The sequence below is a fragment of the Devosia sp. 2618 genome (assembly GCF_040546815.1).
GTDB lineage: Bacteria > Pseudomonadota > Alphaproteobacteria > Rhizobiales > Devosiaceae > Devosia.
The window spans coordinates 3433216-3546683 of sequence record NZ_JBEPOO010000001.1; the positions used below are offsets into that span (position 1 = coordinate 3433216).

Here is a 113468-nt window from a genome sequence, read left to right on the forward strand (position 1 = left end):
CCATAGCGGGCTGCAACATTACGCCAGTGGCGACAGTCGCCAGCAGCAAAAGCTTTGTCCTCGACATCAACATCGTCTCCAGTATTGTGATTGGTTTTGTTTTTCAGGCGTTTGAGATAGCGGGGCTTCGTCGAACAATTCCACCCAAGGCGATTGCAACGGAATGCGGCGGAAAAACGCCTATTCTGTAAAAGATGCTACCGATGGCGCAAAGATAAGACGTTTCGATGAAGCACAACCTTGGGCGGGCGAGAAGGTTTCACGCAGGCTCATGGTCAAGGAATTGTCGATAGGCCGGATTTTCGGTTTCTTCCCAATAGGGGAAGCCGATGGCGTCAATATGGGCGATGAAATCGGCCCGGGTTGACGGCGGCACCTGGATGCCCACCAGTACGCGACCATAATCGGCGCCGTGATTGCGATAATGGAACAGCGAAATGTTCCATTCGTCGGTCAGGCCATCGAGGAATTTGAGCAGGGCGCCGGGGCGCTCTGGGAATTCGAAGCGGTAGACGACCTCGTCACGCAGGTCGCTGACGCGACCACCGACCATGTGGCGGACATGGAGCTTGGCGACTTCGTTATCAGTGAGGTCGGTGACCTTGAGACCATGGTTTTCCAGCTGGGCCAGGATCTCGAGCTTTTCGGTATCGCCCCGGGTGAGCTTGACGCCGACGAAGATCTTGGCGGTCTTGCCCTGCGAGATGCGGTAGTTGAATTCCGAAATGGAACGCTGGCCGAGCAGGCGCATGAAAGCGCGATAGCTGCCGGGCTGCTCAGGGATTTCAACGCTCAGCAAAGCCTCGGCACGCTCACCGATTTCGGCGCGCTCGGCGACGTAGCGCAGGCGGTCGAAATTGACATTGGCGCCGGAATTGATGGCGATCAGCGCGCCGCGAGGGGCATCGCCATTTTCAACCTGACGGCGTAGACCCGCGAGGGCCAGGGCACCGGCCGGTTCGGCAATGGCGCGGGTATCGTCAAAGATATCCTTGATAGCGGCGCAGATTTCGTCGGCCGAGACGGTGACGATATCGTCGAGCAGTTCGCGGCAGATGCGGAAGGTTTCGTCGCCCACCTTGCGCACGGCCACGCCGTCGGCAAACAGGCCAACCTGATCGAGTTCGACCGGATAGCCGGCGGCAATCGCCGCCTTCATGCTGGCAGCTTCTTCGGGTTCAACACCGATGACGCGGATTTCGGGGCGCAGGAATTTAACGAAGGCGGCAATGCCTGAAGCGAGTCCGCCGCCGCCAATGGGCACATAGATGGCGCCGATATCGCCGGGGTGCTGGCGCAGCAATTCCATGCCGATCGTGCCCTGCCCCGCGATCACATCGGGGTCATCGAAGGGGTGGACCACGATATAGCCGTTCTGCTCGGCCAGTTCGGCCGCATGGCCGCGTGCGGCGTCAAAGCCATCGCCGAACAGCACGACTTCGCCGCCAAGGCGACGCACGGCACCAACCTTGATGGCGGGGGTCGTCGTGGGCATGACGATGACGGCACGAATACCGAGGCGGGTTGCCGAAAGGGCGACGCCCTGGGCGTGATTGCCAGCCGAAGCGCAGATGACACCGCGCTCGCGCTCTTGCTGTGTCAGATGGGCGATACGGTTGTGCGCACCCCGAATCTTGAACGAAAAGACCGGCTGCAAATCTTCGCGCTTGAGCAAAATCTGCGCATCGAGGCGGGCAGAGAGCAGCTTCATCTCATCGAGCGGGGTCTGCTCGGCGGCTTCATAGACAGATGAGGTCAGGATGCGGCGGACATAGTCCTGCATGGCGGTGCTCCGGCGTTTTGCGGCGAGCAACGCCTTGGCGCACCAATTGTCAATACTTGAGCGACCCGGTCAGGCTATGCGCCGACGACCACCGCGCGCCGCAACCAGCGAGATCAGCAATCCGGCCACCAGAGCGACCAGCAATGGCCAGTAGCGCACCTGCGAAAACACCGTGCTGGCGAGGCGTTCATGCGGGCGCACATCAAGCACCGACATTTCCATCGGCGGGATCTGGCCAGTGATGCGGCCGAGCGGATCGGTAGCAAAGGTCAGGCCGGAATTGGCGGCACGAATCAGGCTCATGCCCTCCTCAACCGCACGGACGCGGGCATGATGGGCGTGCTGGGCCGGACCAATCGAGCCATCGAACCAGGCATCGTTGGTGATGTTGAGGATAAACTGGGCGCCGGCCGTATCGCCGAGATCGCCCGAGAACAGAATTTCGTAGCAGATCAGCGCGAGGAAGGCCGGAGTATTGGGCAGGCTCATCAGGCGGCGCCGCGCATCGCCATGGGCCCAGCCTTCGGCGCCGGGCACGAATTGCTTGATGCCGAACTGCGCAAAGAACGGACCGAAGGGCAGAAATTCGCCGAACGGCACCAGATGAGACTTGTCGTAGGAGGCGATGACCTCGCCATTGCTGTCGATGGCCAGCATGGAATTGTAGGGTGGGCCAGAACTGGTGGTGTCGCCCGGCTCATATTGCTGGCGCGGCGCACCGGCGAGCAGCGTGGTGCCCTCCGGCAGGAGGCGGGCGATGCGGGCCAGCGAATCAGGATAGGTCGAGAGGAAAAACGGCAGGCTGGATTCGGGCCAGACCAGATGGGTGATATCGGCCAGGCCCTGATCGGTGGGGTCCATGCGCATATCGCTCAGCATCAGCAGCCGGTCGATCAGCGCCACCGGATTGGCATTGCCCCAATCGGCGTGGTCGTAAACCAGCGGCTGCACCAGCCGCATGGAGACGTCCTGCCGCTCGGTGGATTTGGTGCCGGTGAGACGATTGTAGCCATAGCCGAGCTGCGCCGAGAGCACGAGAATAACGATGAAGAATGGCAACAGGCGGCGACTAAGGCCGCGGCCATCAGCGGGCCAGATCAGCGCGGGCGTCATCGCCAGGAGCGCTGCGACCAGCGTCAAGCCGTATATGCCGATGACCGAGGTGATCTGCATCATCTCGTCGGTCGGGGTCAGCGCATAACCGAGCAGGTCGAAGGGGAAGCCGGTCAGCACATGGCCGCGGGCCCATTCGGCTATTGTTAGAAAGGTTGCCAGCGTGACGATACGCCATGGGCCGTGCGACCAGAACACATGCGCCAGAGCGCTCGCCACCCCCCAGAAGAAGGCGATCATTGCGGCCAATGCCAGAATGGCGAAGGGCATCAGCGCGATCATGATGCCGCCATCGACGAAGAACGCCGCGCCCAGCCAATGGAAGGCGACGGTGAAATAGCCCCAGCCGAAGGCAAAGCCGATGGTGAAGGCTGGCCCCAGAATACGGCGCAGTCCGCGTGCCTTTTCGGCGCCATCGAGGCACCAGACCCAGAACGGGAAGGTGACGAACAGGGCGGGCACGATGAAAAGCGGTGGGATGGACAGGCCAGCGACAGCACCGGCGACAACCAGCAACAGGAAGCGGCGCCAGCCGTGGCTCAGCATGGCAGTCTCGGCCAGCCAGGTCATTGCGGGGCTCTCGGCGAATCAGGACGCATGGGCGCAAGGTCGCCCCGAGGCGCGGGGGCGTCAAGGCAGGAGGTTGTGAGCGGGCAAAGGCTCGACTTCGCGCGCGCCCGGCGCTAGAGCGATGCCATGACCATTGCCCTCGCCATCGACACCGCTGCGCCCCGCCTGCAACTGGCTTTGCTGCTGGCCGACGGGCGCGTGGACACCTCGATTGACGAGATCACGACGGGCCATGCCGAACTGATCTTTGGCCGTATCGCCGACCTGCTGGCGCGCAATGGTATGGGCTATGCCGATCTCGAACGCATCGTCACCACGACCGGGCCGGGGTCATTCACCGGGCTGCGCATCGGCCTTTCGGCGGCGCGCGGGCTTGGGCTGGCGCGTGATATTCCGGTGGTTGGCGTGCCAAGCCTATTGGCGCTGTCATTGAGCGTGACGGGTCCATCGACCGTGTTGCTCGATGCGCGACGTGGCGAAGCTTATTTCCAGACATTTTCGGCGGCGGGCGTGCCCAGCACTGAGGCCGCCCTGCTGCCGATGGACGACGCGCGGACTGGCATTTTGGCCGAATCCCAGCTGATCGAGTCGCCCTTTGTCGATATTGGACTATTGGCGCGCTATGGCGCGACCGCGGACCCGGCGACACATCATTCCGAGGCGAGTTATGTGCGTGAGGCTGATGCCAAGCCGCAGACGGCGGCGCGGATCGAAAGGCTGGGCACATGATCAAGCTCTGGATGGCGCCAGCCGGACTGCATATCGAACCGGGTCGCATTGCCGATGCAAAGGAACTCGCCCGCATTCACGCGCAGGGGTTCTATCGTGGCTGGCCGGTGGGCGAGTTCGAGAGCTTTCTGGCTGATGACAGCACGCCGGTTTACGTCGCCTGCGACCCCAAGCGCCGCATTGCCGGTTTCGCGCTGATCCGCATTGCCGCCGATGAATCCGAATTGCTGACAATCGCGGTTGATCCCAAATGGCGCGGCAAAAAGATCGGGCAGGCCCTGCTCAAGGCGACCTTTGCCGACCTACTGACGACCCCGGCGCGCAAGATGTTTCTGGAAGTCAGCGAAGAAAATGCGGCGGCCATCAAGCTTTATGGCCGCGAGGGCTTTGCCACCATCTCGTCGCGCAAGGGCTATTATCCCAAGGCGGATGGGTCGGCGGCCACCGCGCTTGTCATGGCGCGCGATCTTGGGTAACCCGGTTGTTAGTTTGACCGGTTGGGAGCTGTAGGGTGAGCAAAAGCCAGACTGATCCGACGCTGGAAGAGGCCTGCGTTGCCAAGGGCATGCGCATGACCGACCAGCGGCGCGTGATTGCCCGCATCATCGAAGCTGCTACCGACCATCCCGATGTCGAAGAGCTCTATCGCCGCGCCTCGGCCGTCGATGACCGCATTTCGCTATCGACGGTTTACCGGACGGTGAACCTGTTTGAGGAAGCGGGCCTGGTCACCAAGCACGACTTCAAGGATGGGCGCGCACGGTTCGAGCTGATCCCGGACGAGCATCACGACCATCTGATCGATATCCGCAGCGGCGCCGTGATCGAGTTCCGCAACGAGGAAATCGAGGCCATTCAGGACGTGATCGCCAAGCGGCTCGGCTATCGGCTGGTCGACCATCGGCTTGAACTCTACGCTGTCCCCATCGAAAGCTCTGATCAAAGCAAGAAATGATCTTCCGCGTTCTGTTTTTCATTTTTGTGCTGGTGCCGGTGATGATCGTCGTCATCCCGCTCCAGGCCATTATCAACGCGCTCAAGCTGCCATTCTGGAATGTGTTGCCGCGCCTGTTTCATCGGCTCGGCTGCATTTTCCTCGGGCTGCGGGTGACGTTGGTGGGTCAGCCGGCGACGGGGCGGGCCACCCTGCTCGTGTCCAACCACGTATCGTGGACCGATATCGTCGCGATCGGCTCAGTGGCCGATGTGACCTTCGTGGCGAAACGCGAGGTAGGCGAGTGGTTCTTCGTCGGCATGATGGCGCGGCTGCAGAAAACCATTTTCGTTGACCGCACGCGCCGCTCGGATGCTGGCCGCACCGCTTCGGAAATGGGCGCGCATATGGCGGGTGGCAATGCCGTGCTGCTGTTTGCCGAGGGGCAGTCCGATATCGGCACCCATGTGCTGCCATTCCGCTCGGCGCTGGTGGGCGCGGCGCAGCGGGCGATGATCGATGCGGGCGCGACCGATGTGATGATCCAGCCGCTGACCATTGCCTATACCAAGCTGCAGGGCCTGCCGGTGAGCCGCAATGAGCGCTCGCTGATCGCCTGGATCAAATCCAAATCGGTCAAACAGAATATCCGCGATATTCTGGGTGGGCCGGTCAAGGATGTGACGGTGGCCTTTGGCGCGCCGCGCCCCCTCAGCGAGAACGACAACCGCAAGCAGGTGACCAAGGCCGCCGAAGACGATGTGCGGGCCATGCTCGTGGCGCTCAATCGCGGCCAGAAACTGCCGGTCGCGATCACCAACTGATAAAACTTTAGCCGGTAAGCCTAATACCGGCTTTCGATTGGCCGTTAACGTCTCGTTAGCTATGACGGTCCCGCATCTGCGGAGACGATCATGGTCTGGGAACTGGTAGCTATGTGGGCGATCGTCGTCGCGACGTTCATCTGGTTTTTTCGCGACGAGAAGCGCGTCAAGGCCGATGCCGCGCTAGAGCGCGCTGCCCGCTACTACGCCCATGCCCCGCAATTTCGCTATACGGTTGCTGAGCCAGCAGAGACAGAGATCGCCAAGCCAGCCCGTCGTACGGGTGGGCTGAGCGCTGACCAGCGGGCCTTCATCAAAGACTACATCAAGTCCTAGGCTTCGTCCGGACCAAGGTTCGCCTTGAGCCGCGCGATGATGTCGGCGGCCTTGAGCATTAGCGCCATTTCAATATCGGTATCGCTGCTTTCGGACGGCATGTCGGCCCAGACCGAAATATTGAGGTCGTGCGTCTGCTCCTGGCCGCCGGCCACTTCAGACAGCAGAGCGCGCACATGACCCGTCATCCGTCCTGCAAGGCGTGGATGCGCCTGCTTGTCACGTACGGTTATATCGAGAAGTTGAAGTGTCATTCCGGCCCCTGGACGGAGCCCCCTGCGGAACGCTAATCCCGCGCCGTTTCCAAGGCGTTAATTCCGCCCCAGAACCCCTGGTTCTCCAACAATTGGTAATGCCGCAAACGCAACTCGGTTCCACCCTGGCTGCAGCAGCTAGGGAGTAACCGAGAGTACGTATGAGCGACACATCAAAGGGTCTAGGGATAACCCCTAAACTACACCTTGACCGGGTGATTCACGCGGCCGGCATCGCCGAAGATGCGGATATAGCGGTCGATCTCTTCCCGCGTGCCGGTGGCTTTGGCGGGGTTGTCGGAGAGTTTGACGGCCGGGCGGCCATTGGCTTCGCAGACCTTGGCGACGATCGAAATCGGGCCCAGGCCGGGGTTTGGCCCATCGGGGGCGCAGCCTTCAAAGTCATTGGTGAGGTTGGTGCCCCAGCCGAAGGCCATGCGCACCTTGCCATCGAAATGGAGGTAGGCTTCCTCGATCATGTCGACATCGAGCCCGTCCGAAAAGATCAGCAGCTTTTCGCGCGGATCGCGGCCGCGTTCTTTCCACCAGGCGATGATGCGCTCGCCGCCTTCAATGGCGGGAGCACTATCGGGACGGAAGCCAGTCCAGTCGGCGACCCAATCGGGCGCATCACGCAGGAAGCTGTCGGTGCCGAAGGCGTCGGGCAGCACGATCTTGAGATTGCCGCCATAGTAGCTCTCCCAGTCCTGCAGCACCTGATAGGGTGCGGCGCGCAGGGCGTCGTCGGTGGTGGCGAGTGCCGCCAGCACCATGGGCAGCTCATGGGCATTGGTGCCCAGCGCCTCAAGGTCGTTGTCCATGGCGAGCTTGACGTTGGAGGTGCCGGTAAAGGCTTCGCCAATGCCCTCCTTGAGGGCCTCGACGCACCAGCGCTGCCAGAGGAACGAGTGGCGGCGACGGGTACCGAAATCGGAAATCTTGAGTTCTGGCAGCTTTTGCAGCCGCTCGACCTTTTCCCACATCTTGGCCTTGGCCCGGGCATAGAGCACATCAAGCGCAAAGGGACCGTAGTGCTTCATCGCGGCGCGCGACCGCAGCTCGTTGATGATGGCGAGGGCCGGGATTTCCCACATCGAGGTTTCGAGCCACAGGCCGGGGAATTCGAGCACGAACTGACCGTCGCGCTTTTCGAGCCGATATTCGGGCAGGCTGAAGGTTTCGAGCCATTTGAGGAAGGCAGGCTCGAAAATCTGCTGGGAGCCGTAGAAGCTGTTACCGGCCAGCCAGATCATTTCCTTTTTGGTGAAACGCAGCGTGCGGGCGTGGTCGAGCTGGGCGCGCAACTCGTCGATATCGATCTCTTCTGTGAGCTTGACCGACTTGGTGCGATTGATCAGCGAGAAGGTGGCATCGACCTTGGGATAGAGCCCCCAGATCATCTGCAGCATCAACAGTTTATAAAAATCAGTATCGAGAAGACTGCGAACGATCGGGTCGAGCTTCCAGGTGTGATTATACACCCGCCGGGCAATATCGGTGTAGGTCGCCATTGGGTGTCTCCACTTCGCGGCGAAAGTTCTAGCGTGTGCACAATAGGTTGGAAAGGCGGGCGGCTCGCTTGCCGCCCACCCGGGGCGATTTACTTTGCGGCGGCTTCGGCCAGCAGCGGCACGAGGTGATCGATCGAGTATTCAAGCGCCAGCGTCGAGCCAGCCGAATAGGCAGCCATGACGTCTTCTTCGGGGTACACCGTGCGACCAGCGATAACGGCGGGGAGCTTGGCCAGGATTGGATCGGCCTTGAGCGATTCCACCGTGCCGTCGAGGATGAGCAGGACCACCACATCGGCATCGAGCAGGCCGAAATTTTCAGAGCCGATTTCGACGAAGAAGTTGTTGCCGGCTGCATCGATGACAGGTTGGGTCGGCACAAAGCCAAGCTGGGTCATCAGGTCAAAGCGTGCGTCGCCGGGCAGATAGAGGCCATAGGTATCGCTGTATTTGGCGACGACGGCGATGGTCTTGCCGGCAAATTCGGGATGGGCGGCAGCGCTATCGGCAATGCTCTTTTCGGTGGCAGCGATCAGCGCTTCGCCCTTTTCGGGGATGCCCATTGCGGCTGCAATCTGGGCGACCTGCACGGTCCAGCTGGCGGCATAAGGCGCGGTGCCCTCGGGGCCATAGACGGTGGGCGCAATTGCGGAGAGACGCTTGAAGGCCTCCTCGGAATTGTCGGAGCGGATGTTGACGATAAGATCTGGCGTCGCGCTCAGCAGCTGTTCGAAATTGGTCTCGCCGGCTTCTAACACCACGGGGGTTTCATCCCCGAACAGGTCCACTGCCCATGCGCCGACGCCCTTTTCGACCAGACCCATCCAGTTGGCGACTGCAACCGGCTGTACGCCCAGCGCCAGAACGATCTCGCCATCGGACCAACCCAAAGCCGCGACACGGGCCGGCTGGTCGGGAATAGCAATATCGCCGAACATGGTGGGCACGGTGATGGCCTGAGCGAAAGCGGCATTGGTGGACAGCAGCAGGGCAGCGGACAGCGTGAGAGCAAGGCGGCGGGACAACATGGCAGGCAACTCCTTGATGGCTGCCTTTGCTATCGCCTGTCCTTTGGCGGATCGCAATATTTATATGACTATGAATGTCATAATAATTAAACGCCGAACTGGAAGGCCTCGAACCGGCCCAGAGCTTCGTCAATCGCGGCTTTGCCTTCAGCACCAGCGTCTTCGAGCCAGGTCCATTTCTGGATCAGCAGGCGCCGCGCGGCGCGGTCGGCCTTGAGATCGACGGCGGCGACGATCCGGTCGCCCAATAGAACCGGCAGGGCGAAATAGCCGTATTGGCGTTTCTCGGCGGGCAGGTAAGCCTCGAACAGATGGTCGTAGCCAAAGAACAGTTTGAGCCGTTTGCGCTGGATGATCAGCGGATCAAAGGGCGACAGGATATGGGCCAGATTGGGCGCCTCGGCGGTCGAGGCTTCCAGCGTTTCGGGCGCGGCCCAATGCTCGACTTTTTCGGCGCCCTCGATGGCGACGGGCACCAGTAGTTTGCGGCGCACGCGGCTGTCGATCAATTCCTTGACCGCAGCCTTGCGGGGCGCGGCGAGGTGGCAGATGGAATCTAGGCTGACAACGCCTTGGCTGCGCAGCGCGCGATCCAGCATATAGGCGGTGATCTGCCGGTCGGTGGCAGGTTTTGGCGTTTTGGTCCAGCCGAAGTGACGCTCGGTCAGGTCGTAGGTCTTGAGCATGCCCTGACGCGCCGAGATCACCAGCAGGCCCTGATAGAACATCATCTCCAGCACCCGCTTGGATGGCTTGCGGCTGCCCCAGGGGTGATTCTTGTCGACCAGTTCGTCATCCCCGATGTCGCGGATCGAGAGCGGGCCATCACTGCGCAGGCGCTTGAGCATCTTGCGCGCTTCGTCGGGCGTCACTGAGCCAAACCAGCGTTTGGGCTCAAGGCGATGCTGTTTCATGGCCGGGAGGAAATAGGGCAAGTCCGCCGTCGGCACATAGCTCAGCGCGTGGGTCCAGTATTCGAAGACGGATTTGTCGACCGACTGGGCCGTGGTGAGGTCGCTGCGCCGGTAGTTCGGCATGCGGGAAAACAGGATGTGATGGTGGCAGCGCTCGATGACGTTGATGGTGTCGATCTGCACATAGCCGAGATGGGCGATAGCCTCGCGCGTGGCGTCCGGCCCTTCACCAAAGGGATTGGCGCTATCGAGCTTTTGCGCCGCGATCCATATGTGGCGGGCGGCGGCGGAGGGCAAGGCGTGGATTTTGCGCGGGGGCACGGGATGATTCGCCGATGGTGAGGGGTGGAAAGTCTGCCGCAAAGCGAGGCGACCTCATACCCGATTTTCACGCGGCGCCCTAGCTGCGGAACCAGCCGCCTTCGATGAGGGTGCGGTCGCCATGGCGAGTGAGTTTGGTTCTGAGCGCGCTGAGATCGCTCTCGCTCCAACCCTCGGGCTGACTGACCTGTACCCAGGCATCGAAATAGTCCTGCGGCGCATAGACGTGGCCAAAGCCGATAGGCGCGGTCTGGGCCAGCGCCATATCGAGCGCGACCTGAAGGAAGGTGACGACTGGATACCAGTTGAGCAAGGGCGAGACACCGGGCGGACGCGTACCGGAAATCCAGACAGGTTCGCGCCAGGCCATGGTCGCTTCAAAGAACACGATGGGATCGCTGGGATATTGCAGGAAGATGGTCCGCAGCGGGCCCCATGGCCGCGTATCGCCAACCATGTCGCCCTCGCCATTGGAGAAGCGAACGGCCATGCCATCGCCGACTTGCGGCTTCCACCAAGGGGAATTGGGCTGACGACCGACGGTCGCGCTGCGCCAGTCATCGGTGGCGAATGGCGTGCCGACCCAGAGCGCACCGTCGAACGGATCGCCAAGGATGTCGTAGAGCGAGGCCGAGGCCACTGAGCTATAGGCGCCAAGACTAAGGCCGTGCAGATAAAGCCGAGGCCGCGAATCGTGCGGCATGGCATGCCAGCGGGCATAGACGGCTGAAAACAAAGCGCGAGCGGTATCGACGCCCACGTCGGGCTCAGACACGAGCGAGAGCCAGCTGGTCAGATAGGAATATTGCACCGCGACGCTAGCGACGTCGCCTCCATGCATGAATTCGAGCGTGTCGATGGCCGATGGTTCGACCCAGCCGGTGCCGACGGGCATGATCAGGGCGAGCACTTTGCGGTCGAAGGCGCCCACGCGATCCATCTCCTGCAGCGCCAGCGCGGCGCGCTGTTCGGGTGTGTCGGCCGAGCGGAGGCCGACATAGACCCGGACCGGATCGCGGGCGGGCTTGTCGGTCATCGCGACGATTTCGGCCTGCGTTGGGCCGGACTGAACATAGATGCGCGCATCGAGACCGATCGTGTCCCAATCGATCAGTGACGCGGCGCTTCCCGAACGCTGGGAATCGGAGGGTTCGGCGGCGTAGCTGCCGGCGAGCCGGTCGAGATTGCCGTAGAAACGATCTGCCGCATAAAGCAAGCCGCGACCGACAACGCCCTCGCCAAGCGTCGCCGCCAACAGGCCCACCGCGACAATGGCGCCAACCAGCGCCACGCGGCGCGGAATGATGCGGCCAAGCCACGCCGATACGAAGCGCACGCCGTGAACGAACAGCGTGCCTAGACCGACCAGAATCGCAGCGGGAATGACCGCAATGGCCGCGACCAGCACCGGTTGGCTGGCCTCGACCGGGGCGACGCCCATGACGGCGCGAATGGAGTTTTGCCAGCCCGTCGAAAACCACAGGAAAACGAGAGCCAGAATCAGGCAGGCGAGGACCAGTGATCGCCCAATCCACAGCGCCAGCCGCTCATTGGGCCAACTGAGTTCGAGATAATCCCAGAGCCAGCTCAGGAAAACCCCAATGCCATAGCCCGCAGCAAAGGTGCAGCCGCAGAGGATGCCTTGGGTGACGAAATGGCGTGGGATGAGTGACGGCGTCAGGGCCAGTGCGAAAAACAGCAGCCCCAACAGCCAGCCGCCGGTCGAATAGCGATCCAACTGGCGCAATACACTTGGCAGTAGACGCCGTTTGAGCAGGTCGGTCATGTTCCCAGCACCGTTCTAGCGAGGCTAATGGCGGCCCATACGGCACCTGCGGCGATCACCAGCCCTATAATGGCGACAAAACCGCCCAGCAGCACCCCCAGGCCGTCGCGATTGATACGCGAGACGCAGATGATGGCAATGCCGGTATTTGGAACGGCGTTGATAAAGGGGATGGGGATGACCATTGGCAGGCTGACCAGAAGGATAAAACAGCCGGTCGGGAATTCGGTGCGCGGTCCGGTCAGGAATTCGAGGCGTGGACGGGAGACTTTTGCCACCAGCCGCGCAAACCACTGCATCTGTGTGACCAGCCGCTCAAGCAGCTTGGACGAGAGGTGACGACGGCCGATCCAGCCGCCCAGCCGCAAGGGGCGGCCCAGAAGCGTGGCGATGGTCACGCTGATAATGGTGATGGCGAGTGTGCCGCCATAGCCGGGCGGGCCGGGCAACATGTTGAGCACGCTCAGCACCAGCACGACCAGCGGATAGGAGGAACTGCCCAGCATGGCGACGAGACTGCCCGCAGTGATCCCATCGGCGCGCCGAATTTTGTCGGCAATCGCCGCGATGCTGGATTCTACTGGAGACACGGGACCCGGGCGCTTGCTGATCGGACGGCGCCAACTTAGCGGGCGACCTTTAACAAAAACAACGCCAAAGCGTCACAGGTGGTTCTTTGAGAACGCGCGTGCAGATTCGGTCATTTCGGAAGTTTGGTCTGCAAACGCAGCAACGCGACGGCCTTGACCGTATATGGCCAAAAACCACAAGCACGTGTGGCACTTAAAATATCGCGAAAAAGGAAAATGGTGGAGCCTAGCGGGATCGAACCGCTGACCTCTTGCATGCCATGCAAGCGCTCTCCCAGCTGAGCTAAGGCCCCATTTTCGTGGGTCTCGGGGGCACTTGGCCGTCCGAAGCGAGGCGGAACCTAAGGGATGATCTCCGCCCACGCAAGTGCTTAAATGACACTTTTTTATTCAGCCGGCCGTTTCTCACAGCCGGCTGAAAAATCATGCAAAATCAACGATCTTCGTCGCCGCCGACGTCAAAGCCCAGTTCGTCGTCTTCGTCTTCGTCTTCTTCGAGGAACACGTCAGCTTCGTCTTCGCCGAGCTCTTCGTCGACTTCAACGTCCTCGACGTCTGGAATTTCCTCGTCGCCGGCTTCCTCGGCGTCCGCATCTTCGAGACTGACGATCTCGGGCGCTGCTGCGTCCTCAACCTCGTCTTCGGCTTCCTCGTCATCCTCATCATCCACCTTGCGGGCGGTAGCAGGAGAGGGCTTGCCGACGAGCAATTGCTCGAAATAGGAGCGCGGATAGCTCTTGCCCGTATAGGGAGAGACAATCGGGTCCATGTTCAGGTCGTAGAACTTCTTGCCCGTTTCTGGATCGGTGCGCTTTGTGCCGCGTTCGGAACTGGCCATCGATGTTCCTCGTCGTAAGGTTTTGCAGGGCTCTTGATCGAAAGTCATGCCCCGGTTCGGTCAGTCCGGTTATGGACAAACCCGGCCCCTGTCAAACCGAAAATGTGGAGATCGGCCTCGCGCCGACAGGGGGCGGTGGCATAACCGGCTTTGCCCGTGCTAAGTGCGACCTCGCCCATGACCGATATTGACAGCAGCCCAACTCCATTTGCCAGTCGCGGCGCCGACCCGTTTATCGGGCGATTTGCCACGCCCGGCGACAAGTCTATCTCGCACCGCGCACTGATTTTGGGGGCGCTGGCGGTGGGCCAAACCAGTATCGAGGGCCTGCTCGAATCCGAGGATGTGTTGGCGACGGCAAACGCCCTGCGTCACTTCGGCGTGAGCATTGCCGGACAGGATGGCAATTGGCGGATCAATGGACTGGGGGTCGGCGGACTGCTCGAACCGCAGGGCGCGCTTGAACTGGGCAATTCCGGCACAGGCTTGCGCCTGCTGATGGGGCTGGCCGCGCCTTACGCGTTTGAGACGCAGTTTACCGGCGGGCCAACGCTGGCTCGTCGTCCATTGGGCGCGCTGACCGACGCGCTGGCGCAGACGGGCAGCACGGAGGTCGAAAGTGCCGAAGGCGGCTTGCCGCTGACGCTGCGCGGTTCGGCGACGCCGCTGCCGATCCACCATGTGATGGCCAAGCCGTCCGAACAGGTCAAATCGGCCCTGTTGCTGGCCGGCGCGCAGATTGCGGGCACGACGACGATTGTCGAACCTGTGCCGACGCGGGACCACACCGAAAAAATGCTGGCGGCCTTTGGTGTCGCCATATCGACTTTGACAGACGACGCCGGGGTGACGACGATCACCCTGCGCGGTCTGACTGAATTACGGCCGACCCATATTGTCGTGCCGGGCGATCCGTCCTCGGCCGCCTATGCGCTGGTTGCGGCGCTGATCGTGGCGGGTTCGGACCTGACCATCGAAAATGTGCTGGTCAACCCCACACGAACCGGGCTGATCGATACGTTGCTCGAAATGGGCGGCGATATCCAGTTCATCAACCAGCGCGAAATCGGTGGCGAGCACGTCGCCGACCTGCGCGTTCGATCATCGCGGATGAAGGGCGTGCGGGTCGACGCGCTGCATGCCGGCGCGATGCTGGACGATATTCCGGCGCTGGCCATCGCCGCAGCCTTTGCGCAAGGCGAGACCGTCATCGAAGGGTTGGCGGAACTGCGTGAGCAGGAATGTGATCGGCTGGCGGCCATTGCGGCGGGGCTTGCTGCCAACAAGGTGACGGTCAGCGAAGGCGATAGCACGTTGACCATTGGCGGCATCGGCAAGGTCGATGGTGGCGGCATGGTGGAAAGTCGCGGCGATCATCGCATTGCCATGAGCTTTCTGGTGCTCGGGCTTGCCAGCCACCATAAGGTGAGCGTGGACGATACCAATCCGATTGCGGCCAGCTTTCCCGGCTTTATCGACACGATGAACAGCCTGGGTGCCCGGATCGAACCGGCGAAAGGACGCTAGATGATCATTGCCGTCGACGGTCCCGCAGCATCGGGCAAGGGCACGCTGGCCAGTGGGCTGGCCGCGCATTACCGGTTGCCGCATCTCGACACCGGGTTGCTCTATCGTGCCGTGGGCCTGGCGATTGCCGGTCACGAAGATGAAGCGGGCTTTGAAGAGGCGGCCATCGCGGCGGCGCGGGCGCTCGATGCCAGCCATTTGACCGACCTCGAAGCGCTGACATCAGCGGAAACCGGCGTGCTGGCCAGTAAAGTGGCGGTGATCGGCCCCGTGCGGCAGGCGCTCTATGACTATCAGCGCAATTTTGCCACCCAGGCCGCTGGCGCTGTTCTTGATGGCCGCGACATCGGCACCAAGATCGCGCCGGATGCCGATGTGAAGCTGTTCATTCAGGCCGACAGCAAGTCGCGCATGGAGCGCCGGGCACGGCAGCTCGAAAAACGCGGCAAGGCGGTTGATCGCTATGCGCTCTATCACCAGATAGAGGAACGGGATGCGCGTGACATGCTCAACCCCAATGGCGGCTTTTACAAAGCGGACGACGCGCACTTGCTCGATACGACGCTTCTCGATATAGAGGCCGCACTCCGCGCAGCCATCGCGATTGTCGATGGGACCATGGCGCGCAAGGCAGGGCTGTAAGGCCTTAATCCAACCTTGTGCGGTTCGGCCCCGGCCATCACCCAGCGTAGCTTGCCGGAAAACATCCAAATCAACTGTTCGATCGGGCGTTCGCGCGCCGGCATTTCCGTTTGGGAATGGCGGACTTCCGGTCTTAACCCCCAAACCACCGGTGCAACGGAGAAGATATTTGGCACAGCAAACTGTGACGAAAGAAGACTTTGAATCGCTGCTGATGGACTCGTTCGTTGATAACGAGCCGCTAGAGGGCGCCGTTGTTAAGGGCACCGTCGTTGCGATCGAAAAGGATCTCGCGATCATCGACGTCGGTCTCAAGACCGAAGGCCGTATCGCGCTGAAGGAATTCGGCCAGGCTGGCCGTGACGGCACCATCAAGGTGGGCTCGATCGTCGAGGTCTATGTTGACCGCGTCGAAAACGCTGCCGGTGAAGCCGTTCTGTCGCGCGAGAAGGCTCGCCGCGAAGAGAGCTGGGTCAAGCTTGAAGAGATGTACAACGCCAATGAGCGCGTTGAAGGCACCATCTTCAACCAGGTCAAGGGTGGTTTCACCGTCGACCTCGAAGGCGCCATCGCCTTCCTGCCGCGCTCGCAGGTGGACATCCGTCCAATCCGCGACATCGCGCCACTGATGAACGTGCCACAGCCGTTCCAGATTCTGAAGATGGACAAGCGTCGCGGCAACATCGTTGTCTCGCGTCGTGCGATCCTCGAAGAATCGCGTGCTGAACAGCGTTCGGAGATCGTCCAGCAGCTCGAAGAGGGCCAGGTTGTCGACGGCGTGGTCAAGAACATCACCGATTACGGTGCGTTTGTTGATCTCGGCGGCATTGACGGCCTGCTACACGTCACCGACATCGCATGGCGTCGTGTGAACCACCCATCCGAAGTGCTGACGATCGGCGAGACCATCAAGGTCCAGATCGTTCGCATCAACCACGAGAGCCACCGTATCTCGCTGGGCATGAAGCAGCTTCAGGCTGATCCATGGGATGGCATCGAAGCCAAGTACCCAATCGAGGCCAAGTTCACCGGCCGCGTGACCAACATCACCGATTACGGCGCATTCGTTGAACTGGAACCAGGCATTGAAGGCCTGATCCACGTCTCCGAAATGAGCTGGACCAAGAAGAACGTTCACCCAGGCAAGATCGTCTCGACCTCCCAGGAAGTCGAAGTTGTCGTGCTCGAGGTCGATCCCGACAAGCGTCGTATCTCGCTTGGCCTCAAGCAGACCCTGGCAAACCCATGGGAAAGCTTCGCCGAGAAGTTCCCAGTCGGTTCGGTCATCGAAGGCGAAGTCAAGAACAAGACCGAATTCGGTCTGTTCATCGGCCTCGACGGCGATGTGGACGGCATGGTTCACCTCTCCGATCTCGACTGGCAGAAGTCAGGCGAAATCGCTCTGGAAGACTACAACCGCGGTGACATGGTTTCGGCCAAGGTCCTCGACGTTGACGTCGAAAAGGAACGCATCTCGCTGGGCATCAAGCAGCTGGCAACCGGCGAGACCACCTCGTCCGCCGAAGCTGGCGCTGATCAGGGCGGCATCCGCAAGGGCGCAGTCGTGACCGGCACCGTCATCGAAGTCAACGATGGGGGCATTGAAGTCCGCATCGCCGACACCGAGATGACCGCCTTCATCCGTCGTGCTGACCTCAGCCGCGATCGTAACGATCAGCGTCCAGAGCGTTTCAGCAAGGGCGAAAAGGTTGACGCTCGCGTCACCCAGTACGATCGCAAGACCTCGCGTATCCAGCTGTCGATCAAGGCTCTGGAAATCGCCGAGGAAAAGGAAGCCGTCGCAAACTACGGTTCGTCCGATTCGGGCGCATCGCTGGGCGACATCCTGGGCGCAGCTCTCAAGGGCCGCGACAACAACTAAGCGATTTCATTTCTGAAATCGGAGGGCCCGCGCTTCACAGCGCGGGCCTTTTGCCTTTATGGAGGGGTGTTTGTCGGGGGGCGGCAAATATCGGGCAGCGTCTGGACGCGGCTCAAAGGAACATCATGAGCAACGCCATTCACTGGAGAGCGCTGACGACGCTGGACCTGCCGGCCGTCGAAGCCATCGCCGCTATCGTGCATCCGGGCTTCCCCGAGGACATGGAAGTGTTCGCCGAGCGCCAACGGCTGCATCCCGAAGGCACGCGGCTTTTGGAGCTGGATGGTGTGCCGTCAGGCTATATCCTCAGCCATCCATGGCGGTTTGGCGAACTGCCCGCGCTTAATTCCGCGCTCGGCCACCTGCCCGAAGACGCCGACACCTATTACCTGCATGATCTGGCGCTGCTGCCGGCAGCGCGCGGTACCGGCGCTGCGGCGATGATCGTTGGCGATATTTTGCGCCATGCGCGGCATAGCGGCTTCACCAGCACCAGCCTTGTGGCGGTCAACGGGTCGGTGCCGTTCTGGTACAAGCATGGTTTCCGGGCGGTCAAAGCGCCCGAACTTGCCGAAAAGCTCGCCAGCTATGAACAAGCCGCGCAGTTCATGGCCAAGCGCTTCTGACTTGCCAAACCCGGTCTGCGCCTCTACCCGAGTGGACCGCTCACGCGTGAGGCCCCGATGACCGACCAAACAATTGCAGACCCTGTGCGCCCGGCTGATCCCCATACGGCGGTCGCTTCGGAAACCTTTCGGCGCTCGCGCGGCCGCTGGCGCATTTTTGCGTTTGTCCTGTTGGCGCTGGTCGTTCTGGTTGGCATTGGCCGCTTTGCGCTGCCGCAGGCAGGTGGCGGCGATCACATTGCGCGGCTGGTGATTGATGGCACGATCACCACCGATCCGGGTCGGCTGGCGGCTATCGAGGCGCTGGCTGCCGTCAAAGCCGTGATCATCGCGATCAATTCGCCCGGCGGCACGACCGCAGGCGGCGAAGAGCTATACGAAGCGCTGATGCAATTGCGCGCTGCCACGCCGACTGTGTCGGTGATCAAGGAGCTAGGTGCCTCGGCCGCCTATATGACGGCCATTGGCACCGACCGCATCTTTGCGCGGCGACTGTCCATCGTTGGCTCGATCGGCGTGCTCTATCAGCACATCAATGCTGGCAAACTGCTCGACACCATTGGTGTTGATCTCGACAAGGTCGCTTCCGGCCCACTCAAGGCCGAGCCGGACATCAACGAGCCGATGGAAGGCGCCCCGCGCGCGTCGATTGCCGCGCTGGTCGATGACAGCTTTCAGTGGTTTGTCGATATTGTCGCGGAGCGGCGTGGTCTGTCGCGCCCGGCCACGCTTGCCTTGTCTGATGGGCGAATTGTCACGGGCCGCGTCGGGGTCGAGAGCGGGCTGATCGACGAAATCGGCGGCGAACTCGAAGCCATCGCCTGGCTCGAAAGCGCCCGCGAAGTCCCCAAGGACCTGACGGTCTACACCGTCTGGCCTAAGCCACAGCAGGGGTTTGACCTGTTAGGCACGTTCATGAATAGTCAGGCCCGTGCCGCGCTTGGTTTGCCGGATGGCCCTATCACGCTTGACGGGCTGGTCTCGCTTTGGCAGGTTGGCACCGCCCTATAGGGGGCAGACGGTCAAATCCGGAGTCTGGGATGATCAAGTCGGAACTCGTCGAGAAACTTGCGGCGGAAAATCCGCATTTGTTTCAGCGTGATATCGAGAATATCGTGAACGCGATCCTGGACGAAATCGGCGACGCCATGGCGCGCGGAGACCGGGTTGAGCTACGTGGCTTCGGGGCCTTTTCGGTCAAGAACCGTCCAGCGCGTGTCGGCCGCAACCCCCGCACCGGCGAACAGGTCGATGTGGGCGAAAAATATGTGCCGCAATTCAAGGCTGGCAAGGAAATCCGCGAGCGGCTAAACCGCTCGTAACGGAGCCACGGCTCCAACGGACTAAGGCGACTAATGGTCAACAAAATCGTCGGCTGGGTTGTGCTGGTTCCGTTTTGCCTCGGGCTGATTATTATCGCCCTGGCCAATCGGCATTTCGTAGTCGTTAATTTCAATCCATTCGTGACCGTGGATGCAACGGTAATGCCGGGCTTTGGCATTCCGCTGTTCGTGGTTCTGTACGTCATGCTGCTGGTCGGCGTGCTGTTGGGCGGCACCGCAACCTGGTTTGCGCAGGGCCGCCATCGCCGCCGCGAAAAGCATTGGCGGCGCGAGGCCTATGCGCTTAACGCCGAGCTGGAAGGCTTGCGCCGCAAACAGGGGCAGGCCACGCCCGGCCCCAATACCGAAGTCGACGATCTCCTGGAGCTTCGCTGAGCAATACGATGGCCGACCCTCTCGTCATCAAAATCTGTGGCATCAAAACCCTCGACATTCTGGACACGGCAATCGCAGCCGGCGCCGATATGGTGGGCTTCGTGCATTTCCCTCGATCACCGCGCCACGTCTCCATCGAGGAGATCGCCAATCTGATTTCGGCCGCGCGCGGTCGGGTCGAGACCTGCGTTCTGCTGGTCAATCCTGACAATAGCTGCGTCGCTGAAGTCGCAGCCCTCGGCCCGGACTGGATACAGCTGCATGGCCCGGAATCGCCGCATCGCGTCGAAGCCATTCGCGCCGAAGCGGGGATCGAAGTCATCAAGGCCGTGCCCATCGGGTCGGCCGAAGATGTCGCCCATATTGCCGGTTTCACGGACGTCGCTGACCGAATTCTGGTCGATGCCAAGCCACCTAAAGGCGCCGACCGACCCGGTGGTCTGGGCGAAACCTTTGACTGGACCCTGCTCAAGGCGCTTGACCCGTCCATCCCCTTCATGCTTTCCGGGGGCCTGACGCCAAAGACGGTTGCCGAGGCCATCAAGACGGTTCGCCCCTTTGGGGTGGATGTGTCCTCTGGGGTGGAGAGCGCGCCGGGCGTCAAGGACAAGCGCCTGATCGAAGCGTTCATCCGCAACGCCCGCGCCGCCGAATAAGCTCAAGGTCCTCCCGGTTCTGGCCGGTTGCGGCCAGATATTGATAAGGATGGACCTCGTGGATACCGACGGCATCAATTCATTGCGCAACGGCCCGGACGAGCATGGGCGTTTTGGCCTTTACGGCGGCAGATTCGTCGCCGAAACGCTGATGCCGCTGATCCTCGATCTCGAAGCGCACTATCGCGCCGCCAAGATCGATCCGGCCTTCAAGGAAGAGCTTGACGATCTGGCCGTGCACTATGTCGGCCGGCCCAGCCCGCTCTATTTCGCCAAGCGCCTGACCGACCATCTCGGCGGCGCAAAAGTCTGGTTCAAGCGCGAAGAGCTCAACCATACCGGCAGCCACAAGATCAACAATTGCGTCGGCCAGATTCTGCTCGCCAAGCGCATGGGCAAGACTCGCATCATTGCCGAGACCGGCGCGGGCCAGCATGGCGTGGCGACGGCAACGGTCTGTGCCAAGTTTGACCTGCCCTGCACCATTTTCATGGGCGCGACCGACGTCGAGCGGCAGATGCCCAACGTGTTGCGCATGAAGATGCTGGGCGCTGAAGTGCGTCCCGTGACCGCTGGTGCCGGTACGCTCAAGGACGCCATGAACGAGGCGCTGCGCGACTGGGTGACCAATGTCGAAAGCACCTATTACCTGATCGGCACCGCCGCTGGTCCCCATCCCTATCCAGAGATGGTGCGCGATTTCCAGTCGGTGATCGGCCGCGAACTCAAGGAACAGTTCAAGGAAGCCGAAGGCAAACTGCCTGACGCCATCGTTGCCTGCGTTGGTGGCGGCTCCAATGCCATCGGCACGTTCCATGCTTTCCTCGATGACCCATCCGTCGCCATTTATGGTGCGGAGGCCGGCGGCCATGGCATCGACACCGACAATGGCCACGCCGCCTCGATGACCGGCGGCCGCCCCGGCGTGCTGCATGGCAACCGTACCTATCTGCTGCAGGATGCCGACGGCCAAATTCTTGAGGGCCATTCGATTTCGGCCGGTCTCGACTATCCGGGCGTTGGCCCCGAGCACTCGTATCTGCACGACAGCAAGCGCGTGACCTATGCGCCGATCACCGACAATGAGGCGCTCGATGCCTTCCAGCTGTGCACGCGTCTTGAAGGCATCATTCCGGCGCTAGAATCGGCTCACGGGCTGGCGCAGGTGATGAAGGTTGCGCCGACCATGGGCAAGGATCAGTCGATCGTGCTGTGCCTGTCCGGGCGTGGCGACAAGGACGTCGAAAGCGTCGGCAAACATCTGGGGCTGCTGTAGGTCATGACTTCTCGTATCGAAAAGCGCTTCGCCGAACTCAAGGCAGTGAACCGTCCGGCCCTCGTGACCTTCGTCATGGGCGGCGATCCCGATCTGGCGACGGGGCAGGCTATTCTTGAAGCACTGCCGCAGGCGGGTGCGGACATTATCGAACTGGGCATGCCTTTTTCCGACCCGATGGCCGATGGCGTTGCCATCCAGCTTGGCGGACAGCGGGCACTGGCCAGCGGGCAGACACTGCGTGGCGTGCTCGGCATGGTCGAAGACTTCCGTCGCAAGGACGAGAATACGCCGATCGTTTTGATGGGCTATTACAACCCGATCTATATTTTTGGCGTCGACAAGTTCCTGGCCGCGGCAAAGGACGCCGGCGTTGACGGCCTGATCATCGTTGATCTGCCACCGGAAGAAGACGACGAGCTTTGCCTGCCCGCGCTCAAGGCGGGTATCAACTTCATCCGCCTCACCACCCCGACCACCGACGACAAGCGCCTGCCGGCTGTGCTGAAAAACACCTCGGGCTTTGTCTATTACGTGTCGATGACCGGCGTAACTGGCGCGGCGATCAAGTCGCGTGGCGCAGTTGGCGAAGCGGTCGAGCGCATCAAAAGCCATACCGATCTGCCGGTTGCCGTTGGCTTTGGCATCAAGACCGCCGAAGACGCCGCCGATATCGGCAAGCATGCCGACGGCATCGTCGTTGGCTCGGTGCTGGTCGATGCCGTTGCCAGATCGCTGGTGGACGGTAAGGCGACCGACAAGACCGTTTCAGCGGTGCGTGACATCGTGGCCGATCTGGCTGCCGGCGTGAAGCGCGCGCGGGGATAAGCACGCGACGGGCTTTGCCCTTCGCCCCCTGCCCTGATAAGAATTGCCACAATTGACCCCTAGGTGACCCATCAGTCCCTTCGAGAGGCTTTGCCATGAACTGGATCGATAACTTCGTCCGCCCCAAAATCCGCTCCATCCTCGGACAGAAGCGCGACATCGGCGAGAACCTTTGGGTCAAGGACCCAGAGTCCGGCGAGATGGTGTTCTATCGCGATCTCGAAGCGAACCAGTGGGTCGTGCCGAATTCGGGCTATCACATGAAGATCAAGCCGACAGATCGGCTCAAGACCTTCCTCGATGATGGCGCCTATAAGCTTGTGCCAGTCGCTGGCGTGCCGGTTGATCCGCTGAAATTCCGCGACCAGAAGCGGTATACCGACCGCCTCAAGGAAAACCGGGCCAAGACCGGGTTTGACGATTCTGTGATCGTGGCGACCGGCAAGCTGCTGGGCCGCGACACTACCGTCGCCATCCAGGATTTCGATTTCATGGGCGGCTCGCTCGGCATGGCCGCCGGTCAGGGCATCATCACCGGCCTTGAAACCGCAGCCAATCGCAAGACCCCCTTCGTGCTGTTCGTCGCTTCGGGCGGCGCGCGCATGCAGGAAGGCGTGCTCAGCCTGATGCAGATGCCGCGCACCACCGTTGCCGTGCTGCGCCTGCGCGAAGCAGGCCTGCCTTTCTTCGTGGTCTTTACAGATCCGACATTGGGCGGGGTGACCGCCTCCTATGCCATGCTAGGCGATGTGCATCTGGCCGAGCCGGGCGCCCGCATCGGCTTTGCCGGCGCCCGCGTCATCGAGCAGACCATCCGCGAAAAGCTGCCCAAGGGGTTCCAGCGCTCGGAATATCTCCACGAGCATGGCATGATCGACATGGTGGTGCATCGCCACAACCTGCGTTCGACCATTGGTTCGCTTTCGGCGATCTTTGCAAAGGCCGATGCGCCAGAGGCCGTGACCGCCGTGGCACCGTCTGCAGGGCGTTCGACATTGCGCGACGCAGCGATTGCTGCCGAGGGTGATGATGGCGATTTGCTGATCCCGCCAGCGGGCGCCCACGCCGAATAAGGGTCTTTACGAGCATTTAAGGACATTAATCCTACATTGATCTTGCGTGACTGCCGGGACACATCGGCGGCGCCAAGATTGGGTGGAAAAATGTCGAAATTCTCGATGCCAATTGCTCGCAAGCTGCCGCTTGCCCTGCTCGGATCTGCGCTGCTGGTCAGCCTCGGAGTTGGGGTAGCGAGCTACTTGATTGGCAGCGACGGATTGCGCCAGTCGGCCGAAACCAATCTGATGACGCTGGCCAATGAGCGCGCCAATCAGGTCTCGACCTATCTGGCGGCGGTAGAAGACGATCTGGTCGCGACCTCGCGCTCCGAAGCCACAATCCAGGCGCTCCGCGACTTTGGCGGCGCCTGGCTGCAGTTCAAGGTCGATCCGACCGCCGAAGTGCGCCAGATTTATGTCGACGACAATGCGAACAAGGCTGATCTCGCGGCGCTCGAAACGCTGGGTACGACCGGCGCTTATGACGTGACCCACACTCGGTTCCACCCGGGCTTCCGGGCGCAGGTTCAGGCGCGCGGCTATGGCGATTTCTATCTGTTCGATCTCAAGGGCGCCCTAGTCTATTCGGTCAACAAGGCGGCCGATTTCGGCACCAGCTTTGCCGAAGGCGGTCCAATGGCTTCGTCGGGGCTCGGTCAGGTGTTCCAGCAGGCGGTCGCTATCGAGACGCCAAACGATATCGCCTTTGCCGATTTTGCGCCCTATGCGGCAGCATCCGGACAACCCGAGAGCTTTTTTGCTAAGCCAGTGTTTAACGTTCAGGGCCGTAAGGTCGGCGTGCTGGCCATTCAATTGCCATCCGAGCGGCTTGACGCCGTTATCGGCGACCGCACTGGGCTCGGCGAAACTGGCGAAGTGCTGGTGGTGGGCGCCGATGGCTGGCTGCGCACCGACTCGATCTTTAGCGCCCAGAGCGACGTACTGACGACTGCCTTCGCAGGTCCCATGCTGGACACGGCGCTGGCCGGCGTTCCCGCGGACGGCGAAACCACCGACTATCGCGCCACCAATTTGCTGGTTGCGGCCGCGCCGATCACCACGCCCGGGCAGAACTGGGCAGCGGTCGCGGTGATGGCTTCGGACGAGGTGCTCGCCCCAATCACCCATATGCGCAACACCATGCTCGGGATCGGCGCGGCCCTGCTCGCCGTTGTTGCGGCACTGGGCCTGTGGTTTTCCTATTCGATCACCACGCCCATTACCCGCCTGACCCGCACCATGAAGGAACTGGCCGAAGGCGACCTTGAAGTGGAAGTGCGCGACGCCGACCGTAGCGACGAAGTGGGCGCCATGGCGCGCGCTGTCGAAGTGTTCCGCGAAAACGGGCAGAAGGTTGCGCAGATGACCGAGGCCGAGGCCGTCCAGATTCTGGCCAGCCAGGCAGAGCGCAGCCGCATGATGACCAGCCTGCAGCGCGCCTTTGGCGATGTGGTTGACGCGGCCAATGCCGGCGATTTCTCGCGCCGGGTGAACGAGGAGTTCATGGACGCCGAGCTCAACAGGCTTGCGCGCTCGGTCAATTCGCTGGTCGATACCGTCGATCGCGGCATTGGCGAAACCGGCGAAGTGCTTGCAGCGCTGGCCGAGACCGACCTGACGCGCCGCGTTGAGGGCGCGTATCAAGGCGCCTTTGCCCGGCTCAAGGATGACACCAATATGGTCGCCGAAAAGCTCGGCGATATTGTCGGGCACCTGCGCTCGACCTCGGGCGCGCTCAAGACAGCCACGCAGGAATTGCTGGCGGGCGCCAACGACCTGTCCGAACGCACCACCAAACAGGCCGCAACCATCGAAGAAACCTCTTCTGCCGTGGAGCAATTGGCCAGCACAGTGATGGACAATGCGCAAAAGGCCGAACGCGCCAGCAAGCAGGCCAAGTCAGTTTCCGCCAATGCCGAAGCCAGCGGCGCCGTGATGGGCCAGGCGACCGAGGCAATGGAGCGTATCACCAGCTCGTCGCTCAAGATTTCCAACATCATCGGTCTGATCGATGACGTGGCATTCCAGACCAACCTGCTGGCGCTCAACGCCTCGGTGGAAGCGGCGCGCGCCGGCGATGCCGGCAAGGGCTTTGCCGTGGTGGCCGTCGAAGTGCGACGCCTGGCCCAATCGGCCGCCAGCGCATCGTCCGACATCAAGAAGCTGATCGAGCAATCGACCAATGAGGTGCGCGGGGGCAGCAAGCTGGTGGCCGACGCGGCGTCAAAACTGGGCGGTGTGCTCAGCGCTATTCGCGACAACACCGTGGCGCTCGAGGACATCTCACGCGACAGCCACGAGCAGGCCGGTGCCATCGAGCAGGTCAATATCGCCGTCCGGCAATTGGACGAGATGACCCAGCACAATGCGGCTCTGGTTGAGCAAACCAATGCCGCCATCGAGCAGACCGAGGCGCAGGCGCGTGAACTCGACGATATCGTCGACGTTTTTACCGTCGATGACCGCATCGTTGAAGTTGCCCCCAAGCCTGTGGCGCCACCTGTCACAGGTGCACGCGCCGTGCAGGAGCGTTTGCGGACCGCTGCAGGCAGCTATCTCAGCCATGGCAATGCGGCCGTGGACAAGGAATGGGCTGAGTTCTGACCTCGTGGCTGGCGGAGCCATTGAGCCGCCGACCGTTAGGGGCTACCTCAGGGGTCTAGTCCTGCTGGTGAGTCCGTCATGTCCCGCACCGATGCCATTCTGGCGCGTCTGTCCGCGCTTCATCCAAAGCTGATCGATCTCAGCCTCGACCGCATCCTGCCTTTGCTGGAAGCGCTGGGCAGCCCGCATGAGCATCTGCCGCCGGTGATCCATGTGGCCGGGACCAATGCCAAGGGCTCGACCATCGCCTATCTGCGGGCGTTTCTTGAGGCCGCCGGGCAGCGGGTGCACGTCTATAATTCCCCCCATCTGGTGCATTTCAACGAGCGCATCCGCCTAGCCGGAACGCTGGTGAGCACGCGACGGCTCAATGCGGCGCTGGAGCGGGTCGAAACGGTCAATGCCGGGCGGCCGATCACCTTTTTCGAGATCACCACCGCCACCGCGTTCCTGCTCTACGCCGAGACACCGGCCGACTATCTGCTGCTCGAGACCGGCATGGGCGGCATTTACGACACCACTAATGTGGTGCGCCAACCACTGGGCACGATCATCACGCCGATCGACTTCGACCATCAGGGCTTTTTGGGCAATACGATAAGCGAGATCGCGTCCAACAAAGCCGGCATCTTCAAGCGAGGCAGCAAGGCCGTTGTCGGCTTGCAGCGCGACGAGGCCCATACGGTGCTCGACCGCGTGGCGCGTCGGCTCGGCATTACCCCCCTATGGCAGGGTGAGGACTTCCACGGCCAGCAGCAGGATGGACGGCTGGTATATCAGGATGACGATGGGTTGCTCGACCTGCCGCCGCCGGCCCTGCTTGGCGCGCATCAGTTCGACAATGCTGCACTGGCGGTTGCCGCCAGCCGCCATTTCGGGCTGCCGGTGGACGAGGCAGCGTTTGAGCGTGGCCTACGTCAGGTGACCTGGCCAGCCCGGCTGGCGCCCCTGCGCGGCAAGCTGCGCGACCTGCTGCCTGCAGGCTCCGAGCTATGGCTCGATGGGGGCCACAATGCTCATGGCGCAGCTGCGCTGGCGCAGGCACTGTCGGAAATGAATGCGCGGCGACCTGCACCGTTGGTGCTGATCATGGGAATGATGAATACCCGGGCGCCGGCCGAGTTTCTGGCGCCGTTCGCGGGACAGGTGACGGAAGTTCTGACGCTGACAATTCCGGGCGAGGCCAATGCCCATCCGGCCGACTACATTGCGGCACAAGCACAATGGGCCGGCTTTGCAGCGCGGCCCATGAAGTCGGTGGTGACGGCGCTTAAGGCCGCCACTGCCGTCCCCAATGCCCGCGTGCTGATCTGCGGGTCGTTGTATCTGGCGGGCGACGTGCTGGCGCGGAACGGGACGCCGCCAGATTGATGGCAACTTCCTGAGCCTATCGGAGCGTTCGATCAGGCGGCGTGGGTTTCCAGCCATTTGACCAGCTGGACGCGCGACTGGCCGGCGCCGACCTTCATGTCGACCGGCTGGCCGTTCTTGAAGATCATCAGCGTTGGCATGGCACGGACATTGTACTGCGTCACGGTCGATGGATTGCTGTCGACGTCGAGCTTGACGATATTGACCTTGTCGGCGAGGTCGCCAGCCACCTGCTCAAGGATTGGGTCCATGGCTTTGCAGGGGCCACACCACTCCGCCCAGAAATCGACCAGCACCAGTTTGTCGGAGGCTAGAACCTGGTTGGCGAAGTCGGCGTCGGTCACATGCTGGCCCATTTTGGTCTCCATCGGTAAGATGCGATGAACACTAGACAGAGTCGGTGCGTTTGGGAAGGCACACAAGATATTGTGGCTGAAACCCCAAACGAAAACACCGCCGGGTTGCCCCGACGGCGTCATCGAATTCTCGTCGCCTGATCTTAGGCGGCGTGGCTCTCGAGCCACTTGGTCAGGCCTGCCTTTGGCGTGCCTGCACCGATCTTCATGTCGGCAGCCTCGCCGCCCTTAAAGAGGATCATGGTCGGGATCGAGCGGACGCCATACTTGACGGTGGTCGAAGGGTTCTCGTCGATGTTGAGCTTGACGATCTTGACCTTGCCGGCCAGCTCAGTCGAAAGCTCGTCGAGGACGGGTGCGATTGCGCGGCACGGCCCGCACCACTCCGCCCAGAAATCCACGAGGACGGGCTCTTTGGAGTTGAGGACTTCCTCGCCGAAATTGGCGTCGGAAACGTGAGTAGTCATGGTTACTTGCCTTTGGGTTGAAAGCGGCGGTCTCTGTGCGCCTAAAGCTGGGAAGAGTCCAGCACTGCTACAAGATGACTCACCGCATGGTGAAGCCCTGTGCTCCTGCCGCCAGTTGCTCTGAGGGCAAAAACATCAATGTTTCCAGTTGTGTCCACAGTATTGCCGCGCGCACCGTCCGTCCGGGGAAAAGCTGACCTGCAACCAACGCATATAATCCGAGCTGGGTAAGATAGTTCCCGGGCACGTCCTGCGCACTGGCAGGCACCGATGCATCGGACTTGTAGTCGACCACCGTTACCCCCGAGTCGTCAATCACCAGCCGGTCCATGCGGCCGGCAAGGCGAATATCTTCCCCGTCGCGTTGAGCATCGATGAGGAACGGCACCTCGGCGCGGCTGCTTGGACCAAGGATCGCCGCAAGTTCGGGACGGGTCAGGATGGAGATGGCCTTTGTCGCGATGGAGTCGTGACTTTCGGCATTGTCCGGCAACAACGCGTGCAGCGCTTTGGGTACGACCTCATCCCAGAGAGAGCGATCCACGCGGCCCAGATGCTGCAGCAGAGCGTGCAGCGCTATGCCCTCGCGACGTGCCACATCGGCGTCGCGCACTTGTTCGGCGAGGCTGTCCAGAGCCAGCACCGGTGCAACATGGCCACGAGCGGTCGATGGCGTGACGATGGTGGTGGCGACCTGCGGCGGGACCGGGTCGAATGCCAGTGGCTGATCGGCGAGCGCTGCGGCAACGGTCTTTTCAGCCGCAGGCTTTGGTGCAACCCCGTTGCGGGGGTAGACCAAAGCCGCTTCGCGGCCCTCGCTGTCGCTCTGGCTGGCCGAAAGGGGCCGCAGCGCGGTCTCGATGGCTTCATACCAGCTACCGGCCAATTGCTTGCCCGCATCGGAGCCAGGCGTCAGTGCGCCAGTGACGTAGAGTTCGTCCTCGGCACGGGTCATGCCGACATAGAGCCGCCGCCAATATTCGGCGAGAATATTGTCGTCGACCACCTGCTTGATCGGCAGCGTCGTCGCCAGATGTCCCGATGTGCCGCTGGAATGGACCAGTAGAGGTCCGGGCGGATCGGCGGTGACGTAGACCGATTTGCCGACCATCTGCATGCGCGGCTTGCTGGTGGCGTCGGCCAGAATGACGATGGGGGCTTCAAGGCCCTTGGCGCCGTGAACGGTCATGACGCGGACGCCGCCACCGGCCTCGGGCAGTTCGCGCTTGATGCTGCCGCCGCGCTGACGCATGCCGGTGACGAAGCCCTGCAGCGAGGGCTGGGCGGTCTGTTCGTGATCGAGCGCCAGGGTCAGCAGTTCGGCGAAGACGTCATCGACTTCGGCGCCGAGCCGGGCATGGAAGCGCTTGAGGCCCTGTTCGGCGTAAAGCACCTGGGCGAGGAATTCGAAGGGGCGCTCGAAATCGAGCTCGCTGCGCCAGCGGGCGAGTGTCGCATAGGCATCGGCGCAGGCGGGCAGCGGGCAATGGGCCAGCGCCTGCCAGAGGGTTTCGCCCTTGCTGCGCGGCTGGGCCAGCGCGTGCAGATCGGTCTCGTCGACATCGAAGAGCGGCGAGCGTAGCAGTGCGGCCAATTGCAAATCGTCGGCCGGATTGAGCAGCACATCGCAAAGCGCCAGCATGTCCATGACGGCGATATGGCCTGTGACCTTGAGCCGGTCGGCGCCCGGGGTGGGCAGATCGGCCAGACGCAGGGCGCGGATGACTTCCTGAAACAGGGCGCCGCGCGATTGCACCAGAATCAGGACGTCATCGGCGGTGATGGCGCGGCCGCGGCCGGTGAGTGGTCGACGCGTGGCGATCCAGGACTTGATTTCCCCGGCGATGCGCGCAGCGACCTGACGGGGCGCGGTTTGTTCGGTTTCAAGCGCGGTCGTGGGCCATTCGGTTCCCGGTGGCGCATCGGCGGCCTGTTGCAGCGGCGGCCAGAGCGTGACACTGCCGCCCCGCATGGTACGGGCGGTATCGTGATGGACGGGCTCGTCTTCGAGCAAAGCCGACTGAATGGCGGGATTGGCGCTGACAAGGTCCACGGCGGCAAGGATTTCGGGCAGGGTGCGGAAGCTGGTGCGCAGGGGCACTGGCTCAAAGGGCATGTCGACCAGCGCGGCCTTGCCGCCATAGTCGCGGCCGGTATCGCCGAAAAGCGCAGGCTCGGCGCCTTGGAAGGAATAGATGGACTGTTTCTGGTCGCCCACGGCAAAGAGCGAGCGCTGGCGAGTAACGGCCCCTGCCCCGGCGAAATATTCGGCGGCGATGGCACGGACCACCCGCCATTGTTCGCCATTGGTATCCTGGCTTTCATCGACCAGAATATGGTCGATACCGGCATCGAGCTTGTAGCGCACCCATTCGCCCGATTCATGCTCGAAGAGATCGGCCAGTTTTTCTACCAGATCGTCGAAATCGAGCAGCGAGCGAGCGCGCTTGCGGTCCTCGTAGCGTTTGGCGACGGCGGCGACGATATCGAGCAGGGCTTCGCTGCGCTCGACGAGCGCGGCCGCGCGGCGGGCCTCGGCGATGGCGGCAAGGCGCTCGGCTTCAGCGATCAGCGTGTCGGCCAAATCGGGGTCGGCGGTGATGATGGCCTTGACGGGGAAACGGGCGGGCACGGCTTCTTCAGCGGTGAGGAAGGCGCGCATCCAGGCGGCGGGATTGGGCGCGGCGGGATCGATGGCGGAGAGCTTGTCCTCGAGCGTGCGGCTGCCGCCCTTGGGCGGGCAGATGTCGTAGAGGCGGGCCAGTTCGGTTGGGCCGATCAGCCGGTTGGCGATGATGGCGGTGTTGAGCTGATCCAGGCTGGGCGTGTCGCCGACCAGTTTGCGCAGATTGGCCTTGGCGCGGGCGGGATCGGCCAAAACGGTCTTGAGCTTGCGGCCATCGGACAGGGCGGCATCGATTGAGGTGCGGATCTGGTCGTCGCTGAGGGTTTCGAACAGCGTTTCGACGGCGCCGGCGATGCCGATGCCCTGGGCCATCACCGCCTCGCGGGCAGCGAGCAGGAGGGCCGAGCGCTCGTCGTCCTCGATGACCGAGAAATCATAGGGCACGCGGGCTTCGAGCGGGAAGCGGTGGAGAACCGATTCGCAGAAGGCGTGGATGGTGACGATCTTGAGGCCGCCGGGGGTTTCGAGCGCTTTGGCGAAGAGGGTGCGGGCGCGTTCGCGCAGGTGATGGGGGTAGTTCGGGCCCTCGATATCGATGAGTTCTTTGTCGAGTTTGCCTTCGTCCATCACGGCCCATTCACCCAGCCGATCGGCAACGCGACGGCGCATTTCGGCGGCGGCGGCCTTGGTATAGGTGAGGCACAAGATGGCCTGCGGCTCGACGCCGGCCAGCAGCAGGCGCAACACGCGGCGCGTCAGGACGAAGGTCTTGCCGGAGCCGGCATTGGCCGACACCCAGATCGACCACCCCGGATCGGCGGCGCGGGCCTGGTTGCGGCTGGTGTCGAAGGGCACCCTGAGTTCGCCACGCTCGCTCATATCGTCTCCTCGCCATCGACGGCGGTCCATTCGGCGACGCGCGCAAGATGGTCATAGGCGCCGGCAAAGCGCTGGCCGGGCAGCGGCAGGAGGCGCGAGGGCATGGGGGTGTCGCTGAGCAGGAAATGCTCAATATGGCTCTGCATGCGGCGGGCGATCTCGTCGGCGGCGGACATCACATCATGGCCATCAGCGGCGATGAAGGGTTTTGGAATGAACGCGTCGGGGCCGAGGCCGACCTTGATATAGGTGAGCGCCGAGGTTTTGGCCGGGGTAACGTGGTCCAGTTTGCCAGCATGGGCCATCTGGGCTTCGAGCAGAAGTTGCGGCACTTCGAAAGCCTGCATGGCGCTTTTGCTGGGGGGCGAGCCGGTTTTGAAATCCATGATTTCGAGCGTGCCGTCGGTCAACTCGTCAACGCGGTCGGCGCGGCCGCGCAGCTTGAAGCTTTCCGCCAAGTGCAAAGTCCATTCGCCGTCGATTTCAGCATGGCGCTGTTTGACCAGCGCGTCACGGCTGCGTTCATAGTCGAGGAATTGGCGGGCGGCGGTGGCAAAGCGGCGTAGCCAGATGTCGCGGCGCTCGGCGATGGATTCGAGGCCGCCGAATTTGTCCTTGGCGATGGTGTCGAGAATGTCAGCGGCATCGGGGGCCATGACGGAATGGCCGGTGTCGACGAAGGCGGCGAAAATGTCGTGGATGATGGTGCCGCGCTCGCGTGCGTCCGGGGCTTCGCCGAGCGGATCGAGGGGGCGCAGGCGCAGGACATGCTTGGCATAGATATCGTAGGGCGAGCGCATCAGCGTCTCGACCTCGGTGACCGAGAGGGCACGCGGGCGCTGACCGGCCGGGGGATTGGGCAGCGGGCGCGGCGCTTCCTTGATCTCGGTGACGGCATCGATGCGGCGCGCCTCTACCAACCATTGCTGGCCGGCCGCCTGCCATCGGGTGACAGCGGACTTGCCGGCAAAGGCTTCAAGCCGCTGTACCAGCCGCGAGGCGATGGCGGGGCTGGCGCCGACCCGGTCGGCATAGCTGATGATGACTTCGGCATTGCCCATTGCTTGGGCGAAATCGTGCGCGGCCAGGCCCTGAAGGCGTTCGGGCGGTTGCAGCCCGGCGGCGAGCCGCATGCCGCGACTGAGCCAGGGACCGGGATCGGCGGGCTCAGGCCATTTGTCTTCGTTGAGCGCGGCCAGAATCAGCAGGTCGGGATGCTGCAGGCGGGCTTCGAGCTGGCCCCAGATGGCGATGTCGCTGCGGCGGTCTTCGCGGGTGCGGGCCTGAAAACCGGTCATCAGGGCCGACAGGACGCCATCGAGCTGGATGGGGGCGAAGTGGTGGCCTTCGCCGGTGTGGCTGGCCATCTGGCGGGCCCAGTCGTCGAGCTCCTTGCGGCCCGGCAGGTCGACGCCTTCGGCCACATTGGTGAAGGCAGAGCAAAGCGCGGCGGCAAAGGCGCTGGCGCTGATGCTGGTTTCGGCCAGTAGGGTGCGCAGCGGCGTCAACGCCGTTTCGACGCGGACGAAAAGTGCTTCGATGGCGGGGCCATCATCCGGCTTGAGTTTTTTGGCCGGGTGTTTGGTCGTGCCATCGAGATTGGCCGCGAGCAGGACGCGCAGGCCGGCGAGACCCGGATTGGGGCGCTGGCCGCGCAGCAGGCCCAGTTCCACCGCGTCGGCGAGGCAGCCGAGATCGGCGCGGTCGAGACCAAAATTGGTGGCGCGATTGCGCAGTAGCGCCATGAGATCGACGGCGGCGCAATCGCTGGTGGCGAGCGCCAGAATTTGGCGCAGCAGGCGACCGGCGGCTGACTGGAACAGGGGCACGCCGGCCGCGTCATCGACCACGATGTCAAAACGCCGTAATTCGGCGGCGATGCGGCGCGCGAGATTGCGGTCGGGGGTGATGATGCCGACGGTTTTTTTGTCCTCCAGCGCTTGTCGGGCGGTGAGGGCGACGGCGCGGGCCTCTTCGTCCTCGTTGCGGGCGCGGATGACCGAGAGGCCATTGCTCGCCGTGGCGATATCGTCGGGCGGCAGCCGGTTTTCGGCCCAGCGGGCGGTGTCCTTGGTCAGCGCCAGAGCGCGATTGACCAGAATGGTGCGCGGCGCATCATGTGCTGCCAGTTCGGTGACGGCCTCGACGCCGATGCCGAGGCCTCGCAGCAGGCGCGCCAGACCATATTGAGGATGGCCGTGCGGATTATTGACCGGGTCGAGCAAAGCGGCGTGGTCCGCCGGGGTCATGGCGCAATCAAGGCCCGGCAGCACGACGGCGCCGCGCGGCAGGGCATTAATGGCCTTGAGCAGGCGGGCGGTGGCCGGAATGGACCCGGTGGAGCCGGCAGCGATGACCGGGCGGTCGCCATAGATCAGGGGCGTCGCGAGCGCCTGACGGTCGAGCCGTTGGCCGCGCAAGGCCGCGACGTCGGCATGGCCCTTGCCGCCGAGATAAGTGGGCCAATAGGTCAGCGCGATATCGAGAAATTGCAGCGTCTGCTGCCAATAGGCGCCGAGATTGGCCTCGATCTCGGGAATGATGTTGCGGATATCGGCGCCGCTGCGCTCTTCGGTGTGCAGGTCATCGATCAGCTGGCCGAGCGATTCGGCCATGGAGAGGATTTCGCCGGCGGTGGGCGGGCTGGAAAATGCCTGCTGACCGGCATCGGAAATGGCCCAGGCGGCGACCAGCCGCGACAGCACGAGGCGCCGTTCGAGACTGGAGGCGGCAGGTAGAGGCGTGGGGGCATCGAAGGGCGGCAGGAAGGGTTCTTCGTCCTCGACCTCACCGCCAAAGGTGCGGATGTCGGGCAGCAGGCCGTGGCCGAGACGGCTGAATTCATCGGCCAGCACAAGCCGCGCGCGGCGGGTGGGCACGACGATGGTGACATCGCTGAGCCAGAAGGGATGGCTCTGATCGGCGCCATTGAGCAGCGTGCCGTCGGTGACTTTTTCGGCCAGGAGGCGCAGGAAAGGGGCATGCGGGGCAATGGAAAAAACGCTCATTTGGGCAGCAGCCGTTCGGTTTCGGCCAAGGCCTGCGGATCGCCGACATGGAACCATGGCGCGTCGAGCGCGACGCCGAACAGGGCCTCGCGCTCAAGGGCGGTTTCGAACAGGTCGGTGAGCGAGAACGGGCCGTCGGGCGTGGTGTCGAACAGGGCTTTGCCGAGGAGGGCCACGCCGCCATAGATGACCGGCGCGCCATAATCGCGGGTGATTTCACCGCGGGGCGACAGGCAAAAATCATGGCTGCGGCCAAAGCCGGTGGCGTCGCGCGGATGGACGCAGAGCAGGACGATGGCGCCGGGCTCGTAGCGCGCGACCATGCGAGTTATGGGGGCGTCCGATCCGGCGGGCCAGAAGGCGTCGGTATTCATCACGAGGATCGGATCGGAATGGAGCATGGGCAGAGCGCGCTTGATGCCGCCGCCGGTGCCGAGCAGTTCGTCTTCGCGGCTGACCTTCAGCAGGCCCCCGAAATGGGCGAGGATCTGGTCGGCGCGATAATGGGCATTGGACGCAAACCGCTTGGCACCCTCGGCGCGCGCATTGGCCATGACGCGCTCGATCATGGGAATGCCGGCGACCTCGATCAGCGGTTTTGGCGTTGTTTCGGTCAGCGGCCGCATGCGGGTGCCGAGGCCCGCGGCGAGCAGCATGACATCGGGGAATCGGGCTTGGTCGGTCATGCGCGGATAAGAGCGGGGTGGGGGCGGGATGTCTAGGGCGCAGTCAGGTCAGCGTGGAATGGAAGGGGATTCACGCCTGCGCGGGAATGACGTGGTGGATTGATTGGGGGTGACTGATGGTCTGCACCCCTCACCCTAACCCTCTCCCCTGAGGGGCGAGGGGATATGATCGGGGGTGGGGGTGGGGGTGGGCAAAGCACACCGTACTCTCGGAGAGATACCCCCTCCCTACTCGATCACGGAGTTAGCTGAAGCTAACTCCTATCTCGCTTCCTTGCCATTCGAGCACAGCTCTCATGGCCTTCTCACCTCAAATCGCTCCACTGGAGCGATTTGCCCTTCGGGACGGCTCGAAGCCCTCAAGGGGGAGGGTGGGTCCGATGTGTGGGCAATACTGTGCCACGCCCTCGTGGTTCGAGGGTGGCTGCGCTCCCACCTCACCATGAGGGCTGCTGGAATATCGCATCAAGAGTAGCCCTCGTGACCACGAAGGTGTGTTCGTTACGCCCGCAGCACACCGCCGGATTGTTTGGTGACGGCGGCGATGATGGCGGCGGAGACTTTTTCGATGTCTTCGTCGGTCAGGGTCTTGTCGACAGGCTGGAGCGTCACTTCGATGGCGACGGACTTTTTGCCTTCGCCAACGTGCGTGCCTTCAAAGACGTCGAACACATTGACGTCCTTGATCAGCGTCTTGTCGGCGCCGCGGGCGGCTTTGAGTATGGCGCCGGCGGTGATGGCCTTGTCGACGACGAAGGCGAAGTCGCGGGTCAGGGGCATCAGGCTTGAGAGATCAAGCGCCGACTTGGTCTTGGTGGCCTTCTTGCGGGGCTCGGGCAGCGCGTCGAGGTCGAGTTCGAAGGCGGCGACGGGGCCGTCGAGATCGAGTTCTGTCGCCCAGGCGGGGTGCAGTTCACCAAACCAGGCGATGGTTTTTGGGCCCTGGGCGACGCGGCCGCCGCGACCGGGATGGCTCCAGGGCGCGGGTTCGGCGAGGACCTGCATCTTGTCGATGTCATAGCCCAGCGCATCGAGCACGGCGCCCAAATCTGCCTTGGCGTCGAACACGCCGACCGACTGTTCCTTGGCAGACCAATGACGGCCCGAACCGCCGAGCTTGGCCGAACCGGTGCGGATGCCGGTGGCATAGGTGTGCTGGCCCTCCGGCTTGTCCGAAAGGAAGACCTGACCGACTTCGAACTGGGCGATATCAGCCAGACCGCGATTGGCATTGCGGCGGGCGGCGGCGAGCAGGCCCGGCAGGAGCGAGGGGCGCATGTCGGTCATGTCCGACGCGATGGCATTGGCCAGCTGCAGGCTTTCCTGACCGCCGCCGAAACGGGTGGCTTCGGCATTGGAAATGAAGGACCAGGTGACCGCTTCATCAAGACCACGGGCAGCCAGCGACCGACGCGCGATGCGGCGACGGTTCTGGATGGTGGTCAGCATGCGCGGCGCGACGTGATTGAGGCGTGGCAGTGGCTCGACGGGGACATTGTCGACGCCCACCATGCGCATGACTTCTTCGACGAGGTCGGCCTTTTGCGTGACGTCGGGGCGCCAGCTTGGCACTTTGACGGTCAGCACGTCGCCCTTGCCGGAGATCTCGAAGCCGAGGCGGGAGAGGATGGCGGTGATGATCATCGGCTCGACAGAGAGACCCGTCAGGCGTTTGACTTCGGTGATGGGGAATTCGACGACGGTATTGGGGAAGACGTCGTCGCCCGAAATCGCAGGCTCCATCGGCTCGCCGCCGCAGAGTTCGAGCACGAGGCGGGTGGCCAGTTCAAGGCCGGGTTCTGTCAGCGCAGGATCGACATTGCGCTCGAGGCGATAGCGGGCGTCCGAGACAATGCCTGTCTTGCGGCCGGTGCGGGCGACCAGTTCGGGGTCCCAGCTGGCGCATTCCATGAAGACGTTGACGGTCTCGTCGGTCGATCCGGAGCGAATGCCGCCCATGATGCCGCCGAGGCAGAGCGGGCCGGTCTCGTCGGCGATAACAGTCATGGTCTCGTCAAGCAGGTAGATCTTGTTGTCGAGGGCGTCCAGCGTCTCGCCGGGGCGGGCATTGCGCAGCACGGGCTGGCCATTGAGCTTGTCGGCATCATAGGCGTGCAGCGGGCGTCCCCAGCCGAGCGACACCCAATTGGTGATGTCGACAATGGCGTTGATCGGACGCAGGCCAACGGCGCGCAGGCGCTGCTGCAGCCAATCGGGGGATGGGCCGTTCTTGACGTTTTTGATCAGGCGGCCGCCGAATTTGCGGATGGTCTTGGGCTCGTCGGCAGAGAAAAGCTGCGGCAGTGGCGCAATGCTGCTCGGGCCCTCGGACGGGATCGGCGACATGTCGGTGGTTTTGAGCGTGCCGAGGCCGAAGGCGGCCAGATCGCGCGCAATGCCGTAGACGCCAGTGGCGTCGCCACGGTTTGGCGTAATGGAAATGTCGAACACCACACCGTCAATGCCGGCGAAGTCGGTATATTTGACGCCGATGGGAGCATCAGTAGGCAGCTCGATGATGCCGTCGTGATCGTTGCTGAGTTCAAGCTCGGCGGCCGAGCAGAGCATGCCGTTTGACACTTGCCCACGGATATTGCCCTTGCCGATGGTCATGTCCTTGCCCGGAATATAAGTACCGGGGAAGGCGAACACCGTCTTGAGGCCGGTGCGGGCATTTGGGGCCCCGCAGACGACATCGATCAATTCGCCGGTGCCGGCATCGACCTTGCAGACGCGGAGCTTGTCGGCATTGGGATGCTGTTCGGCGGAAACGATATGGGCCGTTACAAAGCTCGACAGCGCCTTGCCCTGATCTTCGACGCCTTCGAGTTCGAGGCCAATCGCGGTCAGCGTCTTGCCGATTTCGTCGGCCGACGCGTCGGTATCGAGGTGTTCCTTGAGCCAGTCGAGGGTGAATTTCATGTTTTCGGCCTTTAACGGAAGTCGCTGGCGGAGCCGGTGATGGCGGGCAACGCACGAGAGATTTTGAACAGTTCAACGAGGACATTGGCAAAGCCATTGGCATCGTCGATCGCGAGATGGGTGTGGGCGATGTGCCCGTAAAATTCGGCTGGTAGCTTGCTCATGCCCCAATCGAGATAGGGCGCGCCGCGCAATGTGCAGGCCATGGTGTAAAGGCAGATGCCGCCACCACGGAAAATCTGGCGCTGCTTGAACGGACCGCTCAGCACGCGGGTGCCAGCAAATTCGTCGAGATAATGGTCCATCCACAGGCCGTCGAACACCATGGGGGCAGCGACGAAGACTTTTGGGCCGGGCAGGTTTTCGACCCAATCGGCAAAGCGCGGCATAACGACAGACGGGGCCTCGGCATTGGCGGTGGTCGCGGCCCAGGCGTCGGGCTGGGTGGCCCACCAGGCCATGGTCTGCTCGTTGGTGGTGCGGTCGGGGCGCTGCAACAGCTGGGCTTCGAAGGTGCCGTGGTGCGTGCCATCGGCCTCGATGGCGACCGAGGCAAAGCTCAGCATGGAATTGTGCAGCGGGGTGGGGCCGTCGCTTTCGATATCGGTGACGATAAAGATGGGCGAGGCGACCTGATTGTAAACCGGGCGACCGGCCGGCAGCACTTCGACCAGCCGGAAGCGTTCGCAGACCAGTTCCATATCGGGCGAAAAGCCGCCATTGCGGGCGAAATAGGCTTCGTGCTCGGCGCGCCACTTGGCATAGGGCCCTTCGCCTTCGCGGTCGGAGAAACTGGGCTCCACCTCGTCGAAGCGCTTGAAATCAAGCGAGAGCGTTTCGATGACGGCGGCCGGTTCGCCAGCGCCATTGAGCACCACATCGCGCCGACCAACGACCGGCATAGGTTCCTTGCCCGCGCCATAGTCGCGCAGAGCGCCGCAGGTGGCGGTTTTCTTGCCGGCCAGCACCAGCGACAGCAATTCATCGGCCAGCGCGGGAGAGTCCCCGAAGCTGAACTGGATGGCACTGGCATAGTGGGGCGGTAGGTTGCTCATTTTGCAGGGACGGCCGGTTGGTAGAGGATGGCGTAGACGCCGTTGGTGATCTCGGTGATGCAGGCGCGCCATTGGGCGCCGCTCACCAGATCGGTCACGATTTCCTCGGCAAACGGCTTTTGTTCTCCATAGATCGGGTCGGTCAGATTGAACCGGATATCGGTTGGCTCCATCCGGTAGTGGCCCTCAACCAGACCAAGCTCGCTTTGCAGCCGCTCAGTCGGGTTGAGTTCGCCCCAGATTTCGGTCCAACCGTTCCGGTTCATTGGCTTTAGCTGCTCAGGCCACCAAACAGGGTTGGCAGATCAAGCGGGCGGAAACCGTAATGGTCGAGCCAGCGCTGGTCGGCGTCGAAGAACGCGCGCAGATCGGGCATGCCGTATTTGAGCATTGCGATCCGGTCGATGCCCATGCCCCAGGCAAAGCCCTGGTAGACGTCGGGATCGAGACCGGCGCTGCGGATCACATTGGGATGGACCATGCCGCAACCCAGAATTTCGAGCCAGTCATTGCCTTCGCCGATCTTGACCTCATTGCCCGAGCGATCGCATTGCACGTCGACTTCCATCGATGGCTCGGTGAACGGGAAAAAGCTCGGGCGGAAGCGCAGCGTGACGTTTGGCACCTCGAAATAGGCCTTGAGGAATTCCTCAAGCACCCAGCGCAGCTGGCCGATATGGCTCGACTTGTCGATGACCAGACCTTCGACCTGATGGAACATCGGGGTGTGGGTCTGGTCGCTGTCGTTACGATAGGTACGGCCGGGCATCACCACGCGGATCGGTGGCTCCATGGCGGGTGTGATGTAGCTCGCGGCAGGCTTTTCATTGGTCTGCTGCATGACGCGGACCTGCACCGGCGAGGTGTGGGTCCGCAGCACTTTTTTGACGCCGTCCGCACCGGGCTTCATGAAAAACGTGTCGTGCATTTCGCGGGCCGGATGGCCTTCGGGGAAATTCAGCGCGGTGAAATTGTAATAGTCGGTCTCGATATCGGGACCTTCGGCAATCGAGAAGCCCATATCCGAAAAGATCGCGGTGATCTCGTCAATGGTCTGGCTGATCGGGTGGATGCGGCCCTTGGCGGTCGGCGCTGGCTGCAACGGCAGGGTGACGTCGACGGTTTCGGCCTTGAGACGGGCGTCGAGCGCGGCGGATTTCAGCGCGGTGGACTTGGTATCGATCAGACCTGCGATTTCGACCTTGAGACCGTTGATGGCCGGGCCGGCAGACTTTCGATCTTCTGCGGCCATCGAGCCGAGCGAAGCCAGCAGCGCCGAGACGCTGCCCTTTTTGCCGAGGGCTGCAACACGCACGGCATCGAGCGCGGCCTCGTCAGCGGCAGCTGCAATGGCGGCCGACAGTTCGGCGCGGAGGGTGTCGATTTGGCTATCGAGGGACATCGAAAACTCTCAGTGGGCCTCATCCTGAGCCTGTCGAAGGACGAGGCCATGGCAGGCTTGGTGTGACCGACCTCGTGGTTCGACAAGCTCACCATGAGGTCTTACGGGAAATACAGTGCGCTATAGACCAAACAAAAACGCCCCGCGCCAGCCCTTTTGGGGCAGCGCAAGGCGTCAATTTCGACCTCAGCCAGGCTGGGGAGAGTTAGGCGGTAACGCGCTCGTGGGTCGTCTTATCGATCCCTTCGAGATACGCGAGAGCGGCCTTGGCCTTAGCGACCAGCACGCCGAACGCTTCTGGCTGGGTGATCGCGAGATCGCTCAGCACCTTGCGGTCAACGGCAACCTCAGCCTTGCTGAGGCCGTCGATAAATCGGCCATAGGTCAGACCGTAGTCACGCACTGCTGCGTTGATACGCTGGATCCAAAGAGCGCGGAAATTGCGCTTCTTGACGCGACGATCGCGGTACGCGTACTGGCCAGCCTTTTCGACGGCCTGCTTGGCGATACGGATCGTAGACTTACGGCGGCCATAATAGCCCTCCGCAGCCTTCAAAACCTTCTTATGACGGGCGTGATTGGTAACGCCTCTTTTAACGCGTGACATGTGTCAGCTTCCCTTCAGCGTTAGCGGTTGTACGGCATGTACCACTTGACCAGACCCTCGTCGCCCTTGGACAGGATCTTGGTGCCGCGGTTCGTGCGGATGTACTTGGCGTTGTGGTTGATCAGGCGGTGGCGCTTGCCGGCGACGCCTGCCTTAACACGACCGGTCGCTGTGAAGCTGAAGCGCTTTTTGGCGCCAGACTTCGTCTTCATCTTGGGCATTTTGCGGGTCCTTATAAGAGATCGGATGGATTTGGGCCCATCGCATTCAGAGATCGCCACGGCATGCCTTTTGGCCGGGCGATCCGGAGAAGTGGGCTCTATAGGGGCAAACCGGGAAAGTGGCAAGCCCCGGACGCCTCAATGGGCTGCATTCTGACCCACCGGCTCACGGTAATTGCGCAAGGCGACCAGCACCACAACGGAGAGAATACCGATCAGGCCCGCCGCTGTCAGCAGCACCATGGCATGCGCACTGGAAAACGCATTTCCAGCCGCCTCGATCAGCGCCTGCCCATCGGCGCCGCCAATCTGGCTGGCCGCCGTCATGGTTTCACCGATGGAATGGCTGGTATTGGCAGGTAGATCGACAAGACCGGATGGCAGCCGAATCGAGGAAGCATAGCTGGCCGAAAGCAGCACACCAAAGAAGGTGATGCCCAAGCCCGCGCCGAGCTCATAGCCCGTCGCTTCGAGCGAACCCGCAGCGCCCGCCTTTTCGACTGGTGCGCTCCCCATGATGGCAATGGACGATGCCGTCAGGCCAATGCTGAGCGAGAGGCCCAGGGCCACCATCAGCACGATCACGCCGATGCCGGGATTGTGGAAATCGCTGATACCGAGGCCAGCAAGGCTTGCCGCCGCAACCGCAAGCGACATCACGGCCACAGCGCGCAAGCCCACCGCAGAGGTGAGATAACCGGCCAGTGGCCCACCGACGGCCGAGGCGATGACCAACGGCATCATGAACAGACCGGCTTCGAGCGGAGAGCGCCCGACGACGAACTGCAGTTCCTGCGCAATGGTGAGTTCCACACCTGCAAGCGAACCGGACACGACCAGCGCAATGACCATGCCCATGCTGATCGCCGGACGCGCAAAGAGGGTCAGGTCGAGCATGGGCGAGGTCGAGCGCAGTTGCTGGCGCGCGAACAGGGCCAGCAGACCAAGCCCTGCCATGAGCGTGACGCCGGTGATCAGTGGAGCGGTGCCGCTCTTGAAGCCGGACTTGATGGCGTAGACGCTGGCGATCAGACCCGCGATCAGGAGCAGAGCCTGCCCGATGGTCCAGTTGCCGCCGCCATCGGGCTTGCGCTTCGGAATGGTGAAGTATGCCAGCGGCCAGACAACCAGCATCACCGGCACGTTGATGAGGAAGACCGAACCCCACCAGAAATGCTCCAGCAGGAAGCCGCCGGCCAGCGGACCCATGGCCGCGCCGGCTGAGCCGACCGTGCCCCACAGACCCAGCGCAATGCCGCGCTCGCGGCTATCCTCGAAGGTGTGACGGATGGTGGCCAAAACGGACGGCATGACCATGGACGCGCCGAAGGCCAACAGCACGCGGGCGCCGATCAGCATAGCGGCGGTCGGCGCGAAGGCTGCCGCGATGGACGCGACCAAAAAGATCGCCAGACCCGTCAGCAGCATACGGCGATGGCCGATCTTGTCCGCCAAGGTCCCCATCGGCACGAGCAGGCCCGCCATCATCAGCGGGTAGATGTCGATGATCCACAATATCTCCGTGCCCGTCGCGCCGAGGGCCAGCGTCAGCAAGGGAACAGCGATGTGCAGGATCGTCATGTCGATCACGATGGGCGTAAACGCCATCATGACGGCAAGCAGGACGAGCCAGCGGTTGCGGGGGGAAGACATCAAAAACCTCTTTGCGTTGGCGCATAATTGTTTGCGATAAGGGAGGCGGGGATATATATCCGTCCAGACGGTTTGAAAAGGGATAAAAATGGGCCGACGCCAGACAATTGATCGGGGTGCATTGCTGGACGCCGCCGAAAAAGTCGTGCTGCGCGATGGTCCGGCCAGCCTCACCATGGATGCGGTCGCCAAGGAGGCGCAGGTCAGCAAGGGCGGCGTGCTCTATGCGTTTGTCACCAAGGATGCGCTGATCGACGCGTTGATGGAGCGGGTTACCGCGTCCTATGACCGGCTGGTTGCCGCCTATCTGGAGCGCGAGGGCGACCGACCGGGCGTGCAAATCCTCGCCCATGTCGACGCCAACCGGCATGAAGATGCGGCGACCCACGCCCGCGCCATAGCGCTGATGGCCAGTTTCATCCGCTCACCCGCCTATCAGGAAAGCTCGCGCGAGTTTTACCGGGAGCTGTTCAACCATCTCGATCCGGCGACCCAGCGCGGCCGCAAAGCCAGGTTGGCGCTGTTGGCGGCCGAAGGTGCGTTCGTGGTGCGTGGCTTTGCGCTCTACCCGTTCAGCGATGCCGAATGGCAGGCGATCCACGACGACATCGTCACCCTGCTGCTCGAAGGTTAGGCAGGTCTGTTGGGTTTCAAAGTCAGAAGAACTGGTCCGCTTCGTTTTTTCTGACCGGCGTAACGGCCCGGTTTTGCAGGCGTTTGCGCGGACAATAATAAGAAAGTGTTCGACAAAAACCACCCAGTGCTGAAACCATTCTGGCGGTGAACCCGTAATTCCCTGTGAGCTCGATAATTGCCGGGCAAGCGTTAAACAAAGGAATTCATTATGAAAATGTTCAAAGCCATCGCCATTTCCGCTGTCATGCTGACCGGTGTTTCGACCGCATTTGCGGCCAACCCATTCGACGTCATGGGCGGCATCAACTCGCTCGACCAGATCGGCAACGCTCGTTACGCCACTGTTCTCACGGTGAACGATGCCGAAGCCCGCACCCTGTCGTTCGACAATGACGTTGCTTCGGTTCAGCAGCGCATCAAGAACAATCAGTTCCTGCTGCGCTCGATCTCGGATCAGGGTTTTACCGTTGATCAGATCGTCGGCATTGAAGCCGGGGGCGGCGCCAGCGTGACGCTGTTCGCTCTCTAACAGCACATTTTAGCAAAACATCCGGGCGGCCCTTAGTGGCCGCCTTTTTCTTTACCCGCCAGCATGGGCTGCAAGTGATCTTCAAACAGCAGACCCGGCTGAGCCGCAAGAGCGGCACCGTAGAGCGCTTCGGCCTCAAGCGAGATGGTGAGAAACGCGGCAACGCCATCGACCTCGTTTTGCGGTAGCCCGTAATGGCCGGTTTGCAGTCGGCGCAGGATTTCGGTTTTTGAGGCAATCATGCCGGCGGCGACATTGGCGCCATTGCTCATCGAGGTGGATCGCTTGACGTAGTCGTGTAGCGGCGTGCCCAGATGCATCGAGGTTGGCGCGGTGCGGTAGAGCTGCAGCAGGAATTCGAGGTCGGTCATGTTGCTCATGGTCGCGTCATAGCGCCCATCGGTCTTGCGCCGATCCCAGACCAGCATCGAATCCATCGAGAGCGAAACCCACTTATGCCCGCCGGGCATAAGTTCGCGGTCGGGGCCATCCCCGACATAGCGCAAATGGGCGAACCGGTCGGTCATCACATCGAGCGCTGTGGTGACGATGGCGTGCCCTGAGAGCGCCGCGACAGCGCGTTCGAGCTTTTGCGGCTTGAGACGGTCATCGGCATCGAGAATGGCCGCGTAGGACGTCTGCAACTGATCAAGCGCCACATTGCGGGTATTGGACGCCCCCCTGCCCGTGCCGCCGCTCGATAGATAGCGGATGCGCGTATCGCTGATGCCGGCGTTGGCCAGGAACGCTTCGTAGTCGGCGCCGTCGTCGGCAATCAGCCAAAGCTGCCAATCGGGATAGGTTTGCGCGAGGACACTCTGAACCGTGGTGACGATGGTGTCCTCGGCCTTCCAAGCTGGGGTGATGATAGCGACAGTCTGATCCATATCCGGTCCGCTCAGGCTTAAATCCTTGATCGCTATAGAGCGCGTTTGCTGAGCGGTGAAAAGGGCAGGTCTGATTGACTATGCGCCCGGCCGCCGCAATTCTGCCGAGGATGTGAGGCCAGCCTTGGCTGGAACTTGGGAGGTTACAAATGGCAACAAAGATTGTTTCTGGATTGGGCGTTCTGGGACTAGCTGTGTTGCTGGTCGGTTGTACAGGCGCTTCGGCGCAGCGGCCGGGCGGCTCGGGCATAGCCGATTGCGGCGCCTCAACTTTGCAAGGCGCGGCGGGCCAGCCGGTAACCGGCACCTCAGCCAGCGATGTCACGGTGGGCGGCCTGCCGGTACAGTCCAAGGGGCTGGTGCGCATTTACACGTCGGGCCAGGCGGTCACGATGGATTATCGCGCAGAGCGGCTCAACCTTGAGATCGACACGGACGGCAAGCTGGTTCAGGCGACTTGCGGATAGTGACCCGGCTGTTGCCGAACGATGCTGGCGCGCGGCGCGTCAAATCGACGTGCCGCACACTCTTGAATGGGACGGCACCTTGTCCCATATCTGCCGCAGGCGCCCGATGCCAAGTTCAAATGGGTCGGCGCCGATACGTTGCTTGATGATCAAGGACGGCGTGGATGTCGCGTATTTCGGTGTTTTCCGCTCCATTTCTTCTGGGCTTTGACAGCTTTGAGGAGCGCGTCGATCGGTTGGCCAAGTCCGCCGACGGCTACCCGCCCTACAATATCGAGCGTGCTACCGATGCCGAAGGCACCGAGCGCTTTTTGGTTTCCATAGCCGTCGCCGGCTTTAGCCAGGAAGAACTTGAGGTGCTGGCCGAAGACAACCAGGTGGTTGTCCGGGGCAAGCAGAAGGACGAGGCCGGACGGGAATTTCTGCACCGCGGCATTGCGGCGCGCCAATTCCAGCGATCGTTCCTTTTAGCCGATGGCATGATCGTGAAAGATGCAACTTTAGGGCATGGTATGCTCGTTGTTGCTATAGAGCGTCCCCGGACGCTCAAGATCGCCCGACGTATCGATATTCGCTCAGTATGAGGAAAGGGCCGACACATGTACGAAAAACGCAATTATGACACGATGGCCGAAACGCTGATCCATCCGCTTAAATCACTGACGCGCGCCCAGTTCGCTGCGCTTGGCGGCGATGCGGTGGCCTATGTACGGCCAGTGAGCGGCGCCATTCTTTCAACCATGATTCACGATGCCGAATTTGAGGACAGCGCTGATTATCAGCTGGTGATGTCCGCTGACGGCACCCCACTTCTGGTGACCGATACCGAAGACGCCGTGGTGGACTGGCTGGGCGACAAGAATTTGGGTCTTGCGACTCTGCACTGAGTTTTGAGCCCCCTGAAATGATAAAGGCCCCGGACCATGGTCCGGGGCCTAATTGTTTCAGCGCGCCCGAGTATCAGGCGGCGTAGTGGTCTTCGGAAGGAGCGATCAGCACTTCGCGCAACTGCGCGGGATCACTGATGCCCCGCAGCTCATCCACCACGGATTCGGTGCGCAACATGCGCGCCACGCGTGAAAGAGCCTTCAGGTGATCTGCACCCGAGCCAGTTGGCGCAAGCAGCATGACCACGAGATCGACCGGCTGGTCGTCAACCGCATCGAACTCGATCGGCTTGTCCAGCCGCGCGAACAGAGCGGTAACTTCCTTGAGCCCGGCAATCTTGCCATGGGGGATGGCGATACCATTCCCCAGGCCAGTCGAGCCCAATTCTTCCCGGTTCACGATAGCTTCAAGAATATCCGCTACCGGGTGACCGGTCAGTTCCGCCGCACGTTCGGCAAGACGTTCAAATAACTGGCGTTTCGTTTCTACGCCTGCGCAACAAAGCACAGCGCGCTCAGCCAGGATATCGGCCAATTCCATAAAATCTGCCCTGGATCAACTACGCTAGATTGTGGCATCGGGAGCATTAATTGGTCCCGAGAGCTGGATCGATCCAGCCAATATTGCCGTCGGAGCGGCGGTAAACCACATTCAGGCCGCCATGTCCAGCATGACGGAACATCACAACCTGTCCGCCGGTCAGGTCCAGCTCCATAACAGCCTCCTCCACGCTCAGCTGGCGCAGGTTTTTTGTGGTCTCGGCAATGACCGGTGGAGCATAGTCTTCATCCAGTTCATCAAGCTCGTCACCAGCGCCAAAAACTGTGTATTGCGCGGTCGTGCCGTCGGCCGATCCGTTGGCGCCACGGGGGCGCTGCTTGAGTTTGCGATTGTAGCGACGCAGGCGTTTTTCGATATTGAGCGCCATCACTTCATAGGCACTGGTGGCGTCGCCGCCCATGGCGCTCGCCTGCAGGGTGGCGCCAGAATCGAGGTGCACTACACAGTCGGCGCGAAAGCCGATGCCATCGGGTGTAAGGGTCAGGTGTCCATCATAGCCGCCGTCGAAATATTTCCCGACCACGGCTGCAAAATGATCTTCAGCTTTGCCACGCAGGGCATCGCCGACATCCATGTTCTTTCCCGAAACGCGTAAAGTCATGGCTTCCTCTTCCTTGTGTCGTTCTTGGTTCGACGCGAGGATCTCGAAAAGCCGGCTCCCGGATTTTCGGGATCACGTCTGCTGCACACCTTCATGTGGGCGAGCATCAGCCATGATGCTAGACCCGCCAGCGTCACTGACGCAATGCGCAAAGCCCCCATGGGGTTCGTTTATCGTTTGGACTTCGCCACACAATGGCCTTAGCCTTCGCCGTGCGATTGAGGGGCCGGGTGATTTGAGCTGGCTTTAGCGGCTCACCGCGAAGTCTTACCGGACCAAAGCGGCTTCGAGATTTTTCTTTTGCCGCCGCCGCATCACCGACGACGGGATGTTCATGCCTTCGCGGTACTTGGCGACCGTGCGGCGGGCGACGTCGATGCCCTGCTCTTTTTTCAGCATTTCGGCGATGGTGTCGTCAGACAGCACATCGCTGATCACTTCGGCGTCAATCAGCTGGCGAATACGGTGGCGCACCGCCTCGGCCGAGTGATCGCTGCCGCCATCGCTTGAGGCAATGGCGGTGGTGAAAAAGTACTTCATCTCGAACAGGCCGCGCGGCGTGGCGATATATTTGTTCGAGGTGACGCGGCTAACGGTCGATTCATGCATATCGATGGTTTCAGCGACCATTTTGAGCGTCATCGGCTTGAGATGGGCGATGCCGTGGGTCAGAAAACCGTCCTGTTGGCGCACGATTTCGGCAGCCACTTTGAGGATTGTCTGTGCTCGCTGATCGAGGCTCTTGGTCAGCCAGTTGGCGGTCGCCAGACACTCGGACAGGAAGGTCTTTTCGGCGCTGTCGCGGGCCTTGCGGGTAACCGTCGTGTAATAGACGCGATTGACCAGAACCTTTGGCAAAACCTCGATATTGAGCTCGATCAACCAGGCGCCATCGGGACCACGGCGCACGAAAACGTCGGGCACAACCGATTCGACCGGACCGCTATCGAAGGCTAGACCGGGGCGTGGATCGAGCTGGCGAATTTCCGCCAGCATGTCATTGAGATCTTCGCGATCACAACCGACGGTCTGCATCAGACCGGCCATGTCGTGGCTGGCAAGCAGAGCGATATTATCAAGCAAAGACAGCATCATAGGGTCCAGCCGGTCGCGATCACGCAGCTGGATCGCGAGACATTCCGGCACCGAGCGCGCGAAGACGCCAACCGGATCGCTGCCCTGCAAGGCATCCAGCACGGCCTCGATATCGGCCAGTTCCGCGCCCAGCTGGTCGGCGATGGCCGACAGTTCGGTGGTGAGATAGCCGGCCTCGTTGAGGCTATCGATCAGGTGCACCGCAATCAGCCGATCGGCCGTGGTGCGCAGGATCATATTGGCCTGGTTTTCGAGGTGCTCGCTGAGCAATGGTTTTGAGGCGACGAACTGGTCGATATCGGGCGCTTCGCCGCTTTCGCTGGACCCGTTTCGATCAAGCCGGCTTTGCGGATTGAGTTGATCCTGGGCACCCTGATCGGGGAAGACGTTTTCGACCGCTGTGTCATAGCCGTCAGCGATAGAATCGGCGTCCTGAATGCGGTCGCCGCGATCGACGGTGTCCTCGTAGGCGCTGATTTCGGTGGAGCGCTCGGGGGCTTCGGTGGGCTCGGGTTCACCGGGTTCGGCGCCGTCCTCGCGCTCCAGCAGCGGGTTGCGCAACAGTTCGGCATCGACGAAGTCGTTGAGCTCAAGGTGGCTCAGCTGCAGCAGCCGGATAGACTGCATCAGTTGCGGCGTCAGCGTCAGGCTTTGGGCCTGGCGAAACTCAAGACGCGGCGAAAGAGCCATTAGAACAGAGACCTTTAGCGCAAAATACCCGCCGTTTCCGGCGATTTCCCGCGCGGACCATGACTGATTTTTGGGCAAGGATCAAGCGCAAGGGCAAGTTCTGTGCCAAGTGGGTATTGGTGCCGGAATGCGCTCAAGGAGAGCAAGAACACTCCCGCCTAAAGCTCGAAGCCCTCGCCCAGATAAACGCGGCGGGCGTCGGGGTCGGCGCTGATGGTTTCGGGCTTGCCCTGGATCATCACCTTGCCGCCGTGGATCACATAGGCGCGGTCGACGAGGCCCAGCGTTTCGCGCACGGCGTGGTCGGTGATCAGCACGCCGATGCCGCGCTTGGTGAGTTGCCGCACCAGCCCCTTGACCTCGGCCACAGCAATGGGGTCCACACCGGCAAAGGGTTCGTCGAGCAGCATGAAGACAGGATCGGCGGCGAGAGCCCGGGCGATTTCGACGCGGCGGCGCTCGCCACCCGACAGCGCCAGTGCATTGGCTTTTGCGAGATGCTGGATAGAAAATTCTTCGAGCAGCGCCTCAAGCCGCGCCTTGCGCTCGCCCCGGCCTTTGACGTGGTTTTCGAGCACGGCCATGATGTTGCCGGTGACGGACAACCCACGGAAAATCGATGGCTCCTGCGGCAGATAGCCAATGCCCAGCCGCCCGCGCTGAAATAGCGGCAGATGGGTAATGGCCCGGCCATCGAGATTGATGCTACCGGCGTCGGGCTTTACCAACCCCATGATCATGGTGAAAACGGTGGTCTTGCCCGCACCGTTGGGACCGAGCAGCCCCACGGCCTCACCCCGGCGCACAGCGATCGACACATCGCGCACAACGACGCGCTTGCCGAAGCTCTTTGCAAGGCTATGGGCTACCAGCCAACCGGTCTGGTCAATGCGAGGCTTCTCGGCTGCGGAGGTCATTGCGAGTTGAATATCCCCGTCACGCGGCCACCGCCGGAGCTGGTGAAGGTGGAAACGTTGGTCTCAAGGTTCACCACGAGTTCCTGAGAACCGACCGTTCCGCCGGAATTCACTACCAGGACATTGCCAGTCAACCGGAGCAATTGATCACCCGGGGTAAATACGGCGCGCTCACCAGTGGCTGTTTGTTCAGGTGTTACGAGCTTGACCACCTTGCCAGTGGCCACAAAACTTTCGATGTCGCTGGGGCCGGCTGCGCCGTAGATCGCAACGACCTTGTCTGCCCAAACTTTGACGCTGGGGTGGATGACCACGACATTGCCGGTGAACACGGCCTCTGAGGCAGACTCCTCAACAGTGAAAACATCTGCAGTTATCTCGACCTTCTGCTGAGCCCAGGCGGGCATGGACAGCAGGGATAGCGCAGCGATCAGTAACAGGCGCTTGGTCATTGAGGTTTGGCTCCGGGCGTGTCAGGCAAAGTGACGGTGGCGTGTTTGAAAGTCCAGATCAACTCTACGGCATTGTAAGTTATGCCTTGAGCAATTATTTTGGTGCCGTCGGCATAGTCTATGTCGACAGGTCCTTCACCGGCCAGCTTCTGGGTCTGATAGTCAAACACCGATTCATAGATCGTGCCAACAGTGCCAAGCGAATTGCTGACATTGGCCACGTCTTTGATCGTTACCAGCTCAGTGTTGGTATCGAGCACCGCCGCGGGCGCATCGACGGTCATGATGGTTCCGTCGGGGCGGGTCATCACCAGATGGGCATCGACCAAGTTGATGAGCTCACTCGACGCAATCACCGACTGGGCCGCGCGTGCCGTCACAGTATAGGTCGTGCCGTTGTCCAGCACGCCCGAATAGCGTGGCGCCTGCACGGTGATTGTGTCGGACGTCACGGTAATCTGGCCGACGCCGAAGCGGCCGCTGATGCTTGAGATGTAGATCTGGACGACGAGGCCAACGAGGGCGATCAAGCCGAGCAGAGGCACGGCAATGCGCAGAACGGCGACGACGCGATTGCGCGTGGTCAGACGCTGGTAGGTCCTGAGCCGTTGTGCTGCATCACCATGCAGGGTCATCGCCGCTCCGTGGCTTTAGCTATGAGCAAAAATGTCTGTTTCGTCCCAGCCCAGCAGATCCAGTTCGCAGCGCGTCTTGAGAAAATCAAAGCATTGCTGCGCCAGTTCCATGCGGCCTTCGCGCTTGAGCATGCGGTCGAGGTGGCGTTTGAGGTCGTGGAGGTAGAGGACGTCGGAGGCGGCGTAGTCGAGTTGGGCGTCGCTGAGCTTGTCGGCGCCCCAGTCCGAACTCTGTTGCTGTTTGGACATATCCACGTTGAGAAGTTCGCGCGACAGGTCTTTGAGGCCATGCCGGTCGGTGTAGGTCCGCACCAGTTTGCTGGCGATCTTGGTGCAGTAGATTGGGCCGGTCACGACATTGAATCGGTTCTTGAGCACAGCGACGTCAAAGCGCGCGTAGTGGAAAATCTTGGTGACGCCGGGATCGCTCAGGAGCTTGACCAGATTGGGTGCTTCGTTGGCGTCCTGCGGGATCTGGATAATGTCAGCGCTGCCATCGCCGGGCGACAGCTGGACGACGCAAAGACGGTCGCGATGGGGGTGCAGGCCCATTGTTTCGGTATCGATCGCCACTTCGCGGCCATAACGGGAAAGGTCAGGCAGGTCGCCGCGGTGTAGTCGGATGGTCATGAATGGCTCTCGAACTTAGCGTTGCAACCGTGATGGCACAGCATCGGGGCGTTGGAAAGGCGAAACGGGGTGTCGGGGTCGCTGGTTGCAGGGGGCGTGGAAGGTCGGACGAGCTGAGGGATTTAGGGCAGGCCCTCGTGGTTCGAGGCTCGTGAAGAACTCGCACCTCACCATGAGGGCTGCTGAACACCGCACCAAGAGCGGCCCTCCTGGCCACACCGCCCAGAAACCAAAAACCCCGGCCGCGACTTTCGTCGTGACCGGGGTTTAAAACTTGGTGCCCAGAAGAAGACTCGAACTTCCACACCTTGCGGTACACGGACCTGAACCGTGCGCGTCTACCAATTCCGCCATCTGGGCAGGCGCGGCTTAACTAGGGGGCCTGCCGCCTTATGTCAATCAGGTTTGTGAAGGTTTTCCGGTTCTCTACCAGTTAGCCCCATCCCAGTGCTTGATGGCACTGTGATCGATGGGCGGAGCGCCCTCAAGGCAGTTGACGTTGATCATCACGGTTTGCGCTCCTTTGCCGTCCGAGCCGCGGGAGAACGACTCGATACCACAGGTCTTGCAGAACAGGTGATCGATAGTGTCGGTATTGAAATGATAGAGCGTCAGATTGTCTTCGCCGCGCTCAAGCTTGAAATTTTCGGCAGGAACGGCCTGCATGACCCAGCCCAGGCGCCGACAGCGCGAACAATTGCAATCGCCGAGACCGGCAAAATCGGTGGCGGCGGTGTAGCGGACAGCGCCGCAATGGCATTGGCCATTATAGGTTTTGGCTTCGGGCATAGTGCCCTCCTCGATAAAATATAGAACAAAACAAGAACATATAAGCGTCCGAGTCAAGCTGATTCCCATGCCGGGCCTCGACAGCGGCGGCGGGCTTGGGATAGAAGCGGGGACGATTTATGCCTGTTGCCGGAGCCCAAGATGGATCGCCTTGAACCCAAACTCGTGACCGTTTTCGGTGGTGCGGGATTTGTCGGCACCCAGATCGTGCAATTGCTGGCCCGCAATGGGCACCGCGTGCGCGTTGCCGTGCGCCGACCCAATCTGGCCGGTCAGGTCAAAATGTTCGGCAGCGTCGGACAGGTTCAGCCGATCCAGGCCAATGTGCGCAATCTGGCATCGGTACAGCACGCCGTGCGCGGCGCTGATCTCGTGATCAATCTGGTTGGCGTTGGCCATAGCAGCGGCGCGCAGACCTTTGAGGCCGTGCATGTCGATGGCGCAGCCAATGTGGCAAAAGCTGCCAAGGCAGCGGGCGCAACGGCGCTGGTCCATATGTCGGCGCTGGGCGTCGACAAGGCTGCCGAGGTCAGCCAGTACGCTGCCAGCAAGCTGGCCGGTGAAGCGGCTGTGCTCGAAGCGTTCCCAGATGCGGTCATCATGCGGCCCTCGATCCTGTTCGGTCAGGGCGATGGCTTTTTCAATCTGATGGGCGCCCTGTCTCGCATGTTCCCCGTATTGCCGCTGATCGGTGGCGATACGCTGTTCCAGCCTGCCTATGTGGGTGATGTGGCCGAGGCTTTCGTCATGGCCGCCGAGGGCAAGGTCAAGACCGGCCGGATTTACGAGCTTGGCGGGCCACAGATCGAAACCTATCGGCAATTGATGGAGCGTGTGCAACGCGAAACGGCGCGCAAGCGCCCGATGCTGCCACTGCCCGCAGGGATCGCCAAGATGATGGCTTTGCCCTTTGCCATCCTGCCATTCAAGCCGCTGATCACCGCCGACCAGGTAGATCTGCTGGGCGTCGACAACGTGGTGTCGGACGTCGCGATCAAAGACAAGCGCAGCTTTGCCGCGTTCGGCATTGCGCCGGTGGCGATGGATACTATCCTGCCGACCTATATGTATCGCTATCGCAAATATGGGCAGTTCGACCGCGACAACGCCCCGGCGCCGATCCTTTAAGCGCCCGACCCCATTCCCTATTCCTTATTCATCCCGTCCGGGGTTTTCCGGGCGGGATTTTTCTTTGGCCGATGCGCGGCAAAACACTCGCCAAAAACTATCTTAAGATATATCTTGAAATCACTTGAAGGCGCGCCGATCTGTTGTTGCAATGGAACACAAGATATATCGGAGACCCATCATGGGAAATAACTGGAACAATGACGAACCAAACTGGCGCCGTATGGAAGCCATGGCGCGTCGTGGCTGGGGGCGCTTCGCTTCTGGCATCGAGAGTGGAGAAGGCTGGGGCAATATGGGTGGCAATTTCCGCATCGGACGCATGCTCGCATCGGGCGATCTGCGCCTCGTCGCGCTCTATCTGATCGAGCAGCAGCCTCGCCATGGCTATGACCTGATCAAGGCCGTCGAGGAAAAGTCGGGCGGGTTCTACGCCCCAAGCCCCGGCATCGTTTATCCGGCTCTGACCTTTTTGGAAGAAGCCGGCTATGTAACCTCGGAAGTGGACGGCAATAAAAAGCTCTACACCATCACCGACGAAGGCCGGGCGCATCTGGCGGACAATCGCGAAGCCATCGAATCGACTCTGGCGTTTCTCGCCAAGGCCGGCGAGCAGGTGAACCGCTTCCGTGAATTCGCCAAGGCCGACTGGCCATTTGGCCGCGAGGGTGGCCCTGAAGGCGGCAATGAACCGCCCCATCGTGGTCGTGGCCCCGAACATGGTCCGCGTGGCGGCCGTGGCCCCGGCGGACCGCGGTTTTGGCAGGAGCAGAATGAAGGCCCGGCCGACCGCGACATCAAGGATGTGGTGCCCGAGCTCAATGACGCCCGAAAAGAGCTCAAGGCCGCCATCAAGAAGGCCAAGCATGGCGGCGAAGACCGCCAGCGCGAAGCTGCGGAAATCCTCCGCAAAGCTGCCGCGCAGATCGACGCTCTTGGCGAGGACGACGTCGACATCTAACGCATCAAGGTGCGGGCCCCCAAAGGGTCCGCACCTTTTTTGTATCTGGAGGGTGTGGTGAACGGCACGCCGCCATCGACCGAAATTGATTGCCCCCCTACCAAGAACTCATTTGCCGGCCGCAGCTAACATGTTAGTGGTTGGACCATGCAGCAAGCCACCATTTCTTCGACCCAGCCGAAAGCCGTTACGCCGGACCGTCAGGCCGCTGGCGAGCGCGTTGCCGCCCGCCTCAAGGGGCAGGTTCGCGGACGCATTCATACCGACCCATTGATGACCTATGCCTGGAGCGGGGACGCCAGTTCCTACCGGCTGATTCCGGCCGTCGTGGTGTTCATCAATTCCGAGGACGAGGTGCGCGCGGTGATGACCGCAGCGCGCGCCGAAGGATTGCCGATCACCTTCCGGGCGGCGGGCACCTCGCTTTCGGGGCAGGCCGTGACCGATGGCGTGCTGGCCGTGTTGGGCGATGGCTGGCGCAAGCTGAACATTCACCCCGGCGCCGAACAGATTACGCTGGGACCAGCGATCATCGTGGCTCATGCCAACAAGGCGCTGAAGCCATTCAACAAGAAGATCGGGCCCGATCCCGCGAGCCAGGCCACCTGCAAGATCGGTGGCGTGGTCAACAACAATTCGAGCGGCATGTGCTGCGGCGTGGCCTACAACACCTATTACACCATGGCGCGGCTGCGTGTGGTGCTGGTGGATGGCACGGTGCTCGATTCGGGCGATCCGGCCAGCTGCGACGCCTTCCGCATCAGCCATGCCGCCATGCTCGAAACACTGCATCAGCTGCACCGCGAGGTGATGGCCGATAGTGAGCTGGTCGACCTGATCCGCCACAAATATCGCATCAAGAACACTGTGGGCTATTCGCTCAATGCGCTGGTCGATTTCCACGACCCGCTCGACATTCTTATCCACCTTATCGTGGGCTCGGAAGGCACGCTCGGCTTTGTGTCGGAGGTGACCTACAACACCATTCCCGAGCATCCATTCAAGGCGACGGCTTTGGTGCCGTTTCCGGACCCGCAATCGGCGGGGCGCGCCATTATCGAGATGGCCAATGGCGGTGTGCAGGTGACCACCGGCATTACTGCAGCGGAATATATCGAGCGACGGGCGCTGGCGACGGTGGAACATCTCAAGCCGCTGGCGCCGCTTTTGCCATGGCTGAGCGAGACGTCGCCGGCTGTGTTGATCGACGTGGCGGCGCCGACGGCCGATGAGTTGGCGGTCGAGACAGCGCGGACAGTGGAAATCCTGTCGCGCAACGGGGCAACCCATATCAATTTTTCGACCGAACAGGCGGTTTCCGACGCGCTGTGGGACGTGCGCAAGGGGTTCTTTACCTCGGGTGGCGCGGCGCGGCCCAAAGGCACGGTGATGCTGACCGAAGACGTGGCGGCGCCCATCGACCGGTTGGCCGAGTTCGTCGTCGATATGCGCGACCTGCTGGATCGGCACGGCTATGAGGATGCGATCATCTTCGGGCACGCGCTGGCGGGCAATCTGCACTTCCAGATGAGCGACGATTTTTCCAAAGCCGACGCGGCGGAAAAGTTCGACCTGTTCAACCAGGAACTCTCCGAACTGGTCTCGATCCGCTATGGCGGCTCGCTCAAGGCCGAGCACGGCACCGGCCGCGCCATCGCGCCCTTCGTCGAGACCGAATGGGGCAGCACCGCCTATGCCTTGATGTACCGTATCAAGGAGGTGTTCGACCCCGAATATCTGCTCAATCCCGGGGTGCTGCTCAATCGCGACGCCAAGGTTCACATCAAGAACCTCAAGGTGATGCCGCTGGCCGATGAGCTGGTCGATCTGTGCATCGAATGCGGTTTTTGTGAACCCGCCTGCCCCAGCCATCAGATGACGCTATCGCCACGGCAACGCATCGCGGTGACGCGCGAACGCGAGCGGCTGCGCCGGTCGGGCGAAGATCCGGCGCGGCTCAAGCGGCTGGACGAGGACTTCCAGTATCCGGGGCTCGATACTTGCGCCGCGTGCAACCTGTGTTCGGTGCGATGCCCCGTGGGTATCGAGACCGGCACGATGATTATCGGCCAGCGCACGCAGCGGCGTGGCAGCACGGCGCGGTCGGTGGCAGGCTTTGTCAGCGATCATCGCGGCGCGGTGGAAACCATGATGCGGGGCGGCGTCGGCATGGCCGATGTGGTGCGCAAGATCATTCCGGGGGGCGCAGTAGAAGCGATCACCGATACGGCGCGGCGGCTGAGCGGTGATCGCGTGCCGCGCGTGTCGCGGGCATTGCATCACGGGCCGGGGTCGCCCAAATCGACCGAAACGCGGCAGGACCCACGCAGGACCGGTTTTCCGGTGCCGATTGCCCAGACCGGGCGGCAGTCGATTGTCTATTTCCCGAGCTGCGCCACGCGCATGTTTGGGGCGCCCAAGAGCGAGCATGACCTTTTGGCAGTGCCGGACGCCATGCTGGCGCTATTGGAGCGGGCTGGGTTTGATGTGGTGATACCCGAGCATCTTAACGGGCAATGCTGCGGCCAGCCATTCCAGTCCAAGGGTTTTCCGGAACAGGCTGCGGCTGTTGGTGGTGAGCTGAAGCGGGAATTGTCGGCGCTATCCGACGCCGGGCGGCTGAGCGTTGTGACCGATGCCTCGACCTGCGCCAAGCATCTGAGGGAATTTCCGGGCGATGCGCCGGTGCTGGATTCGGCGCAGTTCCTGATCAGCCATGTGCTGCCCAAGTTGGCGATTACCCGCAAGCTGCCGGTGGTTGCGGTGCACCACAATTGTTCGGCGCAGCGGCTTAGCGAGCAGCCGATGACCGAGGCGATTGCGTCGGCCTGTGCGGAGAAAATCGCGGTGCTGAGCTCGGTCACGTGCTGCGGCTATGCCGGTGACAAGGGACTATTTTTCCCCGAACTCAACGCGCATGCGACGCGGTTTGCCAAGCAGGACATTCCGGCCGGTTGTACGCTGGGCGTCTCGACTGTCAGCACCTGCGCGTCGGGGCTGAGCGAGCATGCCGGCGTGCCGTTTGTGGGGCTGGCCAGCTTGCTGGAATGGGCGAGCCGGCCGGTGAACTAGACCCTGCTGCACGCCCTCGTGGTTCGAGGCTCGTGAAGAACTCGCACCTCATCATGAGGGCTACTGGACGTTCAATGTTTCAGCAGCCCTCAAGGTGAGTGGTAGCGTACTTCTCCCATGGGGTGACGTTTGGCTGGAAACGCGGTAGTGCAGGTTCCAGCAAGCCCCCGGAATTTCATGACCATTACCACGACCATTACCAGCCTCGGCCATAAGGGCGAGGGTGTTGCAGAGATTGAGTGCCGCAAGGTTTTCGTGCCGCTCGCTTTACCGGGCGAGCGCGTTGAAATCGATGTGGACGGTGAACGGGGCACACTGCGCGGCATTATCAGCGCAGCGCCGAACCGGGCCGAGCCGCTCTGCCCGCATTTTGGGTCCTGTGGTGGTTGTCAGCTGCAGCATATGGATCGCGCCAGCTACGAGGCCTTCAAGATCGCGCTGGTGGAAACGCCGCTGCATTTTGCCGGCATCGAGCAGAAGGTAAGCCGGTTTATCGATGCGGTCGGCGATGGTCGGCGGCGGGCAACGTTGCATGCGCGGCGCGAGGGCGCGGGCTATATGCGGCTGCGCAGCCATCAGGTGCATGATCTCGATGCCTGCCCCATTCTGGTGCCAGGGCTGGCCAAGGCGCCCGATATTGCGCGGGCCGTGATGCAGGCTGTGGGTGAGTCCGACGTCAGCTTTACCGCAACCTTGACCGGTATCGACGTCGCCATCCGCACCGAGAAAAAGCAGGCGCGGCAGGATCGCGTGGCGCCGCTGGTCAACCGCTTCAAGCTGGCGCGCCTGTCGCTCAATGGCGAGCTGGTGCTGCAGGCGCAGCCGGCCATTATCGAAATGGGCAAGGCGCGGGTGGAAATGCCGATTGGCAGTTTCTTGCAGGCGACGGCGGCAGCCGAGCAGGTTTTGGCCGATTATGTGCTGAACGCCGTGGGCAAGGCCAAGACGGTGGCAGACCTGTTCTGTGGCATGGGTCCGTTTGCGCTGCGACTGGCCGAGCAGCGGCCGGTATTTGCGACCGACAATGATCGGGCCGGTATTGCGGCGCTCGACAAGGCGCGGCGCTTTACCAAGGGCCTGCGCGAAGTGACGGCCAAGACCAAGGACTTGTTCCGCGATCCCCTGACCCAGTTCGAGCTGCCCTATGAGGCCGTTGTGCTGGACCCGCCGCGTGCGGGCGCCGAGGCACAGGTGCGCGAATTGACCAAGTCCAAAGTCAAAACCGTTGTCATGGTGGCCTGCGATGCGCGGACCTTTGCGCGGGACGCGGCAATACTGGTGGCGGGCGGCTATACGATGAGCGATCTGGTAGCGGTGGACCAGTTCACCCAATCGACGCATATTGAAATTGCTTCGACTTTTAGACGTTGATCATAATTTGCAACTAGATCACCAACTATACGTTATGTGCTCATCAACAACCGAGAGCGATGGCCTGGGCGGGTGCTTTCGCGTGGAGACAGTAATGAATATTTTGAAGACAAGCTTTGCAATCGGCGTCCTGTGCGCTGCGACCGCCGTGCCGGTCATGGCACAGGGTGCCGGTGGCCCGAACGGCACTTTTGTCGATTCGTTCGGCACATCGTTTTCGTTCAAGCTGTGCGGCGACAGCGGCACCGACCTGTGTGGCACGCTGACCAGCCTCAAGGGTAAGTCGGCCACTCCAGAAAACCTGGCCTTTGTCGGCAAGCAGGTGATGCAGGCCAAGCAGACTGCCCCTGGCCAGTGGAAGGGCTCGCTTTCGGCCGGCGGCATCAGCGCCGATGCGACCGTGACCCAGGCCGGTCCGGACACGATGAATATCCAGGGTTGCCGCGCGGTGATCCTTTGCCAGACACTGTCTTACAATCGCAGCTAATATCGGCGCGGCGTCATAAAAACCCCTGGGCTGGTCCCGGGGGTTTTGCTTTTCAGCAGACCGTGGCGACACGATCCTTTATGACGGCAAGCACCTCATCTCCCGGGCGTTTCCACCAATTGTCCTGCGAAAAAATCTCGACTTCCTGCGGGCCGAAAAAGCCTGCCTCCTCGATCATCTGGCGGATAGCGGGCAGATCGATAACGCCATCGCCCATCATGCCGCGATCGAGCAGCATGTCCTTGGTGGGGACCAGCCAGTCGCAGATGTGATGGGCGAAAATCCGATTCATGCGGCCGGCGCGGCCGAGGTGTGGGGCGATCTGGTGGAAAACCTGGGCGGCCAGACCGTGGTCTATGCGACGACGGCGGACTTGCAGACGATCGGTATCGTGTTGGAGGGGCAGCGGCCGGTTGAGCTTGGATCGACGGTTTCGGCGTATATTGATCCGGCGCGGATCCATCTGTTTGATGCGCAGGGGGCAGGGATCTAAAGAGTACCCCCACCTAGCCGGCTATTCGGGTGGTGAGCGGGATAGAGGCGAGAGCGTGGAACCAATCCTGTTGACGAACCCATACCCGCACAGCTATACGTTTAATCCATAGCCTACGAGGTATGGATTGTTGCAGACGTCGTCCCCACAGGACCTGTTGTTCAGAACGCTGGCCGATCCGACGCGGCGGGCGATCTTTGAGCGGTTGTGTCGTGAGGGCGAGATCACGGTGGGCGGGCTGACGGCGCAGGCTGGGGTGTCGCAGCCGGTGGTGTCCAAACATCTGGCGGTGCTCAAGCAAGCCGGATTGGTGCACGACCGCCATGAGGGGCGCAATACCCATTACTCTGCCCAGCTTGGCGCGCTCAGTCCGCTGATCGACTGGACCAGCGAGATGGCGGCGTTCTGGGAAAACCGGATCGACCGCCTTGAAGACCTGCTCAAAAGGATGGACCAATGAGTAAGCCAGATGTCGTGCTGCTATCGGGCGGCAATCCGCAAATTCCATTGGGCTATGGCGAGGCAGTGGTGGAGTCCTATCTTGCCGCCATGCCGGGCTGGAAAGAGCGGGTTGGGCGGCAGGTCGATGCCGTTATCAGCCGCACGGTGCCGGATGTGCTCAAGGCGGTGAAGTGGAACACGCCGATGTATGGCATGACCGAGCACCACTATTTCCTCGGCTTTCACTGTTTCACCAAATACGTGAAAGTGTCGTTCAACCGGGGCGCGGAGCTTGATCCGCTGCCGCCCGGGACGTCCAAGCAGAAGCTGGTGCGCTATCTCGATATCTATGAAGATGCCGCGCTCGACGAGGCCCAGTTTGCCGACTGGGTGATGCAGGCCAGCCTTTTGCCGGGCGAAAAGCTTTAGACGCGACAGGGTTTTTGAGATGAGCAAGGACGCAGACCTTTCGGCATCGGACAATATCGATGCGCGGATCGAAACGCTGGGTGGCTGGCGCGGCGACATGCTGGCGCAGGTGCGACGGCTGATCCGTGAGGCCGATCCCGACGTGGTCGAGGAATGGAAATGGTCCAACCCCGTCTGGTCGCATGGCGGCATTATCTGCACCGGCGAAGCCTATAAGGCGGCGGTCAAGACGACGTTCCCCAAGGGCGCAACGTTGGCCGATCCGAGCGGGCTGTTCAATTCGAGCCTTGAGGGCAATACGCGCCGCGCCATCGACTTTCGCGAAGGCGACGTGATCGACGAGGACGCGTTCAAGACCCTGATCCGCGCCGCCGTGGCGCTCAATCTATCCGCCTGACTTTGTCTGCGAGGACCGCATCATGAGCAATTCTGTGCCCGCCATCCGTTCGGTGATTGTTGAACGCGAGATCGCCCATCCGCCCGAAAAAATCTGGCGCGCGCTGACGCAGCCGCATCTGATCGCCGAATGGCTGATGCAGACCGACTTTGCGCCGGTGGCGGGGCAGAAATTCCGTTTCAACGCCGATTGGGGTGGGGTGGATTGCCAGGTGCAGGTGGTCGAGCCAAACAAGACGCTGGCCTATAGCTGGGCCGCGTTTGGGCTGGAAAGCGTCGTCACCTGGACGCTGACGGCCACTGGCTCCGGCACCCATCTGCGCATGGAGCAGGAAGGCTTCCGGCCCGATCAGGAAGAAGCGTTCAAGGGCGCCAGCTATGCCTGGCCTGCTTACTTTACCGCCATGGAGAAGGTGGTGGCGGGGCTCGACTGAGCGCTTGATGCGCGGACGCTGCTCAAATCGACGTTGATGCGGTATCTACCGCGCTGTGCTCGGACTTGATCCGAGGACCATTCATCACTTGTGCCGGAAGGTGGGAGACCCTCGGATCAAGTCCGAGGGCAGCGCCGTGGATGTCGAGGGCGCGGTGCCCTCAGTCCTTCAGATCATCTTCGACGTCAGTCTGGGGGCGGTCGCCGCCATTGGCTTGTTCTTCGTGCCAGGCGCCGGTGCTGTCCTGGTATTGGATGGCTTCGTCGCGGCCGCCGACCTGCTGGCGGCGGGCTGCTGCGGCGGCGGCGTCATGGGCCGCCTGATGGGTGGGGAAGGTTTCGGAAAAGACGGCGCCGACCTTGTAGGCGTAGCCGCCATCATGTTCGACGATGTCATAGGTCACGTGTGCCATAGCGTTGGGCTCCTTGCGCCAGACAGAACACGCAAGACCTCCAGAAGTTGCCTCGCTTGCCCCGCCGATGGTGCGAGCTTACATGGATTGGCAGGTAGCTGGGGGCGAAAGTGCCGGATCAGGATCAAGGCGCACGCGTGGCGCTCAAGCTCGACATTGTGGTCATCGGCGCGGGTCAGGCTGGGCTGAGTTCGGCTTATCATCTCAAACAACTCGGCCTCGTGCCGGGCAAAGACTTTCTGGTGCTGGACCGGGCGCCGCAGCCGGGCGGGGCCTGGCAGTATCGCTGGCCATCGCTGACGCTATCGACGGTCAATCGCGTGCACGACCTGCCGGGGATGAGCTTTGCCGAGAGCGCCGGGGGCGATGACAGCGTCAAGGCATCGGTGGCGGTGCCGCATTATTTTGCCGCCTATGAGGAGCATTTCGGACTGCAGGTGCTTCGACCGACGACGGTCAACGTCGTGTGTGACCGAGGCGAGCGGCTGCGTATTGAAAGCGATCGCGGGCTGTTTTCGGCGCGCGGGGTGATCAACGCGACCGGCACCTGGGAAAAGCCGTTCATTCCGGACTATCCGGGGCGCGAGCGTTTTTTGGGGCGGCAGCTGCATACCCATGATTTTCACCGGGCCGAGGATTTTGCCGGCCAGCATGTGCTGGTGGTGGGTGGCGGCATTTCGGCGATCCAGCTGCTGGACCAGATTTCGCAAGTGACGCGCACCAGCTGGGTGACGCGGACCGTGCCGCACTTTCGCGAAGGGCCGTTCGATCAGGAGGCGGGGCGCGCGGCAGTCAAGCTGGTGGAAGAGCGGGTGCGGGCAGGACTGCCGCCCAATTCGGTCGTGTCGGTGACGGGCCTGCCGATGACGCCAGCCATCGAGGCGATGCGGCAGCGCGGCGTGCTGGAGCGGCAGGACATGTTCAGCGAAATCACCCCGACCGGGGTGCGCTGGGCCGATGGGCGGGTGCTCGATGTGGATGTGATCCTGTGGTGCACCGGGTTTCGCAGCGCGCTTGACCATCTGGCGCCGCTGCAACTGCGCGAGGAAAGCGGCGGCATTACCATGACGGGGCGGCTGGCCACGCAGGTGGCGCGCGATCCGCGGGTGCATCTGGTGGGCTATGGGCCATCGGCCTCGACGGTTGGGGCGAACCGGGCGGGGGCTGCGGCAGCGAGGGAACTGGTGGGGTATTTGGGGCTGGGTGAGAGCTCGCAAGGGTAGAAAGAATACCCCCACCTCGCCTCCCCCTGAAAAGGGGGAGGGATCAGATCGAGTTTGGGGCGGCATGGCGTAAAATTCGCCGGGCAGGTTCCTCCCCCTATCAGGGGGAGGCTAGGTGGGGGTATCCTCTTGTCAGAGGATTCGCCGGAGGATTGCCAAGCATGAAGACCTATCAGTTGCCCCATACCGATCGCCGTGTTTCGAGCGTGGTGCTCGGGCTGATGCGCATTGCCAAGATGAGCGATGGCGAAATCCAGGCGCTGTTCGGCGCGGCGCGCGATGCCGGTGTCGACGTGTTCGACCATGCCGATATTTATGGTGGCGAGCGCCATCTCTGCGAAAAGCGCTTTGGGGAGGCGATCAAGCTCGATGCGGCGCAGCGCGAGCAGATCGTCATTCAGTCCAAGGTCGGTATTCGCAAAGGCTATTTCGACTTTTCCAAGGAGCATATCCTGGCGACGGTCGATGAATCGCTGGCCGCGCTCAAGACCGATTATCTCGATCTGCTGCTGCTGCACCGCCCCGATACGCTGGTGGAGCCCGAGGAAGTGGCCGAGGCGTTCGACCAGCTGCATGCGGCCGGCAAGGTGCGCAATTTCGGCGTATCCAACCATACGCCGGGGCAGATCGAGCTGCTGAAATCAGCGCTCAACCAGCCGCTGGTGGCCAATCAGGTGCAGCTCAGCATTACCCATTCGCCGCTGTTTGCGCAGGGCGTGGCGGCCAATATGGCGGGGCTGGAACAGTCGGTGTCGCGCGATAACGGGCTGCTCGATTATTCGCGGCTCAACAATATGCGGCTGCAGGCGTGGTCGCCGTTCCAGAAGGTGTTTTTTGACGGGGTGTTTCTGGGCGACCGCGAAAATTTCGCCGACCTCAACGACGCCATCGACGAAATGGCCGCCAAATATGGCGTGACGCCGACCGGCATTGCCGTGGCGTGGATCACCCGCCATCCCGCCGACATTCAGGTGGTGCTGGGCACGACCAATCCCGGTCGCGTCAAGGACGCCGCTGCCGGTTCGAGCGTGCCCCTGACGCGCGAGGAATGGTATCGGCTGTTCCGCACTGGCGGGCACACGCTGCCATAAGTCATGAAAAGGCCGGGCTTTGTGTCCGGCCTTTTTCTTAGCTGCGCAGGATTTTGCTCATGGCTTTGCCCTTGGCCAGCTCATCGACCATTTTGTCGAGGTAGCGAATTTCGCGCATGGTCGAAGGTTCAATCTCTTCGACGCGGACGCCGCAAATACTGCCAGTGATCAGCGACCGTGCCGCGTTCATCTGCGGGGCCTGGGTAAAGAAATCCTCGAAATTGGTCTTTTGCGCCAGTTCGGCATCAAGCGATTGCTGAGTGTGGCCGGTGAGCCAGCAGATGATCTGGTCGACCTCGGCCTTGGTGCGACCCTTCTTTTCGGCCTTGGCCAGATAGTGCGGATAAACGCTGGCGACGCTGACGGCATAGATCCGGTGTTTTGTCGGGGCGTCCTGCATCAATCCTCTCCCAGGAAGCGCTTGGGCATAGCTTCGACATAGGGGAAGAACTGGAAATAGGGCCGCGCCTCGACCAGGACGCGCGCCACCGATGGGCGCTGCAGCAGGCGTTCGAAATAGGCGGCGAGGTTGGTCTGATCCTTGGCGAAGGGGTGGACGATCCCGGCAAAGAACAGGCCCGGCAGGGCAGAGCAATCGGCCATGGTGAACTGGTCGCCGACTGCCCATTGGTGCCCCACCAGCTGCCTTTCGAGCATGGCATAGGCAGTATCGAGACTTGCTCGCGCTTCGGCGACGCCATGCGGGTCATTGGCGCCTTCTGGCCGGATGCGGTCGACGACGATCTTTTGCATCGGCACACTAACATAGAGGTCAAAAAAGCGATCCCAGAGGCGGACGTCGAGCAAGTGGTCAGGATCGGTCGGGAGCAGCGGCACGGGGCCGGAATAGTGCTGCTGCAGGTATTCGATGATGATGCTGGTTTCGGGCACGATGCGGTCGGTGCGGGCATCGTGCAGCACCGGGATCTTGCCGACCGGCCAGCGCTCGATATGGGCGGAGGCGGAGCCGGGATCGCCAAAATCGACGATCTTCGCCTCAAACGGGGTCTGGTTCTCATAGAGCCCGATCAGGACCTTGTGGCAGAACGAAGCGAGCGGATGGAGATAAAGGGTCAGCGACATGGCGGCCTCACAGGTCGTCCTAGAAAATCGAAATCGTGAAGTGTCTGCAACAGACAAGTGGGCGCCGCGTCCAAAGTTGATTTGGGCAGCGGTTGTGACGCTGGTCCGCCTCGGGCAGAGTGGTGGACGGGTGCCCAGAACACTCGAAGTCCTTTGTCCAATGATCAGGGTGGCAAGTGCGGAAAATACTGCTGCTGATCTGGCTGGCGCTGCTGTTGCCCTTTATGGGGCCACAGACGGTCTTGGCGCAGGCGCCGGAGGGGACGACCTGTTTTGCGTTGGGAGCGGACGATATCTGTATTGCAGAGGACAGCTATCGGGCCGATGTCTGCACCGCGATTGCTGCCTATGCGCGGCATTGGCAATTGCCCGAAGGGTTTTTGGCCCGGCTGATCTGGCAGGAAAGCCGGTTTGATCCCTATGCGCTGAGCCCTGCCGGGGCGCAGGGCATTGCGCAATTCATGCCCTCCACCGCGCGCATCCGTAGCCTGTCCGATCCGTTCGACCCGGCAGAGGCGCTGGCGCGCTCGGCGGAATATCTGCGGTTTCTGGAACTCAAATTTGGCAATCTGGGACTGGCGGCGGCGGCCTATAACGGTGGCGAGGGGCGGATCGGGCGCTATGTGAGCAATGGTGGCGGATCACTGCCGGGCGAGACGCGCAATTTCGTGATGATCATTACCGGGCATCCGGTGAGCCTGTGGTTAAGCAGCCCGCCCGAAGAGGTGGATTACGCGCTGGCCGAGGAGGTGGATTTTCAGGCGGCGTGCCTCGACATGGCGCGCTCGGTGCGCACGCCAGACCTCACCACGAGCCCCGCCGAATGGCAGCCCTGGGGGGTGCTATTGGCGCAGAATGCCTCGGCCCAGCTGGCCAAGTCGCGCTTTGAGGCTTCGCAGGCTAAGTTCAGCGCCGTCATCGGGGCCGAACAGCTAATGCTGATCAGCGCCCGCAACCCGTCCTTTGGCAATAGCATGCGGTTCTCAGCCATGATCGGCCGCCAGACCCGGCAGGACGCCAATGCGCTGTGCCAACAATTGTTGGTGGCGGGCGGCAACTGCATCGTGCAGAAAAACCAGTAGCGGCGGCAGGTTAAATCGCCGCGCGCTTTGGGGCTCATTACTACGCAAATAGGAATAAAAACTTTTCGCTGGACGGCGGAAGGGCGATGCGACAGCGCTAGTGCGTCAGATTGTCTGACTCAAACATGGATATGTGCATGCGCAAGTTTGCGAAATCTCTGGTCTTTTGGCCGCTGCTACCCATCTGGCGGCGACCCCGCTGATGTATTCGACGCCATCCTATGCCCTGACGGGCGATGTGGCTTTGCCCAGCCCCTATGTGTCGCGCGCCTTTGACGCGGTGCTGCTGCCAATCGACAGCAATGTCATCGCAGCGTTCGACCTTGATGCATCTTCGACCGGCGTGCTGGTGCTGGCCACCGAGCCTGGCGGCGTGGCTGACTCGCAGGGCGTCGAGCCCGGCGACGTGATCAGCTCGGTCCGTGGTCACAAGATCAGCGATCCGATCGAACTCGATGAGGTGGTCTATTATTGGATCGTTAAAGGCAGCACCGATTTCAACTTCGACTTCTATCGCGCCGGCACGCTGCAAAGCGCTTATGCGGTGATCACCCTCGCGCTCTATGAAACCGTGATCGACATTGCCAGCGTCGCCAGCTGGCAGTCGTGGTCGGTGTCGACCAGCTTCAGCTATGCCGAATTCTACGAGGAATATTCGGTCGAGCTGACCGAGAGCTATGAAAGCTCGGAGACCATCATCGAAGAAACCATCACCTCCGAAGAATTTTCCGAGGAAGTGAGCGAGGAATCGACCGAGGACGAAATCACCGACGACCAGACCGACGAAGATGAAGCCGACGACGCGTCAGACGATGCCGATGACGACAGCAGCGATGACAGTGACGATGGCGACGACGATTCGGGCGATGAGGGTGATGACGGCGCGGAAGACGAAGAAGAATAGTCCGACAGCCTGCGTCTAAAACAACCAAGGCCTAGAACGACGAAAGGCCGGACTTGCGTCCGGCCTTTTGATCGTTTCTTCCCGAAGAAAGATTGGAGCGGGCGATGGGATTCGAACCCACGACCCTAACCTTGGCAAGGTTATGCTCTACCCCTGAGCTACACCCGCGCTCCGTTGCCTCCGACCACACTTGATGTCCGGCGACGACGCGCTATATGCCCAATCACTTGCCCGATTGCAACCCACATTTTGGCCCTATCGTCATCTTGTCGTCTTCTTGTGGATTGAGGGGCTTGTCACATCACCGTTCGCGGGCGCAAGAAGGTCCCCGAATTTCCCTGTTTGCCTAGCCTCGAGGGCTCGTTTGCTCATGTCCACTCCGTTCAACGGCGTTGCCGCTTCTCCCCAGCCTTCAGTGCCTGCCGGTGCCCTGATCAAGGATTCGACCGACGCTGCGTTCAAGACAGATGTGATCGATGCATCGCTCGAAGCGCCGATTCTGGTCGATTTCTGGGCGCCCTGGTGCGGTCCGTGCCGTCAATTGACCCCAGCGCTCGAAAAAGTGGTCAACGAGAAGGCCGGCGCGATTCGGCTGATCAAGATCAATATCGACGAAAACCCCCAGATCGCCGGCCAGCTCGGCATTCAGTCGATTCCCGCCGTCTTTGCCTTTTCGGGCGGTCGGCCGGTGGATGGCTTCATGGGCGCGATGCCTGAGGGTGAGGTGCGACGTTTTGCCGACAAGGTGATTGCCGGCGCACCAGCGCAGGAGCCCGAAGCCGGTTCGATGGAAGCCCAGATCGCCGAAGCGCTGGCTGCCGCCAATCAGGCGCTGGCGGCCGGCGATCTTGGTCGTGCGGCGCAGATTTTTGGCATGGTGCTGCAGCATCAGCCCGAGGATGCGGATGCCCTGATCGGTCTGACGCAGGTTTATCTGGCGGCTGGGGAAACCGAGCAGGCCAAGACCACGCTCGACATGGTGCCGGAAGAGGGGCGCAAGGGCGAGGCTTACACCGCGCTGGTCAATTCGATTCGCCTGCTCGAAGAAGCGGCCAATCTGAGTGAAACCGGAGCGCTGGAGGCGGCCGTTGCGGCCAACCCCGACGATCATCAGGCCCGCTATGACCTGGCTCTGGCCTTCAATGCCGAAGGCAAGCGGGTGGAAGCGGCCGAATCGCTGGTAGCGATCTTTAAGCGCGACCGCACCTGGAACGAAGACGGCGCGCGCAAGAAGCTGCTCGAATTCTTTGACGCCTGGGGCCCCAAGGACCCAGCGACTGCCAAGGGCCGACGCATGCTGTCGGCGGCTCTGTTCTCTTAAAGGAGCGCTCATGCTCAAGCGACCTGCCTCACCGGCCGATCTGCCAAAGTCCGTGCCGATCTTTCCGCTCTCGGGGGCCTTGCTGCTGCCGTTCTCGCATCGCCCGCTCAATATTTTTGAGCCGCGCTATATCGAGATGGTGGACGCGGCCCTGCGTGGCGACCGGCTGATCGGGCTGATCCAGCCCGAGGATACCGAAGAGGAAAGCCCCAAGGGGCGGAGCCCCTTGCAGGGGATAGGGTGCCTGGGCCGCTTGACGCATTTCGAGGAGAGTGGCGAGGGTCGTTACTTCATTATTCTTGAAGGCGTGACGCGGTTTCGGCTGGCGCATGAGCTGACGGTGATGACGCCCTATCGGCAGGGCGTGATTGCGGCCGAGGATTTCGTCACCGATTTCAGCCGCGACTATGGCGAGGAAGCCGTCGACCGTGAGCGGTTCGTCAAGATGATGCGCGACTATGCCGAGTTTGCCAACATTGAGCTGAACTGGGACGAAATCGAGCGAACCGGCACGGCCGATCTGGTCAATTTCTGCTGCATGGTGGGGCCCTATGGTCCGGCCGAAAAGCAGGTCTTGCTGGAAGCGCAGACGCTGGAGCAGCGTGCCGAAACGCTGATCGCCATGACCGAATATGAAATCGCCCGCGGTGGCAGCGGGGGCGCGTCGCCGCTGAACTGATGATGAGTGAAACGCCCGCCCCCAATCCGCGCCATGTATTCGACGTCAAGACGCTCGAAATGCTGGTGTGTCCGCTGACCAAGACGCGGCTGATGCTGTCTGCGGACAAATCGGAGCTGATTTCGGTGGCGGCGCGGCTGGCCTTTCCGATTCTCAAGGGCGTGCCGCTGCTCAGCCTTGACGATGCGCGCAATGTGGAGCCCGAGGCGCTGCGCAAATTGCCCGAGCTCAAGGACGAAGGGCATAGCGGTTGACCGACCTTCCGGGCCGCCGCCCACCACCGACACCCGATAAAGCCCCGACCTTTCGCGAGCGGCTGGACAACCTGCGCCATCTCGGTCGGCTGGTGGCGCAAATCTGGCGGACCAGCCGGCCCCTGACGGCAGCCAGCATTGGATTGCGGCTGATTGCGTCGCTGCAGCCGATTGCAGTGCTTTATGCCGCCAAGCTGATCGTTGACGAAGTGGTGCGGCTGACCGCGATTGTGCCGCCCGGCCCCGGCTTTGCCGATTGGTGGAGCAGCGGCGAGCTGACCCATGTGTTCATGCTGCTGGGGCTCGAGCTGGCGCTGGTGCTGGTCAATGACCTGATTTCGCGCGCGACGGGGCTGGTCGATTCGATCCTGTCAGAACTCCATTCCAATACGGTCAGCGTCGAGCTGATGACCCATGCGGCCAAGCTGGACCTGATGCATTTCGAGTCGGCGGAATATCAGGACAGGCTGGAGCGGGCGCGGCGACAGGCGGCGGGGCGCAATCAGTTGCTGAGCCAGATGTTTGGCCAGGCGCAGGACATCATCACCGTGCTGACGCTGGCGGCAGGCCTGTTTGCCTATGCGCCGTGGCTGATCCTGTTGCTGCCGCTGAGCTTTGTGCCGGCGATCTGGGGCGAGACACGGTTCAATACGCTGGCCTATTTCATGACGCGCTGGCGGACGCCAGAACGGCGCGAGCTCGAATATATCCGCTATATCGGGGCGAGCCCCGAAACGGCCAAGGAACTCAAGCTGTTCGGGCTGGGCGATTTTCTGATCGCGCGCTTCAAGCGGCTGGCGCATACGATTTATCTCGAAAACCGGGCGCTTTCGACGCAACGCGCGGCCTGGGGCGCGCTGTTTTCGGCGATTTCGACCCAGACCTATTATGGCGCCTATGGCTTTATCGTGTGGCGGACCATTACCGGCGATTTCACCATTGGCGATCTGGCGTTTTTGTCGGGATCGTTCCTGCGGCTCAACGGGCTGTTCCAGAAGATCCTGCTCGGCTTTACCCAGATTGCCGGGCAATCGCTTTATCTCGACGACCTGTTCTCGTTTTTCGAGATCGAGCCGACCATCCTGTCGCCGGCCAATGCCAAGCCGTTTCCGCATCCGATCCAGCAGGGGATCGTGTTCGACAATGTCGGGTTCCGCTATCCCGATACCGAAGGCTGGGCGATCCGGCATCTGAGCTTTACGCTCAAGGCGGGCGAAACGCTGGCGCTGGTGGGCGAGAACGGCGCGGGCAAGACGACCATCGTCAAGCTGCTGACCCGGCTCTACGACCCCAATGAGGGGCGAATTACCGTCGATGGCATTGATCTCAAAGACCTCAACGTTGCGGACATCCACGCCCATATCGGCGTGATTTTTCAGGATTTCATCCGCTATAGCCTGAGCGCGCGGGAGAATATCGGGGTCGGCCGGATCGACGATCAGGACGATATGGACCGCATTGCCGACGCGGCGGAGCGCAGTCTGGCCGATGCGGTGATCGAAAAGCTGCCGCAGGGCTACGACCAGCAGTTGGGGCGGCTGTTCAAGACCGGGCGCGATCTATCTGGCGGCGAGTGGCAGAAGGTGGCGATTGCGCGGGCCTATATGCGCGATGCCGATCTGATCATTCTGGATGAGCCGACGGCAGCGCTCGACGCCAAGGCGGAGTCCGAGGTGTTTTCGCGGTTCAAGAGCCTGGCGTCAGGCAAGACGGCGGTGATTATCTCGCACCGGTTCTCGACGGTGCGCATGGCGGACCGGATATTGGTGCTGGAGAATGGGGCCATCCTTGAGGCGGGGACGCATGAGGAATTGCTGGGTCTGCGGGGGCGGTATGCGGAGCTGTTTGAATTGCAGGCGGCTGGGTATCGGTAGGGTATCGCAAGTGTAGGAATAGAAGAAGAATAGGATACCCCCTCCTAGCCTCCCCCTGAAAAGGGGGAGGCTAGGAGGGGGTACTCTTTGCCTAACTCGGCCGTACAATGATCCTGCCGTTGACCTCGCCCGCCAAAATGTGCTGCGCCGCGTCCGGCAGTTGTTCAAGCCCAATTTCCTCCACCAACCCGCCATAGGCGGCGATGTCGAAGGTTTCGGCAATCCTCTGCCAGGCCGCCAGACGCTGTTCTGTCGGGCGCATGACGCTGTCGATGCCGATGAGGGTGACGCCGCGCAGGATGAAGGGGATGACGGTGGCGGGCAGGTCGGTGCCGCCGGCCATGCCGATGGTGGCGACGAGGCCGTCATATTTGACCTGCGCCAGCACTTTGGCGAGGAGGCGCCCGCCGACATTGTCGATGGCGGCGGCCCAGCGGGCAGCTTCGAGGGGCTTGTCGGATTGGGCGAGAAATTCGGTTCGGTCGATGATGGTTTTGGCGCCCAGGGCCTTGAGCGCTTCGGCGTGCTGGGGGCGGCCTGACAGGGCGGCGACGTCGTAGCCGAGGCGGGCGAGGAGCGCGACGGCGATGGAGCCGACGCCGCCAGCCGCGCCGGTGACGAGGACTTCGCCATTGGTGGGTTTAAGACCCGCCTGTTCCAAGCGGTCCACGGCGAGCATGGCGGTGAGGCCGGCGGTACCGACGATCATGGCGTCGCGGGTGGAGAGGCCTTTGGGCAGCGGCACGAGCCATTCGGATTTGACGCGGGCGCGTTGCGCATAGCCGCCCCAATGGGTTTCGCCAACGCGCCAGCCGGTCAGCACGACCTTGTCGCCGACGGCGAAACGATCACTGGCGCTCTCGCAAACGGTGCCGGCGAAATCGACGCCTGCGACATGGGGGAAGTTGCGGACGAGGCCACCGCCGCCAGTGAGGCAGAGGCCATCCTTGTAGTTGAGGCCGGCCCAATCGATATCGACGGTGACGTCGCCGTCGGGGAGGCGGGCGTCGTCGATCTGCTGCACCGACGAGGTCAGTGTGCCGTCAGCGGCCTTGTCCGTTACCAGCGCGCGAAAACTCATCGAGGATCCTCCTTGGGCTTTTGGCTCAGTCTGGCATGGGAGAACCCGCGCGGCCAGCCACTGGCGGTTTGGGGCAAAGCGCCTTACCTCTTGGGGCAGCAAGCCCAACGAGTTTTTTGCCCATGACTTCGCCCAGCGACAGCCAGATTGCCGTCATCGCCGAAACCTATCGCCTGCTGGGCGATCCGACGCGGCTGCGCGTGTTGCTGGCTTGCCTGCCGGCGCCGATTGCGGTGGGCGACATTGCCAAGACGGTCAATGCGTCACCATCGCTGGTGAGCCACCATTTGCGGCTGCTGCGCGGGGCGCGGCTGGTGCGGGGAACGCGACAGAACCGGCAGGTGTTCTACCAGACGGCGGACGAGCACATCGCGCATATGCTGACCGACATGATCGAGCACGCCATGGAAGACCATGAGGCCGAGAGCGACGCCTGAACACGGCTCGGCCAAACGAATTGCCTTGATCTAAACATATGAACATGTATTCATATGTTGATATTGATGGAGCATGACGATGGCGACGAGCGGCAGGACGGTGGGCGAAGCTGATCACGGACACGATTCCTCGCACAATCATGATCATGCCGATCACGACCATTCAGGGCATGATCATGCAGCGCCCGGCGGGGCAGAACACGACCATGAAGCCCATGACCACGATCACAGCGGGCACGATCATGCGGGGCACAGCCATGCGCCGGCGGTGAGCGCGAGCAATGAGCGCGTGGTGTTGATCGGCTTTTTGCTGACCTTCACCTTCATGATCGCCGAAGTGATTGCCGGGCTGATGTCGGGCTCGCTGGCGCTGATTGCCGATGCCGGGCATATGCTGACCGATGCTGCGGCGCTGCTGCTCGCTTGGGCGGCGTTCCGCTTCGGACGGCGGCTGTCGGACAGCAAGCGGACCTTTGGCTATATGCGGCTCGAAGTGGTCGCCGGTCTGATCAATGCGGTGACGCTGTTTGTCCTGGTGGGCTGGATCGCCTTTGAGGCGGTGCAGCGGTTCATGACGCCGCATGAAGTGCTGGCCGGGCCGATGTTTGTCGTCGCCGTGCTGGGGCTGGTGGTCAATGTCGTGGTGTTTTTCGTGCTGTCGCGCGCCGACAAGGAGCACGTCAATATTCGCGGCGCCATGGTGCATGTGCTGGGCGATCTGCTGGGGTCGGTGGCGGCCATTACGGCAGCAATCGTGATCTGGTTGACCGGCTGGATGCCGATCGATCCGATCCTGAGCGTGCTGGTTTCGCTCTTGGTGCTGCGCAGCGCCTGGGCCCTGTTCCGCAATTCGCTGCATATTCTGATGGAAGGCACGCCCGGCAATGTGGTGATCGAGGATTTGAGCAAGGCGCTCGAAGCCAAGGTACCGGGGCTCAAGGCCGTGCGGCACGTGCATGTGTGGTCGATCACCTCGGGCAAGCCGGTGGCGACGCTCGAGATCGGGCTGACATCGGGCGCGGATGCCGCGACGGTGACGCGGGCGGTGAAGGCTGCGCTACTGGCGGACTATGGCATCACGCACTCCACCATCGAGGTGGTGTGGAACGAGGCCGGTGACAATTGTGCGCTGGCGGTGGATGCTATCCCCTGACGCCAAAGCTGACTGCGCCGTTCAGACCGGGTTCAGCGCCAATGCAGCATTGTCGTGACATAGCAAATCGCTTCTCACATCAATCTGGAGCTACACCATGTCTCGCGCACTCAGCATCGCCGCCGTCGTTGCCACCGCCTTGAGCGTGGCTTTGGTCAGTCTTCCCGCTCAGGCCGAACTCTATGAGCCAAGCAAATTCCCATCCTTTGCCAAGCCCGTTGCTCAGGTCTATCTGCGCAATGGCCCCGGCTCCAACTATGCCGTGGACGCGCTGATGCCACGCGGCGAGCTGTTGTTTGTCGACACCTGCCAGGGCGAATGGTGCCACGTGAAGCGCGACAACGGTAGCGTCGGCTGGACCACGATCCACTATCTGGTTACGGTGCCGACCCCGGCTGACCGCAATGCCGATGGCTCCAAAAAGCTCGGTGGTCGCGTGCTCGACCACATTGGCGGGCCGGTGATCTCGGCACCAGTGCTGCGGCCGCTGCCACGTTAGCTTTTAAGGGCTCGGGAACCGGGCGCCACAATCCGCGTTAATATGTCAGCAGGTTTGCCCCTGCGACCTCCAGAACTCCCATGGATGACCCCGGCTCATGCACAATAGCCGGGGTCGCTCCGTTTCTGGCCTCATACCTTGCTACAGTTGAAGCCATTGGAGGCGATCACAAAGAAAAGGCCCGCGGATGCGGACCTTGCTCACAGCGTGAGTTTTGACGTGACGCCGCCCGAGGCGGTGTCCGATCAGCTTACCAGCGGCGATGGCTATCGTTACTGGAGGCAAAGACCAGGCCGAGGGCAAAACCGGCCAGCGCAACGGCGGTGATTACGGTCGCTGTGATGGTTGGGTTTTCCTTGGCGGTTTCAACCACCGCGGCGACCTCGCTCTTGGCATGGTCGGCCGCATCGGCTGCCTGGCGCTTGACGGCCTTGACCGCTTTGCCAGCGCCGTCCTTGGCGTCTTCCAAAAGATCGATGCCATTGTCGGCGAGCGAATTGGTGATGTGTTTCAGCTCGGCCTGAAGTTCGGTGATCTTCTTTTCGAGGGCATCGGTAATTTCGGACGCGTTATCAGTATCTGCCATTTCGGTCTCCAAGTCGCAGGAAGTCGGTCAACGATGGTTGGCGCTGGAAGTTCCAGATCAATTTTTGGCTACCGTCATTCAATTTGACCAAAGGCGCCCTTCGCATCCCGGTTGTTTTGTGGGATCAAAACCGGAGCGGAGGGCATTTATGCTTGCAACGATCTGGACTGTAGCCACCATCGCCATGCCCCTGATCACGCTGGCGGTCTGTGTCAGGGTGTTGCTGCGACCCCATCGTGACCCGGCGTCGCGCATTGCCTGGCTGGTCGTGGTGGGCGTGTTGCCGGTGATTGGCGTCGTGGCTTATCTGCTGCTGGGTGAAGTGCGCACCGGGCGGGCCCAGCGCCGGTTGCGCCGCGAGGAGCAGACCCTGACGCCCTGGCCAAGCGATGTGGAAGCGCTATTGCCGGACCGGCATCGCAACCTTTTTCGGCTGGGTCAGTCGGTCAACGGCTTCCTGCCGGTGGGCGGCAATTCGGCGCGGCTGTTGGCAGATTCCAATGCGGCGGTGGACGCGATTGTCGCCGATATCGATGCCGCCGAGCGGCAGGTGCATGTCGATTTCTATATCTGGCTGCCCGATACCAATGGGCTCAAGGTTGCGGCGGCTTTGGGCCGGGCGGCCAAGCGTGGCGTGACCTGCCGGGCGCTGGCTGACGATTTGGGATCGCGGGCGCTGGTGCGTTCGGAACATTGGGGGGTGATGAAGGCGGCGGGGGTAGACCTGCACAATGCGCTGCCGATCGGCAATCCGCTGCTGCAGATCTGGACCGGGCGCATCGACGTGCGCAATCACCGCAAGATCGTGGTGATCGACGGCAAGGTGACCTACTGCGGTAGCCAGAATTGCGCCGATCCCGAATTTTTGCCCAAGGCAAAGTTTGGGCCCTGGGTGGATGCGATGGTGCGGTTTGAAGGCCCCATCGTGCGGCAGAACCAGGCGCTGTTTGCGGCCGACTGGGCGCTGACCACCGGGCAGCATCTGGAAGATCTTGAGCCAGCAGAACCCATGGCGGATGGTACGGCCATGCCGGCGATTGCCATCGGTACGGGGCCGACGGTGCGCTATTCCGCGATGTCGGAAATGTTTGAATCGCTGTTTTTCGCCGCGCGGCGCGAGCTGGTGGTGACGACGCCCTATTATGTGCCCGATGAAGGGCTGCAGAGCGCGCTGTGTGCTACAGCCTATCGCGGGGTCGACACGACGCTGATCCTGCCGGAGCGCAATGACTCGTGGATCGTGGCGGCGGCGAGCCACAGCTATTATGCCGACCTGCTGCGGGCCGGGGTCAAAATCCACGAATATGTCGGCGGGTTGCTGCATACCAAGTCGATCACGCTGGACGGCGAGATCACGCTGATCGGTTCGGCGAACCTTGACCGGCGCAGTTTCGAGCTCAATTTCGAGAACAATATCCTGATCTATGATGCCGAGCTGACGGCGACGATCCGGCAGCGGCAGGAGCAGTATCTGGCCCATTCCAAGCCGATTACGGCCGAGGCGGTTGCGGCGTGGCCAATGCAGCGGCGGCTGTGGAACAATGCCATCGCGACGCTGGGCCCGCTGCTGTGACCTGACGGGAGGCGCGAGACAAAACCGCGTCGATTTGCAACCTGTAATGTTGAGGGGCGTTTGAAAACACTGCGCCGCTCAAACGACTTGGGTTATTTGGGCTTTGCAGTCACTATCTGTCCAGAAAACAATTATGGCGAAGCAAATGCAAATAGCGATGATGGGTCTCGGCCGCATGGGCGCCAATATGGTGCGGCGTCTATTGCGTGATGGCCACCAATGCGTCGTGTATGACGTGAACCCCGACAGTGTTGCAGCGCTCGTCGCGGACGGGGCCACTGGCGTCAACAGCGTCGAGGCCATGGTGGCGGCGCTCAGCGGACCTCGCCATATCTGGATCATGCTGCCCACCGCCATTACCGGCAAGGTGGTCGATCAGCTGACGCCGCTGCTGTCGGCAGGCGATGCGATTATCGATGGTGGCAATTCCAACTATCGCGAAGCCATCGACCGCGCGGCGGCGTTGCGGCCGCACAATATCGCCTATGTCGATGTGGGCACCAGTGGCGGCGTCTGGGGACTGGATCGCGGCTATTGCCTGATGATCGGCGGTGACACCGACGTGGTACAGCGGCTCGACCCGGTTTTTGCCTGCCTCGCACCCGGTGGCGACGGCCCGACACCGGCCAATCGAGGCTATCTCCATTGTGGTCCGAGCGGGGCCGGGCACTTCGTCAAGATGATCCACAACGGCATCGAATATGGCATCATGGCCGCCTATGCAGAGGGTCTCAATATTTTGAAAGGTGCCAATGCCGGTACGGAAACCCGCGCCGCGGATGCCGAGACGGCGCCTCTGTCGGAACCACAATATTATCAGTTTGACCTCAACCTGCCCGAGATTGCCGAAGTGTGGCGGCATGGCAGCGTGATCGGGTCGTGGCTGCTGGACCTCACGGCCGATGCGCTCAAGACCGATCCGGACCTTAAGGCGTTCGGTGGGCGGGTGTCGGATTCGGGCGAAGGGCGGTGGACGCTCAAGGCAGCCATCGACACCGGCGTTCCGGCTCCAGTTCTCGCGACGGCGCTGTTTGATCGGTTCAGCTCGCGCGGCGGCTCATTTTTTGCCGACCGGCTGATGTCGGCGATGCGCTATTCGTTTGGCGGGCATATCGAAAAGCCCGCCGAGGACAGCAAGCCATGAGCGACGAGCCTATTGTGCTGGCTGTCGATGTCGGCGGTTCGCATGTCAAAATCCTGACCAGCGCGGGCGGCGTGGCCCGCCGCGCCGTGTCGGGCATGACGATGTCGGCGTCGGCCATGTGTGACACGGTCAAGAAGCTGGCCGAAGGACTGCCCTATGACCGGGTCTCGATTGGCTATCCCGGCCCGGTGACCCATAACCGGCCGCTGGCGGAGCCGCATAATCTGGGCGCCGGCTGGACCGGCTATGACTTCGAGGAAGCTTTTGGCAAGCCGACCAAAGTGGTCAATGACGCGCTGATGCAGGCGCTGGGCAGCTATCACGGCGGGCGCATGCTGTTTTTGGGGCTGGGCACCGGGTTGGGCGCGGCGATGATCGTCGATGGCGTGCCCGAGCCGATGGAGCTGGCGCACCTGCCCTACAAGAAGGGCAAAAGCTTTGAGGACTATGTCGGGGAAGCCAGCCTTGAAAAACGCGGGCTGAAGCGCTGGCGCGAAAGCGTTACCGACGTGGTCAAGCGCCTCTCGGCGGCGCTGGAGCCGGACTATGTGGTGATCGGCGGCGGCAATGTCGAAAAGCTCAAGACGCTGCCCGAACATTGCGAGCGTGGCTCCAATGACAAGGCCTTTGAGGGTGGGTTTCGGCTGTGGCAGCCGGGGCAAAGTTCAGCGCTAAACTGACGCCGGGCAACGCGCCGGCGGAGAGACATCATGGACATCGACAAGCAGCAGCTTCCCCCCGGTGCGCCCGGCCTTTCGCCCACATGGTCATCGAGCGACAAGGACGCGGTGACCACCGCACTGGGCTCAAGCCGGGTGTGGGCGACCATAGGGCACGGCATCGTCAACGAGGTTTATTGGCCCTCGACCGGCACGCCGCAAATCCGCGATCTGGGCTTTATCGTTGTCGGGCCGGACGGCTGGACCGAAATCAAGCGCGCCAACCACTATACGATCTCGACGCCCGACAATGCCGTTCCGCTGCCCAAGGTGGTGCATGAGGGTCTCGGCTATCGGCTCGAGCTTGAGTTCTTGTGCCATCCGCTGCGCGACACGCTGTTGATCCGCTATGACCTGTCGGGCGACGACGTGCGGCTGGTGACGATCCTGGCGCCACACCTTAATGCCGAGGCCAGCAACGATGCGTGGGCCGGGGAAGATCTGGCGGCCAGCAGCGGTTACACAGCGATGTGCCTGCGGGCCGATATGGGCTTTTCGCGCACCAGCGCAGGCTATGTCGGCACTTCCGATGGGTGGCAGGACTTCACCATGAACGGCGCCATGACCTGGGAGTATCCCGAGGCCCGCGATGGCAATGTGGCGCTGACCGGCGAGCTGGCAGCCAATAGCGGGGTGCTGTCGCTCGGTTTTGCGCAGAGCCTTGATGGGGCGCGGACGCTGTCGCGCTCGTCGCTGGCCGATGACTATCTCGAAACGCAGACGCTGTTCATCACCCAATGGCACAAATGGACGACATCGCTGCGCATTCCCTACACGACGCCGCAAATGCTGCGCGAGGCGCAGATGTCGGCGGTGGTGATCAAGGTGCATGAGGATCGCACCTATGCGGGTGCCGTGGTGGCGAGCCTTAGCGTGCCATGGGGCAGCAGCCATGACGATGCGGGCGGCTACCATCTGGTCTGGACGCGCGACACGGTGGAAGCGGCGCTTGCCATGATCGCCGTGGGCAAGCTCGAAGATGCAGGGCGCACGCTCGATTACCTGATCGGCACGCAATCGGCGGATGGCAGCTGGGCGCAGAACTATTTCCCGGACGGGCATGGCTATTGGACCGGCAAACAGCTCGACGAGGTGGCGCTGCCGGTGCTTCTCGCGGCCAAATTGCGGGCAGCGGGGCACCTGACTTTTTCCAAACCCGAAGAGACCATGGTGCGGCAGGCCATCGGCTTTATCGTGCGCAACGGACCGATGAGCGATCAGGACCGGTGGGAAGAAAACGCGGGCGCGAGCCCCTTTACGCTGGCAGTGCTGATCTGCGCGCTGGTGGTGTCGACCGACTATTTCGAGGAAGCCGAACGAGACTATCTGCTGGCTCTGGCCGATAGCTGGAACGAGCGGACCGAAGAATGGACCTATGCGCAGGCGGGGCCGTTTGCAGCCGATGCCGGGATCGACGGCTATTATGTGCGCATGTCGCCGCGACCAGCCGATGGCGGGCTGGCTGGCTCGATCAACCGCCGCAATGTGGCGCATGGGCTGGTGCCGGCCAATGGGCTGATTGGCATGGAGTTTTTGTATCTGGTGCGCATGGGCCTGCGCGATCCACAGGACAAACGCATCACCCAGACGGTCAAGCTGGTCGATACGCTGCTGCGGCGGGAAACGCCAAGTGGACCGTCGTTCTACCGCTATAATGGCGACGGCTATGGCGAGCATGAAAATGGCGCGCCGTTCAACGGTACCGGGGTTGGGCGGCTGTGGCCGCTGCTGACCGGCGAGCGTGGGCATTACGCCGTGTTGGCGGGGGAAGACCCCCTGCAATATCTTGAAGCGATGAACCGGATGGTTGGCTCGGGCGGGCTGATCCCCGAACAGATTTGGGACGTCGAGCCGATCGAGGAACGTGGGCTTTATCCGGGCAAACCCACCGGCAGCGCCATGCCGCTGGTCTGGGCGCATGGCGAGTTCCTAAAACTGCTGGCGGCTTTTGCGACGGGGCGCGCAACCGAGAGCTTTACCGAGATCGAAGAGCGCTATGCCGGCAAGGTGCCCAATGCTGGGTGCTGGAACTGGCGCGAAAGCTCGTCATTCACCACCCTGCCCGTCGACAAGGACGTGCTGGTGGAATTCAGCGAGCCATTCCTGCTGCATCTGGGTGATGGCAACTGGTTCAATATCCGCGATTTCCACTCGGCGCCGACCAGCTTTGGCCTGCACGGGGTGAGGCTCGACAAAGCCCTGATCCGGGAATTCGGCACGGTGCGCTTCACCCCCTATTTCCACGAACGCGGCGAATGGCGCGGCAAGGACTTTGCGGTGAGCGTAACATAGACGGGGCGGGCACAAGCCCGCCGTAACCATAAACTTGACAATCAGCGTCATCAAATCTAGTCCACCGCGGGCGACATGGAGGTCGTGAGCGGAGTGGCGTATGCAGCGGCAGAATCAGGGCAGTGGGGGAAGTGAGCGCCTCGCTGCGATAGAGCTGAGCGCTGGCTACGAAGACGCGGTCATTATCGAAGGGCTGGAGCTTGCGGTGCCCAATGGGGCGCTGACCATTCTTGTCGGTGCCAATGGCTGTGGCAAATCCACCCTGCTCAAGACGCTGGCACGCATCCTTAAACCGGTGCACGGCCATGTGTTGCTCGATGGCAAGGACATTCACCGCTCGGCCAGCCGCGAGGTGGCGCGCAAGCTCGGGCTTTTGCCGCAGGGGCCGGTGGCGCCCGAAGGGCTGACCGTGCGCGAACTGGTGTCTCAGGGGCGGTTTCCGCATCAGTCACTGATGCAGCAATGGACTTCGGGCGACGAAGCGGCGGTGAACGCTGCGATGGTCACGGCGCAAGTCGCCGCCTTTGCCGACCGGCCGGTCGATTCCCTGTCGGGCGGACAGCGGCAGCGCTGCTGGATCGCCATGGCGCTGGCGCAGGAAACCGATCTGATCCTGCTCGACGAACCCACCACATTCCTCGACCTTAAGGTGCAGGTCGATGTGATGAACCTGCTGGCAGATCTGGCGCACAAGACGGGCCGTACACTGGTCGTCGTGCTGCATGAGCTGAGCCTTGCGGCGGCCTATGCCGATAATCTCGTGATGATGAAATCGGGCCGCATCGTCTGCTCGGGCGCACCACAGGATGTGTTCACCGCGGCCAATATCAAGACGGTTTTTGACCTCGACGCCAATGTGTTGCGCGATCCGGCATCGGGGCGGCTGTTCTGCATGCCGACGCGGGGCGAGCCGGCCAAGGCTGCTGTCGTTCCGGCGCTTGCCACCACATGAACATGATCGCGCCCCCTGCTGTCACGGTGCGCACCGGGCGCTGGCTCGGCCTGCCGCTGGCGATGGGTATAGTTGCTGCAACGCTGTGCCTTCACATCGCATTGGGCGCCAAATTTGTGCCGCTCGATGTGGTGTTTGAGGCGCTGACGCATCGAGATCCAGCCAATTTCAACCACACCATCGTCTGGGATTTGCGGCTGCCGCGCGCTCTGGTCGCGATCATTGTCGGCGCATCGCTGTCGGTGGCGGGGGCCTTGATGCAGGGCGTGACGCGCAATCCGCTGGCCGAACCCGGCATTTTGGGGCTGATGGCGGGCGCATCGTTTGCTGTGGTGTTTGGCATCGGCATGCTGGGGCTGGCCGGAAACACCGCCATTCCGATGATGGCGGCGGGCGGATCGTTGGGTGCAGCGTGTCTGGTGTATCTGATTTCGCGCTGGGTGCCGGGCGGGGCAACGCCGCTGACACTGACCCTTGCGGGTGCGGTGGTCACGGCGTTTCTGGGCGCACTGACCTCGGTAGCGTTCCTGCTGCGGGAAAATGCTTTTGACTCCTATCGCGTGTGGCTCTCCGGCTCGTTGGCCGGTCGTGACCTCTCCATGCTGATGACGGCGGGGCCGGTGCTGATCGTGGCGCTGGTGGTGGCCTTTGCTTTGGCCCGCCAGATCACGGCGCTGGCGATGGGCGAAGAGGTGGCACTGGCGCTTGGCGTGCGCACCGGCTGGCTCAAGGCGCAATTGCTGGTCTGCGTTGTGGCATTGACGGCCGGCTCGGTTGCTTTGGCGGGACCACTGGGCTTTGTCGGCCTCGTCATTCCCCATGCCGTGCGGCTATTTACCGGGTCGGACTATCGCTGGATCGTGCCGTATTCGGCCGTGGTCGGGGCGGGCTACCTGCTGGCGGTCGACGTGGCTGCGCGGATGATGTTCCGCCCGGCCGAGATTTCGACCGGCATCGTCACCGCGCTGATCGGCGCGCCCATCTTTGTTTATCTGATCCGCAAACGGTCGCGCTGATGAGTACAACTGTCGCTTCCCGCTGGTATGTTGTGCGGCTGTTTTCCGAGCGCATTGCGCTACGCCTGCCGGTGGCCGCGCTATTATGGCTGGCGGCGACGCTGGCACTGCTGGTCGGGATCATCGCTTTCAGCCTGACCGTTGGCAGCCAGCCGACAAGCCTTGATGAAGTGTGGCGCACGCTGAGCGGGGAAACCGTCAGCCGCACCATCGACAATGTGGTCTGGGAGTTCCGTTTTCCGCGCGCGCTGGCGGCGGCGCTGGTGGGCGCAATGTTTGCGCTGTCGGGTGCGGCGCTGCAGAACGTGACGCGCAATGGCCTCGCCGATCCGTCGCTGGTCGGCGTGTCGCAGGGCGCGGGACTGGCCGTGGTAGCGCTGACCGTGTTGTGGCCAGACGCTGTCGGCGGCCTGCGGCCGTGGGTGGCGTTTGCCGGGTCGCTGGCTGTGGCGGTGCTGATCCAGAGCCTGACCTGGACGGCGCGCGGCGCCAGTTCGGTGCGGTTCATCCTGATGGGCGTCGGCGTTGCGGCGATGATTTCGGCCTGCACTTCGGTGCTGATGACCTATGGCCAGATCGAGCGCGTGCTGTCGGTTCTGACCTGGCTCAGTGGTTCGATCAACGCTGCCAATTGGGCTGACGTGCAGATGCTGGCTGTGTGGTCGGCGGTGCTGCTGCCGGCGCTGCTGTTGCTGTCGCGTTCGACGGCGGCGATGCGCATGGGCGATGCAACGGCCACCGCGCTCGGGGCGCCGGTGCGCTGGGTGCGTTATGGGCTGATCACCACCGCAGTCGGATTTGCCGCGATTGGCACGGCGGTCGTCGGGCCGCTGGGCTTTGTCGGTCTGATCGCGCCACACGCTGCGCGGCGTCTCGCACCATCGGGCGTAGGGCTGCATCTGCTGCTGACGGCAACGCTTGGTGCGGTGCTGGTGAGCTTGGCCGACCTTGTCGGGCGCACCCTGATGGCGCCGATTCAGATCCCCGCCGGCCTTGTGACCGACCTCATCGGCGTGCCGATTTTCCTCATTCTGCTGCGCCGTGCTGCGCGCCGCACCGCTCTCTGATCAACTCCAAGGACCCTGATCGATGAAACTGCTTATCGCCGCTGCCGCCATTCTCGGCGGCCTGCTTGCCGGCCCGGTGCTGGCGCAGGAAACACGCCCGTTCGAGGCCGGCAATGGCACGATCGGGGTGCCGGTCAAACCGCTGCGCATCGTGTCGCTGCATGATCTCAGCATCACGCTGCCGCTGGTGGAATTTGGCGCCACCGATCTCGTCGTGGGTAGCCATGGTCGGCTCGAAGAGGACAAGGTGCCCTATATTCGCGGCGCCAAGGAGCTCTATGAAACCAGCTTTGAAAACACCGACATCGTGTTTCTCGGCGTGTTCAACCAGATCGATCTCGAGCTGATCGCAGGCCTTGAGCCGGACCTGATCATCGGGCGCTTTGGTAACGACAATGACGTGCTGCCAAACCTTGAAAAGATCGCGCCGACCGTGCTGCTCGATCAGGACAAGCTGGGCTTTTTCGGCAGCATGCAGGCTGTGGCGGACCTCGGTGGCGTGCTGCCCGAATATGATCGGCAGTTTGCCCGCTATCAGGCCCAGATTGCCGAATTCAAGCGACTGGTGCCGAACCCGGCTGACATCTCCATCGCCATCCTGCAGCCATGGCCGGAAGACGGCTATATCGCCGCCAACAAGGAATATTATGCGCTGTCGCAGGTGCTCGACGATGTCGGTTTTTCAAAGCCCGACCTGATCGCTGAGATCAGTGACTCCTCGCTCGATATGAGCCCGGAATTCCTGCCCGAGGTCGACGCCGATTTCATCTTCTCGACCTATGAAGGGCTTTATCCCGACCAGCGCAGCCCCGATGAAATCCGTGCCGCGTTCGAGAAGGTCGTGCCCGGCTATTGCACCGTGCTGCAGGCCTGCCGGAACAACCAGATGGTCTTTATTCCACGCACGCCAATCTACTCGTCGTCGTTCCGCTCGCTGACCACCGCCTACCAGCAGGTGCTGACCCATGTTGCGGGCCGCGCCTTCGTTCCACTGGCCAAGTGATTGCGCCGTCTTTTCAGGACCCAAACCATGAACAAGCTGACTGCCCTTTTGTTCGCAGCCCTTCTGGCCATTACGCCCGCCAGCGCGCAGGAAACCCATGCCATCACCGACTATACCGGTCGGGTGGTGGAGGTTCCGACCAAACCGCTGCGCATCGTTTCGCTGCATGATCTCAGCATCACCATTCCGTTGATCGAACTGGGTGTGTTCCCCGTCGGCAGCCATGGCCGCACGACGACCGAAGGCACGCCGTTCATCCGCTCCAGCGCGGTTCTGACGGGCGTTGATTTTGCCAATTCCGACATCACGTTCGTGGGCAATAACCCGGCCGACGTCGAGGCCATTGCGGCGCTGCAGCCAGACCTGGTCCTGACCACCGAATGGCAGGGCACGCCGGTCGATCAGCTGGAAAAGATCGCGCCAACGCTGTTGATCGACAGCGAGGCGGATATGTTTGCGACCTATGATCTGCTGGCTGGCATTACCGGCACAGAGGATCGGCTGGCCTATCTCAAAGCCCGCTATGAGGGCCAGATTGCCCAGATCAAGCGGCTGATCGACACGCAGAGCATCACCACCTCGGTAATCCAGGGCGTCGAAGGCTCGGTCTATGTGCTGCACACTTATGGGACGCTGGGCCGTGTGTTGCGCGATGCGGGCTTCAAGTTCCCGGCCATCATCGATGCCATCCCCGTGGGTGGTGATCTCGATGTACCGGCAGAGCAGCTGCCCGAACTCGACGCCGATTTCATCTTTGCGACCTACCGCACGGATACGCTGGAAACCCCAGCGGATTCCGAAGCGCAGCTCAACAAGGTGGTGCCCAATTTCTGCCAGTACCTGACGGCCTGCCAGAACAATCAGCTGATCACCATTCCGCGCGAAGAGGCATCGTCCAATTCATTCTACGCGCTGGGGGCGATTGCCTACATGGTCATTTCGCAGATTTCGGGCCGCGACTTCGTGCCCTTCCAGTCGCAGTAAATTTTCATGAGCAAGCACGTCTTTTGCCGGACCCTGACACTGGAGCGGGGCGAGCCACATGAAGGAACGGGGGAGATTAGCCCCCGCTTCCTGATGCTGGCCTGGCCCAAGGGCAAATGGCGGGCGCCGCGGTTTGAATCCGTGGATATGAGCCCGGCGCTCGGCGAAGCCGTGCGCGCGGCAATGCAGTCGGAATTGACCGACAATATGGTTGAACTGGTCGAGGGCAGTCCCGGCCAGGTCTTGCCGACGCTGTTCGGCTATCCCGAGGGGCGTTTTATCGCCCAGGCGAACGAAGCTCAAACTATCGCGCTGATCGACGCGTGGACGGCCGGCGAGCCCCTGCCCGGCGTGGTGGATGACCGCATTACCATCCTCTGCTGTACCGATGCCAAGCGGGATGCCTGCTGCGCGCGGTTTGGTTTTGCGACCTTCAAGGCGCTGGTGGCGGCCGCCGATCCGGCGCGGTTCAATATCCTGCAATGCACGCATCTTGGCGGATGCCGCTTTGCGGCGTCGTTGATCGTGCTACCGCAGGGCCAGCGCTATGGGCGGCTGGCGCCGGACGAAGTGCCCGCGTTTCTGACGGCGCTTGAAAACAGCGAAATCTACCTGCCCGCCTCGCGCGGGAATCCGAAGCTCGATGAGCCGGCGCAGGCGGCGGAACTGGCCGTGATGCGCTGGGGCGCGGCGCGGGGTGCAAGCCAGGCTTCGGTGCACATCGATGCGCGCAACGAGATTGACGAAGACCATATGGTGTTCAGCGGCACCGCTGGCGAACATCGCGTTTCGGTGCGCGTGGCAACGCAGATTTTTGCCATCGATGGCGCCTGTGACAGTATCGGCGCCGAGCCACCGGACATGGAGAAACGCTGGTTGGCCGGACAGGTGGAAGTCATCTGAGCGGGGTTCCGGCTCGACCACCCACATAACGCAATAATTCGCTCTGAAATCGGCGCAATCGCTGCAGATTCGGCGTGTCAGCCATTGGCGGGCGCACCTGTTCCAGCTAACATGTTAGTGGATTTCTGGAGGAGAATTGCATGCTGCAGAGTTGGCGTTGGTTTGGGCCGAACGACCCGGTGTCGCTCGACCATGTGCGGCAGGCGGGGGCGTCGGGGATCGTGACGGCGCTGCACCAGATTTATGACGGGCGCGCCTGGACGCCAGCCGATATTGCCGAGCGCAAGGCAATGGTGGAAGCGGCAGGTTTGGTGTGGTCGGTGTGCGAATCCATTCCGGTGCACACGTCCATCAAGCTGCGCAGCGGGCCATATCGGCAGTTCATCGATAACTGGAAAACCAGCCTCGCCAATCTGGGCAAGGCCGGCATTCCAGTGGTGTGCTATAATTTCATGCCGGTGGTGGACTGGACCCGCACCGATCTGCGCTATCCAATGCCGACGACAGGCCTGGCGCTGCGGTTCGATATGGTGGAATTCGTTGCCTATGACGCGCTGGTGCTGAAACGCGTGGGCGCGGAGGGCGACTATATGCCCGAGCTTTTGGCGGCCGCCAAAGCCAAGCTCGCGACGATGAGCGAGACAGCTATCGCAACGCTTGAGACCAATATCATTGCCGGGCTGCCGGGTGGCGAAGACAGCTATGACCGTGAGGGCATTCGCCAGCGCATCGCCCAGTTTGACGATGTCAGCGCCGATGACATGCGCGCCAATCTGGTTGAGTTTTTGCGCGAAGTGGTGCCGGTGGCCGAGGAAGAGGGCGTGCGGCTGGGCATTCACCCCGATGATCCGCCATTCTCGCTATTTGGCCTGCCCCGCGTGGTGTCGACGGCGGATGATATGCGCACGGTGCTGGGAGCGGTCGATACGCCGGTCAATGGGCTGTCATTTTGCGCCGGGTCGCTCGGATCGCGGGCGGATAATGACGTGGTCGGCATGGCGCGCGAATTCGCCTCGCGCATCAACTTCGTGCATTTGCGCAATGTGAGCGTCGAACCGGACCGTTCCTTCAACGAAGCGGAGCATCTGGGCGGCGATGTCAACATGGTCGACATGATCGCCATTTTGCGGGCCGAGGAAAACCGGCGTGTCGCGAGCGGCCGTGCCGACGCGGTGATCCCGATGCGGCCCGACCATGGACATCTGCTGGCCGACGACATGACCAAGAAGGTCAATCCGGGCTATTCGCTGATTGGGCGGCTCAAGGGGCTGGCCGAATTGCGCGGCATTATCAGCGCCGTGGACCAGTTGCAGCCCGCCAGTTAGCGGACTGCAATGCCAGCGGTGAGACCACCATCGATGCGGTGGTCCGCCCCGGTGATGAACCGGGCCTGGTCGGACGCGAGGAACGCGATGAGGTCGGCGACTTCCTCGGGCTCGCCAATACGGCCCAAGGGATGGGCGGCACCAAAGCGGGCGAAGGCGGCGTTGACATCGACATCGTCGCCATCGCTGTGGCGGGCGGCGCGTTCGAGAATGGGCGTGCGGACAGAGCCGGGGCTGATCGAATTGACGCGGATCTGGTCGGCGGCAAAATCGAGCGCCATGGCGCGGGTCATTGCATGGATCGCGCCCTTGGAGGCGACATAGGCCGCCACATTGGTCTGGCAGGCGTGGCCCTGAACGCTCGACACATTGAGAATGACGCCACCGCCGCGCTGGCGCAGATGCGGCACGCCGAAATGAGCGGTCAGATGGATGGACCCAACATTGACGGCAAGGCACTGCGCGAAGGTTTGCGGCGTCGTGGTGACGCAATCGCCATAGGGGTGGATGGCGGCCGAATTGACGATGATATCGAGGCCGCCAAAGCGGGCGACGGTTTCGGCAATTGCGGCCTCGACCTGCTCGGGGACGGCGACATCGGTGAGGCGCGTCAGCACGGACGAACCGCTGGCCAGTGCGGCATTGCCTTCGGGATCGATGCCCAGGGCCATGACCTGCGCGCCTTCGGCGGCGAGCTTGAGCGCCACGGCGCGGCCGATGCCGGTGGTGCCGGTGACGAGGGCGACTTTGCCAGTGAAACTAGCCATTGGATGATCCTTTGTTGGTGCGGGCGCGATGGTCGGCGCGGATCAGGTCCGCGCCCTTTTCGGCCAGACAATAGGTTGCGGCGACCGTGTTGGCTGACACAATCGTCGGCATGATGGAGGCATCGATGACGCGGAGGCCGTCGACACCGTGCACACGGAGGCTTGCCGGATCGACGACGGCGTCAGGCCCCGTGCCCATGGCGCAGGTGCCGACCGGGTGAAACAGCGTGCCGACACTGCGGCGGATGAAGGCGTCGAGAGCGCCATCGCTTTGCTCGTCGGGGCCGGGATCGACCTCGCGCTGCAGATGCGGCACGAAGGGGGCCTGCGCGATGATATTGCGGGCGATGCGAATGCCGTTGCGCAGGGCATCCATCGTGCTGTCGCCGCGCAGGAAGTTGTAGAGGATGGACGGCTTTTCGGCCGGGTTGGCGCTGTTAAGGCGCAGGCGCCCGATGCTGCCGGGGCGCAGCTGGCAGACATGCATCAGAAAGCCATGGCCGGTGAAGCCGCCCGCGTTTTGCGTATTGCCGACTGCAGTGCAGAAGAAGAGCTGAATGTCTGGCCGCTCGACGCCCGGAACGGTGGACAGGAACGCGCCGCCCTCGCCGGTGGTCGAGGCGAAGAGGCCGCGCTTGCGGAACAGCCAATCGAGCACGTGCAGGACGTTGCGCGGCAAAGCGCGCCAGGAAATGCCATAAGGCGCGGTGGTCTTGGCCTTGTATTCGAGCGTGACGTCGAGATGGTCCTGAAGGTTTTCGCCGACGCCGGGGAGGTGCTGGACGACCTCGATGCCGTGGCGGTTGAGTTCGTTGCGGTCGCCAATGCCGGCGAGCAGCAGCAGGTGTGGTGAGACAAAAGAGCCGGCTGACAGGATCACCTCATTGGCCGAGATGATGCCCTGCCCGGCCTGACCTTGCCACGCAACGCCAGTGGCGCGATTACCGTCCATGACGACGCGCGTGACGGTGCGCTCGCTCAACACATGCAGGTTGGGGCGGTGGCGCACGGGGTCGAGATAGGCACCTTCGGCGGTGACGCGCTGGCCGTTGCGCTGGGTAAAGGTATAGAGTCCGGCGCCTTGCTGGGTGGCGCCATTGAAATCCGGGTTGAGCGGAATGCCGGCGACGGCGGCGGCATCGAGATAGACCTGCGCCATAGGATTGACGCTGCGCAGCGGCGCGATATTGAGCGGGCCATCGGTGCCGTGAAACGCCGGGTCGATCTGAGCGGCCAGCGGCTTGCCGTTGAACGCGGTCTTTTTGGGCTCGGCCAGCGCCTCGAAGCGTTCGAGCTTGCGGAAATAGGGCAGCAGATCGTCATAGCCCCAACCTTTATTGCCGAGGTCGCGCCAATGGTCGAAATCCTCGCGCTGGCCACGCATGAAAATCTGGCCGTTGACATTGGTGCTGCCGCCGGTGCCCTTGCCGCGCGGCAGATCGATCTGGCGGCCCTGCAGACCCGGCTCCGGTTCGGTCTTGAACCAGGACATGAATTTGGGGCCGCCGAGAAAGGCCAGCGCGGGGGCCATGAAGGTGACCATGGCGAGCGGAATGCGCACGATGGCCTTGCGCGCATTGTGGTCGGGACCAGCCTCAATCAGGGCAACCCGAATGTCGGGGTCTTCAGACAGCCGATTGGCCAGCACGCAACCCGCAGCACCGGCGCCAACGATGACATAGTCGTAGGTGTCGGGCACCGGTCAGATATCCTGATTTTGTGGCAGGATCACCAGATCGCGGATGGTGACATTGGGCGGTCGGGTCAGCATGAACAGCACCGCATCGGCCACGTCCTGCGATTGCAGGCCTTCGCGGGCGGCGACCTTTTCGGCGATGGCTGTGGGATTGTCATAGCCCCAAAGCTCGTTGAGCACGACGCCGGGTGCCACCGCGCCAACGCGGACATTATGCGGCGCGACCTGACGGCGCAGGCCATGCACAAAGGCCTGGATGGCGTGTTTGGACGCCGAATAAATCGGCTCCCATTGAATGGCCTGATGGCCGGAAATGGAACTGGTGACGACGATATCGCCGCTGCGTTGCGCCACCATGGATGGCAGCACGGCGCGGACCAGACGGAAGACGCTGTTGACGTTGACCTGCAGCAGTTCATCCCAGGCGTCGGCATCGCCTTCGACCACATCGCCCGGAATGTAGAGCCCGGCATTGGCGAGGAGAATATCGACGCGACCGAAATGGGCGAGCGTGTCGGCAGCGACGGCGTTGACGGAGGCGGGATCGGTGAGGTCGGCAGGGAGGACCAGCGCATTATTGCCGATCTGGTCAGCGATTTCCTGCAGGCGTTCCCTGGAGCGACCGACCAGAGCAACCTGGGCGCCTTGGGCGGCCATCGTCAGCGCCAGCGCGCGACCAATGCCGGAACTGGCGCCGGTGACCAACGCGACTTTGCCCGCAAGATTCTGCGTCATGATTTTCCTCCTGCCGGCACGTCTTTCGCGCTTCTTGGCAGTATCAGGCTAGGGTATGAAGCTTCTATTCGTCAATAAATAAGTTTCCTCGCGTAAACTTTTGTAGCGAGGCTAAAACACCATGGCCGCCGCGCCGATGAGCCCAGCATTTTCGCCCAGTCCGGCAACCACAATCGGCACCTTGCGGAAGGCGGTCATGGCGTTGCGCTGGATACGCGCGTCAATGCCGGGTTGAAGCAGATCAAAGCCATTGGAAATGCCGCCGCCGATGACGACACAATCGGGGCTGTAGAGATGGAGCAGGTTGGCGATGCCGATGCCGAGCCAGTCGGCTTCCTCGGCAACCAGTTTGAGGGCGGCAGCGTCTCCGGTGCGGGCGGCGGCGAAGATGGACTTTGGATTGCCGCCAACGCTTTGCGCGATGCGCTGGCCGAAGGCTGTGCCGGAGGCATAGGCCTCCCAGCAGCCGCGATTGCCGCAGGGGCAGGCTGTGCCGTCGGGGACGATGGTCATGTGGCCGACATGGCCGGCCATGCCCATGCGACCATGCAGCGGTTTGCCATCGAGCACGACGCCACCGCCAATGCCGGTGCTGACGGTGATATAGGCGAGGTGCTGCAAGCCGCGCCCGGCGCCGAATTTCCACTCGCCAATGGCGGCGGCGATGCCGTCATTTTCGAGCCGCACCGGCAGTCCGAGTGCAGCCTCGATCATGCGGGCGATGGGAATGTCGTTCCAGCCGGCGAGGGTCGGGATGCCCATTGCGCGACCGGTATCGGTATCGAGCGGTCCGGGACAAGCGACGCCAACGCCGGCGAGCGCGGTGCGTTCGGCTTTCGGGGCGATCTGGTCGACGAGATCAAAGACCTGCGCGATGACGGCTTCGGGGCCGGCCTGCGCCAGGGTGGTGGTTTCGCAGCGCGCCAGAATGGTGCCTGATGCGTCGATCAGCGCGGCACGCAGGCGGCTGCCGCCGATATCGATGCCGATGGCGCGCGTGGTGTTCATGGGTTTTACAACGCGTGTAGCCAGGCCATGCGGGCCGGCAGATCGGGCGCACCAAAAGCCAGCGAACCCATGACGACGGTTTCAGCGCCTGCCGCACGCAGCAGGGGCACGGTGGTGTCGCGGATGCCGCCATCGGCAGCGAGCACGATGGAGCGACCGCTTTTGGCGATCAGCGCTTGGGCTTCGCCCAGTCGGGTGGTCGCCGTGGGATCGAGCCCCTGCCCTTTGACGCCGATGGCCGTGCCCAGAAGGGTGAGGAATTCGATGCGGTCAAGGTAGGGCGCCAGTTGCGCGACCGGGGTTTCGATACGCGCGACCATGCCAGCGGCAATCCCGCGTTCTGCGAGCAGCTTGAGAGCGGCGTCGGCGACCTTGGCGTTTTCGACGTGGATGCTGATGAGGTCCGAACCGGCATCGGCGAACTGGCTGATCTGTTCGAGCAGCACCGTATCGGCAACCATCAGATGCACATGGATTGGCTTGTCGGTGGCGCTGCGAATGCGGGCGACGAGATCAGGGAAGAACAGCAGCGCTGGCGCGAAATGACCATCGGCGACGTCGATATGAAGGATATCGGCATGGGGCTCAATGCGGGCGAGATCATCGGCGAGGCGGATGAGGTCGGCGGACCACATCGAATATTCGGCAAGCAGACGATGGCGCGGCAGGTCGGCAATCCAGGTGGGGCTGGGCATGGATCAGATGTCCTCAAAGAAGGCGCCGAGCGCCGCGTGAAGGTCCGCGACGTAGCGGGGTTTGTCGATGGATTTGGGCGTCGCCTCAACCAGCTTTGCGGTCGGGATGGCGTCCGCAAGTTGCTGCGCCAGAGGCCAGGGATGGATGACGTCCTGCCGCGTGCCGATGACGAGCGTCGGCAGGGTAAGGGCCGCCAAATCGGCCTCGGTGATGCCGGGGCCATCGGTGGAAATGGATTGCAGAAGCGCGGCCGTCGTCTCGGCCGGAGCGCGGCTGAAAAAACCTAGCAGAGACGCGAGATTGTCGGGCGCGTTCACGGCGAGGCGGCGATAGGTCTGCGTGGTGATGAACGCGTCCTGCGCTTCGCCCGGAGGCAGGCTTGCCAGCAGGGCGCCGACCTCGGCATTGGGCGCCATATTGGGCGGCGCTGCTTTGGCGAGCCAGGCGGGGCGGACGAGGGCGAGCGCGCGGACCAGTTCGGGGCGGTGCGCGGCGAGGCGCGTTGAAATGGCGGCGCCCATAGAAATGCCGCCAAGTATAACAGGCGCCAGTTGCAACTGGGCGATCAGCGTTGCGAGGTCATCGGCGAAGGTGGCGATGGAGAGATCGGTCAGCGGGCCGGCTTCGGACGCGCCGTGGCCGCGGCATTCGAGCGTGATGAGGCGGAAGCGCGGATCCTTCGGAAAGGCTTCGATAGTCTGGCGGACATCGCCGCAAAGGCCGTGCTGGAAAACGACCGGAATGCCCTCGCCGCCCGTGTCGTACCAGGCAAGTGCCGTGTCGCCGCGCAGAAAGGTGTTGCGCTTTGGGGTCATTGCAGCATCCGCGAAAGGAAGGCGGCAACGGCGGGGGCTTCGTCAGCCGTGAGGCCATGGGTAATCATATCGCCATCAAAGCCGACGGCGCGCAGCCGGCCGAAATAATGGCGATAGTCGAGGACACCGGTTCCGGCAGTGACGAATTCGCCATCGGCCGTGCGGTCCTTGGCGTGGCCCATGATGATGCGGTCGCCCAGCACGTCGATGGCGTGGGAAATGATGTCGCGCTGCTCGGGCAATGGCGCATGCTCGAACAGATTTGCCGGATCGAGCACGATAGCGAGTGACGGGCTGCCTATCGCGTCGAGCAGGCTGCGGGCGCGGGCGGCCGAGTCAACAACGTTGGAGAGTTCGGGCTCAATGCCGAGTTTGATATTGTAGCGCTCCGCAATCGTCGCGGCTTTTGCCATTTCGGTGAGTAGATCGGCCCAAGCTTCTGGCGTGGTGTTATCGGGGTGATGGCGCCACTGATCGTCAGGGTCCCGTGTGCCGGTGCAAAGGGTGATGAGGCTGGTGCCGATGCCCGCGCTCGCAGCGGCGAGCATTTCGAGGCGGCGGAGGCCAGCTTCGCGGACAGCATTATCGGGATGGATCATGTTGTAGGTGCCAGAGACCGCAGCGATGGCGAGGTTCTGGCTCGTTGCGGCGTCGGCGATGCTGTGCACGACTGCATCGCTGATAGCGTCTGGCATGGAGGGCAGGCCCGAACAGGCCATATTGTATTGCACCGAGGCAAAGCCGGCCGCTTTGGCTTGGGCCAAAACCACCGTGGGGTCAGTGCCGAGGAAAGTCTTGGCGAAAATGCCGAGCCGCATCAGAGGGCTCCCGAAACATCGGCGAGCCGGACGGGCTGGCCGGATTTGACCGAATGGGCGATGGCGACCATGGCGCGAACCGAGGCGATGCCGTCTTCGACATCGGCGCCGGCCTGGGGCGCGCCGGTCAGAATGGTATCGGCAAAGCCTTCAAGCTGGCGGCGATAGAAATGGCCATCGGCACCGAGGACGCGGGAGCTGGCGCCGGTCGCTTCGTCGAAAATATCGACCTCGCTGCTTTTGTAATACCAGGGATTATAGGTCTTGCCGAGAATGGAGCCATTGGCCCCGTAGATCTGAAAACCTTCGTGCCAATCCATGCGGACGGCGACCGTCAGGTCGAGATGGCCAAGCGAGCCATTGGCAAATTCCACATCGACAAACCAGCAGCGCATGCCGCCGCGATTGGACAGACGCGCATCGACGGCGACGATTTCACCGGCGAAATAGCGGGCCGTGTCGACCAGGTGGCTGCCATGGGCCAGCATGTAGTAGCGGTCGAGATCGGCCTTGGGATTTTCGCTGGGTTTTTTGGCGGCGGCGCTGGCGATGATCAGCGGCTGCACCGCATCGGTCATGGGGTAGCGATGGGTGCTGTCGCAATACCAGGCTTTGAGCGCGACCATGTCGCCCATGCCGCCATCGATGAAAGCCTTGGCGGCCTGCAGGCCCGGATCGAAGCGCTTCATATGGCCGACCTGCACGCGCTTGCCACTTTTGGCGGTGGCGGCGCGCAGGCTTTCGGCTTCCTCGACACTCGTCGCGAGCGGCTTTTCGCAGAGGACATGCTTGCCGGCTTCTAGCGCGCGAATGGCGGCGGGGACGTGGAAGGCATCGGAAGTGGCGATGATGACGGCTTCTAGGTCTGGATCGGCCAGCATCACGTCGTAGTCGCTAAAGCTTTTTTGCGGCGCGTGGGTGGCGGCCATACGCTCACGCAAATCGTCGGCGACGTCGCAAATGGCGTAGAGATCGGCATTGGCGGCTTTGGTGCAGCTTTCAAAATGGGCAGCCTGTGCGATAGCCCCGCAACCGAGCACGCCGACCCGCAGACGCCGATCCTGTTTTTTGGGCATATCGCCCCTCCTGCCCAAGCTCGAACTCGCCAAGGCAGGCGGTTTCGATTAATTTGTTAACTTTGCAAACATAATAGCTAGCGCTGTTGTGCTGTCAACAGGTCTGCGCTAACTGGCTGAGCGAGGGTTGGGACAAAGCCATGGCGAACCAGTCGCTGGTGCGACACATCAATGAACGGCGGCTGCTGGCTATTTTGCGCGTGACCGGCCCGGTGCCGCGCGCCGAGCTGGCGCGGCGGCTGTCGCTGACGCGGGCCTCGGTGACCGGGATGATCGATGATCTGCTGGCACGCCGCATGGTGCGCGAAAGCCGGAGCAGCGATGATCCTGCGACGCGGCGCGATGTGGGGCGGCCGGGGGTCGATATCGCGATTGATCCGACGGGCGCCTATTTTCTCGGCGTCGAGATCGGCGTTGGCGTGCTGCGCTTTGCGCTGATGGATCTGGCGGCGGGCGTTGTCGAGACGGCGGCGCAGCCGATTGATCGCAAGAGTTCGCCGGAACAGGTGATCGACCTGATTGCCGCAAAGCTCGCCAGCCTGCGCGAGAACCGCCTCTACCGCGCCAGCATAAGGGCAATGGTGGTGACGGTGCCGGGGCTGGTGCGGCGCGACGGGCATGTGGTCAATCTGCCGATCCTGGGGTGGAAGGATGTTAACCTCACGCCGCTGATCGCCGACCGGATCGACCTGCCCTGCCATATCGAAAACAACGCCAATGCCACCGCGTTCGGGCACATCTATTCCGATCCACGGCCACATCATGGCGTCGTGGTTTATCTCAAGCTCGGCACCGGTTGTGGCGGCGCGGTGATCATCGACGACAAGCTGCTGCGCGGCGGCAATGGGCTAGGCACTGAGTTCGGGCATTTGCGCATTGCGACGGATGGACCACTGTGCAGTTGCGGGCAGCGCGGGTGCCTTGAAACCTTCGTCAATCTCAAGGCGCTGCAGCGCTACGCGACCAATAAGGATGTCGATGAAGGCGCGACCGATCCGGACCTGCCAGCGCAGGTTGCGGCAGCGCTGGTGACGGGCGATCCCGATGCCGAGCGGGCCGTTACGACGCTCTCCGGACACCTGACCGATGGGCTGGTCGACATCACCAGTATTTTTGATCCCGACGAGATCGTGCTGGGCGGGGCAATGTTGCCGATACTTGATGCCGTCGTGGCGCGGGTCGGACCACCGCTCAACCGGCGCATGGTGCCTGGCATGAGCATGCCGCGCCTCAGTGTGTCGCGGATCGGCGCGTTTGAATGCGCGATCGGAGCGGCGGCGCTGGCGCATCACGAAGAGTTCGACCTGTCCAATCTCGATTTGCGGACCTGATCAGCCGCAGGCTGATCGGTATTTGGTGACCACCGCACCGACTGCCTGCTGCATGAAGCGGGTCGGCAGGTCGGTGGTGTCATCGGTGTCGACCAGATTGAATCCGTATTGGGCGACGAGGCCGGGCTCGTGACGCACTGCGGCAAGATTTTCGGTCAGGCGTTGCAGGGCGGACTGGATGGCTGGGTTGGGCCAGTAATAGCGCACCCGATCGCTGAGGCCGTAGAGCAGCATGCGGCTTTCGCGGTCGTCGGGAGCGACATAGGCGCGCCAGTGTTTTGGATCGCGGTGCATCTCGTCGGTGATGGTCTGGACGAAGTTTGATGGCTTCGGGAGATCGAGCGCAGTTTCGAGCGCGGCAAGCGCGATTATTGCCTGACGATAGGCGAAGGTCAGCTCGGGGCCGACCTTGAGGATGGCGAAGTGATTGGCCACCAGACCCGCCAGCGCGTCGCTAGGTTGGTAGTCGGTGGAGTGGGCCTCAAACACAATGTTGGGCAGGTCGAGGATGGATTTCGACAAGACCGATGCTGCAGGGAGATCGAAGCGGAAGACCTGATCATTGCCGAAGTCGACGCCGGGCTGCACGACGACGCCGATGACGCGATCGAAGGCGGCGTTGAGGCCGGCTTTGGCGAACGCTGCACGGTGGAGATCGACGGTGGCACGGGCGGCGTCAGGTTTCGTCACGGCGAGTGCGGAGAGCGTTTCGGTTTCGCCACCGGGAACCGGGACCTCGGTGCCGATGATGTAGTGGAGCGGTCCTGAGGCGTTGGCTTCGGCGACGGCGCAGAGTTCGGCGGCACGGGCGGCCATGGTGGCTTCGGACAGCGTGCCATCGTCGGCGCAGGCCATGGAGGCGTCGAGGTGGATTTTGGTGAAGCCGGCGCGGACGTAGTCGGCGACCATGGTTTTGGCTTTGTCCATCGCCTCGGCGGCGGGTCGCGACTTCCATGGATTGGGGCCGAGATGGTCACCGCCCAAGGTGATGCGGGCCGGATCGACCCCGGCGCGATGCGCCAGATCTTCGACGAAGCGGCGGAAATTGGCGGGGGTCATGCCGGTATAGCCGCCGTCTTGATTGACCTGATTGCAGGTGGCTTCGATCAGGATCGGGTCGGCGCTATCGCGATAGGCGGTAAGGATAGCGGTGAGGGTTTGCGGATGCGCCGTGCAGTAGGACGGCTGGCCGATGGATTGGCCGGCGCGGTTGGCGGCGACGAGGGCGGCAAAGTCGATCATGGCTGCGCCTCGAGAAAACGCTTGATATCAGCGAGAGTGGAGTTGCCTTCCATGGGCCCGACCTTGCCGACGGCCAGGGCCCCGGCGGCATTGGCGAGGTGCAGGGCGCGGGCGAAATCGGCGCCGCTGACAATCGAGGCGACGAAGGTGGCGCAGAAGCAGTCGCCGGCGCCGGTCGGGTCGAGCACGTCTACCTTGTGCGCTGTCACGGAGAGGATAGTGCCATCTGCATTGCGGCCGGTGCTGCCAATCGCGCCGCGTTTGAGCACGACATATTTGACGCCACTGGCGATCAGTTTGGTCGAGAAGTCTTCAAAACTTTCGCCGGGAAACAGGACCGCCGCGTCATCGTCGCTGGGCAGGAAATAGGTGGCGATGCCGGTGAGCTGCCGGACGGCGGCGAGGTAAACCGGATCGCCAAGCAGTTCCTTGCGCACATTGGGGTCGAAGGAAATCTCAACATCTGCTGCGTGCAGTGCGGTGCAGATTTCGAGCGCGGCGGCGCACATGGCTGGATTGCCGAGCGTTGAGCCGGAGATGTGGAACACGGTGATGCCGGCGGCGAGCAGGGCGGCGATGGCCTCCTGCCCGGTGGGGAAATGGGCGGCGGCCGAGTGGGCGATGTTGAAGACGAAATCCCGACTGCCGTCCTTGTTGTAGCTGACAAAGGCCGACCCGGTGGGCACGCCTTTGATGGTTCGGATCAGCGTATTGGCGACGTCGACCGATTCCAGCCGGTTGCGCAGCACCTGGCCAAAAGCGTCGTCGCCCACTGCCCCGGAAAAGATCGTGGTTGCGCCCATGCGCGCGGCCTGATCAATGAAAATACCCGGAGCGCCGCTGGCAAAGGGCCCGACATAGGGCGCAGCGCGGACATTGTGACCGTCCTGCTCGAGGCAGACGAACTCCACCAGCAGTTCGCCCAGCGATCCGATCACTGGTGGTTTGGGTTCATTGGCGTTCATTGATAATTATTCCGCGTAAAAATTTTCATTAGCGCGCGTCAAATGATGTTTGACAGGGCGGGGGCGGAGTGCCAGCAAGAAGGCTGTGGCGCTGACCGTTGGGCGCTGGAGTTGACCGCCGATGACGACCAAGCAAATCCGCACCATGGAAGAGTTCGCCAAGGCCGTGGGCCTGTCGCGGCCGACCGTGTCGAAGTATTTTCAGGACGCGAGTTCGGTGCGGGTGAAGGTGCGCGAAAAGATCGAGGCCGGGCTGGCCGAAACCGGCTTTCGGCCCAATATTTTTGCGGTCAATCTCAACCGTCGGCGCTCCAAGATCATCGGCCTGATTTTTCCCAGTTCGCTGGATTCGTTCTATATGGGCCTGCGCCGACAGATCGAAGCCGAGGCCAGCGCGGCGGGTTATCTGACCTTTGTGTTCAGCTCTGACGGCAAGGCCGAGCTTGAGGCTGAGGCCATCGAGAGCCTCACCGCGCTCAATGTGGCCGGGGTCATCATGGCGCCTGTCGCCATCGGCAAGCAGAAGATCCACCACGACAAGATCAAGGCGCTGGCGCGCAACATTCCCATCGTTTTCATCGACGCGCCGTTCGACGAGGAAGAAGCGTTCATCGGCACCAACAATGCCCAGAGCATGGCGCTGATCACCGACTATCTGACACGGCTTGGCGATCGGCCGGCCTATTTCGACATGCCTTGGGTGACCACCAATGGCATCGAGCGGCGCACTGCCTATGCGGCGACCATGGAGCGGCGCGGGCTTGAGCCGCTGTTTATCGAGCTTGAACCGGCCGACACCTGGGATTTTGAGCGCACGGCGTTCGACCAGACCAACACGATCCTGTCGCGCGGCGGTTTTCCCAGCAAGATCATCCTCTGCGCCAATGACCGCGTGGCCTTTGGCGTCTTGGCGGCGGTCAATCAGGCAGGGCTCAAGGTGGGCATCGGCCCTGATTGCGACCTGCGGGTCGCGGGTCACGATAACCAGCCGTTCAGCGACTATATCTGGCCGCCGCTGACGACGGTGTCGCAGAACACGACGGAGATGGGTCGATTGGCGATTACCCTGCTGCTGTCCAAACTCGATAGCAGCAGGGTGTTTGAAGATCCGCGGATGCAGGGCCATCATATTCTGCTCAATGCCGAACTGGTGCTGCGCGCATCGGCCTAGATGGGCGGCCTAGCCGCCCACCATCAGCTTGACCACTTCGTCATGCGTCGTTTCGGAGATCTTGCGCTCGCCCGCCTGCACGCCGCGCCGCAGCACGACGATGCGGTCGGACACGGCAAAGATGTCCTGCAGATTGTGCGAGATAAAAATCACGCCACGACCCTGCGCCTTAAGCTGATGGATCAATGACACCACCTTGCGCTGTTCCGGCACGCCGAGCGCGGCCGTGGGTTCGTCCATGATCAGGATCTGGGCGTCCCAATAAACGGCACGACCGATGGCGACGGCCTGACGTTGGCCACCCGAGAAGTTGCTGACCGGGGCTTCCATGCGGTTCACATGGAAATCGAGCAGCGCCATGGTCGACTTGGCTGCGTCAGCCATCTTCTTGCGGTCGAGCACCGGCAGGAAGCCAAAGGCTTTGCGCATCGGTTCGCGGCCGAGGAAGATATTGGCGCCGATGGAGAGATTATCGGCCAGGGCCAGGTCCTGGTAGATGGTCTCGATGCCCTTGTCGCGCGCCTCTTGTGGCGTCGAAAAGCTCACCGGCTCACCCCGCAGACGAATTTCGCCGGAGGAGGGTTTGTAGACGCCCGAGATGGCCTTGATCAGCGTGGTCTTGCCCGCGCCATTATCACCGGCAAGCGCCACCACTTCACCGGGTCGCACGACCATGGAGAAATCGCGAAGCGCCTGCACTGCGGCAAAGTTCTTGGACAGATTGCGGATATCGAGCAGCGGCTCAGCAGTATTACTCATCGAGGCGACCTCCGCTGAACCGGCGTTGTGCCTGGTCGATCAGAACCGAAATGATGATGACGACGCCGACACTGATGAACTGCCAGAACGGCTCGACATTGACGAAAACCAGACCGTACTGGATGACCGCGATCACCAGCGCCCCGGCGAGCGTGCCGAAGATGGTGCCCGAGCCACCAAAGAGGCTGGCGCCACCGATGACCACCGCCGCAACGCTATCGAGCAGCAGGGGTTCGCCGGCCTGTGCGGCACCGGCACTGAAGCGGGCCGAATAGAGCACGCCGGCGAGACCGGCGCACATGGCGGAGAGGATATAGAGGCGCAGCAGATGCCACTTGATGTCGATACCGGCGCGGCGTGCCGCCTGGGCATTGGCGCCGATGGCGTAGTTGTGCTGGCCGAACCGGGTCTGGCTGAGTAGGTAATGCATCACCAGAACGAAGATCAGCGTGACGATGACGACGTAGGGAATGTTGAAGATACGGCCATTGCCCAGGGCCGCGAAGAACTCGTTCTTGACCGGAACAGTCGTGCCACCGGCGAGCAGGAAGGCCACGCCGCGCGCCACGCCGAACATGCCCAGCGTGCCGATAAACGGCGGCACACGCAGCCGGGACACCAGTAGGCCGTTGACCGTCCCGGGAATACCAGCGACCAGAATGGCGACCAGCGCGCCGAACAGCACGGCCATTGGTGCGCCCATCATCGGGGCGGCCCAGTTGATCACATGGGCAGCGACAACGGCGGCCAGCCCCATGATGAAGCCGAGCGACAGATCGATACCGCCGGAGATGATGACGAAGGTCTGGCCCGTTGCCAGCAACATGGGGGCGACCGCAAAGACGGCGATCGACTGCAGGTTGAACGGGTTGAGAATGAAGGTGCCACCAAAGCTCAGCCGGGCCCAGGCTTCAAAGCCCAGCACCAGAGCGGCCAGGAACAGCCAGGCCCGCAGATCGGCAATACGTTGCAAAGTGGATTTGGCGCGGTCAGCGTGGTCGGCCTGGGGCGCGACGTGACCTTGGGCAGGGGAACCCTGCGTGTCCGGAGCAGTCATTGAGTAGTACCTCGTTGGGCATTGCCACGCTCAAGGCCAAAGCCACGGGCGTAAGACGAGTCCAAGCCCAGCCCCTCCGAAGAGGAACCGGGCCGGGAGGGACGCGCTTTATTCGGTGTAGAGGTACTTGGCGATGTCAGGATCGGCGATGTTGGACTTGTCCATGATGGTAAAGCCCGTACCGATATTGACCGGGATCGACTGGCCGGTGAGGTGGGCATAAGCCGACACCACGCCGTAGTAACCGATTTCGGCTGGATGCTGGGCAATGGCCACGTCGACCAGACCCGTATTAATGTTGTCGACGATGCTGGTTGGTGCGTCGAAGGCAACAACCTTGATCGTGCCTGTCTGGCCGGCCTGCTGCACGCCATTGGCGGCACCGAGCGCAGAGAACAGATTGGCCCCGAACACGCCCTTGAGATCGGCGTTACGGGCGAACACGGCCTGCACCTGGCTGGCAGCGTTGTTGGCGTCGTTCTTGTTGAACTGGGTTTCGAGCACTTCCACCTTGGGGAAGTTCTCTTTCATTTCCAGCTTGAAGCCGGCTTCACGCTGGTCGGTGGTGGAAATGCCAGGGTTGACGTTGGACACGAAAACCTTGCCTTCGCCACCGATGGCATTGGCCAGAGCGCGGGCAGCGATACGGCCGCCGAGCACGTTGTCGGATGCGATGTAGGAGAGCGGGAAGTCCGCTTCGCCAGCGCCGGTCTGGTAGCTGCCGGTGCCGATAAAGGTATCAACGGTGATGACCGGAATACCGGCTTCGTTGGCCTTGCGCAGAGGTTCGATGAGCTGGGTGGTATCGGTCGGCGCGATCAGGATGGCATCGGGCTTGCGCGCGATAACGGCATCGAGCACGGGCACCTGAACCACCGGATTGAACTCTGGACCGCCCTGGAACACCAGCTCGACACCCAGCGCTTCGGCCGCAGCCTCGGCGCCACGGCGCATGGTGATGTAGAAGCCGTCAGTGGTCAGGCCCGGGATCAGGGCGATGGTGAACTTCTTGTCCTGCGCATGGGCTGGCAGAATGCCGACACCCATCGTGGTGACGAGTGCAGCAGCGGCTACCGCCTTGAGAATAGAACGACGCTCCATGGATTCCTCCCTCATTGAGCTGTTCGTTGACAGTCATTCGGCTGGACAAAAAATTTGTTTATCCAGTTAACATATCTCATCCCGACGCAACGAAATCGTCAAGTGAAATTTTCTTCTGCAATTTACTTCACATCGAGACACGTCATGTCAAGCCCGCGATAAAGCGGGTGGCACGGTCCGGTGATCGGCAAATCTCCTCAACGACACGACCTCGCGCCGCCATTCCTCTGTGGTCCCGGTTGCTCCGGTGATCCACCTGCATAGGACTCCACGGCGCGGCGTCACTGTCAACAGATTAGTGCGCGCAAATATCAAATTTTACGCGGTGAAAGATTCGGGTGTATTTGATGACGGGCACGACAAAGCCACCGCCGCCCTGTTGGGGGGGCGGTCGGTGCGGCCAATGGCAGGCGCGATGTTAGCCGGTGATCTGGAGGATTGCTTCGGCGGTGCGGGCGTCGGTGACCAGGGCGCTGATGAAGCCAGCCTTGGCGGCGCCGAAAATGGCACCGGCTTTGTTCTCGCCAGCCGCCACGCCGATGACCAGCGGCGCCTTGCGCAGCTGAGCGACGGAGGCAGCGATCATGCGGGCCTCGCCCTCCCACTCGATCAGCGTGCCATTGCGGTCGAAATAGTGGCGGATCACGTCGCCCGCCGCATCACTCAGCAATTGCTCGCTGGGCGTCGCGGCGCTGGCTTCGGGGGCATTGACGGCATGCGGCAGACCGACGCCGACGATGGCAGCATCGATGCGATCCCATAGGGCCACGCTATCGGCGATAGCCGGGTCGGCAAGGAAAGCGGCACGGGTTTCGGCCGATGGCAGATACGGCGCGTGAATGAAATGGGGCGTGCCGCCCATATGCTCGGCGGCAAGGCGGACGAATTCGTTGACCTGGAAATGGGGGGCGTGCTGCTGCATGCCGCCGGTTGCCGGCACGGTGATGACGCCCGGCAGGGAGGGCAATCCGGTCTGCATGACGGCACTGACCGCCCGGCCCCAGCCGATTGCCAAAACCGAGCCAACGCCCAATCCAGCATCGCGCAGCACGTCGCCCAAAGGCGCCGCCAAAGCTTCGAGCACACCGGCCGGTGGCGCGTCGATCACCGCTGCGCGCTTCAGCCCCAAAGCCGCCACCAGCCGATCGCGCAGCGCTTCAGGCGCGACGATATCGCGGATCTCGATGCGCACGATGCCTTCGGCCCGGGCGCGCTGCAGCAGACGTGAAATGGTCGCCGTCGACACGCCCATGCGGCGCGCGATCTCGACCTGGCTCATGTCGCTCTCGTAATGCAGCTTGGCGACCGCATGCATCATGGAGCGGGAAACCCCAGCATCCCCGGGTTGCAAAGACAGCTTGAAATTCCTTTCAGCAATGTGTTACACATCACTCAACGATAGAGCGTTATCGCCCAAACCCCATCGATAGGCAATTGCCGCGCAAAACCCATTTTGCGTGCCAGGCGCCTTGCTGCCCAAATTTTGAGGAGAATTTCATGGCGCGCATGACAACAGCCGAAAGACGTGGCTACCACCAGATCTGCGGGCGCGACGGCGCGATGATGGTCATTGCCTGTGACCAGCGCGGCGGCATGCGGACCCTTTTGGCCGCCGACCCGGAGGCGCAGGCCAAGATCGGCAATGACGTACTGGGCAATACGAAGGCCGACATTACCAGCTATCTGGCCAGCGAAGCCTCCTGCGTATTGGTTGATCCGATCTGCGCCGTGCCGCAAGTGGTCGATGAGGGCGTGCTGCGCCGTGACACCGCCCTACTGATCGGGCTCGATGCCTCCGGCTGGGACGTATCGCCCGAAGGCTACCGCATTTCCAAGATGGTCGATGGCATTACCGCCCGCACCGTGCGCCAGTTTGGCGGCACCGGCGGCAAGATCATGATCTATCTGCGCTCCGACACACCCGCTGCAAACACAGCCAATATGGCAACGCTAGAACGCGTCATCGCCGACTTCGCCAGCGAAGACCTGCTGCTGGTGGTCGAATTCCTGACCTATGCGCTCGAAGGCGAAAGCAAGGAAGCTTATGCAGCCAAGATCCCCGAACTGATCCAAGGCGGCACCCGCCTTTGCCTTGATGTCGGCTCGAAAGTTCTCAAGCTGCCCTATCCAGGGTCGCCAGAATCCTGCGCCGCAGTCACCAAGATGTGTGGTGACGTGCCATGGGCAATCCTGTCGGCTGGCGTGGACCACGCAACCTTCTTGCAACAGGTCGAGATCGCCATGCACAATGGCGCGTCTGGCGTTATCGCCGGACGGTCGCTGTGGAAGGACTGCATTTCGCTCGACCGGGCCGTGACCCGCGAGCGGTTGCAGACCATTGCGGTGCCGCGCCTGCGTGAAATTCAGGCGGTCATCGCGCGCTATAGCCGGGAAAACCGGCAGGTTGCCTGATCGATCGGGGAGGTCGTCATGGGCACAACGGCAATTGGCGTCGATATCGGCGGCACGCATGTGCGCGCCGCCAGGGTGAGCGACAAAGGCAGCATTCTGGCCAGCGCGCGCGCCCCAAGTTCTTCCGATCCCGCAGCCGTGCTGGCCACCACGGTTGCCTTGATCGGGCAGGTGATGGACAGCGGTGTCACCGGCATTGGCGTTGGCGTGCCCGGACGGGTGGACAGCACTAGTGCTGCTGTCTTGTCGGGCGGTTATGTCGATCTATCAAAACTCCCCTTCGCGCAGCTTTTGCGCGAAGCGACCGGTCTTGACGTCGTGCTGGAAAACGACTGCAGCATGGCTCTGCTGGGCGAAGCGGCCTTCGGCGCCGGGCGCGGCAAGCAGAATATCGTCATGCTAACCATCGGCACCGGCATTGGCGGCGCCGCACTCGAACACGGCCATCTGATGCGCGGCCGCAGCGCGGCCGGGCAGCTTGGCCATCTCGTCGTCGAACCCAATGGTCGGCTCTGTGCCTGCGGGCGGCATGGCTGCGTTGAAACCCTGAGTTCGGGCACGGCCTTTGGTCGCCATGTCATTGAGGCCGGGCTACCTGTTGGCACCAGCGCCGATAGCCTGCTCGCAGCGCGTGATGCGGGCGATGAAGTCGCCAGCGCCGTTCTACTGGCTTGGGCCGGCCCATTGCGCCGTGCCGTCGACAGTCTGGTCGCAACGCTTGATCCCGATCTCGTCATTCTCGGCGGCGGCATGGGCAAACAGGCGGTTGCAGCCTTGAGTGCCATTGCACCGGAAGCATGTTGGTATGACAGCCCCGTTGTGGCTGCAGAACTGGGCGATGATGCGGGCGTGATCGGCGCTGCGCAATGCGCGATGGACCGGCTTTCGGGCCCCAAGGGCAAGCGGGCCATTCTGGTCAATGGCGTGCCTGCCAGCGGCAAGAGCCGGGTGGCGCATGCTTTGTCGGAACGTACCGGCTGGCCGCTGCTGACGCTAGACACCATCAAGAACCCGTTTTTGGAAGTCATTGAGGGCGTCGATCGGCCGTTCAACCGCACCTTGGGCAAAGCCAGCTACAAGGCCATCTGGTCGCTAGTGGCCGATGCACCCGCCGGAACGACGGTTATCGTCGATGCCTGGTTCGGATTCCAGCCGCGCGAAGTACTGGACGATTATCTCGCCATGGCCGGCGTTACCGAAACGCTTGAACTCTGGTGCCACGCGCCGCCCAACACCATTGTCGACCGCTACGCCGCCCGGCTCGGCGACCGCCTGCCCGGCCACCCCGGCGCGGCCTACCTACCCGAGCTCGGCGACCTGGCCGCCCGCGCCACTCCTCTGGATCGCGGCCCAACGCGCCGCATCGACACCACCGAGCCTACAGACTTCGGCACCGTCAGCGCCTGGATCGCAGAAAACTGGGTGGGGTAAAACGGCCCAAAAAAGATGATCTGGCAACGCACGCGGCAACAACAGCCACGTGCGTTTTACCGTGCCGTTGCTGCCCGTTTGAACTGATGTTCAATCTAACAAAAAGAAGAAATGGCGCGCCGGTCCGAGTAAAGCACGAACACCTATTAAATTGAAGTCAAAAGGTAATCTGCCAGCACTCACTTAGAGCGCCCGTATTTCTGCATAGCTTTGGTCTGCAAGCGCTCTGAAATAGCGACCAAGGCAGATTGCGGTCTCGGTAGTGGGGTGCTTTGTGGTGCAATTCTGATGACTCTGGACGAACTGCCATTTCGTTGCCCAGCGGTATTCATGATGCAGAACTCCACAAATGCACGATCGACTATGCTACCCGATCAGTGCAGCTGGTCTTGAAGTTATGGGTGAGCCGCTCTGAACAGATGGAGGCGTGTCGCCCAGCCATTATCGATTTGACTGGGCTGCATTTTTGGATCGTCCAGCCGCCAGATCCTCACTATCCAGGTAATGATGCGTGCTTGGTTGTCGACGCTGGTGAGGTCTGCACTCTGGAGAGCCCGCCCGCAATCCACTTACCTGAAGTGCCGCAAACGGCATTTGTGAACTGAATTTATGTCCGTGAATGGAATGCGTTCATGTATGTGGCAGCCGAAATCCGCGGACCATCGCTCGACAGGACTTGAACAAGATCACACGGCGGCAATCGACTAGGATACAGTCGGTTAACAACTGCTTTTGGGATGAATGCCAGTTCCTTCATGGGACCCGCAATGGGGTCGGTTACCGACAGAGAGCTTTCGGCGATCAGGATGTCAATAGCGGACGGAGACGACAGCGGATCCGCAGCGTGACTCCGACAGCAGGAAGCGTCCCAGATGCCTAGCTTTATCGAACCTATGAGACCGCCGTCGCACCGTGCCCCTTGGCAGGGAGCTCCAGTGGCGCAGTTTCCCGCACACAACATTGTGGGCACCAATAGGTCGTTTCAGCTTCTCCTTCGAAAGGATAGCCATGCACTGACGACGCAGAGCCTTGAGGGCCGCCACGCGTAGTATGTATCGTTGGCCCAAGCAGCGGTTCGCTTGCGCCACGTTGCATGAATTCTGCATCACGCAACCCTTGCCCGTCGATGATCCGATGGCATATGCGGCGCTGCTCGGATGAGCCAGCGCCGGGCGTTCACCAGTAGCTCTGAAATCGAAGCCGGGTTCGCTTATGATCGATCTCCTAAAGGCCCTCAGGCGCCCAATCAGTGGTTAACGAATTAGATCGTCATTTGCGGTAGTGCTGACTAAGCACCGTGACCCGATCCCAATCGTAGGCAGTCGGTAGACCTCGTTCATTCGCCTTAATGCCGGAGGCGCCGACATGAAGAAAATAGCTGTGGTCGTGGGATCTCTTACCCTGGCGCTTGCGGCTCTGGTATTTGTATTGCCTCTGGCAATCAATTCCACCGCGCTGAGGACGGCGCTTGCCGACCAGTTGTCTCGCGCCTCTGGTGCAACGATTGCCCTCAATGGGCCGCTCCATTTTTCCGTGGTGCCCGACTTTGGCATCGTCGTCGAAGACTTCGCCTATACGGCTGAGGATGGCTCCCTCGCGATGACAGCCGCGCGATCAGTCGCATCGGTCGCCCCACTGGCGCTTTTCTCTGGCCAGATCCAGATTACCGGGATCGAGATACGGAGCCCCCGCATTGTTCTGTCCGCCGGCGCCGGCAACAGGGAGGCCAAACCACAAGAGGCCGGGACTGACGACATCTTCCGGGTGCTTGCCGGATATCTGGAGAAGGTCTCGATCGATCATATCGTGGTCACCGAGGGCGAGGTGTCGCAGGACCAAGCCGGGATAATCGCCGCCATTGCCAGTGACATTGACGTGCGGCTTTCCTTCCCCGGCATCAGCATGCCTGCCTCGATTGCCGTGTCCGGCGTCATGGACGGCAACCGAATGGAGGTCGGCGCCGAGATCGGCTCACTGCGCGACCTGCTGGTGCGGCAACCCGCCACGTTCTCCATTTCGGCCAAGGCGTCTCAGCCGGTGCATCCGGCGCTCGCCGACGTCAAGGCATCGGGCAATATTCAGCTGGCTGAAGACGGCAGCTATCGCGTAACCGGCGGCGAAATCGACAGCATGGGTCAAAAGATGCAGCTGGACGCCAGCTATGTCCCGGGCGAGCGACCCACTATCGTTGCCCGCGTCAAAGCCGGTATCCTCTCTTATGCGGATTTCCAACCCACACAGGCAGGTGAAGCGCCGGCGGCCACTGCCCCCGGCACTGCACCGTCCGGCGGCCCCGACCTCTCGGCGCTGAAAGCGCTGGATGCCGATCTGGAGCTACATGCCGAGGCACTGCAGGTGGGTGACGCTGTCGCGCACGATGTTGTCTTCGCCGCGCGGCTCCAGGAAGGCCGCCTCGTCTCGACCGTAGACTCAGCCAGCATTGCCGGCGGCAGCCTCGTCGCGAGCGTCGCCCTGGATGCCAATGCCACCCCCTCCGTCGCCAGCGGCTCACTCAATCTTTTATCCATCGACATCGAACAGCTCGCCGCGCTGCTGGGCCAGCAATCGCCTCTGACGGGTCAGCTGTCCTCCGAACTCCAGTATGCCTTCAAAGGCCTGGATGGGACGGCAATTCGAAATTCACTCAACCTGCGGGGATCGGTTTCGCTCGCCGACGGCAAAGTCGATGTGCCCCAGCTTGCCTCCATCGCCGGCCAGGGCGCGGGTGTAGTGGACGCGCTGCAGGCCAGCGTTCGGATCGAGGATATCCGCCAGCCACTCAGCGCCTCCGGATCGGCGCGCTGGAACGGCGAAGCCGTGACCTTTTCAACCTCGCTCACGCCGACCCAGCTCCTGTGGGAGCAACCGGGCGCCGTGGTATTCGACCTCAAGTCCCAACGGGTCACTGCCAGTTTCTCCGGCACGGTCACGCCTACCGGCCAGGTGAGTGGCAAAGCCGACATCGCAACGCCATCGCTGACCCGCGCGCTGGGCTGGCTGGGACAGTCGGTCGGAAGCCCACTGGGTCAGTTTGCTTTTTCTGGCGGCATCTCGGCAGGCAGTGACCAGTTCGCCATGACCGACGCAACAATCCGTCTCGATGACATTCGAGCCAATGGCTCCCTGTCCGTTGCGATGGCGGGCAAGCCGAGCATCACCGCATCCCTGTCGGTTGATACACTCGATCTTCGCACGCTGACCGGCGGCGGCAGGGCAGCTTCGGCCTCGTCGGCATCCGGCCCCGCAGCAATCGACTTGTCCGTGTTGCGGTTGTTCAATGCCGACATTCGCTTTTCAGCGAACCAGTTAGCCTATGGCGACGTGAAGGTGGGGCCGACCACGGCCACGCTGTCGGTCGCGGAGGGTGTTGCCAAGCTCAACATACCGCCGGCGGGCTTTTACGAAGGCATCATCACCGCCAACGTCACGGCCAATGGTGCCGGTAATGTTCCGTCCATCGATGTCGCCGCCGCCATGGAGAACGTGCAGGCGCTGCCGCTGTTGTCGGACGCCGCCGGTTTTGGGCAGATCGAGGGGCAACTCAAGGCGAGCATCCAGGTGAGCGGCGCCGGGGGCGATAGCCAGGCCTTCGCCCGCTCGCTCAATGGTCCGGTCAATGTCGTGGTGACGAATGGGGCACTGCGCGGTATCGACGTTGCAAGCCTGGTTCGAAATGTGCGCTCCCTGATCGGCTCCGGCTATTCCCAGGACGCCAGTACCAAGACCGAATTCTCCGAACTGTCCGTGGCGGTCAACATTGCTAATGGCGTCGCCAAGGCAGAAACCATCCGCGTGCTCGGTCCGTTTGTCCGAATGAGTGGCACAGGCAGCGTCGATCTGGCCGCCCAGACCATAGACATTCGCCTGGACCCACGCGTGGTGGGCTCCCTGGACGGACAAGGCGGTGACTTCGACGTCTCCGGTCTCGGGATGCCGATCATCATCAATGGACCGCTATCGGGTCCCAGCATCTATCCAGACCTTTCCGCTATTCTGGCCGATCCCAGCCGGGCACTGCAGGCCCTGTCACAGCTGGGCGTCGACGTCGGTGGCCTGACCGGCGGTGCGTCTGACGTAATCGAGGGCCTCGGCGGCGAGACGGGCGGACTAAGAGATGAAGGTCTGCGTGACACAATCGGCCAATTGATTGGCGGCCAGGGACTGTCTGGGGACGCTAACACGCCACCAACTGAACAGACGTTCTTAAACTCGGTTCTCGGCGGGATCCTGAGGCAGCAGGTTTCGGGCTCTGACGCGCCGAGCGAGATTGCGCCGCCTCCAATGGAGAGTACCGCCTTGCTAGCGCCGCAGTCCGTGAACATCATGCTTCCCAGGCCGGATCCAAGGGAGCCAGGACGTTTGGCCCCCCTTCCGCCAACGCCATTGGCGCCAGCGGGCGACGTAACAGACCTCATGGCACCGCAAGTCACGCCTCCCACGGATGACCTCGGGCAAGATTTGATCGAAGGCCTGATCAATCAGCTGAGTATGTAAGGAAATCGTCGCCACGCAGTTTGGGCTATTACCGTCTCGGCGTAGGGACGAGGTAGAGCTAGCTAGATAAGGCTTCGCTGAATATACCAGTGGCGCGAAGGAGCGCCCATAGACTGGGTATGCCCTCTAGGCCGTGCTGGCCGATACAATCCGAACCGCATGGAGGTCGCGTATTCATAACTAAGGCAGTAAGTCTGGATGCATCCGAGCTTCTTAAACAAGTCGGGGAACTCGTTCAGCCTCAGCACTTCCCAATGCCCTTGTCCGCTTAAGAAAGGACCACTATGCATGAAAATGTGCCTAGCTGCCTGCCGACTTCCGACGTCATCCCGGTCTTTACTACCTAAGCCAGAGATTCTAAGAGCTGCCATTCCTTCGCTGACAAGATCAACACCGCCCGCCATCTCGGACGTTCGGCTGTGCTTGAAAGCTGCAAATGCAGGTTGGATATTATTGTCTCATTAGACCGACTATTTTTGGGTGCGAGCCTCAAGCTTAAACCTTAGTGCTCAACCTGATCCGTGAATGCCAGCAGTGCGAAGCATTTGTCACATTGCTTGCTCTGCACGTTTCAACGCGTGGCGAAATAGGACAGGCTAATGCCCGATCACCTGCTTAAGGAACGTTTTGCTGCGTTCATGTTGGGG

The 113468-nt window shown here is 62.1% G+C and carries 111 protein-coding genes, 3 tRNA genes and 2 pseudogenes (2 of these 116 only partly in view); 61 read left to right on the forward strand and 55 right to left on the reverse strand.

Features of this window, described 5'->3' with window-relative positions; all coding sequences use genetic code 11:
• The 3 genes from ABIE28_RS16975 to lnt all read right to left on the reverse strand — a co-directional run.
• Window positions 1–67, reverse strand: partial view of an aq_1923 C-terminal domain gene (locus tag ABIE28_RS16975; protein ID WP_354064967.1) — the start only. It extends 1169 nt beyond the left edge of the window; 67 of the gene's 1236 nt are visible here — the first part of the coding sequence; its start codon is at window positions 65–67; the stop codon falls past the left edge of the window.
• 192 nt (window positions 68–259) lie between these two features.
• Entirely contained in the window at window positions 260–1813 is a 1554-nt protein-coding gene (ilvA, locus tag ABIE28_RS16980; protein WP_354064968.1) for a threonine ammonia-lyase, biosynthetic, read from the reverse strand.
• Between the two features lie 39 nt (window positions 1814–1852).
• A complete protein-coding gene (gene lnt, locus ABIE28_RS16985) occupies window positions 1853–3466 on the reverse strand; it encodes an apolipoprotein N-acyltransferase (RefSeq protein ID WP_354064970.1) in 1614 nt (537 codons plus the stop codon).
• 126 nt (window positions 3467–3592) lie between these two features.
• Here lnt and tsaB point away from each other — a divergent pair, with 126 nt between their 5' ends.
• The 5 genes from tsaB (at window position 3593) to ABIE28_RS17010 (ending at window position 6289) form a co-directional block, all read left to right on the forward strand.
• The gene (gene tsaB, locus ABIE28_RS16990) at window positions 3593–4195 is read left to right on the forward strand and encodes a tRNA (adenosine(37)-N6)-threonylcarbamoyltransferase complex dimerization subunit type 1 TsaB (protein ID WP_354064972.1); all 603 of its coding nucleotides are present in this window, start codon (window positions 3593–3595) and stop codon (window positions 4193–4195) included.
• On the forward strand, window positions 4192–4671 hold the full coding sequence (rimI, locus tag ABIE28_RS16995; protein WP_354064974.1) for a ribosomal protein S18-alanine N-acetyltransferase: 480 nt from the start codon (window positions 4192–4194) through the stop codon (window positions 4669–4671). Before tsaB ends, rimI begins: the two co-directional genes overlap by 4 nt.
• Before the next feature lie 89 nt (window positions 4672–4760).
• A complete protein-coding gene (locus ABIE28_RS17000) occupies window positions 4761–5150 on the forward strand; it encodes a Fur family transcriptional regulator (protein WP_354066476.1) in 390 nt (129 codons plus the stop codon).
• Window positions 5147–5953 (forward strand): lysophospholipid acyltransferase family protein, encoded by an 807-nt coding sequence (locus ABIE28_RS17005; RefSeq protein ID WP_354064976.1) that lies wholly within the window; start codon window positions 5147–5149, stop codon window positions 5951–5953. The genes ABIE28_RS17000 and ABIE28_RS17005 overlap by 4 nt, the downstream gene beginning before the upstream one ends.
• Before the next feature lie 90 nt (window positions 5954–6043).
• The gene (locus tag ABIE28_RS17010; protein WP_354064978.1) at window positions 6044–6289 is read left to right on the forward strand and encodes a hypothetical protein; all 246 of its coding nucleotides are present in this window, start codon (window positions 6044–6046) and stop codon (window positions 6287–6289) included.
• Here the strand turns inward: ABIE28_RS17010 and ABIE28_RS17015 are convergent.
• The 8 genes from ABIE28_RS17015 to ABIE28_RS17050 form a co-directional block, all read right to left on the reverse strand.
• A complete protein-coding gene (locus tag ABIE28_RS17015; protein ID WP_354064980.1) occupies window positions 6286–6543 on the reverse strand; it encodes a hypothetical protein in 258 nt (85 codons plus the stop codon). The genes ABIE28_RS17010 and ABIE28_RS17015 overlap by 4 nt on opposite strands.
• Window positions 6544–6743: 200 nt before the next feature.
• On the reverse strand, window positions 6744–8054 hold the full coding sequence (gene pncB, locus ABIE28_RS17020; protein WP_354064982.1) for a nicotinate phosphoribosyltransferase: 1311 nt from the start codon (window positions 8052–8054) through the stop codon (window positions 6744–6746).
• Window positions 8055–8143: 89 nt separating this feature from the next.
• A complete protein-coding gene (locus ABIE28_RS17025) occupies window positions 8144–9082 on the reverse strand; it encodes an iron-siderophore ABC transporter substrate-binding protein (protein WP_354064984.1) in 939 nt (312 codons plus the stop codon).
• Between the two features lie 86 nt (window positions 9083–9168).
• A complete protein-coding gene (locus ABIE28_RS17030) occupies window positions 9169–10317 on the reverse strand; it encodes a winged helix-turn-helix domain-containing protein (protein ID WP_354064985.1) in 1149 nt (382 codons plus the stop codon).
• Window positions 10318–10396: 79 nt separating this feature from the next.
• Window positions 10397–12103: an alpha/beta hydrolase gene (locus tag ABIE28_RS17035; RefSeq protein WP_354064987.1), complete on the reverse strand. Its 1707-nt coding sequence runs from the start codon at window positions 12101–12103 to the stop codon at window positions 10397–10399.
• The gene (locus ABIE28_RS17040; RefSeq protein WP_354064989.1) at window positions 12100–12693 is read right to left on the reverse strand and encodes an exopolysaccharide biosynthesis protein; all 594 of its coding nucleotides are present in this window, start codon (window positions 12691–12693) and stop codon (window positions 12100–12102) included. Before ABIE28_RS17040 ends, ABIE28_RS17035 begins: the two co-directional genes overlap by 4 nt.
• Before the next feature lie 217 nt (window positions 12694–12910).
• Window positions 12911–12986: transfer RNA gene (locus tag ABIE28_RS17045), tRNA-Ala, on the reverse strand.
• Window positions 12987–13126: 140 nt separating this feature from the next.
• A complete protein-coding gene (locus tag ABIE28_RS17050; protein ID WP_354064990.1) occupies window positions 13127–13531 on the reverse strand; it encodes a TIGR02300 family protein in 405 nt (134 codons plus the stop codon).
• 177 nt (window positions 13532–13708) lie between these two features.
• On the opposite strand from ABIE28_RS17050, the gene aroA reads away from it, so the two are divergent.
• The 13 genes from aroA to ABIE28_RS17115 all read left to right on the forward strand — a co-directional run bounded on the left by aroA (window position 13709) and on the right by ABIE28_RS17115 (window position 27719).
• Window positions 13709–15058: a 3-phosphoshikimate 1-carboxyvinyltransferase gene (aroA, locus tag ABIE28_RS17055; protein WP_354064991.1), complete on the forward strand. Its 1350-nt coding sequence runs from the start codon at window positions 13709–13711 to the stop codon at window positions 15056–15058.
• The gene (locus ABIE28_RS17060) at window positions 15059–15700 is read left to right on the forward strand and encodes a (d)CMP kinase (RefSeq protein ID WP_354064993.1); all 642 of its coding nucleotides are present in this window, start codon (window positions 15059–15061) and stop codon (window positions 15698–15700) included.
• Window positions 15701–15869: 169 nt separating this feature from the next.
• Window positions 15870–17582: a 30S ribosomal protein S1 gene (rpsA, locus tag ABIE28_RS17065; RefSeq protein WP_354064995.1), complete on the forward strand. Its 1713-nt coding sequence runs from the start codon at window positions 15870–15872 to the stop codon at window positions 17580–17582.
• A 125-nt stretch (window positions 17583–17707) separates the two neighbouring features.
• Window positions 17708–18208 carry a GNAT family N-acetyltransferase gene (locus ABIE28_RS17070; RefSeq protein WP_354064997.1) on the forward strand — a complete coding sequence of 167 codons (501 nt, stop codon included), beginning with the start codon at window positions 17708–17710 and terminating at the stop codon, window positions 18206–18208.
• Window positions 18209–18265: 57 nt separating this feature from the next.
• Window positions 18266–19219: a S49 family peptidase gene (locus tag ABIE28_RS17075; RefSeq protein ID WP_354064999.1), complete on the forward strand. Its 954-nt coding sequence runs from the start codon at window positions 18266–18268 to the stop codon at window positions 19217–19219.
• Between the two features lie 29 nt (window positions 19220–19248).
• Window positions 19249–19530 carry an integration host factor subunit beta gene (locus ABIE28_RS17080; protein ID WP_035099264.1) on the forward strand — a complete coding sequence of 94 codons (282 nt, stop codon included), beginning with the start codon at window positions 19249–19251 and terminating at the stop codon, window positions 19528–19530.
• A gap of 33 nt (window positions 19531–19563) precedes the next feature.
• Window positions 19564–19926 carry a lipopolysaccharide assembly protein LapA domain-containing protein gene (locus ABIE28_RS17085; RefSeq protein WP_354065002.1) on the forward strand — a complete coding sequence of 121 codons (363 nt, stop codon included), beginning with the start codon at window positions 19564–19566 and terminating at the stop codon, window positions 19924–19926.
• 8 nt (window positions 19927–19934) lie between these two features.
• Window positions 19935–20582, forward strand: coding sequence for a phosphoribosylanthranilate isomerase (locus ABIE28_RS17090; RefSeq protein WP_354065004.1), 648 nt, complete (start codon window positions 19935–19937; stop codon window positions 20580–20582).
• Window positions 20583–20640: 58 nt separating this feature from the next.
• A complete protein-coding gene (gene trpB / locus ABIE28_RS17095) occupies window positions 20641–21858 on the forward strand; it encodes a tryptophan synthase subunit beta (protein ID WP_502913404.1) in 1218 nt (405 codons plus the stop codon).
• 3 nt (window positions 21859–21861) lie between these two features.
• A complete protein-coding gene (trpA, locus tag ABIE28_RS17100; protein ID WP_354065008.1) occupies window positions 21862–22686 on the forward strand; it encodes a tryptophan synthase subunit alpha in 825 nt (274 codons plus the stop codon).
• Between the two features lie 95 nt (window positions 22687–22781).
• Window positions 22782–23759 carry an acetyl-CoA carboxylase, carboxyltransferase subunit beta gene (gene accD / locus ABIE28_RS17105; protein ID WP_354065010.1) on the forward strand — a complete coding sequence of 326 codons (978 nt, stop codon included), beginning with the start codon at window positions 22782–22784 and terminating at the stop codon, window positions 23757–23759.
• Between the two features lie 90 nt (window positions 23760–23849).
• Entirely contained in the window at window positions 23850–26348 is a 2499-nt protein-coding gene (locus tag ABIE28_RS17110) for a methyl-accepting chemotaxis protein (RefSeq protein WP_354065012.1), read from the forward strand.
• Window positions 26349–26426: 78 nt separating this feature from the next.
• On the forward strand, window positions 26427–27719 hold the full coding sequence (locus ABIE28_RS17115) for a bifunctional folylpolyglutamate synthase/dihydrofolate synthase (protein WP_354065014.1): 1293 nt from the start codon (window positions 26427–26429) through the stop codon (window positions 27717–27719).
• Window positions 27720–27751: 32 nt separating this feature from the next.
• Here the strand turns inward: ABIE28_RS17115 and trxA (ABIE28_RS17120) are convergent, their stop codons facing one another.
• The 12 genes from trxA (ABIE28_RS17120) to ABIE28_RS17175 all read right to left on the reverse strand — a co-directional run bounded on the left by trxA (ABIE28_RS17120) (window position 27752) and on the right by ABIE28_RS17175 (window position 43601).
• Window positions 27752–28075, reverse strand: a complete 324-nt coding sequence (gene trxA / locus ABIE28_RS17120; protein WP_354065016.1) for a thioredoxin — start codon at window positions 28073–28075, stop codon at window positions 27752–27754.
• A 143-nt stretch (window positions 28076–28218) separates the two neighbouring features.
• A complete protein-coding gene (trxA, locus tag ABIE28_RS17125; protein ID WP_092179020.1) occupies window positions 28219–28542 on the reverse strand; it encodes a thioredoxin in 324 nt (107 codons plus the stop codon).
• Between the two features lie 79 nt (window positions 28543–28621).
• Entirely contained in the window at window positions 28622–32047 is a 3426-nt protein-coding gene (gene addA, locus ABIE28_RS17130; RefSeq protein ID WP_354065018.1) for a double-strand break repair helicase AddA, read from the reverse strand.
• Window positions 32044–35055, reverse strand: a complete 3012-nt coding sequence (gene addB / locus ABIE28_RS17135; protein ID WP_354065020.1) for a double-strand break repair protein AddB — start codon at window positions 35053–35055, stop codon at window positions 32044–32046. The genes addA and addB overlap by 4 nt, the downstream gene beginning before the upstream one ends.
• Window positions 35052–35741: a nucleotidyltransferase family protein gene (locus ABIE28_RS17140; protein ID WP_354065022.1), complete on the reverse strand. Its 690-nt coding sequence runs from the start codon at window positions 35739–35741 to the stop codon at window positions 35052–35054. The genes addB and ABIE28_RS17140 overlap by 4 nt, the downstream gene beginning before the upstream one ends.
• 501 nt (window positions 35742–36242) lie before the next feature.
• Window positions 36243–38663, reverse strand: a complete 2421-nt coding sequence (gene pheT, locus ABIE28_RS17145) for a phenylalanine--tRNA ligase subunit beta (RefSeq protein WP_354065025.1) — start codon at window positions 38661–38663, stop codon at window positions 36243–36245.
• 11 nt (window positions 38664–38674) lie between these two features.
• Complete coding sequence (locus ABIE28_RS17150; protein ID WP_354065027.1) at window positions 38675–39718, reverse strand: ASCH domain-containing protein; 1044 nt, start codon at window positions 39716–39718, stop codon at window positions 38675–38677.
• Window positions 39715–39984, reverse strand: coding sequence for a hypothetical protein (locus ABIE28_RS17155; protein ID WP_354065029.1), 270 nt, complete (start codon window positions 39982–39984; stop codon window positions 39715–39717). The genes ABIE28_RS17150 and ABIE28_RS17155 overlap by 4 nt, the downstream gene beginning before the upstream one ends.
• Window positions 39985–39989: 5 nt before the next feature.
• Window positions 39990–41120, reverse strand: a complete 1131-nt coding sequence (pheS, locus tag ABIE28_RS17160) for a phenylalanine--tRNA ligase subunit alpha (protein WP_354065030.1) — start codon at window positions 41118–41120, stop codon at window positions 39990–39992.
• A 205-nt stretch (window positions 41121–41325) separates the two neighbouring features.
• Entirely contained in the window at window positions 41326–41727 is a 402-nt protein-coding gene (gene rplT, locus ABIE28_RS17165) for a 50S ribosomal protein L20 (protein ID WP_354065032.1), read from the reverse strand.
• A 20-nt stretch (window positions 41728–41747) separates the two neighbouring features.
• Window positions 41748–41948, reverse strand: coding sequence for a 50S ribosomal protein L35 (gene rpmI, locus ABIE28_RS17170; RefSeq protein ID WP_035099236.1), 201 nt, complete (start codon window positions 41946–41948; stop codon window positions 41748–41750).
• 138 nt (window positions 41949–42086) lie between these two features.
• The gene (locus ABIE28_RS17175; protein WP_354065034.1) at window positions 42087–43601 is read right to left on the reverse strand and encodes an MFS transporter; all 1515 of its coding nucleotides are present in this window, start codon (window positions 43599–43601) and stop codon (window positions 42087–42089) included.
• A gap of 88 nt (window positions 43602–43689) precedes the next feature.
• On the opposite strand from ABIE28_RS17175, the gene ABIE28_RS17180 reads away from it, so the two are divergent.
• Together ABIE28_RS17180 and ABIE28_RS17185 are read left to right on the forward strand one after the other, a co-directional pair.
• Window positions 43690–44235 (forward strand): TetR/AcrR family transcriptional regulator, encoded by a 546-nt coding sequence (locus ABIE28_RS17180; RefSeq protein WP_354065035.1) that lies wholly within the window; start codon window positions 43690–43692, stop codon window positions 44233–44235.
• A 210-nt stretch (window positions 44236–44445) separates the two neighbouring features.
• On the forward strand, window positions 44446–44766 hold the full coding sequence (locus tag ABIE28_RS17185; RefSeq protein WP_354065036.1) for a hypothetical protein: 321 nt from the start codon (window positions 44446–44448) through the stop codon (window positions 44764–44766).
• A gap of 32 nt (window positions 44767–44798) precedes the next feature.
• On the opposite strand, the gene ABIE28_RS17190 is transcribed toward ABIE28_RS17185, so the two are convergent.
• Window positions 44799–45653 carry a glycosyltransferase family 2 protein gene (locus ABIE28_RS17190; RefSeq protein ID WP_354065038.1) on the reverse strand — a complete coding sequence of 285 codons (855 nt, stop codon included), beginning with the start codon at window positions 45651–45653 and terminating at the stop codon, window positions 44799–44801.
• Between the two features lie 149 nt (window positions 45654–45802).
• Here ABIE28_RS17190 and ABIE28_RS17195 point away from each other — a divergent pair, with 149 nt between their 5' ends.
• The 3 genes from ABIE28_RS17195 (at window position 45803) to ABIE28_RS17205 (ending at window position 47007) form a co-directional block, all read left to right on the forward strand.
• A complete protein-coding gene (locus ABIE28_RS17195) occupies window positions 45803–46120 on the forward strand; it encodes an I78 family peptidase inhibitor (protein WP_354065040.1) in 318 nt (105 codons plus the stop codon).
• A 164-nt stretch (window positions 46121–46284) separates the two neighbouring features.
• Window positions 46285–46704: an Hsp20 family protein gene (locus tag ABIE28_RS17200; RefSeq protein WP_354065042.1), complete on the forward strand. Its 420-nt coding sequence runs from the start codon at window positions 46285–46287 to the stop codon at window positions 46702–46704.
• Between the two features lie 15 nt (window positions 46705–46719).
• Window positions 46720–47007, forward strand: coding sequence for a DUF1150 family protein (locus tag ABIE28_RS17205; RefSeq protein ID WP_354065044.1), 288 nt, complete (start codon window positions 46720–46722; stop codon window positions 47005–47007).
• A gap of 73 nt (window positions 47008–47080) precedes the next feature.
• On the opposite strand, the gene ABIE28_RS17210 is transcribed toward ABIE28_RS17205, so the two are convergent.
• The 9 genes and pseudogenes from ABIE28_RS17210 to ABIE28_RS17250 all read right to left on the reverse strand — a co-directional run bounded on the left by ABIE28_RS17210 (window position 47081) and on the right by ABIE28_RS17250 (window position 53378).
• A complete protein-coding gene (locus ABIE28_RS17210) occupies window positions 47081–47548 on the reverse strand; it encodes a PTS sugar transporter subunit IIA (protein WP_354065046.1) in 468 nt (155 codons plus the stop codon).
• Window positions 47549–47594: 46 nt separating this feature from the next.
• Window positions 47595–48170, reverse strand: a complete 576-nt coding sequence (locus tag ABIE28_RS17215; RefSeq protein ID WP_354065048.1) for a ribosome hibernation promotion factor — start codon at window positions 48168–48170, stop codon at window positions 47595–47597.
• Window positions 48171–48437: 267 nt separating this feature from the next.
• A complete protein-coding gene (rpoN, locus tag ABIE28_RS17220) occupies window positions 48438–49955 on the reverse strand; it encodes an RNA polymerase factor sigma-54 (protein ID WP_354065050.1) in 1518 nt (505 codons plus the stop codon).
• 158 nt (window positions 49956–50113) lie between these two features.
• A pseudogene (gene lptB, locus ABIE28_RS17225) lies at window positions 50114–50833 on the reverse strand (LPS export ABC transporter ATP-binding protein); the annotation flags it as partial.
• 35 nt (window positions 50834–50868) lie between these two features.
• Window positions 50869–51324, reverse strand: coding sequence for an LptA/OstA family protein (locus tag ABIE28_RS17230; RefSeq protein WP_354065052.1), 456 nt, complete (start codon window positions 51322–51324; stop codon window positions 50869–50871).
• Window positions 51321–51959, reverse strand: a complete 639-nt coding sequence (locus ABIE28_RS17235) for a hypothetical protein (RefSeq protein ID WP_354065054.1) — start codon at window positions 51957–51959, stop codon at window positions 51321–51323. Before ABIE28_RS17235 ends, ABIE28_RS17230 begins: the two co-directional genes overlap by 4 nt.
• Before the next feature lie 15 nt (window positions 51960–51974).
• On the reverse strand, window positions 51975–52589 hold the full coding sequence (locus tag ABIE28_RS17240) for a ribonuclease D (RefSeq protein ID WP_354065056.1): 615 nt from the start codon (window positions 52587–52589) through the stop codon (window positions 51975–51977).
• A 275-nt stretch (window positions 52590–52864) separates the two neighbouring features.
• Window positions 52865–52949, reverse strand: a tRNA-Leu gene (locus tag ABIE28_RS17245).
• Window positions 52950–53015: 66 nt separating this feature from the next.
• On the reverse strand, window positions 53016–53378 hold the full coding sequence (locus tag ABIE28_RS17250; protein WP_354065058.1) for a GFA family protein: 363 nt from the start codon (window positions 53376–53378) through the stop codon (window positions 53016–53018).
• A gap of 141 nt (window positions 53379–53519) precedes the next feature.
• Between ABIE28_RS17250 and ABIE28_RS17255 the strand changes: the two genes are divergently transcribed.
• The 5 genes from ABIE28_RS17255 (at window position 53520) to ABIE28_RS17275 (ending at window position 60397) form a co-directional block, all read left to right on the forward strand.
• Window positions 53520–54506: a complex I NDUFA9 subunit family protein gene (locus tag ABIE28_RS17255; protein ID WP_354065060.1), complete on the forward strand. Its 987-nt coding sequence runs from the start codon at window positions 53520–53522 to the stop codon at window positions 54504–54506.
• 181 nt (window positions 54507–54687) lie between these two features.
• A complete protein-coding gene (locus ABIE28_RS17260) occupies window positions 54688–55467 on the forward strand; it encodes a PadR family transcriptional regulator (protein WP_354065062.1) in 780 nt (259 codons plus the stop codon).
• A gap of 147 nt (window positions 55468–55614) precedes the next feature.
• Entirely contained in the window at window positions 55615–58539 is a 2925-nt protein-coding gene (locus tag ABIE28_RS17265) for an FAD-binding and (Fe-S)-binding domain-containing protein (protein WP_354065064.1), read from the forward strand.
• 177 nt (window positions 58540–58716) lie between these two features.
• Window positions 58717–59910 carry a class I SAM-dependent RNA methyltransferase gene (locus ABIE28_RS17270; protein WP_354065066.1) on the forward strand — a complete coding sequence of 398 codons (1194 nt, stop codon included), beginning with the start codon at window positions 58717–58719 and terminating at the stop codon, window positions 59908–59910.
• A gap of 94 nt (window positions 59911–60004) precedes the next feature.
• Entirely contained in the window at window positions 60005–60397 is a 393-nt protein-coding gene (locus tag ABIE28_RS17275) for a hypothetical protein (RefSeq protein ID WP_354065068.1), read from the forward strand.
• 52 nt (window positions 60398–60449) lie between these two features.
• On the opposite strand, the pseudogene ABIE28_RS17280 reads toward ABIE28_RS17275, so the two are convergent.
• Window positions 60450–60752: pseudogene (locus tag ABIE28_RS17280) on the reverse strand (TIM barrel protein); the annotation flags it as partial.
• On the opposite strand from ABIE28_RS17280, the gene ABIE28_RS17285 reads away from it, so the two are divergent.
• The 5 genes from ABIE28_RS17285 to ABIE28_RS17305 all read left to right on the forward strand — a co-directional run bounded on the left by ABIE28_RS17285 (window position 60669) and on the right by ABIE28_RS17305 (window position 62590).
• Window positions 60669–60890, forward strand: a complete 222-nt coding sequence (locus tag ABIE28_RS17285; protein ID WP_354066490.1) for a hypothetical protein — start codon at window positions 60669–60671, stop codon at window positions 60888–60890. The pseudogene ABIE28_RS17280 and the gene ABIE28_RS17285 sit on opposite strands and share 84 nt — an antisense overlap.
• Window positions 60891–61020: 130 nt before the next feature.
• Window positions 61021–61350, forward strand: coding sequence for an ArsR/SmtB family transcription factor (locus tag ABIE28_RS17290; protein ID WP_354065070.1), 330 nt, complete (start codon window positions 61021–61023; stop codon window positions 61348–61350).
• Complete coding sequence (locus tag ABIE28_RS17295) at window positions 61347–61760, forward strand: DUF1801 domain-containing protein (protein WP_354065072.1); 414 nt, start codon at window positions 61347–61349, stop codon at window positions 61758–61760. Before ABIE28_RS17290 ends, ABIE28_RS17295 begins: the two co-directional genes overlap by 4 nt.
• A gap of 19 nt (window positions 61761–61779) precedes the next feature.
• A complete protein-coding gene (locus ABIE28_RS17300; RefSeq protein WP_354065074.1) occupies window positions 61780–62157 on the forward strand; it encodes a DUF1801 domain-containing protein in 378 nt (125 codons plus the stop codon).
• A 22-nt stretch (window positions 62158–62179) separates the two neighbouring features.
• Window positions 62180–62590, forward strand: coding sequence for an SRPBCC family protein (locus tag ABIE28_RS17305; protein ID WP_354065076.1), 411 nt, complete (start codon window positions 62180–62182; stop codon window positions 62588–62590).
• Between the two features lie 160 nt (window positions 62591–62750).
• On the opposite strand, the gene ABIE28_RS17310 is transcribed toward ABIE28_RS17305, so the two are convergent.
• Window positions 62751–63002 (reverse strand): hypothetical protein, encoded by a 252-nt coding sequence (locus ABIE28_RS17310; RefSeq protein ID WP_354065078.1) that lies wholly within the window; start codon window positions 63000–63002, stop codon window positions 62751–62753.
• Window positions 63003–63112: 110 nt separating this feature from the next.
• On the opposite strand from ABIE28_RS17310, the gene ABIE28_RS17315 reads away from it, so the two are divergent.
• On the forward strand, window positions 63113–64225 hold the full coding sequence (locus tag ABIE28_RS17315; RefSeq protein WP_354065080.1) for an NAD(P)-binding domain-containing protein: 1113 nt from the start codon (window positions 63113–63115) through the stop codon (window positions 64223–64225).
• 161 nt (window positions 64226–64386) lie between these two features.
• Window positions 64387–65316 carry an aldo/keto reductase gene (locus ABIE28_RS17320; RefSeq protein ID WP_354065082.1) on the forward strand — a complete coding sequence of 310 codons (930 nt, stop codon included), beginning with the start codon at window positions 64387–64389 and terminating at the stop codon, window positions 65314–65316.
• 37 nt (window positions 65317–65353) lie between these two features.
• Here the strand turns inward: ABIE28_RS17320 and ABIE28_RS17325 are convergent, their stop codons facing one another.
• A complete protein-coding gene (locus ABIE28_RS17325) occupies window positions 65354–65716 on the reverse strand; it encodes a DUF2200 domain-containing protein (RefSeq protein WP_354065084.1) in 363 nt (120 codons plus the stop codon).
• A complete protein-coding gene (locus ABIE28_RS17330) occupies window positions 65716–66399 on the reverse strand; it encodes a glutathione S-transferase family protein (protein WP_354065086.1) in 684 nt (227 codons plus the stop codon). The genes ABIE28_RS17325 and ABIE28_RS17330 overlap by 1 nt, the downstream gene beginning before the upstream one ends.
• A 176-nt stretch (window positions 66400–66575) precedes the next feature.
• Here ABIE28_RS17330 and ABIE28_RS17335 point away from each other — a divergent pair, with 176 nt between their 5' ends.
• Both ABIE28_RS17335 and ABIE28_RS17340 read left to right on the forward strand, forming a co-directional pair.
• Complete coding sequence (locus ABIE28_RS17335) at window positions 66576–67481, forward strand: lytic transglycosylase domain-containing protein (protein WP_354065088.1); 906 nt, start codon at window positions 66576–66578, stop codon at window positions 67479–67481.
• A 166-nt stretch (window positions 67482–67647) separates the two neighbouring features.
• Window positions 67648–68385, forward strand: a complete 738-nt coding sequence (locus ABIE28_RS17340; RefSeq protein ID WP_354065090.1) for a PDZ domain-containing protein — start codon at window positions 67648–67650, stop codon at window positions 68383–68385.
• 93 nt (window positions 68386–68478) lie between these two features.
• Here ABIE28_RS17340 and ABIE28_RS17345 read toward each other — a convergent pair.
• Window positions 68479–68553: transfer RNA gene (locus ABIE28_RS17345), tRNA-Gly, on the reverse strand.
• Window positions 68554–68755: 202 nt separating this feature from the next.
• Here ABIE28_RS17345 and ABIE28_RS17350 point away from each other — a divergent pair.
• The 4 genes from ABIE28_RS17350 to ABIE28_RS17365 are packed head-to-tail and all read left to right on the forward strand — an operon-like array spanning window position 68756 to window position 72513.
• Window positions 68756–69706: a tetratricopeptide repeat protein gene (locus ABIE28_RS17350; protein ID WP_354065092.1), complete on the forward strand. Its 951-nt coding sequence runs from the start codon at window positions 68756–68758 to the stop codon at window positions 69704–69706.
• 10 nt (window positions 69707–69716) lie between these two features.
• Complete coding sequence (locus tag ABIE28_RS17355) at window positions 69717–70385, forward strand: LON peptidase substrate-binding domain-containing protein (protein WP_354065094.1); 669 nt, start codon at window positions 69717–69719, stop codon at window positions 70383–70385.
• A gap of 2 nt (window positions 70386–70387) precedes the next feature.
• Complete coding sequence (locus ABIE28_RS17360) at window positions 70388–70639, forward strand: Trm112 family protein (RefSeq protein WP_354065096.1); 252 nt, start codon at window positions 70388–70390, stop codon at window positions 70637–70639.
• On the forward strand, window positions 70636–72513 hold the full coding sequence (locus ABIE28_RS17365) for an ABC transporter ATP-binding protein (RefSeq protein ID WP_354065098.1): 1878 nt from the start codon (window positions 70636–70638) through the stop codon (window positions 72511–72513). Before ABIE28_RS17360 ends, ABIE28_RS17365 begins: the two co-directional genes overlap by 4 nt.
• Window positions 72514–72604: 91 nt before the next feature.
• On the opposite strand, the gene ABIE28_RS17370 is transcribed toward ABIE28_RS17365, so the two are convergent.
• On the reverse strand, window positions 72605–73594 hold the full coding sequence (locus tag ABIE28_RS17370; protein ID WP_354065100.1) for an MDR family oxidoreductase: 990 nt from the start codon (window positions 73592–73594) through the stop codon (window positions 72605–72607).
• 122 nt (window positions 73595–73716) lie between these two features.
• Here ABIE28_RS17370 and ABIE28_RS17375 point away from each other — a divergent pair, with 122 nt between their 5' ends.
• The 4 genes from ABIE28_RS17375 to ABIE28_RS17390 all read left to right on the forward strand — a co-directional run bounded on the left by ABIE28_RS17375 (window position 73717) and on the right by ABIE28_RS17390 (window position 75683).
• Window positions 73717–74031, forward strand: coding sequence for an ArsR/SmtB family transcription factor (locus ABIE28_RS17375; RefSeq protein WP_354065102.1), 315 nt, complete (start codon window positions 73717–73719; stop codon window positions 74029–74031).
• Window positions 74032–74171: 140 nt separating this feature from the next.
• Window positions 74172–74303 carry a hypothetical protein gene (locus ABIE28_RS17380; RefSeq protein ID WP_354065104.1) on the forward strand — a complete coding sequence of 44 codons (132 nt, stop codon included), beginning with the start codon at window positions 74172–74174 and terminating at the stop codon, window positions 74301–74303.
• Entirely contained in the window at window positions 74300–75184 is an 885-nt protein-coding gene (locus tag ABIE28_RS17385) for a cation diffusion facilitator family transporter (RefSeq protein ID WP_354065105.1), read from the forward strand. The genes ABIE28_RS17380 and ABIE28_RS17385 overlap by 4 nt, the downstream gene beginning before the upstream one ends.
• A 97-nt stretch (window positions 75185–75281) precedes the next feature.
• Window positions 75282–75683 (forward strand): SH3 domain-containing protein, encoded by a 402-nt coding sequence (locus ABIE28_RS17390; protein WP_354065107.1) that lies wholly within the window; start codon window positions 75282–75284, stop codon window positions 75681–75683.
• A 250-nt stretch (window positions 75684–75933) separates the two neighbouring features.
• Here ABIE28_RS17390 and ABIE28_RS17395 read toward each other — a convergent pair whose 3' ends face one another.
• Window positions 75934–76269 (reverse strand): hypothetical protein, encoded by a 336-nt coding sequence (locus ABIE28_RS17395; RefSeq protein WP_354065109.1) that lies wholly within the window; start codon window positions 76267–76269, stop codon window positions 75934–75936.
• Window positions 76270–76417: 148 nt separating this feature from the next.
• Here ABIE28_RS17395 and cls point away from each other — a divergent pair, with 148 nt between their 5' ends.
• The 11 genes from cls to uxuA all read left to right on the forward strand — a co-directional run bounded on the left by cls (window position 76418) and on the right by uxuA (window position 89247).
• A complete protein-coding gene (cls, locus tag ABIE28_RS17400) occupies window positions 76418–77842 on the forward strand; it encodes a cardiolipin synthase (protein ID WP_354065111.1) in 1425 nt (474 codons plus the stop codon).
• Between the two features lie 145 nt (window positions 77843–77987).
• Window positions 77988–78986: a phosphogluconate dehydrogenase (NAD(+)-dependent, decarboxylating) gene (gnd, locus tag ABIE28_RS17405; protein ID WP_354065113.1), complete on the forward strand. Its 999-nt coding sequence runs from the start codon at window positions 77988–77990 to the stop codon at window positions 78984–78986.
• On the forward strand, window positions 78983–79666 hold the full coding sequence (locus ABIE28_RS17410) for an ROK family protein (RefSeq protein ID WP_354065115.1): 684 nt from the start codon (window positions 78983–78985) through the stop codon (window positions 79664–79666). Before gnd ends, ABIE28_RS17410 begins: the two co-directional genes overlap by 4 nt.
• A gap of 30 nt (window positions 79667–79696) precedes the next feature.
• The gene (locus ABIE28_RS17415; protein WP_354065117.1) at window positions 79697–81997 is read left to right on the forward strand and encodes a glycoside hydrolase family 15 protein; all 2301 of its coding nucleotides are present in this window, start codon (window positions 79697–79699) and stop codon (window positions 81995–81997) included.
• Window positions 81998–82097: 100 nt separating this feature from the next.
• The gene (locus ABIE28_RS17420) at window positions 82098–82949 is read left to right on the forward strand and encodes an ABC transporter ATP-binding protein (protein WP_354065119.1); all 852 of its coding nucleotides are present in this window, start codon (window positions 82098–82100) and stop codon (window positions 82947–82949) included.
• Window positions 82946–83965: a FecCD family ABC transporter permease gene (locus ABIE28_RS17425; RefSeq protein ID WP_354065121.1), complete on the forward strand. Its 1020-nt coding sequence runs from the start codon at window positions 82946–82948 to the stop codon at window positions 83963–83965. Before ABIE28_RS17420 ends, ABIE28_RS17425 begins: the two co-directional genes overlap by 4 nt.
• On the forward strand, window positions 83965–85032 hold the full coding sequence (locus tag ABIE28_RS17430) for a FecCD family ABC transporter permease (protein WP_354065123.1): 1068 nt from the start codon (window positions 83965–83967) through the stop codon (window positions 85030–85032). Before ABIE28_RS17425 ends, ABIE28_RS17430 begins: the two co-directional genes overlap by 1 nt.
• Window positions 85033–85054: 22 nt before the next feature.
• Window positions 85055–86035: an ABC transporter substrate-binding protein gene (locus ABIE28_RS17435; protein WP_354065125.1), complete on the forward strand. Its 981-nt coding sequence runs from the start codon at window positions 85055–85057 to the stop codon at window positions 86033–86035.
• Between the two features lie 27 nt (window positions 86036–86062).
• Window positions 86063–87019, forward strand: coding sequence for an ABC transporter substrate-binding protein (locus ABIE28_RS17440; RefSeq protein ID WP_354065127.1), 957 nt, complete (start codon window positions 86063–86065; stop codon window positions 87017–87019).
• Window positions 87020–87025: 6 nt separating this feature from the next.
• Window positions 87026–87922, forward strand: a complete 897-nt coding sequence (locus ABIE28_RS17445; RefSeq protein WP_354065129.1) for a sucrase ferredoxin — start codon at window positions 87026–87028, stop codon at window positions 87920–87922.
• 140 nt (window positions 87923–88062) lie between these two features.
• A complete protein-coding gene (uxuA, locus tag ABIE28_RS17450) occupies window positions 88063–89247 on the forward strand; it encodes a mannonate dehydratase (RefSeq protein WP_354065131.1) in 1185 nt (394 codons plus the stop codon).
• On the opposite strand, the gene ABIE28_RS17455 is transcribed toward uxuA, so the two are convergent.
• The 8 genes from ABIE28_RS17455 to ABIE28_RS17490 form a co-directional block, all read right to left on the reverse strand.
• The gene (locus ABIE28_RS17455) at window positions 89244–90014 is read right to left on the reverse strand and encodes an SDR family NAD(P)-dependent oxidoreductase (protein WP_354065133.1); all 771 of its coding nucleotides are present in this window, start codon (window positions 90012–90014) and stop codon (window positions 89244–89246) included. The two genes, uxuA and ABIE28_RS17455, sit on opposite strands and share 4 nt — an antisense overlap.
• Complete coding sequence (locus ABIE28_RS17460; RefSeq protein ID WP_354065135.1) at window positions 90007–91713, reverse strand: GMC family oxidoreductase; 1707 nt, start codon at window positions 91711–91713, stop codon at window positions 90007–90009. The genes ABIE28_RS17455 and ABIE28_RS17460 overlap by 8 nt, the downstream gene beginning before the upstream one ends.
• A gap of 3 nt (window positions 91714–91716) precedes the next feature.
• Window positions 91717–92445 (reverse strand): SDR family oxidoreductase, encoded by a 729-nt coding sequence (locus tag ABIE28_RS17465; RefSeq protein ID WP_354065136.1) that lies wholly within the window; start codon window positions 92443–92445, stop codon window positions 91717–91719.
• Window positions 92446–92556: 111 nt separating this feature from the next.
• Entirely contained in the window at window positions 92557–93453 is an 897-nt protein-coding gene (locus tag ABIE28_RS17470) for an ROK family protein (protein WP_354065137.1), read from the reverse strand.
• A gap of 5 nt (window positions 93454–93458) precedes the next feature.
• Entirely contained in the window at window positions 93459–94148 is a 690-nt protein-coding gene (locus tag ABIE28_RS17475; RefSeq protein ID WP_354065139.1) for a ribulose-phosphate 3-epimerase, read from the reverse strand.
• Window positions 94149–94151: 3 nt separating this feature from the next.
• Entirely contained in the window at window positions 94152–94964 is an 813-nt protein-coding gene (locus ABIE28_RS17480) for an alpha/beta fold hydrolase (protein ID WP_354065141.1), read from the reverse strand.
• Complete coding sequence (locus ABIE28_RS17485) at window positions 94961–95782, reverse strand: sugar phosphate isomerase/epimerase family protein (RefSeq protein ID WP_354065142.1); 822 nt, start codon at window positions 95780–95782, stop codon at window positions 94961–94963. The genes ABIE28_RS17480 and ABIE28_RS17485 overlap by 4 nt, the downstream gene beginning before the upstream one ends.
• The gene (locus ABIE28_RS17490) at window positions 95782–96858 is read right to left on the reverse strand and encodes a Gfo/Idh/MocA family protein (RefSeq protein WP_354065143.1); all 1077 of its coding nucleotides are present in this window, start codon (window positions 96856–96858) and stop codon (window positions 95782–95784) included. The genes ABIE28_RS17485 and ABIE28_RS17490 overlap by 1 nt, the downstream gene beginning before the upstream one ends.
• 140 nt (window positions 96859–96998) lie before the next feature.
• On the opposite strand from ABIE28_RS17490, the gene ABIE28_RS17495 reads away from it, so the two are divergent.
• Window positions 96999–98189: an ROK family protein gene (locus tag ABIE28_RS17495; protein ID WP_354065144.1), complete on the forward strand. Its 1191-nt coding sequence runs from the start codon at window positions 96999–97001 to the stop codon at window positions 98187–98189.
• On the opposite strand, the gene ABIE28_RS17500 is transcribed toward ABIE28_RS17495, so the two are convergent.
• Entirely contained in the window at window positions 98190–99431 is a 1242-nt protein-coding gene (locus ABIE28_RS17500; RefSeq protein ID WP_354065146.1) for a class II D-tagatose-bisphosphate aldolase non-catalytic subunit, read from the reverse strand. It lies immediately after the preceding gene.
• Entirely contained in the window at window positions 99428–100396 is a 969-nt protein-coding gene (locus ABIE28_RS17505; RefSeq protein WP_354065148.1) for a sugar kinase, read from the reverse strand. The genes ABIE28_RS17500 and ABIE28_RS17505 overlap by 4 nt, the downstream gene beginning before the upstream one ends.
• A gap of 145 nt (window positions 100397–100541) precedes the next feature.
• Between ABIE28_RS17505 and ABIE28_RS17510 the strand changes: the two genes are divergently transcribed.
• Window positions 100542–101567, forward strand: a complete 1026-nt coding sequence (locus tag ABIE28_RS17510) for a LacI family DNA-binding transcriptional regulator (protein ID WP_354066477.1) — start codon at window positions 100542–100544, stop codon at window positions 101565–101567.
• 9 nt (window positions 101568–101576) lie between these two features.
• On the opposite strand, the gene ABIE28_RS17515 is transcribed toward ABIE28_RS17510, so the two are convergent.
• The 4 genes from ABIE28_RS17515 to ABIE28_RS17530 form a co-directional block, all read right to left on the reverse strand.
• Complete coding sequence (locus tag ABIE28_RS17515; RefSeq protein ID WP_354065150.1) at window positions 101577–102326, reverse strand: ATP-binding cassette domain-containing protein; 750 nt, start codon at window positions 102324–102326, stop codon at window positions 101577–101579.
• On the reverse strand, window positions 102319–103383 hold the full coding sequence (locus ABIE28_RS17520; RefSeq protein ID WP_354065152.1) for an ABC transporter permease subunit: 1065 nt from the start codon (window positions 103381–103383) through the stop codon (window positions 102319–102321). Before ABIE28_RS17520 ends, ABIE28_RS17515 begins: the two co-directional genes overlap by 8 nt.
• 108 nt (window positions 103384–103491) lie before the next feature.
• Window positions 103492–104484 (reverse strand): ABC transporter substrate-binding protein, encoded by a 993-nt coding sequence (locus ABIE28_RS17525; protein WP_354065154.1) that lies wholly within the window; start codon window positions 104482–104484, stop codon window positions 103492–103494.
• Window positions 104485–104902: 418 nt separating this feature from the next.
• Window positions 104903–105802, reverse strand: coding sequence for a sugar-binding transcriptional regulator (locus ABIE28_RS17530; RefSeq protein ID WP_354065156.1), 900 nt, complete (start codon window positions 105800–105802; stop codon window positions 104903–104905).
• A gap of 179 nt (window positions 105803–105981) precedes the next feature.
• On the opposite strand from ABIE28_RS17530, the gene ABIE28_RS17535 reads away from it, so the two are divergent.
• The 3 genes from ABIE28_RS17535 (at window position 105982) to ABIE28_RS17545 (ending at window position 112821) form a co-directional block, all read left to right on the forward strand.
• Window positions 105982–106896, forward strand: a complete 915-nt coding sequence (locus tag ABIE28_RS17535) for a tagatose-bisphosphate aldolase (protein ID WP_354065158.1) — start codon at window positions 105982–105984, stop codon at window positions 106894–106896.
• Between the two features lie 18 nt (window positions 106897–106914).
• On the forward strand, window positions 106915–108327 hold the full coding sequence (locus ABIE28_RS17540; protein ID WP_354065160.1) for an ROK family protein: 1413 nt from the start codon (window positions 106915–106917) through the stop codon (window positions 108325–108327).
• A 1365-nt stretch (window positions 108328–109692) separates the two neighbouring features.
• Window positions 109693–112821 carry an AsmA family protein gene (locus tag ABIE28_RS17545; RefSeq protein WP_354065162.1) on the forward strand — a complete coding sequence of 1043 codons (3129 nt, stop codon included), beginning with the start codon at window positions 109693–109695 and terminating at the stop codon, window positions 112819–112821.
• A 596-nt stretch (window positions 112822–113417) separates the two neighbouring features.
• Here the strand turns inward: ABIE28_RS17545 and ABIE28_RS17550 are convergent.
• A protein-coding gene (locus ABIE28_RS17550; protein WP_354065164.1) for an amino acid ABC transporter ATP-binding protein crosses the window boundary here: on the reverse strand, window positions 113418–113468 show its final stretch. It continues 717 nt past the right edge of the window; only the last 51 of its 768 coding nucleotides appear in the window; its start codon lies beyond the right edge, outside the window; it ends in the stop codon at window positions 113418–113420.

Coding starts and splice junctions, on each gene's coding strand:
- lnt (WP_354064970.1), bottom strand. CDS start 3,466: ATGACCTGGCTGGCCGAGACTGCCATGCTGAGCCACGGCTGGCGCCGC.
- tsaB (WP_354064972.1), top strand. CDS start 3,593: ATGACCATTGCCCTCGCCATCGACACCGCTGCGCCCCGCCTGCAACTG.
- rimI (WP_354064974.1), top strand. CDS start 4,192: ATGATCAAGCTCTGGATGGCGCCAGCCGGACTGCATATCGAACCGGGT.
- ABIE28_RS17000 (WP_354066476.1), top strand. CDS start 4,761: ATGCGCATGACCGACCAGCGGCGCGTGATTGCCCGCATCATCGAAGCT.
- ABIE28_RS17005 (WP_354064976.1), top strand. CDS start 5,147: ATGATCTTCCGCGTTCTGTTTTTCATTTTTGTGCTGGTGCCGGTGATG.
- ABIE28_RS17010 (WP_354064978.1), top strand. CDS start 6,044: ATGGTCTGGGAACTGGTAGCTATGTGGGCGATCGTCGTCGCGACGTTC.
- ABIE28_RS17015 (WP_354064980.1), bottom strand. CDS start 6,543: ATGACACTTCAACTTCTCGATATAACCGTACGTGACAAGCAGGCGCAT.
- pncB (WP_354064982.1), bottom strand. CDS start 8,054: ATGGCGACCTACACCGATATTGCCCGGCGGGTGTATAATCACACCTGG.
- ABIE28_RS17025 (WP_354064984.1), bottom strand. CDS start 9,082: ATGTTGTCCCGCCGCCTTGCTCTCACGCTGTCCGCTGCCCTGCTGCTG.
- ABIE28_RS17035 (WP_354064987.1), bottom strand. CDS start 12,103: ATGACCGACCTGCTCAAACGGCGTCTACTGCCAAGTGTATTGCGCCAG.
- ABIE28_RS17050 (WP_354064990.1), bottom strand. CDS start 13,531: ATGGCCAGTTCCGAACGCGGCACAAAGCGCACCGATCCAGAAACGGGC.
- aroA (WP_354064991.1), top strand. CDS start 13,709: ATGACCGATATTGACAGCAGCCCAACTCCATTTGCCAGTCGCGGCGCC.
- ABIE28_RS17060 (WP_354064993.1), top strand. CDS start 15,059: ATGATCATTGCCGTCGACGGTCCCGCAGCATCGGGCAAGGGCACGCTG.
- ABIE28_RS17070 (WP_354064997.1), top strand. CDS start 17,708: ATGAGCAACGCCATTCACTGGAGAGCGCTGACGACGCTGGACCTGCCG.
- ABIE28_RS17075 (WP_354064999.1), top strand. CDS start 18,266: ATGACCGACCAAACAATTGCAGACCCTGTGCGCCCGGCTGATCCCCAT.
- ABIE28_RS17080 (WP_035099264.1), top strand. CDS start 19,249: ATGATCAAGTCGGAACTCGTCGAGAAACTTGCGGCGGAAAATCCGCAT.
- ABIE28_RS17085 (WP_354065002.1), top strand. CDS start 19,564: ATGGTCAACAAAATCGTCGGCTGGGTTGTGCTGGTTCCGTTTTGCCTC.
- ABIE28_RS17090 (WP_354065004.1), top strand. CDS start 19,935: ATGGCCGACCCTCTCGTCATCAAAATCTGTGGCATCAAAACCCTCGAC.
- trpA (WP_354065008.1), top strand. CDS start 21,862: ATGACTTCTCGTATCGAAAAGCGCTTCGCCGAACTCAAGGCAGTGAAC.
- accD (WP_354065010.1), top strand. CDS start 22,782: ATGAACTGGATCGATAACTTCGTCCGCCCCAAAATCCGCTCCATCCTC.
- ABIE28_RS17110 (WP_354065012.1), top strand. CDS start 23,850: ATGTCGAAATTCTCGATGCCAATTGCTCGCAAGCTGCCGCTTGCCCTG.
- ABIE28_RS17115 (WP_354065014.1), top strand. CDS start 26,427: ATGTCCCGCACCGATGCCATTCTGGCGCGTCTGTCCGCGCTTCATCCA.
- trxA (WP_354065016.1), bottom strand. CDS start 28,075: ATGGGCCAGCATGTGACCGACGCCGACTTCGCCAACCAGGTTCTAGCC.
- trxA (WP_092179020.1), bottom strand. CDS start 28,542: ATGACTACTCACGTTTCCGACGCCAATTTCGGCGAGGAAGTCCTCAAC.
- addA (WP_354065018.1), bottom strand. CDS start 32,047: ATGAGCGAGCGTGGCGAACTCAGGGTGCCCTTCGACACCAGCCGCAAC.
- addB (WP_354065020.1), bottom strand. CDS start 35,055: ATGAGCGTTTTTTCCATTGCCCCGCATGCCCCTTTCCTGCGCCTCCTG.
- ABIE28_RS17140 (WP_354065022.1), bottom strand. CDS start 35,741: ATGACCGACCAAGCCCGATTCCCCGATGTCATGCTGCTCGCCGCGGGC.
- pheT (WP_354065025.1), bottom strand. CDS start 38,663: ATGAAATTCACCCTCGACTGGCTCAAGGAACACCTCGATACCGACGCG.
- ABIE28_RS17150 (WP_354065027.1), bottom strand. CDS start 39,718: ATGAGCAACCTACCGCCCCACTATGCCAGTGCCATCCAGTTCAGCTTC.
- ABIE28_RS17155 (WP_354065029.1), bottom strand. CDS start 39,984: ATGAACCGGAACGGTTGGACCGAAATCTGGGGCGAACTCAACCCGACT.
- pheS (WP_354065030.1), bottom strand. CDS start 41,120: ATGTCCCTCGATAGCCAAATCGACACCCTCCGCGCCGAACTGTCGGCC.
- rplT (WP_354065032.1), bottom strand. CDS start 41,727: ATGTCACGCGTTAAAAGAGGCGTTACCAATCACGCCCGTCATAAGAAG.
- rpmI (WP_035099236.1), bottom strand. CDS start 41,948: ATGCCCAAGATGAAGACGAAGTCTGGCGCCAAAAAGCGCTTCAGCTTC.
- ABIE28_RS17175 (WP_354065034.1), bottom strand. CDS start 43,601: ATGTCTTCCCCCCGCAACCGCTGGCTCGTCCTGCTTGCCGTCATGATG.
- ABIE28_RS17180 (WP_354065035.1), top strand. CDS start 43,690: ATGGGCCGACGCCAGACAATTGATCGGGGTGCATTGCTGGACGCCGCC.
- ABIE28_RS17185 (WP_354065036.1), top strand. CDS start 44,446: ATGAAAATGTTCAAAGCCATCGCCATTTCCGCTGTCATGCTGACCGGT.
- ABIE28_RS17190 (WP_354065038.1), bottom strand. CDS start 45,653: ATGGATCAGACTGTCGCTATCATCACCCCAGCTTGGAAGGCCGAGGAC.
- ABIE28_RS17195 (WP_354065040.1), top strand. CDS start 45,803: ATGGCAACAAAGATTGTTTCTGGATTGGGCGTTCTGGGACTAGCTGTG.
- ABIE28_RS17200 (WP_354065042.1), top strand. CDS start 46,285: ATGTCGCGTATTTCGGTGTTTTCCGCTCCATTTCTTCTGGGCTTTGAC.
- ABIE28_RS17205 (WP_354065044.1), top strand. CDS start 46,720: ATGTACGAAAAACGCAATTATGACACGATGGCCGAAACGCTGATCCAT.
- ABIE28_RS17210 (WP_354065046.1), bottom strand. CDS start 47,548: ATGGAATTGGCCGATATCCTGGCTGAGCGCGCTGTGCTTTGTTGCGCA.
- ABIE28_RS17215 (WP_354065048.1), bottom strand. CDS start 48,170: ATGACTTTACGCGTTTCGGGAAAGAACATGGATGTCGGCGATGCCCTG.
- rpoN (WP_354065050.1), bottom strand. CDS start 49,955: ATGGCTCTTTCGCCGCGTCTTGAGTTTCGCCAGGCCCAAAGCCTGACG.
- ABIE28_RS17230 (WP_354065052.1), bottom strand. CDS start 51,324: ATGACCAAGCGCCTGTTACTGATCGCTGCGCTATCCCTGCTGTCCATG.
- ABIE28_RS17235 (WP_354065054.1), bottom strand. CDS start 51,959: ATGACCCTGCATGGTGATGCAGCACAACGGCTCAGGACCTACCAGCGT.
- ABIE28_RS17240 (WP_354065056.1), bottom strand. CDS start 52,589: ATGACCATCCGACTACACCGCGGCGACCTGCCTGACCTTTCCCGTTAT.
- ABIE28_RS17250 (WP_354065058.1), bottom strand. CDS start 53,378: ATGCCCGAAGCCAAAACCTATAATGGCCAATGCCATTGCGGCGCTGTC.
- ABIE28_RS17255 (WP_354065060.1), top strand. CDS start 53,520: ATGGATCGCCTTGAACCCAAACTCGTGACCGTTTTCGGTGGTGCGGGA.
- ABIE28_RS17260 (WP_354065062.1), top strand. CDS start 54,688: ATGGGAAATAACTGGAACAATGACGAACCAAACTGGCGCCGTATGGAA.
- ABIE28_RS17265 (WP_354065064.1), top strand. CDS start 55,615: ATGCAGCAAGCCACCATTTCTTCGACCCAGCCGAAAGCCGTTACGCCG.
- ABIE28_RS17270 (WP_354065066.1), top strand. CDS start 58,717: ATGACCATTACCACGACCATTACCAGCCTCGGCCATAAGGGCGAGGGT.
- ABIE28_RS17275 (WP_354065068.1), top strand. CDS start 60,005: ATGAATATTTTGAAGACAAGCTTTGCAATCGGCGTCCTGTGCGCTGCG.
- ABIE28_RS17285 (WP_354066490.1), top strand. CDS start 60,669: ATGGGCGAAAATCCGATTCATGCGGCCGGCGCGGCCGAGGTGTGGGGC.
- ABIE28_RS17295 (WP_354065072.1), top strand. CDS start 61,347: ATGAGTAAGCCAGATGTCGTGCTGCTATCGGGCGGCAATCCGCAAATT.
- ABIE28_RS17300 (WP_354065074.1), top strand. CDS start 61,780: ATGAGCAAGGACGCAGACCTTTCGGCATCGGACAATATCGATGCGCGG.
- ABIE28_RS17305 (WP_354065076.1), top strand. CDS start 62,180: ATGAGCAATTCTGTGCCCGCCATCCGTTCGGTGATTGTTGAACGCGAG.
- ABIE28_RS17310 (WP_354065078.1), bottom strand. CDS start 63,002: ATGGCACACGTGACCTATGACATCGTCGAACATGATGGCGGCTACGCC.
- ABIE28_RS17320 (WP_354065082.1), top strand. CDS start 64,387: ATGAAGACCTATCAGTTGCCCCATACCGATCGCCGTGTTTCGAGCGTG.
- ABIE28_RS17325 (WP_354065084.1), bottom strand. CDS start 65,716: ATGCAGGACGCCCCGACAAAACACCGGATCTATGCCGTCAGCGTCGCC.
- ABIE28_RS17330 (WP_354065086.1), bottom strand. CDS start 66,399: ATGTCGCTGACCCTTTATCTCCATCCGCTCGCTTCGTTCTGCCACAAG.
- ABIE28_RS17350 (WP_354065092.1), top strand. CDS start 68,756: ATGTCCACTCCGTTCAACGGCGTTGCCGCTTCTCCCCAGCCTTCAGTG.
- ABIE28_RS17355 (WP_354065094.1), top strand. CDS start 69,717: ATGCTCAAGCGACCTGCCTCACCGGCCGATCTGCCAAAGTCCGTGCCG.
- ABIE28_RS17360 (WP_354065096.1), top strand. CDS start 70,388: ATGAGTGAAACGCCCGCCCCCAATCCGCGCCATGTATTCGACGTCAAG.
- ABIE28_RS17370 (WP_354065100.1), bottom strand. CDS start 73,594: ATGAGTTTTCGCGCGCTGGTAACGGACAAGGCCGCTGACGGCACACTG.
- ABIE28_RS17375 (WP_354065102.1), top strand. CDS start 73,717: ATGACTTCGCCCAGCGACAGCCAGATTGCCGTCATCGCCGAAACCTAT.
- ABIE28_RS17380 (WP_354065104.1), top strand. CDS start 74,172: ATGATCATGCCGATCACGACCATTCAGGGCATGATCATGCAGCGCCCG.
- ABIE28_RS17390 (WP_354065107.1), top strand. CDS start 75,282: ATGTCTCGCGCACTCAGCATCGCCGCCGTCGTTGCCACCGCCTTGAGC.
- ABIE28_RS17395 (WP_354065109.1), bottom strand. CDS start 76,269: ATGGCAGATACTGATAACGCGTCCGAAATTACCGATGCCCTCGAAAAG.
- cls (WP_354065111.1), top strand. CDS start 76,418: ATGCTTGCAACGATCTGGACTGTAGCCACCATCGCCATGCCCCTGATC.
- gnd (WP_354065113.1), top strand. CDS start 77,988: ATGCAAATAGCGATGATGGGTCTCGGCCGCATGGGCGCCAATATGGTG.
- ABIE28_RS17410 (WP_354065115.1), top strand. CDS start 78,983: ATGAGCGACGAGCCTATTGTGCTGGCTGTCGATGTCGGCGGTTCGCAT.
- ABIE28_RS17415 (WP_354065117.1), top strand. CDS start 79,697: ATGGACATCGACAAGCAGCAGCTTCCCCCCGGTGCGCCCGGCCTTTCG.
- ABIE28_RS17420 (WP_354065119.1), top strand. CDS start 82,098: ATGCAGCGGCAGAATCAGGGCAGTGGGGGAAGTGAGCGCCTCGCTGCG.
- ABIE28_RS17425 (WP_354065121.1), top strand. CDS start 82,946: ATGAACATGATCGCGCCCCCTGCTGTCACGGTGCGCACCGGGCGCTGG.
- ABIE28_RS17430 (WP_354065123.1), top strand. CDS start 83,965: ATGAGTACAACTGTCGCTTCCCGCTGGTATGTTGTGCGGCTGTTTTCC.
- ABIE28_RS17435 (WP_354065125.1), top strand. CDS start 85,055: ATGAAACTGCTTATCGCCGCTGCCGCCATTCTCGGCGGCCTGCTTGCC.
- ABIE28_RS17440 (WP_354065127.1), top strand. CDS start 86,063: ATGAACAAGCTGACTGCCCTTTTGTTCGCAGCCCTTCTGGCCATTACG.
- ABIE28_RS17445 (WP_354065129.1), top strand. CDS start 87,026: ATGAGCAAGCACGTCTTTTGCCGGACCCTGACACTGGAGCGGGGCGAG.
- uxuA (WP_354065131.1), top strand. CDS start 88,063: ATGCTGCAGAGTTGGCGTTGGTTTGGGCCGAACGACCCGGTGTCGCTC.
- ABIE28_RS17455 (WP_354065133.1), bottom strand. CDS start 90,014: ATGGCTAGTTTCACTGGCAAAGTCGCCCTCGTCACCGGCACCACCGGC.
- ABIE28_RS17465 (WP_354065136.1), bottom strand. CDS start 92,445: ATGACGCAGAATCTTGCGGGCAAAGTCGCGTTGGTCACCGGCGCCAGT.
- ABIE28_RS17470 (WP_354065137.1), bottom strand. CDS start 93,453: ATGAACACCACGCGCGCCATCGGCATCGATATCGGCGGCAGCCGCCTG.
- ABIE28_RS17475 (WP_354065139.1), bottom strand. CDS start 94,148: ATGCCCAGCCCCACCTGGATTGCCGACCTGCCGCGCCATCGTCTGCTT.
- ABIE28_RS17480 (WP_354065141.1), bottom strand. CDS start 94,964: ATGACCCCAAAGCGCAACACCTTTCTGCGCGGCGACACGGCACTTGCC.
- ABIE28_RS17485 (WP_354065142.1), bottom strand. CDS start 95,782: ATGCGGCTCGGCATTTTCGCCAAGACTTTCCTCGGCACTGACCCCACG.
- ABIE28_RS17490 (WP_354065143.1), bottom strand. CDS start 96,858: ATGCCCAAAAAACAGGATCGGCGTCTGCGGGTCGGCGTGCTCGGTTGC.
- ABIE28_RS17495 (WP_354065144.1), top strand. CDS start 96,999: ATGGCGAACCAGTCGCTGGTGCGACACATCAATGAACGGCGGCTGCTG.
- ABIE28_RS17500 (WP_354065146.1), bottom strand. CDS start 99,431: ATGATCGACTTTGCCGCCCTCGTCGCCGCCAACCGCGCCGGCCAATCC.
- ABIE28_RS17505 (WP_354065148.1), bottom strand. CDS start 100,396: ATGAACGCCAATGAACCCAAACCACCAGTGATCGGATCGCTGGGCGAA.
- ABIE28_RS17510 (WP_354066477.1), top strand. CDS start 100,542: ATGGAAGAGTTCGCCAAGGCCGTGGGCCTGTCGCGGCCGACCGTGTCG.
- ABIE28_RS17515 (WP_354065150.1), bottom strand. CDS start 102,326: ATGAGTAATACTGCTGAGCCGCTGCTCGATATCCGCAATCTGTCCAAG.
- ABIE28_RS17520 (WP_354065152.1), bottom strand. CDS start 103,383: ATGACTGCTCCGGACACGCAGGGTTCCCCTGCCCAAGGTCACGTCGCG.
- ABIE28_RS17525 (WP_354065154.1), bottom strand. CDS start 104,484: ATGGAGCGTCGTTCTATTCTCAAGGCGGTAGCCGCTGCTGCACTCGTC.
- ABIE28_RS17530 (WP_354065156.1), bottom strand. CDS start 105,802: ATGATGCATGCGGTCGCCAAGCTGCATTACGAGAGCGACATGAGCCAG.
- ABIE28_RS17535 (WP_354065158.1), top strand. CDS start 105,982: ATGGCGCGCATGACAACAGCCGAAAGACGTGGCTACCACCAGATCTGC.
- ABIE28_RS17540 (WP_354065160.1), top strand. CDS start 106,915: ATGGGCACAACGGCAATTGGCGTCGATATCGGCGGCACGCATGTGCGC.
- ABIE28_RS17545 (WP_354065162.1), top strand. CDS start 109,693: ATGAAGAAAATAGCTGTGGTCGTGGGATCTCTTACCCTGGCGCTTGCG.